General features: G+C 70.3%; 105 protein-coding genes, 2 tRNA genes, 4 pseudogenes and 1 riboswitch (2 of these 112 only partly in view). Of the genes and pseudogenes, 70 read left to right on the forward strand and 41 right to left on the reverse strand.

The features are described 5' to 3' along the window. From ACFY6U_RS28005 to ACFY6U_RS28025, 5 genes are all read left to right on the forward strand, one after another. On the forward strand, positions 1-485 hold the 3' portion of the coding sequence (locus ACFY6U_RS28005) for an FAD binding domain-containing protein (protein WP_351486843.1). It extends 409 nt beyond the left edge of the window; the window shows 485 of its 894 coding nt (coding positions 410-894); its start codon lies off the left edge, out of view; the stop codon is at positions 483-485. Further along, positions 482-2188, forward strand: coding sequence for a 2Fe-2S iron-sulfur cluster-binding protein (locus tag ACFY6U_RS28010; protein ID WP_390042580.1), 1707 nt, complete (start codon positions 482-484; stop codon positions 2186-2188). The genes ACFY6U_RS28005 and ACFY6U_RS28010 overlap by 4 nt, the downstream gene beginning before the upstream one ends. Further along, on the forward strand, positions 2185-4497 hold the full coding sequence (locus tag ACFY6U_RS28015) for a xanthine dehydrogenase family protein molybdopterin-binding subunit (protein ID WP_390042582.1): 2313 nt from the start codon (positions 2185-2187) through the stop codon (positions 4495-4497). Before ACFY6U_RS28010 ends, ACFY6U_RS28015 begins: the two co-directional genes overlap by 4 nt. Before the next feature lie 2 nt (positions 4498-4499). Further along, entirely contained in the window at positions 4500-5030 is a 531-nt protein-coding gene (locus ACFY6U_RS28020) for an AAA family ATPase (RefSeq protein WP_390042963.1), read from the forward strand. Between the two features lie 169 nt (positions 5031-5199). Continuing rightward, complete coding sequence (locus ACFY6U_RS28025; RefSeq protein ID WP_390042583.1) at positions 5200-6369, forward strand: SUKH-4 family immunity protein; 1170 nt, start codon at positions 5200-5202, stop codon at positions 6367-6369. 43 nt (positions 6370-6412) lie between these two features. Here ACFY6U_RS28025 and ACFY6U_RS28030 read toward each other — a convergent pair. The 3 pseudogenes from ACFY6U_RS28030 to ACFY6U_RS28040 form a co-directional block, all read right to left on the reverse strand. Continuing rightward, positions 6413-6872 (reverse strand): annotated as a pseudogene (locus ACFY6U_RS28030) (LuxR C-terminal-related transcriptional regulator); the annotation flags it as partial. 44 nt (positions 6873-6916) lie between these two features. After that, positions 6917-7405, reverse strand: a pseudogene (locus ACFY6U_RS28035) (transposase); the annotation flags it as partial. Positions 7406-7531: 126 nt separating this feature from the next. Further along, positions 7532-7726, reverse strand: a pseudogene (locus tag ACFY6U_RS28040) (CPBP family intramembrane glutamate endopeptidase); the annotation flags it as partial. A 364-nt stretch (positions 7727-8090) separates the two neighbouring features. Between ACFY6U_RS28040 and ACFY6U_RS28045 the strand changes: the two are divergent. Next, positions 8091-8657 (forward strand): DUF3566 domain-containing protein, encoded by a 567-nt coding sequence (locus ACFY6U_RS28045; protein WP_390042585.1) that lies wholly within the window; start codon positions 8091-8093, stop codon positions 8655-8657. A 206-nt stretch (positions 8658-8863) separates the two neighbouring features. Here ACFY6U_RS28045 and ACFY6U_RS28050 read toward each other — a convergent pair whose 3' ends face one another. Beyond that, on the reverse strand, positions 8864-9718 hold the full coding sequence (locus ACFY6U_RS28050) for an alpha/beta hydrolase (RefSeq protein WP_390042586.1): 855 nt from the start codon (positions 9716-9718) through the stop codon (positions 8864-8866). Positions 9719-10000: 282 nt separating this feature from the next. Here ACFY6U_RS28050 and ACFY6U_RS28055 point away from each other — a divergent pair, with 282 nt between their 5' ends. After that, complete coding sequence (locus tag ACFY6U_RS28055) at positions 10001-10249, forward strand: CAP domain-containing protein (RefSeq protein WP_390042588.1); 249 nt, start codon at positions 10001-10003, stop codon at positions 10247-10249. Positions 10250-10496: 247 nt separating this feature from the next. Here ACFY6U_RS28055 and ACFY6U_RS28060 read toward each other — a convergent pair. Continuing rightward, a tRNA-Cys gene (locus ACFY6U_RS28060) sits at positions 10497-10568 on the reverse strand. Positions 10569-10765: 197 nt separating this feature from the next. Between ACFY6U_RS28060 and ACFY6U_RS28065 the strand changes: the two genes are divergently transcribed. The 5 genes from ACFY6U_RS28065 (at position 10766) to dapE (ending at position 18034) form a co-directional block, all read left to right on the forward strand. Further along, on the forward strand, positions 10766-12199 hold the full coding sequence (locus ACFY6U_RS28065; protein ID WP_390042590.1) for an MFS transporter: 1434 nt from the start codon (positions 10766-10768) through the stop codon (positions 12197-12199). A gap of 133 nt (positions 12200-12332) precedes the next feature. Next, on the forward strand, positions 12333-14135 hold the full coding sequence (locus ACFY6U_RS28070) for a DEAD/DEAH box helicase (RefSeq protein WP_390042592.1): 1803 nt from the start codon (positions 12333-12335) through the stop codon (positions 14133-14135). 368 nt (positions 14136-14503) lie between these two features. Beyond that, complete coding sequence (locus ACFY6U_RS28075) at positions 14504-15145, forward strand: IclR family transcriptional regulator (RefSeq protein WP_390042594.1); 642 nt, start codon at positions 14504-14506, stop codon at positions 15143-15145. 379 nt (positions 15146-15524) lie between these two features. Beyond that, complete coding sequence (locus tag ACFY6U_RS28080; RefSeq protein WP_390042596.1) at positions 15525-16991, forward strand: amino acid permease; 1467 nt, start codon at positions 15525-15527, stop codon at positions 16989-16991. After that, positions 16988-18034: a succinyl-diaminopimelate desuccinylase gene (gene dapE, locus ACFY6U_RS28085; protein WP_390042598.1), complete on the forward strand. Its 1047-nt coding sequence runs from the start codon at positions 16988-16990 to the stop codon at positions 18032-18034. Before ACFY6U_RS28080 ends, dapE begins: the two co-directional genes overlap by 4 nt. On the opposite strand, the gene ACFY6U_RS28090 is transcribed toward dapE, so the two are convergent. Beyond that, positions 18012-19559, reverse strand: a complete 1548-nt coding sequence (locus tag ACFY6U_RS28090; protein WP_390042600.1) for a PucR family transcriptional regulator — start codon at positions 19557-19559, stop codon at positions 18012-18014. The two genes, dapE and ACFY6U_RS28090, sit on opposite strands and share 23 nt — an antisense overlap. A gap of 107 nt (positions 19560-19666) precedes the next feature. Between ACFY6U_RS28090 and ACFY6U_RS28095 the strand changes: the two genes are divergently transcribed. From ACFY6U_RS28095 to ACFY6U_RS28105, 3 genes are read left to right on the forward strand one after another with little or no spacing between them, the layout of a single operon-like run. Further along, a complete protein-coding gene (locus tag ACFY6U_RS28095) occupies positions 19667-20461 on the forward strand; it encodes a chorismate synthase (RefSeq protein WP_390042601.1) in 795 nt (264 codons plus the stop codon). Beyond that, the gene (menC, locus tag ACFY6U_RS28100; protein ID WP_390042603.1) at positions 20458-21567 is read left to right on the forward strand and encodes an o-succinylbenzoate synthase; all 1110 of its coding nucleotides are present in this window, start codon (positions 20458-20460) and stop codon (positions 21565-21567) included. Before ACFY6U_RS28095 ends, menC begins: the two co-directional genes overlap by 4 nt. A 43-nt stretch (positions 21568-21610) precedes the next feature. Then, positions 21611-22399, forward strand: a complete 789-nt coding sequence (locus ACFY6U_RS28105) for a S16 family serine protease (protein ID WP_390042605.1) — start codon at positions 21611-21613, stop codon at positions 22397-22399. Positions 22400-22472: 73 nt separating this feature from the next. Here ACFY6U_RS28105 and ACFY6U_RS28110 read toward each other — a convergent pair whose 3' ends face one another. The 3 genes from ACFY6U_RS28110 to ACFY6U_RS28120 all read right to left on the reverse strand — a co-directional run bounded on the left by ACFY6U_RS28110 (position 22473) and on the right by ACFY6U_RS28120 (position 23793). Beyond that, the gene (locus ACFY6U_RS28110) at positions 22473-22652 is read right to left on the reverse strand and encodes a hypothetical protein (protein ID WP_390042607.1); all 180 of its coding nucleotides are present in this window, start codon (positions 22650-22652) and stop codon (positions 22473-22475) included. A gap of 11 nt (positions 22653-22663) precedes the next feature. Continuing rightward, positions 22664-23248, reverse strand: a complete 585-nt coding sequence (locus tag ACFY6U_RS28115; RefSeq protein WP_390042609.1) for an ArsR/SmtB family transcription factor — start codon at positions 23246-23248, stop codon at positions 22664-22666. A gap of 65 nt (positions 23249-23313) precedes the next feature. Next, on the reverse strand, positions 23314-23793 hold the full coding sequence (locus ACFY6U_RS28120; protein ID WP_390042611.1) for an Lrp/AsnC family transcriptional regulator: 480 nt from the start codon (positions 23791-23793) through the stop codon (positions 23314-23316). A 121-nt stretch (positions 23794-23914) separates the two neighbouring features. Here ACFY6U_RS28120 and hppD point away from each other — a divergent pair, with 121 nt between their 5' ends. After that, positions 23915-25063: a 4-hydroxyphenylpyruvate dioxygenase gene (hppD, locus tag ACFY6U_RS28125; protein WP_390042613.1), complete on the forward strand. Its 1149-nt coding sequence runs from the start codon at positions 23915-23917 to the stop codon at positions 25061-25063. Between the two features lie 130 nt (positions 25064-25193). Here the strand turns inward: hppD and ACFY6U_RS28130 are convergent, their stop codons facing one another. After that, positions 25194-26687 (reverse strand): tetratricopeptide repeat protein, encoded by a 1494-nt coding sequence (locus ACFY6U_RS28130; RefSeq protein WP_390042615.1) that lies wholly within the window; start codon positions 26685-26687, stop codon positions 25194-25196. Positions 26688-26779: 92 nt separating this feature from the next. Here ACFY6U_RS28130 and ACFY6U_RS28135 point away from each other — a divergent pair, with 92 nt between their 5' ends. Further along, a complete protein-coding gene (locus tag ACFY6U_RS28135; RefSeq protein WP_390042617.1) occupies positions 26780-28186 on the forward strand; it encodes an FAD-binding oxidoreductase in 1407 nt (468 codons plus the stop codon). 78 nt (positions 28187-28264) lie between these two features. Here ACFY6U_RS28135 and ACFY6U_RS28140 read toward each other — a convergent pair whose 3' ends face one another. Next, positions 28265-28678 carry an SsgA family sporulation/cell division regulator gene (locus tag ACFY6U_RS28140; protein ID WP_390042619.1) on the reverse strand — a complete coding sequence of 138 codons (414 nt, stop codon included), beginning with the start codon at positions 28676-28678 and terminating at the stop codon, positions 28265-28267. Positions 28679-28920: 242 nt separating this feature from the next. On the opposite strand from ACFY6U_RS28140, the gene ACFY6U_RS28145 reads away from it, so the two are divergent. After that, positions 28921-30357, forward strand: a complete 1437-nt coding sequence (locus tag ACFY6U_RS28145; RefSeq protein WP_390042620.1) for an RDD family protein — start codon at positions 28921-28923, stop codon at positions 30355-30357. 96 nt (positions 30358-30453) lie between these two features. Further along, positions 30454-31140, forward strand: a complete 687-nt coding sequence (locus tag ACFY6U_RS28150) for an RDD family protein (RefSeq protein ID WP_390042622.1) — start codon at positions 30454-30456, stop codon at positions 31138-31140. An 83-nt stretch (positions 31141-31223) separates the two neighbouring features. On the opposite strand, the gene ACFY6U_RS28155 is transcribed toward ACFY6U_RS28150, so the two are convergent. Then, complete coding sequence (locus ACFY6U_RS28155; RefSeq protein ID WP_390042624.1) at positions 31224-31508, reverse strand: hypothetical protein; 285 nt, start codon at positions 31506-31508, stop codon at positions 31224-31226. A 423-nt stretch (positions 31509-31931) separates the two neighbouring features. Here ACFY6U_RS28155 and ACFY6U_RS28160 point away from each other — a divergent pair, with 423 nt between their 5' ends. Together ACFY6U_RS28160 and ACFY6U_RS28165 are read left to right on the forward strand one after the other, a co-directional pair. After that, complete coding sequence (locus ACFY6U_RS28160; protein WP_390042626.1) at positions 31932-34283, forward strand: immune inhibitor A domain-containing protein; 2352 nt, start codon at positions 31932-31934, stop codon at positions 34281-34283. Positions 34284-34404: 121 nt separating this feature from the next. Further along, complete coding sequence (locus ACFY6U_RS28165; RefSeq protein ID WP_351501667.1) at positions 34405-34734, forward strand: hypothetical protein; 330 nt, start codon at positions 34405-34407, stop codon at positions 34732-34734. 513 nt (positions 34735-35247) lie between these two features. Here the strand turns inward: ACFY6U_RS28165 and ACFY6U_RS28170 are convergent. Beyond that, complete coding sequence (locus ACFY6U_RS28170) at positions 35248-35832, reverse strand: isochorismatase family protein (RefSeq protein ID WP_351501666.1); 585 nt, start codon at positions 35830-35832, stop codon at positions 35248-35250. 149 nt (positions 35833-35981) lie between these two features. Next, positions 35982-37328: a nicotinate phosphoribosyltransferase gene (locus ACFY6U_RS28175; RefSeq protein WP_390042629.1), complete on the reverse strand. Its 1347-nt coding sequence runs from the start codon at positions 37326-37328 to the stop codon at positions 35982-35984. 58 nt (positions 37329-37386) lie between these two features. Here ACFY6U_RS28175 and clpS point away from each other — a divergent pair, with 58 nt between their 5' ends. The 9 genes from clpS (at position 37387) to ACFY6U_RS28220 (ending at position 45302) form a co-directional block, all read left to right on the forward strand. Then, entirely contained in the window at positions 37387-37704 is a 318-nt protein-coding gene (gene clpS, locus ACFY6U_RS28180; RefSeq protein WP_366892893.1) for an ATP-dependent Clp protease adapter ClpS, read from the forward strand. A 67-nt stretch (positions 37705-37771) separates the two neighbouring features. Next, positions 37772-38377, forward strand: a complete 606-nt coding sequence (locus ACFY6U_RS28185; RefSeq protein WP_390042631.1) for a DUF2017 domain-containing protein — start codon at positions 37772-37774, stop codon at positions 38375-38377. A gap of 343 nt (positions 38378-38720) precedes the next feature. Further along, positions 38721-40169 (forward strand): amino acid permease, encoded by a 1449-nt coding sequence (locus ACFY6U_RS28190; RefSeq protein ID WP_390042633.1) that lies wholly within the window; start codon positions 38721-38723, stop codon positions 40167-40169. A gap of 131 nt (positions 40170-40300) precedes the next feature. Next, positions 40301-40723, forward strand: coding sequence for a M67 family metallopeptidase (locus ACFY6U_RS28195; RefSeq protein WP_351501655.1), 423 nt, complete (start codon positions 40301-40303; stop codon positions 40721-40723). Between the two features lie 220 nt (positions 40724-40943). Then, on the forward strand, positions 40944-41039 hold the full coding sequence (locus tag ACFY6U_RS28200; protein ID WP_345053128.1) for a putative leader peptide: 96 nt from the start codon (positions 40944-40946) through the stop codon (positions 41037-41039). Between the two features lie 85 nt (positions 41040-41124). Beyond that, positions 41125-41403 carry a MoaD/ThiS family protein gene (locus ACFY6U_RS28205; RefSeq protein ID WP_351720166.1) on the forward strand — a complete coding sequence of 93 codons (279 nt, stop codon included), beginning with the start codon at positions 41125-41127 and terminating at the stop codon, positions 41401-41403. Positions 41404-41410: 7 nt separating this feature from the next. Next, positions 41411-42361 (forward strand): PLP-dependent cysteine synthase family protein, encoded by a 951-nt coding sequence (locus ACFY6U_RS28210; protein ID WP_093502453.1) that lies wholly within the window; start codon positions 41411-41413, stop codon positions 42359-42361. A 245-nt stretch (positions 42362-42606) separates the two neighbouring features. Further along, the gene (locus ACFY6U_RS28215; protein WP_390042636.1) at positions 42607-44679 is read left to right on the forward strand and encodes a putative Ig domain-containing protein; all 2073 of its coding nucleotides are present in this window, start codon (positions 42607-42609) and stop codon (positions 44677-44679) included. A gap of 122 nt (positions 44680-44801) precedes the next feature. Beyond that, complete coding sequence (locus ACFY6U_RS28220) at positions 44802-45302, forward strand: hypothetical protein (RefSeq protein ID WP_390042638.1); 501 nt, start codon at positions 44802-44804, stop codon at positions 45300-45302. Positions 45303-45309: 7 nt separating this feature from the next. Here the strand turns inward: ACFY6U_RS28220 and ACFY6U_RS28225 are convergent, their stop codons facing one another. Then, positions 45310-45765, reverse strand: a complete 456-nt coding sequence (locus ACFY6U_RS28225; protein ID WP_390042640.1) for a type II toxin-antitoxin system PemK/MazF family toxin — start codon at positions 45763-45765, stop codon at positions 45310-45312. A 237-nt stretch (positions 45766-46002) separates the two neighbouring features. Here ACFY6U_RS28225 and ACFY6U_RS28230 point away from each other — a divergent pair, with 237 nt between their 5' ends. Beyond that, positions 46003-46755 (forward strand): MBL fold metallo-hydrolase, encoded by a 753-nt coding sequence (locus tag ACFY6U_RS28230; protein ID WP_390042642.1) that lies wholly within the window; start codon positions 46003-46005, stop codon positions 46753-46755. A gap of 86 nt (positions 46756-46841) precedes the next feature. On the opposite strand, the gene ACFY6U_RS28235 is transcribed toward ACFY6U_RS28230, so the two are convergent. Together ACFY6U_RS28235 and ACFY6U_RS28240 are read right to left on the reverse strand one after the other, a co-directional pair. After that, positions 46842-48089: a PTS transporter subunit EIIC gene (locus ACFY6U_RS28235; protein ID WP_390042644.1), complete on the reverse strand. Its 1248-nt coding sequence runs from the start codon at positions 48087-48089 to the stop codon at positions 46842-46844. Between the two features lie 132 nt (positions 48090-48221). Continuing rightward, positions 48222-49442: a PTS transporter subunit EIIC gene (locus ACFY6U_RS28240; protein ID WP_390042964.1), complete on the reverse strand. Its 1221-nt coding sequence runs from the start codon at positions 49440-49442 to the stop codon at positions 48222-48224. Positions 49443-49689: 247 nt separating this feature from the next. Between ACFY6U_RS28240 and ACFY6U_RS28245 the strand changes: the two genes are divergently transcribed. The 5 genes from ACFY6U_RS28245 to rdgB all read left to right on the forward strand — a co-directional run bounded on the left by ACFY6U_RS28245 (position 49690) and on the right by rdgB (position 52280). Further along, positions 49690-49923, forward strand: a complete 234-nt coding sequence (locus ACFY6U_RS28245) for a glucose PTS transporter subunit EIIB (RefSeq protein WP_390042646.1) — start codon at positions 49690-49692, stop codon at positions 49921-49923. Positions 49924-49996: 73 nt separating this feature from the next. Further along, complete coding sequence (locus tag ACFY6U_RS28250) at positions 49997-50140, forward strand: hypothetical protein (RefSeq protein ID WP_390042648.1); 144 nt, start codon at positions 49997-49999, stop codon at positions 50138-50140. Positions 50141-50329: 189 nt separating this feature from the next. Beyond that, the gene (rph, locus tag ACFY6U_RS28255) at positions 50330-51067 is read left to right on the forward strand and encodes a ribonuclease PH (RefSeq protein ID WP_390042650.1); all 738 of its coding nucleotides are present in this window, start codon (positions 50330-50332) and stop codon (positions 51065-51067) included. Positions 51068-51230: 163 nt separating this feature from the next. Beyond that, positions 51231-51638: a hypothetical protein gene (locus ACFY6U_RS28260; protein WP_390042652.1), complete on the forward strand. Its 408-nt coding sequence runs from the start codon at positions 51231-51233 to the stop codon at positions 51636-51638. A gap of 33 nt (positions 51639-51671) precedes the next feature. Continuing rightward, entirely contained in the window at positions 51672-52280 is a 609-nt protein-coding gene (gene rdgB / locus ACFY6U_RS28265) for an RdgB/HAM1 family non-canonical purine NTP pyrophosphatase (protein ID WP_390042653.1), read from the forward strand. Positions 52281-52285: 5 nt separating this feature from the next. Here rdgB and ACFY6U_RS28270 read toward each other — a convergent pair. Continuing rightward, a tRNA-Leu gene (locus ACFY6U_RS28270) sits at positions 52286-52372 on the reverse strand. Positions 52373-52414: 42 nt separating this feature from the next. Next, a complete protein-coding gene (gene bcp, locus ACFY6U_RS28275; RefSeq protein WP_390042655.1) occupies positions 52415-52882 on the reverse strand; it encodes a thioredoxin-dependent thiol peroxidase in 468 nt (155 codons plus the stop codon). A gap of 104 nt (positions 52883-52986) precedes the next feature. Here bcp and ACFY6U_RS28280 point away from each other — a divergent pair, with 104 nt between their 5' ends. The 3 genes from ACFY6U_RS28280 (at position 52987) to ACFY6U_RS28290 (ending at position 54193) form a co-directional block, all read left to right on the forward strand. Further along, positions 52987-53319 (forward strand): DUF3618 domain-containing protein, encoded by a 333-nt coding sequence (locus tag ACFY6U_RS28280; protein ID WP_351490942.1) that lies wholly within the window; start codon positions 52987-52989, stop codon positions 53317-53319. Positions 53320-53343: 24 nt separating this feature from the next. Then, positions 53344-53700, forward strand: a complete 357-nt coding sequence (locus tag ACFY6U_RS28285) for a co-chaperone GroES (protein WP_093502483.1) — start codon at positions 53344-53346, stop codon at positions 53698-53700. A 53-nt stretch (positions 53701-53753) separates the two neighbouring features. Further along, a riboswitch (guanidine-III (ykkC-III) riboswitch) is annotated at positions 53754-53827 on the forward strand. A gap of 45 nt (positions 53828-53872) precedes the next feature. Further along, positions 53873-54193 (forward strand): DMT family transporter, encoded by a 321-nt coding sequence (locus tag ACFY6U_RS28290; protein WP_390042657.1) that lies wholly within the window; start codon positions 53873-53875, stop codon positions 54191-54193. Between the two features lie 21 nt (positions 54194-54214). On the opposite strand, the gene ACFY6U_RS28295 is transcribed toward ACFY6U_RS28290, so the two are convergent. Continuing rightward, positions 54215-56539 carry a transglycosylase domain-containing protein gene (locus tag ACFY6U_RS28295; protein ID WP_390042966.1) on the reverse strand — a complete coding sequence of 775 codons (2325 nt, stop codon included), beginning with the start codon at positions 56537-56539 and terminating at the stop codon, positions 54215-54217. A 944-nt stretch (positions 56540-57483) separates the two neighbouring features. On the opposite strand from ACFY6U_RS28295, the gene ACFY6U_RS28300 reads away from it, so the two are divergent. The 6 genes from ACFY6U_RS28300 (at position 57484) to ACFY6U_RS28325 (ending at position 64300) form a co-directional block, all read left to right on the forward strand. Then, positions 57484-58269 (forward strand): ABC transporter permease, encoded by a 786-nt coding sequence (locus ACFY6U_RS28300; protein ID WP_390042967.1) that lies wholly within the window; start codon positions 57484-57486, stop codon positions 58267-58269. An 85-nt stretch (positions 58270-58354) separates the two neighbouring features. Further along, on the forward strand, positions 58355-59119 hold the full coding sequence (locus ACFY6U_RS28305) for an ABC transporter permease (protein WP_390042969.1): 765 nt from the start codon (positions 58355-58357) through the stop codon (positions 59117-59119). A gap of 4 nt (positions 59120-59123) precedes the next feature. Continuing rightward, on the forward strand, positions 59124-60131 hold the full coding sequence (locus ACFY6U_RS28310; RefSeq protein ID WP_390042659.1) for an ATP-binding cassette domain-containing protein: 1008 nt from the start codon (positions 59124-59126) through the stop codon (positions 60129-60131). A gap of 40 nt (positions 60132-60171) precedes the next feature. Next, positions 60172-60915 (forward strand): DUF1707 domain-containing protein, encoded by a 744-nt coding sequence (locus ACFY6U_RS28315; protein WP_390042661.1) that lies wholly within the window; start codon positions 60172-60174, stop codon positions 60913-60915. A 553-nt stretch (positions 60916-61468) separates the two neighbouring features. Further along, entirely contained in the window at positions 61469-62731 is a 1263-nt protein-coding gene (locus ACFY6U_RS28320) for a DUF445 domain-containing protein (RefSeq protein ID WP_390042971.1), read from the forward strand. An 84-nt stretch (positions 62732-62815) separates the two neighbouring features. Further along, complete coding sequence (locus tag ACFY6U_RS28325) at positions 62816-64300, forward strand: MFS transporter (RefSeq protein ID WP_390042662.1); 1485 nt, start codon at positions 62816-62818, stop codon at positions 64298-64300. A gap of 48 nt (positions 64301-64348) precedes the next feature. On the opposite strand, the gene ACFY6U_RS28330 is transcribed toward ACFY6U_RS28325, so the two are convergent. The 4 genes from ACFY6U_RS28330 to ACFY6U_RS28345 all read right to left on the reverse strand — a co-directional run bounded on the left by ACFY6U_RS28330 (position 64349) and on the right by ACFY6U_RS28345 (position 68649). Beyond that, positions 64349-64726, reverse strand: coding sequence for a cytochrome C oxidase subunit I (locus ACFY6U_RS28330; RefSeq protein ID WP_390042664.1), 378 nt, complete (start codon positions 64724-64726; stop codon positions 64349-64351). Next, the gene (gene ctaD / locus ACFY6U_RS28335) at positions 64723-66417 is read right to left on the reverse strand and encodes a cytochrome c oxidase subunit I (RefSeq protein WP_390042666.1); all 1695 of its coding nucleotides are present in this window, start codon (positions 66415-66417) and stop codon (positions 64723-64725) included. Before ctaD ends, ACFY6U_RS28330 begins: the two co-directional genes overlap by 4 nt. 247 nt (positions 66418-66664) lie before the next feature. Then, the gene (locus tag ACFY6U_RS28340) at positions 66665-68083 is read right to left on the reverse strand and encodes an alginate lyase family protein (RefSeq protein WP_390042668.1); all 1419 of its coding nucleotides are present in this window, start codon (positions 68081-68083) and stop codon (positions 66665-66667) included. A 107-nt stretch (positions 68084-68190) separates the two neighbouring features. Continuing rightward, a complete protein-coding gene (locus ACFY6U_RS28345) occupies positions 68191-68649 on the reverse strand; it encodes a hypothetical protein (protein ID WP_390042670.1) in 459 nt (152 codons plus the stop codon). Between the two features lie 144 nt (positions 68650-68793). Between ACFY6U_RS28345 and ACFY6U_RS28350 the strand changes: the two genes are divergently transcribed. Further along, positions 68794-69750, forward strand: coding sequence for a GlxA family transcriptional regulator (locus tag ACFY6U_RS28350; RefSeq protein ID WP_390042672.1), 957 nt, complete (start codon positions 68794-68796; stop codon positions 69748-69750). 174 nt (positions 69751-69924) lie between these two features. Here the strand turns inward: ACFY6U_RS28350 and ACFY6U_RS28355 are convergent, their stop codons facing one another. The 4 genes from ACFY6U_RS28355 to ACFY6U_RS28370 form a co-directional block, all read right to left on the reverse strand. Next, positions 69925-70227: a hypothetical protein gene (locus ACFY6U_RS28355; protein WP_390042674.1), complete on the reverse strand. Its 303-nt coding sequence runs from the start codon at positions 70225-70227 to the stop codon at positions 69925-69927. Between the two features lie 675 nt (positions 70228-70902). Further along, a complete protein-coding gene (locus ACFY6U_RS28360) occupies positions 70903-72195 on the reverse strand; it encodes a hypothetical protein (RefSeq protein WP_390042676.1) in 1293 nt (430 codons plus the stop codon). 30 nt (positions 72196-72225) lie between these two features. After that, positions 72226-72747 (reverse strand): SigE family RNA polymerase sigma factor, encoded by a 522-nt coding sequence (locus ACFY6U_RS28365; protein ID WP_390042677.1) that lies wholly within the window; start codon positions 72745-72747, stop codon positions 72226-72228. A 145-nt stretch (positions 72748-72892) separates the two neighbouring features. Then, positions 72893-73432, reverse strand: coding sequence for a TetR/AcrR family transcriptional regulator (locus ACFY6U_RS28370; protein ID WP_390042973.1), 540 nt, complete (start codon positions 73430-73432; stop codon positions 72893-72895). A 178-nt stretch (positions 73433-73610) separates the two neighbouring features. Here ACFY6U_RS28370 and ACFY6U_RS28375 point away from each other — a divergent pair, with 178 nt between their 5' ends. Next, positions 73611-74486, forward strand: coding sequence for an SDR family oxidoreductase (locus ACFY6U_RS28375; RefSeq protein ID WP_390042679.1), 876 nt, complete (start codon positions 73611-73613; stop codon positions 74484-74486). 95 nt (positions 74487-74581) lie between these two features. Here ACFY6U_RS28375 and ACFY6U_RS28380 read toward each other — a convergent pair whose 3' ends face one another. After that, positions 74582-75751, reverse strand: coding sequence for a serine hydrolase domain-containing protein (locus tag ACFY6U_RS28380; RefSeq protein WP_390042681.1), 1170 nt, complete (start codon positions 75749-75751; stop codon positions 74582-74584). Between the two features lie 151 nt (positions 75752-75902). Between ACFY6U_RS28380 and ACFY6U_RS28385 the strand changes: the two genes are divergently transcribed. Beyond that, a complete protein-coding gene (locus ACFY6U_RS28385) occupies positions 75903-76607 on the forward strand; it encodes a Clp protease N-terminal domain-containing protein (protein WP_390042683.1) in 705 nt (234 codons plus the stop codon). A gap of 84 nt (positions 76608-76691) precedes the next feature. Here the strand turns inward: ACFY6U_RS28385 and ACFY6U_RS28390 are convergent, their stop codons facing one another. Beyond that, positions 76692-78608, reverse strand: a complete 1917-nt coding sequence (locus tag ACFY6U_RS28390) for an N-acetylmuramoyl-L-alanine amidase (protein ID WP_390042685.1) — start codon at positions 78606-78608, stop codon at positions 76692-76694. Between the two features lie 354 nt (positions 78609-78962). Between ACFY6U_RS28390 and ACFY6U_RS28395 the strand changes: the two genes are divergently transcribed. Further along, a complete protein-coding gene (locus ACFY6U_RS28395) occupies positions 78963-79295 on the forward strand; it encodes a hypothetical protein (protein WP_390042687.1) in 333 nt (110 codons plus the stop codon). 312 nt (positions 79296-79607) lie between these two features. Here the strand turns inward: ACFY6U_RS28395 and tgmC are convergent, their stop codons facing one another. The 4 genes from tgmC to ACFY6U_RS28415 all read right to left on the reverse strand — a co-directional run bounded on the left by tgmC (position 79608) and on the right by ACFY6U_RS28415 (position 82591). Continuing rightward, positions 79608-80807 carry an ATP-grasp peptide maturase system methyltransferase gene (gene tgmC, locus ACFY6U_RS28400; protein ID WP_390042689.1) on the reverse strand — a complete coding sequence of 400 codons (1200 nt, stop codon included), beginning with the start codon at positions 80805-80807 and terminating at the stop codon, positions 79608-79610. Next, positions 80719-81786 (reverse strand): ATP-grasp ribosomal peptide maturase, encoded by a 1068-nt coding sequence (tgmB, locus tag ACFY6U_RS28405; protein WP_390042691.1) that lies wholly within the window; start codon positions 81784-81786, stop codon positions 80719-80721. Before tgmB ends, tgmC begins: the two co-directional genes overlap by 89 nt. 3 nt (positions 81787-81789) lie before the next feature. Continuing rightward, positions 81790-82023 carry a putative ATP-grasp-modified RiPP gene (locus tag ACFY6U_RS28410; protein ID WP_390042975.1) on the reverse strand — a complete coding sequence of 78 codons (234 nt, stop codon included), beginning with the start codon at positions 82021-82023 and terminating at the stop codon, positions 81790-81792. Between the two features lie 76 nt (positions 82024-82099). Next, positions 82100-82591 carry a hypothetical protein gene (locus ACFY6U_RS28415; protein ID WP_390042692.1) on the reverse strand — a complete coding sequence of 164 codons (492 nt, stop codon included), beginning with the start codon at positions 82589-82591 and terminating at the stop codon, positions 82100-82102. Between the two features lie 181 nt (positions 82592-82772). On the opposite strand from ACFY6U_RS28415, the gene ACFY6U_RS28420 reads away from it, so the two are divergent. After that, positions 82773-84035, forward strand: coding sequence for a transcriptional regulator (locus ACFY6U_RS28420; protein WP_390042694.1), 1263 nt, complete (start codon positions 82773-82775; stop codon positions 84033-84035). Here ACFY6U_RS28420 and ACFY6U_RS28425 read toward each other — a convergent pair. Genes ACFY6U_RS28425 through ACFY6U_RS28440 form a run of 4 tightly spaced genes read right to left on the reverse strand, consistent with a single transcriptional unit; the run spans position 84016 to position 89945 of the window. Further along, positions 84016-84678 (reverse strand): HAD family hydrolase, encoded by a 663-nt coding sequence (locus ACFY6U_RS28425; protein WP_390042695.1) that lies wholly within the window; start codon positions 84676-84678, stop codon positions 84016-84018. The genes ACFY6U_RS28420 and ACFY6U_RS28425 overlap by 20 nt on opposite strands. A 56-nt stretch (positions 84679-84734) precedes the next feature. Next, a complete protein-coding gene (locus ACFY6U_RS28430; protein ID WP_390042697.1) occupies positions 84735-85706 on the reverse strand; it encodes a hypothetical protein in 972 nt (323 codons plus the stop codon). A gap of 3 nt (positions 85707-85709) precedes the next feature. Continuing rightward, the gene (locus ACFY6U_RS28435; protein ID WP_390042699.1) at positions 85710-86732 is read right to left on the reverse strand and encodes a hypothetical protein; all 1023 of its coding nucleotides are present in this window, start codon (positions 86730-86732) and stop codon (positions 85710-85712) included. Positions 86733-86774: 42 nt separating this feature from the next. Then, on the reverse strand, positions 86775-89945 hold the full coding sequence (locus ACFY6U_RS28440) for a DUF3427 domain-containing protein (protein ID WP_390042701.1): 3171 nt from the start codon (positions 89943-89945) through the stop codon (positions 86775-86777). A 580-nt stretch (positions 89946-90525) separates the two neighbouring features. Between ACFY6U_RS28440 and ACFY6U_RS28445 the strand changes: the two genes are divergently transcribed. The 4 genes from ACFY6U_RS28445 (at position 90526) to ACFY6U_RS28460 (ending at position 93350) form a co-directional block, all read left to right on the forward strand. Then, a complete protein-coding gene (locus ACFY6U_RS28445) occupies positions 90526-90843 on the forward strand; it encodes a hypothetical protein (protein ID WP_390042703.1) in 318 nt (105 codons plus the stop codon). A gap of 107 nt (positions 90844-90950) precedes the next feature. Next, complete coding sequence (locus ACFY6U_RS28450) at positions 90951-92129, forward strand: hypothetical protein (protein ID WP_390042705.1); 1179 nt, start codon at positions 90951-90953, stop codon at positions 92127-92129. Next, a complete protein-coding gene (locus ACFY6U_RS28455) occupies positions 92126-92752 on the forward strand; it encodes a hypothetical protein (protein WP_390042707.1) in 627 nt (208 codons plus the stop codon). Before ACFY6U_RS28450 ends, ACFY6U_RS28455 begins: the two co-directional genes overlap by 4 nt. A 4-nt stretch (positions 92753-92756) precedes the next feature. Beyond that, positions 92757-93350: a hypothetical protein gene (locus ACFY6U_RS28460; RefSeq protein ID WP_390042709.1), complete on the forward strand. Its 594-nt coding sequence runs from the start codon at positions 92757-92759 to the stop codon at positions 93348-93350. Positions 93351-93372: 22 nt separating this feature from the next. Here the strand turns inward: ACFY6U_RS28460 and ACFY6U_RS28465 are convergent, their stop codons facing one another. Then, positions 93373-94392 (reverse strand): SEC-C domain-containing protein, encoded by a 1020-nt coding sequence (locus tag ACFY6U_RS28465; RefSeq protein ID WP_390042711.1) that lies wholly within the window; start codon positions 94390-94392, stop codon positions 93373-93375. A gap of 85 nt (positions 94393-94477) precedes the next feature. On the opposite strand from ACFY6U_RS28465, the gene ACFY6U_RS28470 reads away from it, so the two are divergent. After that, positions 94478-94768 (forward strand): DUF1905 domain-containing protein, encoded by a 291-nt coding sequence (locus ACFY6U_RS28470; RefSeq protein ID WP_390042713.1) that lies wholly within the window; start codon positions 94478-94480, stop codon positions 94766-94768. A 96-nt stretch (positions 94769-94864) separates the two neighbouring features. Here the strand turns inward: ACFY6U_RS28470 and ACFY6U_RS28475 are convergent, their stop codons facing one another. Next, complete coding sequence (locus ACFY6U_RS28475) at positions 94865-96337, reverse strand: beta-1,6-galactanase (protein WP_390042715.1); 1473 nt, start codon at positions 96335-96337, stop codon at positions 94865-94867. A gap of 525 nt (positions 96338-96862) precedes the next feature. Between ACFY6U_RS28475 and ACFY6U_RS28480 the strand changes: the two genes are divergently transcribed. The 11 genes and pseudogenes from ACFY6U_RS28480 to ACFY6U_RS28530 all read left to right on the forward strand — a co-directional run bounded on the left by ACFY6U_RS28480 (position 96863) and on the right by ACFY6U_RS28530 (position 105259). Then, a complete protein-coding gene (locus ACFY6U_RS28480) occupies positions 96863-97240 on the forward strand; it encodes a hypothetical protein (protein ID WP_390042717.1) in 378 nt (125 codons plus the stop codon). A 91-nt stretch (positions 97241-97331) separates the two neighbouring features. Continuing rightward, positions 97332-98594 carry a hypothetical protein gene (locus tag ACFY6U_RS28485; protein ID WP_390042719.1) on the forward strand — a complete coding sequence of 421 codons (1263 nt, stop codon included), beginning with the start codon at positions 97332-97334 and terminating at the stop codon, positions 98592-98594. Further along, on the forward strand, positions 98585-99166 hold the full coding sequence (locus ACFY6U_RS28490; RefSeq protein WP_390042721.1) for a hypothetical protein: 582 nt from the start codon (positions 98585-98587) through the stop codon (positions 99164-99166). Before ACFY6U_RS28485 ends, ACFY6U_RS28490 begins: the two co-directional genes overlap by 10 nt. Then, a complete protein-coding gene (locus tag ACFY6U_RS28495) occupies positions 99163-99909 on the forward strand; it encodes an ATP-binding cassette domain-containing protein (protein ID WP_390042723.1) in 747 nt (248 codons plus the stop codon). Before ACFY6U_RS28490 ends, ACFY6U_RS28495 begins: the two co-directional genes overlap by 4 nt. A gap of 181 nt (positions 99910-100090) precedes the next feature. Next, the gene (locus ACFY6U_RS28500; RefSeq protein WP_390042977.1) at positions 100091-100867 is read left to right on the forward strand and encodes a class E sortase; all 777 of its coding nucleotides are present in this window, start codon (positions 100091-100093) and stop codon (positions 100865-100867) included. Positions 100868-101042: 175 nt separating this feature from the next. Continuing rightward, on the forward strand, positions 101043-101327 hold the full coding sequence (locus ACFY6U_RS28505; protein ID WP_390042725.1) for a hypothetical protein: 285 nt from the start codon (positions 101043-101045) through the stop codon (positions 101325-101327). A gap of 288 nt (positions 101328-101615) precedes the next feature. Then, complete coding sequence (locus tag ACFY6U_RS28510) at positions 101616-102839, forward strand: RNA-guided endonuclease InsQ/TnpB family protein (protein WP_390042727.1); 1224 nt, start codon at positions 101616-101618, stop codon at positions 102837-102839. 61 nt (positions 102840-102900) lie between these two features. Then, positions 102901-103092, forward strand: a pseudogene (locus ACFY6U_RS28515) (transcriptional regulator); the annotation flags it as partial. Between the two features lie 35 nt (positions 103093-103127). Continuing rightward, complete coding sequence (locus ACFY6U_RS28520; protein WP_294011484.1) at positions 103128-103445, forward strand: DUF6412 domain-containing protein; 318 nt, start codon at positions 103128-103130, stop codon at positions 103443-103445. A gap of 115 nt (positions 103446-103560) precedes the next feature. Beyond that, on the forward strand, positions 103561-104268 hold the full coding sequence (locus ACFY6U_RS28525) for a YidC/Oxa1 family membrane protein insertase (protein WP_390042729.1): 708 nt from the start codon (positions 103561-103563) through the stop codon (positions 104266-104268). 133 nt (positions 104269-104401) lie between these two features. Continuing rightward, a complete protein-coding gene (locus ACFY6U_RS28530; protein ID WP_390042731.1) occupies positions 104402-105259 on the forward strand; it encodes a fumarylacetoacetate hydrolase family protein in 858 nt (285 codons plus the stop codon). 847 nt (positions 105260-106106) lie between these two features. On the opposite strand, the gene ACFY6U_RS28535 is transcribed toward ACFY6U_RS28530, so the two are convergent. Continuing rightward, positions 106107-106271: a hypothetical protein gene (locus ACFY6U_RS28535; protein ID WP_390042733.1), complete on the reverse strand. Its 165-nt coding sequence runs from the start codon at positions 106269-106271 to the stop codon at positions 106107-106109. Between ACFY6U_RS28535 and ACFY6U_RS28540 the strand changes: the two genes are divergently transcribed. From ACFY6U_RS28540 to ACFY6U_RS28555, 4 genes are all read left to right on the forward strand, one after another. Further along, entirely contained in the window at positions 106255-107142 is an 888-nt protein-coding gene (locus tag ACFY6U_RS28540; RefSeq protein WP_133049879.1) for a 2-dehydropantoate 2-reductase N-terminal domain-containing protein, read from the forward strand. The two genes, ACFY6U_RS28535 and ACFY6U_RS28540, sit on opposite strands and share 17 nt — an antisense overlap. A gap of 167 nt (positions 107143-107309) precedes the next feature. Next, on the forward strand, positions 107310-108539 hold the full coding sequence (locus ACFY6U_RS28545) for a glycosyltransferase (protein ID WP_390042735.1): 1230 nt from the start codon (positions 107310-107312) through the stop codon (positions 108537-108539). After that, on the forward strand, positions 108536-110341 hold the full coding sequence (locus tag ACFY6U_RS28550; RefSeq protein WP_390042737.1) for a right-handed parallel beta-helix repeat-containing protein: 1806 nt from the start codon (positions 108536-108538) through the stop codon (positions 110339-110341). Before ACFY6U_RS28545 ends, ACFY6U_RS28550 begins: the two co-directional genes overlap by 4 nt. Before the next feature lie 304 nt (positions 110342-110645). Next, on the forward strand, positions 110646-111577 hold the 5' portion of the coding sequence (locus ACFY6U_RS28555; RefSeq protein ID WP_390042739.1) for a right-handed parallel beta-helix repeat-containing protein. The gene runs 1108 nt beyond the window's last position; the window shows 932 of its 2040 coding nt (coding positions 1-932); the start codon lies at positions 110646-110648; its stop codon lies beyond the right edge, outside the window.

A 111577-nucleotide genomic window follows, 5' to 3' on the forward strand; every position in this document is an offset into this window, starting at 1 on the left:
CGCTGATCATCGCGGGGCCGGGCGGATCCCGCCGGGAGATCCCGGTGTCGCACCTGCTCGCCGGCGTGGAGATGCTCCGCGCGGGCGAGCTGATCGGCTTCGTGCGGGTACCGCTGCTGCACGCTCCGCAGGTCTTCCTGAAGGCGACCGGCCGCACCGGACCGGGCCGCTCGGTGGCCTCCGTGGCGCTCGTCCTCGACCCCGCGCGGCGCGGGGTCAGATGCGCCGTCGGCGCCATAGCGCCGATGCCGCTCAGGCCCCTGGACGCCGAACAGTGGGTGGCCCGGCTGATCGACTGGGACAACGACCGCGCGCTCGTCCCGGAGGCGCTGACCGCCTTCGGCGAGTACGTCGCGGCCGCCTGCATCCCGGACCCGGCCCCCGAGCCCGACGGCTCGGTGCCGGCGCTTCCGCCCGCCGTACTGCACCTGCGGCGCACCGTCGCCGCGCTGGCCCGACGAGCACTGGGGAGGGCGCTGTCATGACCGACGACCAGCACGGAGAGGGCGCGCCCGCGAGCGGAGGCGGCCGCTGGAACCCGCTGCCCCAGGGCGACTACGACGACGGTGCGACCGCGTTCGTGAAGCTCCCCGAGGGCGGCATCGAGGCCCTGCTGTCCGCCGACAGCCCCCTGGCCGCACCCGGGCACGGCTATGTGCCGCCGCAGATAGCGGCCGCCCCCGGCACCGACACCTGGGGCGCGCCGGCCGACGCCACCCGGTGGCCCGACCCGAACGCGGTCCCGCGGGAGCGGCCCGCCGACGACCGGTTCACGTACAACCCGGCCTCGACGCAGCAGTGGACGTACGAGGAGCCGCCGCCCGCGCCCGGCCACGATGTGACCGGGCAGTGGTCGATCCCGGTCGCGAGCGGTGACTCTCCGGACGAATCGGGCGAGTTCACCACATCCGCGCTCATGGAGCAGTGGGGCGGCACGCCGCCGGCGACCCTGCCCGGCGGGGCGGCCGCGCCATGGGCGACCGAGGCCCAGGCGTGGGAACGCCCCGCGGAGGCCCCTGGGGCGCCCGCTGAGCCCCCCGCGGGTCACGGCGACCCACGGGCCCCCGGACTCACCTCCCGGGCCGTCGGCGCGCCGCCTGCGGCCGACGCGCCGACGAGGGGCGAACGGGGCGAACGGGGCGAAGCGGCGGAGATCGGCGAACCGTACACGGTCGGCCGGCCGGCCGCGTTCGACGGTCCGGCCGACGCCGGCGAGGCCGACGCGCCCCACGACGCTCCCGGCTCGCACCCCGCCCACGACCCGCGGGCCGCCGACGACGGGTCCGCCCCGCAGGGGCCGCCCGCACCCGACGACGACAGCGCCACGGCTGGTGCGGGTGGGAACCAACACGCCGAAGACGAAGACGAGGCCGAGGCGGTCGACGACCACCCCCTCGCCTCCTACGTCCTGCGCGTCAACGGCGCCGACCGCCCCGTCACCGACGCCTGGATCGGCGAGTCCCTCCTGTACGTCCTCCGCGAACGCCTCGGCCTCGCCGGTGCCAAGGACGGCTGCTCGCAAGGCGAATGCGGTGCCTGCAACGTCCAGGTCGACGGCCGCCTGGTCGCCTCCTGCCTGGTCCCCGCCGTGACCGCGGCCGGCAGCGAGGTCCGCACGGTCGAGGGCCTGGCCCAGGACGGCCGCCCCTCGGACGTGCAGCGCGCCCTGGCCCGCTGCGGAGCCGTCCAGTGCGGCTTCTGCGTCCCCGGCATGGCGATGACCGTCCATGACCTGCTGGAAGGCAACCCGGCCCCCACCGAACTGGAGACCCGCCAGGCCCTGTGCGGCAACCTCTGCCGCTGCTCCGGCTACCGGGGCGTCCTGGACGCCGTCGGCGAGGTCGTCGCCGAACGCGAGGCACACGCCGCGGCCGACGCTGAGACGGACGGCGACGAGGCCCGTATTCCGCATCAGGCGGGACCGGGCGCCGGCGGCGTCAACGCGTCGGCGTTCGAGTCCCCACGCACCTTCGGGGCCGGAATCCAGATCCCGCACGAGCAGGCGTACGACCAGTCGTACGGTGGCAACCAGTCGTTCGGCGGCGACCAGTCGTACGGCGGGAACCAGACCTTCGGCGGCGACCAGTCGTACGGCGGGAACCAGACCTTCGGCGGCGACCAGTCGTTCGACGACCAGGGCCAGAGCTACGACGAGCAGCCCTACGGCCCGGACGGAGGCCAGGCGTGACCAACGAGACCGTCACCACGACCACCGCCGCGGAGACCCCCGTCCCCGCCGCCGAACCGCTGCCGCACGGCCTCGGCGTGTCGCTGCCGGCCGCCGACGCGGGCGCGAAGACCGAGGGGACCTTCCCCTACGCGGCCGACCTGTGGGCCGAGGGCCTGCTGTGGGCGGCCGTCCTGCGCTCCCCGCACCCGCACGCGCGCATCGTGTCGATCGACACCAGCCACGCGCGCGAGATGCCCGGCGTACGGGCCGTCGTCACCCACGAGGACGTCCCCGGCACCCCGCGCCACGGCCGGGGCACCCCGGACCGCCCGGTCTTCGCCTCCGAGGTCGTACGGCACCACGGCGAGCCCATCGCGGCCGTCGCCGCCGACCACCCGGACACCGCCCGCATGGCCGCCGCCGCCGTCATCGTCGAGTACGAGGTGCTCGACCCGGTCATCGACCCCGAGCAGTCCTTCGAGGCCGGGCCGCTGCACCCCGACGGCAACCTGATCCGGCACATCCCGCTCCAGCACGGCGACCCCGACGCGACCGGCGAGATCGTGGTCGAGGGCCAGTACCGCATCGGCCGCGCCGACCCCGCCCCCATCGGCGCCGAGGCCGGACTCGCCGTGCCCCGCCCGGACGGCGGCGTCGAGCTCTACCTGGCCTCCACCGACCCGCACACCGACCGCAACACGGCCGCCGCCTGCTACGGCCTGTCCCTCGAACAGGTGAAGATCGTCGTCACCGGCGTGCCGGGCGCGACCGCCGACCGAGAGGACCAGGGCTTCCAGCTCCCGCTAGGCCTGCTCGCCCTGAAGACCGGCTGCCCGGTCAAGCTCACGGCGACCCGCGAGGAGTCCTTCCTCGGCCACGCGCACCGCCACCCCACCCTCCTGCGCTACCGGCACCACGCCGACGCCGAGGGCAAGCTGGTCAAGGTCGAGGCACAGATCCTGCTCGACGCCGGCGCCTACGCCGACACCTCCGCCGAGTCCCTCGCCGCCGCCGTCTCCTTCGCCTGCGGCCCCTACGTCGTCCCGAACGCCTTCATCGAGGGCTGGGCCGTCCGCACCAACAACCCGCCCTCCGGCCACGTCCGCGGCGAGGGCGCCATGCAGGTGTGCGCCGCCTACGAGGCGCAGATGGACAAGCTGGCGAAGAAGCTCGGCCTCGACCCGGCCGAGATCCGGCTGCGCAACGCGCTGGCCACCGGCGACCTCCTGCCCATCGGTCAGACGGTGACCTGCCCGGCCCCGGTGGCCGAACTCCTCCAGGCGGTACGGGACTTCCCGCTCCCGCAGCTCCCCAAGGACACGCCCGAGGAGGAGTGGCTGCTGCCCGGCGGCCCCGAGGGCGCGGGCGAACCGGGCGCGGTGCGCCGGGGCGTCGGCTACGGCCTCGGCATGGTGCACATGCTCGGCGCGGAGGGCGCCGACGAGGTCTCGACGGCCACGGTCAAGGTCCACGACGGCGTCGCGACCGTGCTCTGCGCGGCCGTGGAGACCGGCCAGGGCTTCACCACGCTGGCCCGCCAGATCGTCCAGGAGACACTCGGTGTCGACGAGGTCCACGTGGCCCCCGTCGACACCGACCAGCCCCCGGCCGGCCCCGGCTGCCGCGGCCGCCACACCTGGGTCTCCGGCGGCGCCGTGGAACGCGCGGCCAAGATGGTCCGCACCCAGCTCCTGCAGCCCCTCGCCCACAAGTTCGGCATGTCCACCGAGCTGCTCCAGATCACCGACGGCAAGATCACGTCGTACGACGGCGTCCTGTCGACCACCGTCACCGAGGCACTGGACGGCAAGGAGCTGTGGGCCACCGCGCAGTGCCGCCCGCACCCGACCGAGCCGCTGAACGGCGACGGCCAGGGCGACGCCTTCGTCGGCCTCGCCTTCTGCGCGATCCGCGCGGTCGTCGACGTCGACATCGAGCTGGGCTCGGTACGGGTGGTGGAGCTGGCCGTCGCCCAGGACGTCGGCCGGATCCTCAACCCGGCGCAGCTCAACGCCCGCATCGAGGCCGGTGTCACGCAGGGCGTCGGCATCGCCCTGACGGAGAACCTGCGCACCCCCCGCGGCCTGATCCGCCACCCCGACCTCACCGGCTACGCCCTGCCGACCGCCCTCGACGCACCCGACATCCGGATCGTCAAGCTCGTCGAGGAACGCGACGTGGTCGCCCCCTTCGGCGCCAAGTCGGTCAGCGCGGTACCGGTGGTCACGTCCCCGGCCGCCATCGCCTCCGCCGTCCGCGCGGCCACCGGCCGCCCGGTCAACCGCCTCCCCATCCGCCCGCAGGCGGCGGTGGTCACGGGCCAGTGAGCCTGTCCGGGGTCGTGGTCGTCGCGGGGGTGATGGCCTCGGGCAAGTCGACCGTCGCCCAGGCGCTGGCCGAGCACCTGCCCCGGGCCGCGCACGTCCGTGGCGACGTGTTCCGCCGCATGATCGTGTCGGGGCGGGAGGAGTACACGCCCGGGGCCTCGCCGGAGGCGACCGCCCAACTCCACCTCCGCTACCGCCTGTCGGCCGCCACGGCGGACGCCTACGCCGGGGCCGGCTTCACGGCGATCGTCCAGGACGTGCTGCTGGGCCCGGAACTGACGTCGTACGTCGAGCGGATCCGCACCCGCCCCCTGCACGTCGTCGTCCTCGCCCCCAGCCCCGAGGCCGTGGCGGAGCGGGAGGCCGGGCGGTCGAAGAGCGGGTACGGACCCGCGTGGACGATCGCCGATCTGGACGCGGAACTCCGCCTGCACACCGAGCCGTTGGGACTGTGGCTGGACACGTCGGCGCTCACCGTGGAACAGACGGTGCAAGCGATTCTCGCCGGGACGGAACGGTCGAGGGTCGCCTGACGTCTCTTCTGCGGGGCGTTGTCAGTGCCGCGGCGTAGTGTTCTGCGTAGTGGGGACGGCCGTTTCCGAGGGGAAGCCCGGACGGGCCGCCATGCCCTGCTGACGACCTGTGCACGACGCACCACTCGAACCACTTGCACGTCTTGAACTCTTGATCGCGGGGGCAGCGATGAGCACGATCAGCACGACCGGCAGCGGTGCGACGGCGATCACGCTGACCGAGGCAGAACTGGACCGTTACATCACGCACGAACCCACCCGCAGCTGGCTCACCGGCCCCGGACTGCCCGACAGCGGCGGCCTGCTGACGTTCGAACCGCTGCGCACGGTCGGCCTGCGCACCCTGGCGGATGTCACGGACGGCCCGACCCGGCTCGCGGAGGAGCTCCGGGACCGCCTGGTGATCGGCGAGCTGCTGGCCCCGGCCGGCCTGGACACGGAGTCGATCCTCCTCGACGGCGGCACCGGCGAGATCAGCACGGCCTACCTGATCGACCCCACCGACCCGCGCCCGCTGGCGCCCTCGCTGGAGACCCTGCTGCGCTTCGCCGCGGTCACCGAGGAACTGACGGGCCTGCGCGGCCGTTTCGCCTCCCTCGCCGGGACGCACGGCACGAAGGCGGCGACCGAGGCCTCCCGCAGGCTCCTGGAGCTCTTCGAGGAGGGCACGGCCGGCCGCGTCCCGCCGTACTGGAAGGCGACGGCCCTGATCCGCCCCCTCAGCCTCATCGCGGGCCCCGGCACGGACTCCGGGCTGGCCGTCGACCTGCCGGCCCGGCTCCTGGACCAGGAGTTCGGGCAGGGCCGGGTGGCCCGCTTCGAGGAGGTCGACTTCCCGCCCACGCTCACCCACGAGCCGACCCGCCGCTTCCTGCGCGAGACCGGCCTCCCGGAGGACGCGGTCGTCTTCCACCTCGACCCGGACGCCCCGCTCCCCACCCTCTGGGAGTACTTCACCGACATCCACACCGGCGGCTTCCCCGTGGAGGACCTCCCGCCCCACGCCGACCGGCTGATACGCCTCGGCTACCTGGTCGAGGACAACAGCCTCGTCGTGGACGGCTCCACGGGCGCGATCCTCAACTTCTCCGAGCCCGAGGCGACCCTCTACCCCCTCAACACGGACATCTCCACGCTCGCCTACACCCTCTGGCTCCTGCACCACGAGCGCACCATCGACGAGCACCTGGGCCACGAACTCACCACCGAGGCCTACGACCAGCTCGCCGCGACCATGCTCCACACCCTCGCGACCATCGACCCCACCCCGGTCACGACCGACGCCGACTGGCACTACTGGACGGAGCTGTTCCAGGACGAGGCGGGCGGGGTGCTGTAAGGGGGCAGGGGGAGGAGGGGGGCTTGGGGCTGGGGCGGGCCGGTCAGGTCACCAGGCCCTGACGGTAGGCGTAGACGACGGCCTGGACACGGTCGCGCAGGCCCAGTTTGGTGAGGATGCGGGAGACGAAGGTCTTGACGGTCTCCGGGCTGAGCACGAGGGCCGCGGCGATCTCGCTGTTGGAGAGGCCGTCCGCGATCAGGCGCAGCACCTCCAGCTCGCGCGGGGTCAGCGGAACACCGTGCGGGGTGGCGCCGTCGGTGGGCCGGATCCGGGCGGCGCAGCGGCCCACGAGCTGCCGGGTCACCTCCGGGTCCAGCAGGGCCGCGCCCGTGGCCACGGTCCGGATGCCGTGCAGCAGCCGGTCCGGCGGCGCGTCCTTGAGCAGGAAGCCGCTGGCGCCGGCGCGCAGGGCCTCGTAGACGTACTGCCTCGTAGACGTACTCGTCCAGGTTGAACGTCGTCACCACGAGCACCTTCACCGGGTGCGGCACCTCGCCACCGCCACCGCCACCGCCACCGCCGGCGCCGGCGGCGGTCACGCCGGTCACGCCGGACTCCCCGCGGGTATCCGGGCCCGGACGACGAAACGGCCGTCCTCCGCGCGCCCGGCGCTGAACTCGCCGCCCAGCACGGCCACCCGTTCCCGGAGACCGGCCAGGCCCCGCCCGCTCCCGCCCGGGGACGCCGTGGCCGGGTGGGCGCGGGCGACCTTCAGGCGGGCCTTCTCACGGTTCTTGGATCCCTTCTGTTTGCGGGACAGCTCCCGCTGGGCCTTCTTCAGCTTCTTCTCCGCCCGACGCAGGAACCGCGGCGAGTCGATCTTCTCGCCGGTGGACAGGACCGCGAAGTGGGTGAGGCCAAGGTCGATGCCGATGCTCTGGTCGGTGGCGGGCAGCGTGCGGGACCACTTCACCTTCACCGCCCCGATCTTCGGCAGGTCCAGCCGGCCGCGGTCGGTGATCTTCCAGCGGGCGTTGGCGGTGAACCGGATCGACTGCCGGGCATCCTTGCGGGACTTGAACCGGGGTGCACCCGGTTTCGCGACACTCCGCACCGCAGGCGAAGAACTGCGGTGCCCGGCTCCGCCGGACCTGATTCCGCGACGCTTCGCGTCGGCCACCATCAGATTCGCTTCACCATCGGCCTAAAGGCCGATGCACTACGAATGAATTCCGGTAGCGACGGCACCGGCCGGGACGTCCCGGCGCCGACGCGGCATCAGATGCCCCCGCCGCTTGGCGAGCCAGAGGAACGCGGCCGTCACCAGCACCCCGAGCAGTACCGAGTACAGGCTCGCCTCCGGCCCGAACTGCCCGCCGGTGACGAGCTGCGACCCCGAGGTGGTGGCGTCCAGCGGTCGCCACGCCTATGAGCGCCCCGCGCCCGAACGCCGCCCGGGCCCCCTCCCGCCGCCGCGACGCCCTGCCCCCCCGACGAAGGCGACCGCCGCGACCGCCAGGAGCTGCCAGACCAGCCTCATGATGACTCCCTCACAGGATCCGCGGCCGAGCGCCGCGACTGGCCCGAACGCCACGGATCGGCCGCCCCGGAATCGTCACCGCTCAGTGGACACCTGCTGGTAGCTCGCACGGGGGACAACCCGAACGGCCGTCACCACTCAGGCCGGCACGCTCCCGCTCACTCACCGTCACCGCCGGGGATGCGGGGCCGCACACCTCCACCTAACGTCGCAGGTGAGGACCAGCCAGGGAGCGGACATGAGCCGAACCAAGCGCAGCAGCACCCGCAGCACGGCCCGCAAGCGGGCGCCCAGGATCTCGTCCCGCATGGTGACGTCACCGACGGCGCCCACTCCGACGGCACCCGAACGCGGGTCGCCGCAGCCGGCGCCACCCCGTGACCACGCCTTCCCGCACGGCCCACCGCGCCGCCCCACCCGCATACGCATATCCGGGACCAACCCGTGGTCGGTCACGGTGATGAGCTTCTTCTTCCTGACGGGCCTGGGCGTGTGCGTCCTCGGCGCCGCGCTCGCCACGTCGCTGCTGCTGGACATCGTGGCCCCCGGCGAGTGGCCGACCCCATGGGAGACGCTGGTCGTCGCCACCGGCGTCGTCACGCTGGAGATCCTCCTGGGCACCGTCCTGGCCTGCCTGTGCGGCTTCATGTACAACTACACCGCCCGTTTCAGCGGCGGCGTCGAAGTGGCCCTGACCGGCGACCTCACCGACCCGCCCCCGGCCGCCCAGGCCCTCCGGCTCCTGACCCGGCTCCACACACGCCTCCGCCGCCCCGAAGCCGACCCCCGCCCCCGGCAGCCGTAGCCATCCGGACAACCACAAGGGCGGCACCCCTTCCGAGGTGTCGCACTGCCGTCCTGCCCGGTCGGGCAATCGGGGGCCGTGGCGGGAATCGAACCCACGTCGTCGTCTGTGGCTTGGACCCTGCGGAGACGATTTGGCGGGAGCGGCGAAAGGCTGCTGTCTCGCCGCGTCGCCAACGACGAATCGGAACTCCTCCAGCCCACCGGTCAGTCCGGGTGATCGTCCGACCGCCACAGCCAGCGGAGGGCATCGGGAAGCAGGACACCGCCGTGGTTGGGGCTGTGGCCGCCATCGCCCAGGACGAGGCGGAAGTCGTAGCCGGCTTCTGCGAGCGCGGCCGCGACGCGCAGGTTGTTGGCGAGCCAGTTTGCCTCGGGCTCGTTCCAGCGCAGGTCACGATGGCCCGCTTGCATGAAGATGCGCAGCGGCTTGCGAGGGACACGGGGGATGAGTTCGGGGTATGGGTTGCCGCCTGGCATCTGCGTGAAGCTGGACAAGTACCCGATAACCCGGCGGAATGTGTCCGGGCGCAGCCAGGCTGCGGTAAAGGCGCAGTTCCCGCCGCTACTGCCGCCACAGATGCCCCACCGCTCGGGGTCCTCGGCGATCGAGTAGCGCTTCGTGACCTCAGGAATGATCTCTGTCAGGAGAAAGCTGACGTACCGATCGTCGTAGGCGTCGTACTCGGTGTTGCGGTTCTTCGGGTCCTCAGCCTCTGGGAAGACACCCGGGTCGACGAACACGCCGATGGTGACCGGGATGTCACCGCGATGGACGAGATTGTCCAGAACGATCGCACCGCGGACCTCCCCTTCAGGGTCCAGGTACCACCATCCGTCCTGGAACACCATCAGCGACGCCGGCTCCGAGGGGTGGTACCGCGCGGGCACATGCACCCAGAACTTCCGTGACGTCCCCGGGTAGATCGCACTGTCGCTGCGGTCGAACCCGATCGTCTCGCCAGCCGGTACGCCTGGCTGCACGGCGGAGTCGGGGCCATGGGCATAGCGCACGTCTGACTGGTGAATCGGAAGCGGCTGGTAGGGCACCTCGATCGTCACGCGGGCCAACCTAGGAGAGATCACGAAGGTCCTCAACGGGGTTTACGACTGCCCCCACACGGCTCGACTTCTCCATTGGGAAGCCATCGAGTACGTCAGTCGGCCGTGCCTGCCGGGTCGTACGGCATGATGGCGGCCATGCGTGGAGGGGTGGGCGGGGGGGCTGCGCCGACTGTGGCCGTGGCGCGGACGTGATGAGTCGGCGCTCGAGGAGATCGAGGCGGCGATCACCGCTTTCGGTGAGGCCCTGGACGCCCCTTCGTTCCCACTCCTGCTGTTGCCATGGAGGCTCAGGAACTCCAAACGTTCGAGCTGGTAAATGCGGCACGGCAGCAGAACGGGAGCCCGCCGCTGCAGATTGAACGCTTGCTTGTCGACGCCGCTCGCTTTCACAGCCAGGGCTTGGCTGACCATCCTGGTCAGTGGGAAGTGAAGTGGAACGGCTGGCCCGGACATGTGGGTTCCGACGGCAGCACGCCTCCGGACCGGATCATCAAAGCCGTCGGCTCACCCGGATCCGAAAACGAATGACCAGGACCGCAAGGCGAACCTCCTCAATCCTGCGCACAAGACCAGCGGAATCCGCATCGCCTACGGCTCCGGAGAGACGCCTGACGGGCATCAAGGCACTTTCTTCTATTTCACACAGGACTTTCACGACCAGGCAGTCCACAGTGCTCTCAGGCGGTGCAACTGAGACGGAAAGTGAGACGGACAGGCGACAGGGCGGCACCCTTCGGAGGCGCCGCCCTGTCGTCCTGCCCGGTCGGGCGGTCAGAGGCCGTGGCGGGAATCGAACCCACGTAACTCGCTTTGCAGGCGAGTCCCTAAACCACTCGGGCACACGGCCGTGTGCGTGACTTGAAAGTACGGGGGTGCGGGGGAGGGACTCAAGGGGATCGGCGGGGCTGCAACGGGACTGCCATACGGCGTTCATGAACCGGGGGACCGGGGGACCGGGGGCCGGGGGGTGTACGACCAAGGTCGGAGGTGGGGTGGGGCTTACGACAGGGGTCAGAGTGGGGATTGGGCCTTACCGTGGTCGGCATGACCGCACTTGAGCCGAGCGACGCCGTTGTCGCGGACGAGACCTCCGACAGAGCCGACACGGGCGGGGTGCTCGGGCGGTCGTACCGGGCGTTGAGCGTCGGGATCGTGTCCGTCGTGCTGCTCATCGCCTTCGAGGCGACGGCCGTCGGGACGGCGATGCCCGTCGCGGCCCGGGAGCTGGACGGGGTGCCGCTGTACGCGTTCGCCTTCTCCGGATACTTCACGACCAGCCTGTTCGGGATGGTGCTGGCCGGGCAGTGGTCGGACCGGAAGGGGCCGCTCGGGGCGCTGACGACGGGGATCGGGGCCTTCGCCGCCGGGCTGGTGGTGGCCGGGACCGCGCAGGGCATGTGGGTGTTCATCGCCGGGCGGGCCGTGCAGGGGTTCGGCGGCGGGCTGGTCATCGTCGCGCTGTACGTCGTGGTGGGGCGGGCCTACCCGGAGCGGTTGCGGCCCGCGATCATGGCCGCCTTCGCCGCGGGCTGGGTGGTGCCGTCCATCGTCGGGCCGCTGGCCGCGGGCGCGGTGACCGAGCAGCTCGGGTGGCGGTGGGTGTTCCTCGGGATCCCGGTGCTCGTGGTCTTCCCGGTGGCGCTCGCGCTGCCGCAGATACGGCGCCGGGCCGGCGGGCCGGTGGCGAAAGAAGGGGGTCACGGGGCCTTCGACCGGCGGCGGATCCGGCTCGCCCTCGGTATCTCGCTCGGCGCGGGGCTGCTGCAGTACGCGGCCCAGGATCTGCGGTGGGTGTCGGTGATACCCGGACTGCTCGGTGGTGCGCTGCTGGTGCCCGCCGTGCTCGGGCTGCTGCCCCGCGGTACGTACCGGGCGGCCCGCGGTCTGCCCTCCGTCGTGCTGCTGCGTGGCGTCGCGGCCGGGGGCTTCATCTCCGCCGAGTCCTTCGTCCCGTTGATGCTGGTGACGCAACGGGGCCTGTCGCCCACCCTCGCCGGGTTCTCGCTGGCGGCGGGCGGCGTGACCTGGGCGGTGGGCTCGTGGGTGCAGGCGCGGCCGCGGATGGAGCCGTACCGCGAGCGGCTGATGACGCTCGGGATGGTGCTGGTGGCGGCGGCGGTCGCCACGGCGCCGACGGTGCTCGTGTCCGGCGTGCCGGTGTGGACCGTCGCGGTCGCCTGGGCCTTCGGCTGCTTCGGGATGGGCCTGGTGATCGCCTCGGCCAGCGTGCTGATGCTCCGGCTCTCCATCCCGGCCGAGGCCGGCGCCAACTCCGCCGCCCTGCAGATCTCCGACGCCCTCTCGAACGTCGTCCTGCTCGCCGTGGCCGGTGCGGCCTTCGCCTCCCTCGGTGGCGGCAGCATGACGGGGGCGGCCGGCTCCGGTTCCCATCCGGCCGCCTTCGCCGCGGTGTTCCTGCCGATGGCGGGGGTGGCCCTCGTCGGAGCCTGGGTGACCACCCGGCTCCGTGATCTGTGACGTGAGTCCCACCCGGGGGTGGCCCGGCCTTGTCCGCGCGTTGACAGTCACGGGGCGCCGGTAGGGTGGCCCGGTTGTCATACGTAGCCACCCGACCCTCGTACACCTCGCGACCCCCTTTACTACGGAGACCGTGACTACCACCGCCGCCTCTGCTTCCTCGTCCTCCCACCACCTTTCGCCGGCCTTCCCCGGCCGGGCGCCCTGGGGCACCGCCAGCAAGCTGCGTGCCTGGCAGCAGGGGGCCATGGAGAAGTACGTCCAGGAGCAGCCGCGCGACTTCCTGGCCGTGGCCACGCCCGGCGCCGGGAAGACGACGTTCGCGCTGACGCTCGCCTCCTGGCTGCTGCACCACCACGTCGTGCAGCAGGTCACCGTCGTCGCCCCCACCGAGCACCTGAAGAAGCAGTGGGCGGAGGCCGCGGCGAGGATAGGCATCAAGCTGGATCCCGAGTACAGCGCCGGACCGCTCAGCCGGGAGTACGACGGGGTCGCCGTGACGTACGCCGGTGTCGGCGTCCGGCCGATGCTGCACCGCAACCGGTCCGAGCAGCGGAAGACCCTCGTCATCCTCGACGAGATCCACCACGCCGGTGACTCCAAGTCCTGGGGCGAGGCCTGCCTGGAGGCGTTCGAGCCGGCCACCCGGCGGCTGGCCCTGACCGGCACCCCGTTCCGGTCGGACACCAACCCCATCCCCTTCGTGACGTACGAGGAGGGGCAGGACGGGATCCGGCGCTCCGCCGCCGACTACACCTACGGGTACGGCAACGCGCTCGCCGACCACGTCGTCCGCCCGGTCATCTTCCTCTCCTACAGCGGCAACATGCGCTGGCGCACCAAGGCCGGTGACGAGATCGCCGCCCGGCTCGGCGAGCCGATGACCAAGGACGCGGTCAGCCAGGCCTGGCGTACGGCGCTCGACCCGCGCGGCGAGTGGATGCCGGCCGTGCTGCGCGCCGCCGACCAGCGGCTGACGGAGGTTCGGAAGGGGATTCCGGACGCCGGGGCCCTCGTCATCGCCTCCGACCAGGACTCGGCCCGCGCCTACGCCAAGCTGATCCGCGAGATCACGGGGACGAAGGCGACCGTGGTCCTCTCCGACGACACCGGCGCGTCCAAGCGGATCGACGACTTCAGCGGCAGCGACGACCGGTGGATGGTCGCGGTGCGGATGGTGTCCGAGGGCGTCGACGTGCCCCGGCTGGCGGTCGGGGTCTACGCGACGACCATCTCCACTCCTCTCTTCTTCGCCCAGGCCGTCGGCCGGTTCGTGCGGTCCCGGCGGCGCGGCGAGACCGCGTCCGTGTTCCTGCCGACCGTCCCGGACCTGCTGACCTTCGCCAACGAGATGGAGGTCGAGCGCGACCACGCCCTCGACAAGCCGAAGAAGGACGGCGAGGAGGACCCGTACGCCGAGTCCGAGAAGGAGATGGAGGAGGCGAACAAGGAGCAGGACGAGGACACCGGCGAGCAGGAGCAGTTCGCCTTCGAGGCCCTGGAGTCCGAGGCCGTCTTCGACCGGGTGCTCTACGACGGCGCCGAGTTCGGCATGCAGGCCCACCCGGGGAGCGAGGAGGAGCAGGACTACCTCGGCATCCCGGGGCTCCTCGAACCCGACCAGGTGCAGCTGCTGTTGCAGAAGCGGCAGGCGAGGCAGATCGCGCACAGCCGGAAGAAGCCGGACGACGAGGCCGACCTGCTCGAACTGCCCGCGGAACGGCGGCCCGTCGTCTCCCACAAGGAGATGATGGAGCTGCGGAAGCAGCTGAACACGATGGTCAGCGCGTATGTCCACCAGAGCGGGAAGCCGCACGGGGTGATTCACACGGAGCTGCGGCGCGTCTGCGGGGGGCCGCCGAGTGCGGAGGCCACGGCGGGGCAGTTGCGGCAGCGTATCGCCAAGGTGCAGGAGTGGGCTACGCGGATGCGGTAGTCGGTCGGGTGCGGCTGGGTGGGGGCTGGTCGCGCAGCTCCTCCCCCAGCCTTCGGCCGGGGGTACCCCCAGCGCCCCTTTGGGGCGCCACAGGTGGACGCATACCGATACAAACCGAAGTAGTCCATACCGGTACGTGACCGGATTCTGGACGAAGGCTTCCGCTCAGCGAACCCGCACCGCTACTGTCCGGCTACGCACACGCCCCGTGGCAGCGCCGCCGCGGAGCGCAGCCGTGAAGCGACTGGGCCCGGAGCCGCCGGGCCGCCATGCCGATCGGCGGCCTCTGAAGCGCGTCGCTGACGGGACTCGGCGACGCATCCGCCGCGTCGGAGGTTGCCGGCCTCACCACTTAAGGAGTGGGCGTCGTGACCGCGGAGACCTCTCAGACGCTCGACCGGGGACTCAGGGTCCTCAAACTGCTGGCCGACACGGACCACGGGCTGACCGTCACCGAGCTTTCCAACAAACTGGGCGTGAACCGGACCGTGGTGTACCGGTTGCTCGCCACGCTGGAGCAGCATGCGCTGGTACGGCGCGACCTGGGCGGGCGAGCCCGGGTCGGGCTGGGGGTGCTGCGTCTCGGCCGGCAGGTGCATCCGCTGGTACGGGAGGCAGCGCTGCCGGCGCTGCGGTCGCTCGCCGAGGACATCGGGGCGACGGCGCACCTGACCCTGGTCGACGGGACCGAGGCGCTCGCCGTCGCGGTCGTCGAGCCGACCTGGACCGACTATCACGTGGCCTACCGGGCCGGGTTCCGGCACCCGCTGGACCGGGGCGCCGCCGGCAAGGCGATCCTGGCCGCCCGGCACTCGCCGCGCAACGACCCCGGGTACACGCTGACCCACGGCGAACTGGAGGCCGGGGCGAGCGGGGCCGCGGCGCCGCTGATCGGGGTCACCGGTGTCGAGGGCAGCGTGGGGGTCGTGATGCTCGCGGATTCCGTGCCGGAGCGGGTCGGGACGCGGGTGATGGACGCGGCGCGGGAGGTCGCGGAGGCGTTGCGGTAGGCCGCGGGCCGGGGTTCCGCATACTGGCGCCGGCAGGGTGCCTCCCCCGGCTTTCGGCCGGGGGACCCCCAGCGCTCACCTGTGCCGCCCCAGGCGGCACGCATGCCCGCAGCTGAGAAGCTGACGCGACTGCAGCGCCCCGTAAGGGGCGCTGGGGGTACCCCCGGCCGAAGGCTGGGGGAGGAACTGCGCGATCAGCCCCCACCCACCCGCGGTCCGGACACCGCCGAAAAGCCCCCCTCTGTTTCGCCCACCCACCCGCATTGGCCGATCCGCCAATCCCGACCCCCGCCCTCTGGCCGATCCCCCCACCACCCCTACCCCCCTCCCTCCGCATCATCAGGGCCAGACAAGAGCCCACGGTGGAGGGAGCCGGAGTATGGAGACGGTGGGGACACAGCCGCGGCCAGGGCAGCGGGCCGTCGGCGCCGCGAGCCGGCTCACCCGGCGGCAGTCCGTCGACACCCTCGTCGGTGAGGCCGGCGCCAGCCCGCTGACGCGGACGATGGGCGTCACCCAGCTCACCCTGCTGAGCGTCGGCGCGACCCTCGGCACCGGCATCTTCGTGGTGCTCGGGCAGGCCGTGCCCGAGGCCGGCCCGGCGATCGTGGTCTCCTTCGTGCTGGCCGGTGTCACCGCCCTGTTCTCGGCCCTGTCGTACGCCGAGCTCGCCGGCATGATCCCCGGCTCGGGATCGTCGTACAGCTACGCCTACGCCACCCTCGGCGAACTCGTCGCCTGGGTGTGCGGGTGGTGTCTGATCCTGGAGTACGGCGTGTCGGTGGCCGCCGTCGCCGTCGGATGGGGGCAGTACGTCAACGAACTGCTCGGCCTCACCTTCGGCGTCACCCTGCCGGACTCGCTCAGCGCCCCGCCCGGCGCCGGCGGCACGCTCAACGTCCCGGCCGCGCTCATCGTCGTCCTCGCGATGGTCGTCCTGCTGCGCGGGGCCAAGGAGAGCGCCGTCGCCAACGTCGTCATGGTCGGGGTGAAGATCGCGGCCCTCGTGATGTTCTGCGCGGTCGCCTTCACCGCCTTCCACGCCGGCAACTTCCAGCCGCTCTTCCCGCTCGGCGCCGCCGGGATGAGCGCGGGGGCCGCCTCGCTCTTCTTCTCCTACATCGGCTTCGACGCCGCGAGCACCGCGGGGGAGGAGGCCCGCAACCCGCAGCGCGACCTGCCGCGGGCGATCATCCTCTCCCTCGTCCTCGTCACGGCCCTGTACGTCCTGGTGGCCGTCGCCGCGCTCGGCGCGATGCCGTGGAAGCAGTTCGCGGGGACCGAGGCGACGCTCAGCGAGGTGCTGGTGCGGGCGGTCGGCGGCGGTGACCTGTGGCCGATCCTGCTCTCCGTCGGTGCCGTGGTCGCCACCACCAGCGTCGTCCTCACCGTGCAGTACGGGCAGATCCGGATCCTGTACGTGATGTCCCGGGACGGGCTCGTGCCACCGCTGTTCGCCAAGGTCCACCCGCGCACCGGGGTGCCCCGCGCCAACACCGTGATCGTCTCCTCCTTCATCGCCGTCCTGGCCGCCCTGGTGCCGCTCGGCAGCCTCGCGGACGCCACCAGCATCGGCACCCTCTTCGCGTTCATGCTGGTCAACCTGGCCGTGGTGATCCTGCGGCGGCGCAGCCCCGAGGCGCCCCGCTCCTTCCGGGTGCCGTTCTCCCCGGTCGTACCCGTCCTCGGCATCGGCTTCTGCGGCTACCTGCTGTTCAGCCTCGGCGCCGACACCTGGATCGCCTTCGGGGCGTGGATGGCCGTCGGCCTGGTCCTCTACGGCTGCTACGGCATCCGCCACTCCAAGCTCGCCCACGCCACCACTGCGCAGGACAGCCCCGCATGACCGCCCTCGACCTCACCGCCGACGTCGTCGACCTCACCCGGGCCCTCGTCGACCTCCCCTCCGAGAGCGGGGCGGAGGCCCGGATCGCGGACGCGGTGGAGCACGCCCTGCGCGGCCTCGGGCACCTCAAGGTCGACCGGGTCGGCAACACCGTGGTCGCCCGCACCGCCCTCGGCCGGGACCGGCGGGTCCTGATCGCCGGTCACCTGGACACCGTCCCGGCCGCCGGGAACCTGCCCTCCCGGCTGGCGGACGGGTGCGTGCACGGCCTCGGCGCCTGTGACATGAAGGGCGGGGTGGCGGTCGCGCTGCGGCTGGCCGCCACCGTTCCGGAACCGGCCGTCGACCTCACCTTCGTCCTCTACGAGTGCGAGGAGGTCGAGGGCGAGCGCAACGGACTCGGGCTGCTCGGCCCCGGACTCCTCGCCGCCGACCTCGCCGTCCTCATGGAGCCCTCCGACGCCGGGGTGGAGGCCGGCTGCCAGGGGTACTTGAGCGCCGACGTCGTCGTGCGCGGCCGGCGAGCGCACACCGCCCGCGCCTGGCAGGGCGTCAACGCCGCCCACCGGGCCGCCCGGGTGCTCCAGCGGCTCGACGACCACACCGCCGAGCGGATCGTGATCGACGGGCTGGAGTACCGGGAGGGGCTGAGTGCGGTCGCCGTGCGGGCGGGGGTCGCCGGGAACGTCGTACCGGACGAGTGTGTCGTCAGCGTCAACTACCGCTTCGCGCCCAGCCGTTCGGCGGCGGACGCGGAGGCGTACGTACGAGGGCTGTTCCCGGAGTACGAGGTCCGGGTCACCGAGGCGGTCGCCGGTGCGCTGCCCCGCCTGGACCGGGTCGCCGGGCTCGTCGAGGCGCTCGGGGCCGTGCCCCGGCCCAAGTTGGGCTGGACCGACGTCGCCCGGTTCGCGGCTCTTGGCGTGCCCGCCTTCAACTACGGCCCCGGGGACCCCTCTCTCGCGCACACGGCGGGGGAGTACGTGCCGGTCGGGCAGTTGCGCGCCTGTGAGGAGAGCCTCAGGGCGTGGCTGCTGCGCTGAGCCCGGCCAGCACCCGCAACTGCAGCCACAGCACCAGTCGTTCGTCGGGATCGTCCAGGTCGATCCCGACGTGCTGCCGGAGCTGGCGCAGCCGGTAACGGCAGGTGTTGGGGTGGACGGCCAGCAGTTCGCCCGCGCCCGCCATGTCGCAGCCCGCGTCGAACCAGCAGACCAGGGTGCGGGCGTACTCGGTGCCGTGCCCGGCGTCGTACGCCAGCACCCGCTGCCAGGCCCCCGCACTCAACTCCCGCCGCTCGCCGAGTACTTCGGCGAGCCGGAGCAGGGTGACCCGGGGACGCACCTCGTCCACCGTGGCCACCGGCGACCGCGCGTCCAGCACCCTCAGCACCAGGTCCGCGTCCGCCCGGGAGCCGGCCACCTCGCTCACGTCCGGGACCAGCTCGCCAAGACCCGCCCGCACCGGTACCCGCAGCGCCTGCCCGGCCCGCCGCACGATGTCCTCGGCCAGCGGCCGGTGCCGTGCCCCCGGTCCGGGCAGCAGCGCGTACACCACCCCGTCGACCAGCACACACGCCTGCCGCCCGTAGCGCGCCTCGCACTGCAGCCGTACGACGTCCAGCAGGCGCAGCGCGGTGCGTTCGGCGTCCGGCACGTTGGCCGGGGCGTCGAGCGTGAACGCGGCCACCCGTACCTCGCCGTCCACCCCCAGGCGGGCCGCGGCGGCCGGGGCGTCCGCCGTGCCGTCGAGGAGCCGGCGCAGCAGGTCGCCGCTCTGGTGGCGGGCCAGTTCCTGCGCCGCGCGGGCGCGCAGCAGGAGCAGGGCGGCGGTGGCGGCGCCCTGGGCGAGGGTCTCCTCGGCGTCCGGCGCGAGCGCGCCGCCGTCGACCACCCAGACCGAGCCGAGCGTCTCGCCGCCGGCCCGCACCGCCATCGCCAGCCGGGGCAGGTCGGCATCGCTCAACGCCGGTAGCCTGACCGGCCGTTCGGCCGCGAACAGGGTCCGGTACTGCTCGGTGTTCTCGGCGCTGGCCGGTACCTGGAGGCCCAGGATGCCCTGCCGGCGGTCCTCGTCGACCGGCTGGCCGGCGACGGTGGAGTAGGCGAGGATCCGCTGCCGGGGGTCCTCGATGGCGGTGGCCCCGCCGATGCCCGCGGCGATCGCGTCCGCCAGCGCGAACAGATCCCCGAGCCCGCTCCCGGGGGCCGCCGGACGGGCGCCGATCGCCGACGCCAGCAGCAGGTGGACGTGGTGCCAGGCGGCGTCCTCGTCCACCGACAGCAGCGCGATCCCGTGCGTCTCCGCCTCCCCGACCGGCCCGTCCGCACCGCGCACCACCACCCCGGTCAGCTCCGCCTCGGCCGCCGCCCGCACCAGCGGCCCGGCCGCCGCCGCGCGCACCCCGACCGCCAGCAGCAGCGCCCCCGGCCGCCGGGGCAGCGGGGCGTGGGCGTCGTACAGCAGCGCCTCGGTCACCGGCACGGTCAGCCCGGCGGGGGCCGTGTGCAGCCGGACGGAGGGACCGCCGACGACGTCGAGCAGGTCGCCGAGGGTGCAGGCGTCCATGTGAGTCCTCTGGGGAAACAGGTGCTTGGCCGATCTCCTCATGAAGATATGCATTCCTTGTCCGTCCGCACAACACGCGGAAGAGGGCCGGCTCGGAGACTCGGATCATGACCCTGACCGTGACCGGAGTCAGCATCCGCACCGTCCACGACGTCGCCGGGCTCGCGGCCGTCACCGGCTACTTCAGCGACGTCTGGCAGACGCCCCGCACCGCCCCGCCCTACCCGGCCGAGGTCCTGCACAGCCTGGTCCACGCGGGAGGCGCCGTGCACGCCGCCTACGACGGCGCGCGGCTGGCCGGGGCGGCCGTCGCCGTGTTCGGCCCGGACCGCGACACCTACTCCCTCGTCGCCGCCGCCGACCAGGGCCTCGGGCACGCCGTGAAGCGGGCCCAGCGCGACTGGGCCCTGGGCCTCGGCGCCCGCACCATGCGCTGGACCTTCGACCCGCTGGTCGGCCGCAACGCCCGCTTCAACCTGGTCAAGCTGGGCGCCACCGGCACCGAGTACCTCGTCGACTTCTACGGCCCGATGGCCGACGGCGTGAACGACGGCGACGAGAGCGACCGGCTGACGGTGACCTGGGACCTGACGGCCGTCCCCGCGCCGCCCGCGCCCCCCGCCGCGCCGTTCGGCGCCCGGGACCGCGAGGACGCCCCGGCCAGCCACCGCGGTCCCGACGGCGAGGTCCTCGCCCGCCGCGACCTGGGCGACCGGGCCGTGTGGTGCCGGGTGCCGGAGGACGTCGTACGGCTGCGGGCCGCGGACCCGGTGCTCGCCCTGCGCTGGCGGTACGCCGTCCGCGAGGTGTTCACCGCGGCCTTCGCCGAGGGCTTCCGGGCCGTGGGGATGTCCCGGGACGGCTGGTACACGCTCGCCCGCCCGACGGGGGCGAGCGCGTGAAGCTGGAGCGCGTGGAACTCGTGCAGGTGGCGATCCCGCTGGTCACGCCCTTCCGTACGTCCTTCGGGACCATGACGACGAAGGACACCTTCCTGCTCCATGTCGTCACCGACACCGCCGAGGGCTGGTCGGAGTTCGCCGCCGATCCCGAGCCGCTGTACTGCTCGGAGTTCGTGGCCGGCGCGGAGATCGTGCTGCGCGACTTCCTGGTGCCGCGGGTGGCGGCGGTACGGGACCTCACCGCCGCCGCGGTCGGCCCGGCGACGGCGAAGGTCAAGGGGCACGAGCTCGCGAAGGCCACACTGGAGACGGCGGTGCTGGACGCGGAGCTGCGGACCTACGGGATGCCGCTGTCCGTGTTCCTGGGATCGGTGCGGGACCGGGTGCCGGCGGGTGTCTCGGTCGGCATCAAGGACTCGGTCGGCGAGCTGCTGGACGACGTCGAGAGGTACCTGGCCGAGGGGTACGTCCGGATCAAGCTGAAGATCGAGCCCGGCTGGGACGTCGAGCCGGTACGGGCGGTGCGCCGCCGGTTCGGCGACGCGCTGCCGCTCCAGGTCGACGCGAACACCGCGTACGGCCTCGCCGACGCGGAGCACCTGCGGCGGCTCGACGAGTTCGGGCTGCTGCTCATCGAGGAGCCGCTGGAGGAGGACAACCTGCACGGCCACGCCCAGCTGCAGCGCCGGATCACGACGCCGGTCTGCCTCGACGAGTCCCTGCACGGCGCGCGGGACACGGCGGCCGCGATCGCCATGGACGCCTGCCGGGTGGTGAACGTCAAGCCCGCACGGGTCGGCGGCTACCTGGAGGCCCGCCGGATCCACGACGTGGCCCGCGCCCACGGGGTGCCGGTGTGGTGCGGCGGCATGCTGGAGACCGGCATCGGGCGGGCGCCCAACCTGGCGCTCGCGGCGCTGCCGGGGTTCACGCTGCCGGGCGACACCTCGGCGTCAAGCCGGTACTTCGCGGAGGACATCACCGAACCGTTCGTGCTGGAGGACGGGCACCTCCCGGTGCCCACGGGGCCCGGGATCGGGATCGAGCCGCTGCCGGACGCGCTGCGCCGGTTCACCCGCGAGCGCCGCGAGCTGCTCACGCGCTGACCGGGGCGATGGCCTGAACAGGCCGCCGCGTTAGATTGACTCCGTGCTCTCACGTCTCACGCGTCTCCAGGCCGTCGCCGTCTGCGCCGTTCCCGTCGTGGCTCTGATCGGTACGGCCCTCTTCGCGCCGTTGCCGTTCTCGGTGGCGCAGCCCGGGATGACGGCGAACGTGCTCGGCGAGAACAAGGGCACCCCGGTGATCACCGTCTCCGGGGCGCCCACCCGCACGACCAGCGGGCAGTTGCGGATGACGACGATCGAGGCGACCGGACCGGACGCGCGGGTCTCGCTCGGCGACGTGATCGGCAGCTGGTTCCGGACGGACCGGGCCGTCATGCCGCGCGACTCGGTCTACCCCAGCGGGAACAGCGTCAAGGAGATCGAGCAGCACAACACCGAGCAGATGGAGCAGTCGCAGGACGCGGCGGCCCAGGCCGCGCTGAAGTACCTCGACCTGAGTGCGAGCAAGGTCAAGGTGACCCTGAAGCTGGCGGATGTGGGCGGGCCGAGCGCGGGGTTGCTGTTCTCGCTCGGGATCATCGACAAGCTGGACGGGAACGGGAGCGGGGGCGACCTCACCGGGGGGAAGAACATCGCCGGCACGGGGACCATCGGTGCGGACGGTGCGGTGGGTGCCGTGGGCGGGGTCGCGCTGAAGACGCAGGCCGCGCGGCGGGACGGGGCGACGGTGTTTCTCGTGCCGAAGGACGAGTGCGCCGATGCGAAGGCGGAGTTGCCGAAGGGGTTGCGGTTGGTGCCGGTGACGACGCTGAAGGGGGCGGTTTCCGACTTGGTCGCGTTGGAGAAGGGGGAGAAGGTTCCCGCCTGTTGAGTTTCGGGTGCGGGCCGGTGGGGGCTGGTCGCGCCCGCGCGGCGGAGCCGCAGATCGACACGGCCCCGCGCCCCTAAAGGGGCGCTGCTGCCGGGGCCGGTGCTGCCAGGCGGAGGCCTACTTCCACGAGTGTCCAGCCGATGCGCGTGCGGAGTTCGCGCTCCGGCCTGGCCTCCTTGGCCAGGCGGTGGTTCTCCGCCTCGGTGTGCAGTTCCGTCATCCGGTACTCGGCGAGCTGGGTCTGGAAATGCATCGCTGTGCCTCTCAATCCGTCCTCGTGGGAAACAGGTGGGTGTGGATGCGCACCGTCTCCGCCTCCGGGGTGTCCTTGCCAGGGGCTGTGGTGCGGAATTCGTCGATGAGGGCGTGCATCCTGCCGACCAGTTCCTGAGCGAGCTCGGGTGTCAGCCGTAGCGTCATGTCGCTCATGTCGGTGGAGCGTGCCCAGGCCTGTGACCACTCGTTGCGGGTGGCCAGCCATGTCGACAGCTCGCGTGTGTGGGTGTTGGCGACTTCGTGCATGAACGTGTCCATCGCGCCCCGTATCTCCGGGCCGGCGTCCTGGAACTGGTCGCTGTCGAAGACCAGCCCCTCATCGGACGCTTTCCACCAGCGCTCCCTGCCCTTGCCCTGTTCTGGAGCGTCCTCGACGAAGCCGTGGGCGGCGAGCTGGCGCAGGTGGTAGCTGGTCGCCCCGCTGGACTCGCCGAGTTTCGCGGCCAGTTGGGACGCGGTGGCCGGCCCGCCGTGCCGCAGGGCGTCCAGCATCGCCATCCGCAGCGGGTGTGCCAGCCCGCGCAGCGAACGGGCGTCCAGAACGCGCGGTTTCCGTTCCTCGTGCTCCGTCATGCGTACAAAGGTATCTGTGCAAAGCATCCTTTGCAACCTTCTCTTTGTATCAACTCCTTTGCAGGTCACGCCCCTTCACTGTCCGCCGCGGCCTGTTCCACCAGCGGGATGATCCGCAGTGGAACCGGGTTCTCCATGACGATCGCCGTGGAGGCCCGGACGATGCCGTCGAAACCCACGACCCGGTCGATCACCCGCTGGAGATCGGCGTTGGAGCGGGCCACCAGCCGGCACTGCATGTCGCCGGTGCCGGTCGTGGTGTGGAGTTCCAGTACCTCCGGCACGCTCGCCAGGTGCGCTCGTACGTCCGGGCCCTGGCCCTGCCGGATCTGCAGGGTGGCGAACGCGGTGACCGGGTAGCCGAGGGCCGCGGGGTCCACCTGGGGGCCGAACCCCTGGATCACGCCGCTCGACTGAAGCCGGTCCAGGCGCGCCTGCACGGTCCCGCGGGCCACGCCCAGCCGCCGGGACATCTCCAGGACCCCGATGCGCGGCTCCCGGGCCAGCAGCACCAGGATCCGCCCGTCCAGATGATCGATCGCCATTCCCGCCTCCGGATGGTCACCCTGTACAGAAAGTTCGCCGGTAGGGCCGTATCGCTGAGCATATTGCCCAGGAGAAACGCCATCTATTGCGCACCTTGCGGGGCCGGTTCACCCTTCGGACATGACGCAGACCACACAGCACACCCCCACTGCGACCGTCCGGCAGAGCGACCCCTTCCCGGTCAAGGGAATGGACGCGGTCGTCTTCGCCGTGGGCAACGCCAAGCAGGCGGCCCACTACTACTCCACCGCCTTCGGCATGCGGCTGGTCGCGTACTCCGGTCCGGAGACCGGGAGCCGTGAGACCGCGAGCTACGTCCTGGAGAACGGCTCGGCCCGGTTCGTGCTGACCTCCGTCATCAGGCCGGACACCGAATGGGGCCACTTCCTCTCCCGCCACGTGGCCGAGCACGGCGACGGGGTCGTCGACCTCGCCATCGAGGTCCCGGACGCCCGCGCCGCGTACGCGTACGCGGTCGAGCACGGCGCGCGGCCGGTGGCCGAGCCGTACGAACTCAAGGACGAGCACGGCACCGTCGTCCTCGCCGCGATCGCCACGTACGGCGAGACCCGCCACACCCTCGTCGAGCGGACCGGCTATGACGGCCCGTACCTGCCGGGGTTCGTCGCCGCCGCCCCGATCGTCGAGCCCCCCGCGCGCCGCACCTTCCAGGCCGTCGACCACTGCGTCGGCAACGTCGAACTCGGCCGGATGAACGAATGGGTCGACTTCTACCACCGGGTCATGGGCTTCACGAACATGAAGGAGTTCGTGGGCGACGACATCGCCACCGAGTACAGCGCCCTGATGTCGAAGGTGGTCGCCGACGGCACCCTCAAGGTCAAGTTCCCGATCAACGAACCGGCGATCGCGAAGAAGAAGTCGCAGATCGACGAGTACCTGGAGTTCTACGGCGGGGCGGGCGTCCAGCACATCGCGCTCAACACCAACGACATCGTCGAGACGGTACGGACCATGCGCGCGGCCGGCGTCGAGTTCCTGGACACCCCCGGCTCCTACTACGACACCCTCGGCGAGTGGGTCGGCGACACCCGGGTCCCGGTCGACACCCTGCGCGAGCTGAGGATCCTCGCCGACCGCGACGAGGACGGCTACCTCCTGCAGATCTTCACCAAGCCGGTCCAGGACCGCCCGACGGTCTTCTTCGAGATCATCGAACGCCACGGCTCCATGGGCTTCGGCAAGGGCAACTTCAAGGCCCTCTTCGAAGCGATCGAACGAGAGCAGGACCGCCGCGGCAACCTGTGACCCGCCGGCCCGCCACCGCCGCCCGGCCCTGCGGCCGGGCGCGTCCGCCCGCAACCCCGTCCCTTCCGCCGCGACGGCGGTCAGCCACGACGGCGTGTCCCGGCGGTGCCCGGCTGCCGTGGCCGCTGTCCTACTGCGGCAGTTCCTCGTCCGGCGGCTGGTTGCCCAGAGCCGTGAGGGCGGCGCGGGCCGCCGGGATCCGGAGGGGGGAGAAGTACGGGTTGGTCCGCAGGGCGTCCTGGAGGTGGCGGCGGGCCGGGGCCTCCAGGTCCAGGTCGCGTTCGATCATGCCCCGGTGGAAGGCGTACGGCGCGCTGCGCACCCCGCCGCCCTTCGTCGAGTCGGTCGCGATCGAGGCGTAGCGCAGCGCCTCCTTGTCGTCGCCGGCCCGGTGCAGGGCCCAGCCGAGGGCGTCCGCGACCTCGATGCCGGGCTGGCGCTCCCATTCGGCCGTCAGCCGCTCCACCGCCTCCTGGACGTCCCCGTGGTCCGCCTCGTACTGCCCGATCACGAGATCGTCGTCGATCCCGGCCTCCAGCTCCCGCCGCACCTGCGTCCGCATCAGCTCGTACTGCGCGTCCGCCTGCCGTCCCATCCCCAGCGACTCGTACAACTCGCCCAGCTCCAGGGCGACCTGCGGAGTCGGCCGGTGCGCGAGCGCCCCCTGGTAGGCGGTCAGCGCCTCCTGCGTACGCCCCAGCGCGGCCAGCGCCCGCCCCTGCCCGGCCCGCGCGGCCGGCTGGTCGGGGTCGAGGCGTACGGCCGCCGTGAAGTGCCGCAGCGCGTCGTCCCGGTCGCCCCGCTCCCAGGCCAGCTGCCCGGCCTGGCACAGGTACGCGGCCTGTTCGACGGGCGTCCGGGCGGCCGCCGCCGCGTCGGTCACCTGGGCCACCGCGTCCTCGCGCCAGCCCCGGTCCCGGTACACCGCGGAGGCCCGCGCCATCACCGCCGGCTTCACGTCCGCCCCGACCTTCAGCGCCATCAGCTTGTCCAGCGCGGACCGGGCCGCCTTGTAGTCGCCGAGCCCGTTGTACGCGTCGATCAGCACCGGATACGCCGACCACCGCTTCGGCGCCGCCTTCAGCGCCTCCTCGCCGAACCGCCGGGCCTCCGGGAAGTCCCGGCGCGCCACGGCCAGGCCCGCCAGTCCGCCCAGCGCCTCCGTGTTGTTCTTGCCGGCCGCCTTGAGGGAGGTCCGCAGCGCGCGCTCGGCCCGCGGATAGTCGCCGGTGTCGGCGGTCCGGCGCGCCCGCTCGACGTACGCGGCCCCGAGCACCGCCCAGGCCGCCGCGTCCTTCGGCTGCGCCCGCACCCGCGCCTCGCGGGCGCCGATCAGCGTCGTCAGGTCGGGCAGGGCGGCGGGCAGCCCGTCGAGGACGGCCGTCTGCGCCGCCGCGACCGCCGCCGCCCGCGCGGCCGCCTGGGCCCGCGGCCCGGCCGCCGGGGCCGGCGCGGCGCGGTGCGGCTCGCGCGGCCACAGCATCAGCGTGCCGCCGGCCGCCACACCGCCCGCCAGCGCGACGACCAGCAGCCGCCGCAGCGCCCGGCCGCGGCGGCGCGGCGGCGCCGGTTCCGGGAGCAGGGAGGTGGCAGGTGGGGACGGTCGGTTATCCAGCGCGCACATGACGGACACTGTGCGTCAATACGACCACTGCATCCGGGCGGCCCAAGGACGGACCTGTGGGGGTTCACACCGATGGCCCCGGGTGCGACGCTGTGATCATGAGCCGTATCGAAGCGCCTCGGGACGAGGCCACCAGCAACCTCACCGACCGGCTCCTCGCGGGTCTGCCGGCCGACGCGGTCCTCGTCGACCCCGACGTGACCGCCTCCTACGCCAACGACATGGCGAGCTTCTGCCCGGCCGGCGCCCCGGCCGCCGTCGTGCTGCCGCGCACGGCCGAGCAGGTCCAGCACGTCATGCGGGTCGCCACCGAACTGCGGGTCCCGGTCGTCCCGCAGGGCGCCCGCACCGGCCTGTCCGGCGGCGCCAACGCCACCGACGGCTGCATCGTGCTCTCCCTGACCAAGATGGACCGCGTCCTGGAGATCTCGCCGGTGGACCGCATCGCGGTCGTCGAGCCCGGCGTCGTCAACGCCGCCTTCTCCCGCGCGGTCGAGGAACACGGCCTCTACTACCCGCCGGACCCCTCCAGCTGGGAGATGTGCACGATCGGCGGCAACATCGGCACCGCCTCGGGCGGCCTGTGCTGCGTGAAGTACGGGGTGACCGCCGAGTACGTCCTCGGCCTGGACGTCGTCCTCGCGGACGGCCGCCTGATGTCCACCGGCCGCCGTACGGCGAAGGGGGTCGCGGGGTACGACCTCACCCGCCTCTTCGTCGGCTCCGAGGGCTCGCTCGGCATCGTCGTGCGGGCCGTGCTCGCGCTCAGGCCCAAGCCGCCGCAGCAGCTGGTGCTGGCCGCCGAGTTCGGCTCCGCGGCCGCAGCCTGCGAGGCGGTGTGCCGGATCATGGAGGGCGGCCATGTGCCGTCCCTGCTCGAACTGATGGACCGTACGACCGTCAAGGCGGTCAACGAACTCACCCACATGGGTCTGCCGGAGTCCACCGAGGCGCTGCTGCTCGCCGCCTTCGACACCCCGGACCCGGCCGCCGACCTCGCCGCCGTCGGCAAGCTCTGCGAGGCCGCGGGCGCCACCCAGGTGGTCCCGGCCGACGACGCCGCCGAGTCCGAACTCCTCCTCCAGGCCCGCCGTTCCTCGCTGGTCGCCCTGGAGGCCGTCAAGGGCACGACGATGATCGACGACGTGTGCGTGCCCCGCTCCCGGCTCGGCGACATGATCGAGGGCGTCGAGCGCATCGCGGCGAAGCACCGGCTGACCATCGGGGTCGTCGCGCACGCCGGTGACGGCAACACCCACCCCACGGTCTGCTTCGACGCCCAGGACGACGACGAGTGCCGCCGCGCCCGCGAGTCCTTCGACGAGATCATGGGCCTCGGCCTGGAACTCGGCGGCACCATCACCGGCGAACACGGCGTCGGCGTCCTGAAGAAGGAGTGGCTGGCCCGCGAGATCGGACCGGTGGGCGTGGAGATGCAGCGGGCCGTGAAGCAGGTGTTCGACCCGCTGGGCATCCTCAATCCCGGCAAACTGTTCTGATCCCGGCTGTTCGGATCCCAGCAGTTCGGATCCCCGCTGTCGCGACCTCCGTTGTTCCGATCCCATCCGACGGGGCCCTCACTGGGCGAGCAGCTGGTCGAGCGCCTCGTCGATCCCCAGCTGCCCGCCCTCACTCCCCGGGGGCACCACCCGCAGCGTCCGCTCCAGCCAGGCGGACACCTGGGGGACCGGTGCTTCGAGCAGGGCGTCCCCGTCGGGTGAACTCAGCGCCATCAGCACGACGCTGCGGCCCTCCGCCTTCGTCGGCCACACCCGCACGTCCCCCTGCCCGCACGGCCGGAACACCCCCTCCACGAGCAGGTCGCGGGCGAAGGTCCAGTTGACCGGCTGCTCGGAGTGGATGTGGAAGCTGACGTGGACGGCGTACGGGTCGTCGGAGCGGTAGCCCAGCCGGGCCGGGACCGGGATGCTCCGCTCGGGGGACAGGATGAGCCGCAGCTCCAGTTCGCGCTCCACCACGGTGTGCTGCATGACGTCTGGTTCCTCTCTCGGTCAGTCGTACGGGCGCCTTCGGGTGGGCCCGTACGAGTGGAGAGGGGCTGGGGCCGCGAGCATTACGCGGATTCGGGGAAAATTTTTCCGGGTGCGGTGGAGGGGGTGCACAGGGCTGCCCGGAAAGGGGCGGGTCCTGCGGGACTGGCGGTGGCGGGCAGCCGGGTCTGATAGATGTGGAGCCTCCCACATGACCCCCGAGCAGATACGGGATGACGGACATGACCGCCCCAACCCCGGCACCCGGTGACGAACGGCCCCGCGAGGGCTACTACCCGGACCCGTCCATCCCCGGCTACGTCCGTTACTGGAACGGCGCCGCGTGGGTGCCGGGCACCAGCCGCCCGGCCCCGTCCGACGGCGAACCGCTCGTCGCGCCGCCCGGCTCGCACCCGGCGGCTCCCGCTGCTCCCGCGGCCCCGGCCGCTCCGCCCGCCTCGGCGGTCGAGGAGACCGGCCCGCACTTCTTCGACGAGGACCCGCAGCCGGGCGGTGCCTCCGGCTGGACGGCGGAGGGGAGCGCCTGGAGCGACGACCCGCGGGCGGCGGGCTCCCCGGCCCGGCCGGACGGCCGGTCGGTCCGCACCGACGGCACGGCGTCGATCCCGCCGGCGGACCAGGCGGACCAGGCGGACCAGGGAGACCTCGACTCCGGCGGCACGTTCATCTTCCGCAGGCCGACGGTCGGCCCGGCGGGGACCCCGCCGGCGGCCCGGCCGCCCATGGACGACGGCACGCTGACCTTCCGGCCGATCCGGGGCGAGGGCACGCCGAACGCCGGCGGCCCCGGCGGCGCGGCCGGTCCCGGTGCGCAGGGCCCGGTCGGCGCTCCCGGCACCGCCGGTCCCGCGCGCCCCGGCTTCGGTGCCGGAAAGGCGGCCGCCGCCCGCGCCGCCGCGGCCCAGGCACCCGCTGCCCAGCCCCCGGCACCCGCCCAGCCCGCGGCCCCTCACACCGCGGCCCCTCACGCCGCCGCCCCCGCCGTCCCCCCGCAGCAGTCCGCCCCGCCCCGGTCCCCGATGGCGCCCGCCACCGCCACCCCGATGGCCTCCGGCGCCGGCGGCGGGCAGTCCTCCTGGGCCCAGCAGGTGCACCAGCTCGCCGGCGACCAGCAGGTCGCCCCCTGGAAGCCGCCGGTGGAGGACCCCTTCCAGGCGGCCGCCCGGCGGCAGGCCGCGGTCCGGCCCGCCGGCCTCGGCAAGCGGTTCGCGGCGCGGCTCGTCGACAGCCTGGTCGTCGGCGCGGTGACCGCGGCCGCCGCCGTACCGTTCGGGACCAAGGCCGCCGACCACGTGCAGGACAAGATCGACGTGGCCAAGCTCTCCGGCCGTACCGAGACCGTCTGGCTGCTGGACGGCACGACCGGCGTGTACCTCGGCATCGTGCTCGCGGTCCTGCTCGTCGCCGGTGTCCTCTACGAGGTGCTGCCCACCGCCAGATGGGGCCGCACGCTCGGCAAGAAGCTGTTCGGCCTGGAGGTACGGGACATCGAGGGCCACGAGCCCCCCGCCTTCGGCGCCTCCCTGCGCCGCTGGCTGGTGTACACCGTGCCCGGACTGCTCGGCATCGGGATCGTCGGCGTCGCCTGGTGCCTGTTCGACCGCCCCTGGCACCAGTGCTGGCACGACAAGGCGGCGCACACCTTCGTCGCCGGCTGACGGGCCGTCGTACCCGGACGGTCGTCCACGGGCGGTCGTCCCCCGTACGGCCGTTCGCCGGATGCGGGCCCGGCCGCTTCGCGGTGCACTCGGGCCATGAGCACCGAACCGCCCCCGCCCCCGGGCTCGGGAGAGCCGCCGGAGGACGATCCGTTCAGGAAGCAGCCCCCGCCGGGCCAGGGAGAGGGCCAGGGGCCGGGCTCGCCTTACGACACCCCGTACGGCGGCTCGCAGCCCCCGCCGCCCTCCTACGGCGGCGGTCCTTACGGCGCGGGCGGCGGCCCCTACGGAGGCGGCGGAACCGGCGGCTACCCGGCCGATCCCCTCGCCGGGATGCCGCCGCTCGCCGACAGCGGCAGGCGCACCCTCGCGCGGATCATCGACATGATCCTGGTCGGCATCGTGGTCGTCCTGCTCACCCTGGCGTTCCGGGTGAGCGAGTACCAGATGGACGGCGACAAGATCTCGGCCGGCCGGTCCTTCGCCCAGTCGCTCGTCGCCGCCGTCCTCTTCGTCGCCTACGACACCGTGCTGATCGCCAAGTGGGGGCAGACCCTCGGCAAGAAGTGGCTCGGCATGCGGGTCGCCAACCTGTCCGACGGCGCCACGCCCTCCGCCCAGACCTCGCTGCTGCGCGCCCTGGTGCTGTGGGTGCCGTTCGCCTTCTGCTGTGCCTGTGTCTGGACGGTGATCTGCGGCGGCTGGAGCTACTTCGACAGGCCGTACAGACAGGGCCTGCACGACAAGGCCGCGAAGACGGTCGTGGTCAGTACGAGCTCATAGCGGGGCCGCCGGTACGGGGGCGCACAAGCAGTCGGCGGGTCCGTCAGTCTCACGGATCCGCCGACTTCGCTCGTGTGCGTGCGTCAGGGCGCGGTGGGCTCCCGCACGGGCTCGGCCGTGGCGGCGGCCACGGTCTCCCGGTGCACGGGGAGCCGCACCTCGGGCGGGGCGGGCGTGGACTGGGCGACCGTGCGCGGGCGGGGGAGCGGGACCGTCATGGCCACCAGCAGTCCCAGACCGAGCGCGGCGAGCGCGATGACCGCGATCCCGATGCCCGAACTCGTCTGTGACAGCAGCAGCATGGCGAGCGTCGAGCAGATCACGGTGGCCGAACCGTAGACGAGCTGTGCCGGGGTCGGACGAGGCATGGCAATCGTGTCCTCGGGAGATGTGGGGGTGAGACGGGGAACCGGCCTTGGTTTCCACCGGCTTCCGGACGTTCCACCGTTCGACTCTATTCGCGTGCATGCCCGAGAGGAACGTCCGGTAAGCGTGACCTAACCCACGGTACCGGTGCACAGGGGGCGCACGGTCGCATGGCATACGGCAACCGGAGGCATATGCGCGCCGGTTGGGCGGGGCGCTTCGGGGGTACCGCGGCGTCCGGTGTCCGTAAAGCGAACTTCTGCTCCGCATAGTGCAGTTGAACTGTCCGAGTCAAGGTCTGTCTTTTCTCGTAAACCAGTAGTCAAATGTCGTCACTTGAATCGACGCGTTGAACGTGCGCGCACGGACCCCCAACCATCACCCGGTCCTCCTTGCCGTGCGCGCGGCGCGGGGGAGGAACTCAAGTGACCAGCAGACCCTGGACGTTCAGAGCGCTCGCCGTCGGCGTGACGCTCGCGACCGCCTCCGTAGGCTTCACCACCTTCGCGGTCGCGCAGACCGCGGCCCCGGCGGCGACCGCCGGCACCGTCGACCGGCACGACCCGTCGACGAAGCAGGAGGAACACGACCTCGACGGCCCCCTGAGCAAGACCCAGGAGGCCCAGCGCCAGGAGGCCCTCGACCAGGTCATATCCGGCAAGGCCCAGGTCAAGGAGCGTGACGGTTCGAAGGTCGTCCAGCTCGAGGGCAAGAAGGGCGACAGCAAGTACGTCGAGCTCGGCCGCGAGAAGACGGACAAGATCTTCACGATCCTGGTGGAGTTCGGCGACCAGACGGACCCGCGCTACGGCGGCACGGCCGGCCCGCTGCACAACCAGATAGCCGAGCCGGACCGCACCAAGGACAACTCCACGGCGTGGCAGGCGGACTACAACCAGGCCCACTTCCAGGATCTCTACTTCGGCACCGGCAAGAACACCGAGTCGCTGAAGAAGTACTACGAGAAGCAGTCCTCGGGCCGCTACTCGGTCGACGGTGAGGTCACCGACTGGGTCAAGGTCCCCTACAACGAGGCGCGTTACGGCAACAACGCCTGCGGCTCCACCACCTGCTCCAGCGTCTGGAACCTGGTGCGCGACGGCCTGAACGCCTGGGTCGCCGACCAGAAGGCGGCCGGCGAGTCCGACGCCGCGATCAAGGCCGACCTCGCCCAGTACGACCAGTGGGACCGCTACGACTACGACGGCGACGGCAACTTCAACGAGCCCGACGGCTACGTCGACCACTTCCAGATCGTGCACGCCGGCGAGGACGAGTCCGCGGGCGGCGGTGCGCAGGGCACCGACGCGATCTGGGCGCACCGCTGGTACGCCTTCGGCACCGACGCCGGCGCCACCGGCCCCGACAACAACAAGCTCGGCGGCACCCAGGTCGGCGACACCGGCATCTGGGTCGGCGACTACACCATGCAGCCGGAGAACGGCGGCCTCGGCGTCTACGCCCACGAGTACGCTCACGACCTCGGCCTGCCGGACGAGTACGACACCAACGGCGGCGACAACTCCACCGGTTTCTGGACCCTGATGTCCTCCGGCTCCTGGCTGGGCACCGGCAAGGAGGCCATCGGCGACCTGCCCGGTGACATGAACGCCTGGGACAAGCTCCAGCTGGGCTGGCTGAACTACGACGTGGCCAAGACCGGCGCGAAGTCCAGCCACAAGCTGGGCGTCGCCGAGTACAACACGAAGGACAAGCAGGCCACGGTGGTCACCCTGCCCGACAAGGCGGTCACCACCACGGTGGTCACCCCGGCCCAGGGCTCGACCCAGTGGTGGAGCGGCAGCGGCGACAACCTCAAGAACACGCTGACCCGTGACGTCGACCTGACCGGCAAGTCGTCCGCGACGCTGAACCTGGACGGCTGGTACGACATCGAGTCGGGCTACGACTACCTCTACACCGAGGTCTCCACCGACGGCGGCGCCAACTGGACCGCCCTGGACGGCACGGTGAACGGGGCGGCCATCCCGCGCGACGGCAGCGACAAGCCGGCGCTCACCGGTTCGGTCGACGCGTACACCAAGCTGTCGTACCCGCTGGACGCCTACGCGGGCCAGAAGATCCAGCTGCGCTTCCGCTACCAGACCGACGGCGGGGTCGCTCTCAAGGGCTTCGCGGCCGACGAGATCACTCTGACCGCGGACGGGTCGGCGGTCTTCTCCGACAACGCCGAGTCCGCGGACGCGGCTTGGACCGCCTCCGGCTTCTCCCGCATCGGCGCGTCCTTCACCAAGGACTACGCGCAGTACTACATCGCGGAGAACCGCCAGTACGTGTCGTACGACAGGACCCTCGAGGTCGGCCCGTACAACTTCGGCTTCTCGACGACGCGTCCGGACTGGGTGGAGCACTACCCGTACCAGAACGGCCTGTTGATCTGGAAGTGGGACACCTCCGAGGCGGACAACAACACCAGCGTCCACCCCGGTACCGGTCTGATCCTCCCGATCGACTCGCACCCGACGGCGCTGAAGTGGTCCGACGGCACGCTGATGCGCAACCGCATCCAGGCCTACGACTCGCCGTTCAGCCTCTACGCGACCGACGGCATCACCCTCCACAAGGCGGACGTGGCGACGAAGATCAGGCAGTCCTCCGGGGTGTCCGTCTTCAACGACCACAAGAGCGACTACTACGACGCCTCGAACCCGACCGGCGGCGTCAAGATCACTGACACCAACACGAAGATCAACATCGTCACGGAGGCCCGGGACGGCTCGACGATCTCCCTCCAGGTCGGCCCCGCGGTGAAGTAATCCGCATTACCGCAGGTCAGACACGTATCGGCGGCGACCCCTTGGCGGGTCGCCGCCGCTCGTGCTTAGGTGCGTCCTGTGGCTTTCTTATTGACACCGACACGCACGGGGGTGTGACCGCATGGCCGCAGGAGGGTTCTGCAAGCTGCCGAACGGCAGAGTGGTGGTGGCGCTGAACCTGCCCAGTCCGACCACCGCGGACAGCTCGTCCGCCGTCCGCGTACTGGTCCACGCCCAGAACCGCGCCCGAGCCCTGACGAGGCTCCGCAACCTGGGCATGCGAGCGGTCTACCTGCGGGGCAACGCCGCCCCACCGACCCCGGACGAGATCACCGCCGTCCTCCACCACCCCGACGGCCTCATATGGCGAACCGCCCCTGACAACGGTGTCACGGCCCTGGAACTCTGGAGACCCATCAGATCCCTGCTCCGCCGACCAACAGCAGCCTGACCAGCACTTCCCGACACGGGCCCTCCAGCGCTGCCTGCCAGTACCGGGCGGTGCAGCCACCCCAGGGGCGCCGACGCTGACTCCCAGTGCCGGGCGGTGCGGCCAACCCAGGGGCGCCGACGCTGACTCCCAGTGCCGGGCGGTGCGGCCAACCCAGGGGCGCGGGGAACTGCGCGATCGGCCCTCACCGGCCTGCAGGTGGCCACCGGGCGGTCCGGCACCGCCGAAATCCACTGTTGTGGCTGAGCGCCGTGGCGGCGGAAAGAGGGTGGCCGGCGGCCCATCAGGGCTGAACACTGAACGTGGGAAGAGCAGCAGCCCCAGGGGCGCCGACGCTGACGGCCAGTGCCGGTCGGGACGGCCACCCCACGGCAGCCGACGCTGACTGTCAATGCCGGGCGGTGCAGCCAACCCAGGGGCGCGGGGAACTGCGCGATCGGCCCCCACCGGCCCGCAGGTGGCCACCGGGCGGTCCGGTGTCGTCGGAAGCCGCCGTGGTGGCGGAGGCGAGTGTCAGACCACCGGCTTGCCGGTGAGTTCCACGCCCGCTTCGCGGAGTTCTTCCAGGGCGCGCTCCGTGGTGGCCTCGGCCACGCCGGCCGTGAGGGCGAGGAGGACCTGGGTGTGGAAGCCCTCTTTCGCGGCGTCCAGGGCGGTGGCCCGCACGCAGTGGTCGGTCGCGATCCCCACCACGTCCACCTCGTCGATCTTGCGGGCCCGCAACCACTCCGCCAGCTTGACCCCGTTCTCGTCGACCCCCTCGAAACCGCTGTACGCCGCGGCGTAAGCCCCCTTGCTGAACACCGCGTCCACCGCCCCGGAGGCGACCGCAGGGGCGAAGTTCGGATGGAAGCCCACGCCCTCCGTGCCGGCGACACAGTGCGCCGGCCAGCTGTGGACGTAGTCGGGGTTGTCGGCGAAGTGGCCGCCCGGCGCGATGTGGTGGTCGCGGGTCGCCACCACGTGGCGGTAGCCGGCGGGCGCCTGCCCGATCAGCTCCGTGATGGCGGCGGCCACATCGGCGCCCCCTGCCACCGCGAGGCTGCCCCCCTCGCAGAAGTCGTTCTGCACATCGACGACGATCAAGGCGCGGCGCATGATAGGTGTCCTTCGCTTTTCGATAGCGGGTCCGTCGACGGGGGAGACGCGGAAAGAAGGGGTGCGGGCCCGGCCTGAACCTCCGAGCGTAGAGACTTACGGGGGCGTAGGGGAGGGGGCCTTGCAGGGCGCGTACGCGGGCACCCGCTCTAGCTACCCGAACGCCCCTGTACGTACTCCGTCGGAATGACCGGTTCCCCGCGCGAGAGCTGGGTCGCGGAGAGCGGCAGATTCGCCATGGCCGCCTGGTGCCGGGCGCGCGGCGCGTCCAGGGGTTCACGGGCGACCACCTCGCCGGACTTCACCAGTTCGACCAGCAGCTGCCGGTCGGCCAGGCCGGCCGGGACCTCGCCGGTGCCGACCACCTCGGCCTCCGCCACCCCGTCGGCGTCCAGCCGCCGCGCCGCCCACTTGCGCCCGCCGACGGACGTCTTGCCGCCGGTCGACTTCTTGGCGACCGCCACCAGCGGCGCCTGCGGGTCGGCGGACTCGGCCCGCGCGACCAGCTTGTAGACCATGGAGCAGGTGGGGTGCCCGGAACCGGTGACCAGCTGGGTGCCGACGCCGTACGCGTCCACGGGGGCGGCGGCGAGCGAGGCGATGGCGTACTCGTCGAGGTCGGAGGTCACGGTGATCTTCGTGTGCGTCGCGCCCAGCTCGTCCAGCTGCTGGCGCACCCGGTGGGCGACCAGCAGCAGGTCGCCGGAGTCGATGCGGACGGCGCCCAGCTCGGGCCCGGCCACCTCCACGGCCGTACGCACCGCCTCGGCGACGTCGTAGGTGTCGACCAGCAGGGTGGTGCCCCGGCCCAGCGAGTCGACCTGGGCCCGGAAGGCGTCCCGCTCGTGGTCGTGCAGCAGGGTGAAGGCGTGGGCGCTCGTCCCCACCGTCGGGATGCCGTAGCGGAAGCCGGCGGCGAGGTCGGAGGTGGTGGCGAAACCGCCGACGTAGGCGGCGCGGGAGGCGGCGACGGCGGCCAGCTCGTGGGTGCGGCGGGCGCCCATCTCGATCAGCGGGCGGCCCCCGGCGGCCGAGGACATCCGGGAGGCGGCGGCCGCGATCGCGGAGTCGTGGTTGAGGATGGAGAGGATCACGGTCTCCAGGAGCACGCACTCGGCGAAGGAGCCCTCGACCCGCATGATCGGCGAGCCCGGGAAGTAGACCTCGCCCTCGGGGTAGCCCCAGATGTCGCCGCTGAAGCGGTAGCCGGCGAGCCACTCCAGGGTCGGCCCGTCGACGATGTTCCGTTCCGCCAGGAAGTCGAGGACGTCCGTGTCGAAGCGGAAGTTCTCGACCGCGTCCAGGACGCGTCCGGTGCCCGCCACGACGCCGTAGCGGCGCCCCTCCGGCAGCCGCCGGGTGAAGACCTCGAAGACACTCCGCCGCTCGGCCGTACCCGCCTTCAGGGCGGCCTGCAGCATCGTCAGCTCGTACTGGTCCGTGAAGAGCGCCGTCGACGGGACATGCACCGGCAGCCCAAGGTCCGCAGTGTTCATGGCGACAGATGCTACACCCCTTCGCGTCAGTGTGACGATTTAGGGCCCGCGTGGCAGCATGGGCCATGTGACGTCACCCGCTCCCGTAGAGATCGAACGCACCGAGTCGGCGGAGGAGACCTTCGCCGTCCCTGAGCCCGACGTCCCGTGGATCACGCTCGTGCACAACGATCCCGTCAACCTCATGAGCTACGTGACGTACGTCTTCCAGACGTACTTCGGCTATCCCAAGGACAAGGCCACCAAGCTCATGCTGGACGTCCACCACAAGGGCCGCGCGGTCGTCTCCAGCGGCAGCCGCGAGGAGATGGAGCGCGACGTACAGGCGATGCACGGCTACGGCCTGTGGGCCACCCTCCAGCAGGACCGGAAGTAGCGACCCCGCTCCGCCCGGCCCCGGCCGGCTCCTCCTCGATCAGCTCCGGAAGCAGCGAATCCACTCCATGCCAGGAATCTTCGAACCGCTCCCCGGCGGCGGCGCGGCCGTCGCCCTCGACGACGTCGAGATCTCCATCATCCGGTCGCTGGCCGTCCAGCTCCTGGAGCTCATCGGCCCCGGCCCCGCCGAGGACGCCCCCGACGACCCGCTCGCCGAGCTGTTCGCCGAGGGCCCGAGCGAGGCGCCCGCCGACCCCGTGCTGCGCCGGCTCTTCCCGGACGCGTACAGCGACCCCGAGCGGCTCCCGCAGTCCCCGGAGGAGGCCGAGGAGCAGCAGGCGCACTCCGCCGAGTTCCGCCGCTACACCGAGAACGACCTCAGGGCCGGCAAGCGGGAGAGCGCCCTCGCGGTGATCCGCTCCCTCGACGCCCTCGCCCCGGGGGAGAAGGGTGAGGCGGTCCTCAAGCTGGCGCCCGAGGAGTCCCGGCAGTGGCTCGGCGCCCTCACCGACCTGCGCCTCGCGATCGGCTGCCGCCTCGACATCACCGACGAGGACGACACCGACCTCCTCTACCGGCTCCCGGACGAGGACCCGCGCAAGCCGATGGTGATGGCGTACCTGTGGCTCGGCGGCCTCCAGGAGACCCTGGTCGCAACCCTTATGCCGTAGTCCGTCCCGATTACCTCCCGGTTTCGCGTTCGCTCAGAGGACGCTCAAATCCGGATAACGATCCCGTCACCGTTGCGGCCTGTTATGACCTTTTCGGCCGCACTTTGTCCACTTCTTCCTGTGGTGTGCGCCACAATCCCTCTCGGTGGAATCCGGTGATCAGCGTTGCGGCCGTGATAAATCTTCACGACCGCCCGGCGAACACCACCCACGTGTACGTCCGGGTGCGCCACCGAACCGGCCACCACCGGTCAGGCACCGCTCCAGCAATCCGGGGGGATCGAAACCCGATCCGAGGCCGACGAGAGGCCCGGGTCGGCATGGAGAAAGGCGCACACCACACATGACCTCCGCTCAGGTCGACACGTCGGGGAATTCCGCGAATTCCCCGGAAGCCTCCGAAGAGGGGTACGAGCGCGGGCTCGGCAGCCGCCAGGTCCAGATGATCGCCATCGGCGGCGCCATCGGCGTCGGGCTCTTCCTGGGCGCCGGGGCGAACATCGCCAAGGCCGGCCCCAGCCTCATCCTCATGTACGCCCTCGCCGGCGGCATCATCTTCTTCATCATGCGGGCCCTCGGCGAGCTCCTGCTCTACCGTCCGGTCTCCGGCTCCTTCGCCGAGTACTCCCGGGAGTTCCTCGGCCCGTTCTTCGGCTACTTCACCGGCTGGACGTACTGGCTGATGTGGGTCGTCACCGGCATGGCCGAGCTGACGGCCGCCGCGATCTACGTGAACTACTGGTTCCCGCAGGTCCCGCAGTGGGTGACGGCCCTGGTCTTCCTGGTGGTCCTCTTCGGGGTCAACCTGATCTCCGTGAAGGTCTTCGGAGAGCTGGAGTTCTGGTTCTCCATGGTCAAGGTCACCGCCCTGATCGGCATGATCGTGATCGGTCTCGGCGTCCTCACCTTCGGCTTCAGCTCCGCCGGTGACACCGCGTCGGTCGCGAACCTCTACCAGTTCGACGGCTTCTTCCCCAAGGGCGTCGGCTCCTCCCTGATGACCCTTCAGGGCGTCATGTTCGCCTACCTCGCGGTCGAGCTGGTCGGCGTCACCGCCGGCGAGTCGGAGAACCCGGAGAAGACCCTCCCCAAGGCGATCAACACGCTCCCCTGGCGCATCGCCCTCTTCTACGTCGGCGCGCTCACCGTCATCCTGTGTGTCGTCAAGTGGACGGAGTTCGCCCCCGGCGTCTCCCCGTTCGTCGCCGCCTTCGCGAAGATCGGCATCCCGGCGGGCGCCGGCATCGTCAACTTCGTCGTACTGACCGCAGCCCTGTCCTCCTGCAACTCCGGCATGTACTCCACGGGCCGCATGCTGCGGAACCTGGCCGACAGCGGCGAGGCCCCGGCCGCCTTCCGCAAGCTGTCCGCGTCGAAGACCCCGGCGTTCGGCATCACCGTCTCGGTCCTCTTCATGGGCATCGGCGTGGTCCTCAACTACGTCGTCCCGGAGAAGGCGTTCGGCTACGTCACCTCGGTGGCCACCGCGGCCGGCATCTGGACCTGGCTGATGATCCTGATCAGCCACGTCCTCTACCGCCGCGCGGTCGACGCGGGCCGCCTGCCCGCGTCCTCCTTCCCGGCGCCGGGCGGCGCGGTGTGCAGCTGGATCGCCATCGCCTTCCTCCTCTTCGTCACCTGCCTGATCGCGTACGACGGCGACTCCCGGGTCTGCCTGTACGTGATGGCCGGCTGGGCGGCCGCGCTCGGCGTCGGCTGGCTGGTCCTGAAGAACCGCAACCCCGAGGTCGCCGAGCGCCGCGAGCCGGCACCGCTGGAGAAGGTGAACTGACCACCCTCCGGGACGCCCGCCGCGGGGAGCACTCGTGGCGCCCCCTGCGGCAGCCGCTCAGGGCGTCCGGCATCCGGGCCGTCCCGTACCACCCACCGGTACGGGGCGGCCCTTTGCTTATCCTGGCGAACATGCTGACCATCACCCAGGCCCTCGTCGACCAGATCGTCGCCCACGCGCGCAAGGACCACCCGGACGAGGCGTGCGGTGTCGTCGCCGGGCCGGCCGGCTCCGACCGCCCCGAACGCTTCATCCCCATGCTGAACGCGGCGATGTCCCCCACGTTCTACGAGTTCGACTCCGGTGACCTTCTCAAGCTGTACCGGGAGATGGACGACCGCGACGAGGAGCCGGTGGTCGTCTACCACTCCCACACGGCGACGGAGGCGTACCCCTCCCGCACCGACATCTCCTACGCCAACGAGCCCGGCGCCCACTACGTCCTGGTCTCCACCGCCGACACCGACGGCCTCGGCGACTTCCAGTTCCGCTCGTACCGCATCGTGGAGGGCGAGGTGACGGAGGAGGAGGTCAGGATCGTCGAGGCGTACTGACCAGAAGTTCGCCGCCGCAGCGGCGCTCGGCCGCGACGGCGGATTCCGGCGGTGCCGGACCGGCCGGTGGGCACCCGCGGGCCGGTGGGGGCCGGTCGCGCAGTTCCCCGCGCCCCTTCACGTCGGCCGCTGCCACCATCGTCTCAAAGTTCGGTCAGAATTCGTCCGGTATGTGGAATCACACTCCGGAAACGGTACCGGGAATCGATACGATGAGCCCATGGTTCTGAACGACGTGAGCGACAAGGCGCCGGGCATGCTGCTCGTGGCGCGGCTGCACGTCGACCTGTGCAGGCTGAACAGCGCCATCTGTTGACGTTCCCCTGCCGCCGTACGGCCGTGAGCCGCGGCGTGCCGCTGCGCGCCCACCCACCCAGACTTTCCGACAGGAGCCCTGAGCCATGGCCATCGAGGTCCGCATCCCGACCATCCTCCGCCAGTACACCGACGGTCAGAAGGCGGTGGAGGGCAGCGGTGACACCCTCGCCGACCTCTTCAACGACCTCGAGACCCGGCACGCCGGCATCCACGCCCGCATCGTGGACGACGGCAAGCTGCGCCGCTTCGTGAACGTGTACCTGAACGACGAGGACGTCCGTTTCGTCGACGGCATCAACACCAAGCTCACCGACGGCGACACCGTGACGATCCTGCCGGCGGTCGCCGGCGGCATGGCCTGAGATCGGCATGCGCTACGACTCCCCGTTGGCCGCGGTCGGCAACACCCCCCTGGTGCGCCTGCCGCGGCTCTCGCCGTCCGCCGAGGTCCGGATCTGGGCCAAGCTGGAGGACCGCAACCCGACCGGCTCGGTCAAGGACCGTCCCGCCCTGCACATGATCGAGCAGGCGGAGAAGGACGGCCGGCTCACTCCCGGCTGCACCATCCTGGAGCCGACGTCGGGCAACACCGGCATCTCGCTCGCCATGGCGGCCAAGCTCAAGGGCTACCGCATGGTGTGCGTGATGCCCGAGAACACCTCGCAGGAGCGCCGGGACCTGCTCGGGATGTGGGGCGCGGAGATCATCTCCAGCCCGGCCGCGGGCGGGTCCAACACCGCCGTACGGGTGGCCAAGGAGCTGTCCGCCGAGCATCCCGACTGGGTGATGCTCTACCAGTACGGCAACCCGGACAACGCCGGTGCGCACTACGCGACCACCGGTCCGGAGATCCTCGCCGACCTGCCGTCCGTCACGCACTTCGTCGCGGGGCTCGGGACGACCGGCACGCTGATGGGTGTCGGGCGGTATCTGCGCGAGCACAGGCCCGACGTGAAGATCGTCGCCGCCGAACCCCGGTACGACGACCTCGTGTACGGGCTCAGGAACCTCGACGAGGGCTTCGTGCCCGAGCTGTACGACGCCTCCGTGCTCACCACCCGCTACTCGGTCGGCTCCGCGGACGCCGTGACCCGGACCCGGGACCTGCTCCAGCAGGAGGGCATCTTCGCGGGCATCTCCACCGGTGCCGCGCTGCACGCGGCGATCGGCGTCGGGAAGAAGGCCGTACAGGCCGGCGAGAGCGCGGACATCGTGTTCGTCGTCGCCGACGGCGGCTGGAAGTACCTGTCGACCGGCGTGTACACCGCCGCCACGACCGAGGAAGCCATCGAGACCCTCCAGGGTCAGCTCTGGGCATAGCGCTCATCATGCACGCGCCAACCCCCCTCTATGAGGGGGCTAAGCGCTGCCTATGACGGAGCAAAGATCTTCGCCGGGGGGAACCGGTCCCCGGTGAACCCCGCTAGGTTCCTCACCGTCCTGTCATGCCACGCTCATCGGCATCCCAGGGTGTTCGAAGTGTCATGCTCATGACGCCGCACTCTGCCGCCGCTACGCGCGTCACGGGCCTGCCTTGTAACCCCACCGATGGAGGCAGTACCCCCATGCGTGAATCACGACGGAGCCTGCGAAGACTTCTGGCCTTCGCGTTCCCCGCCCTCGCCCTCGCCGTCTCCGGATTCGTCGCGGCACCGGCCGCACAGGCACAGGCACACACCGTCTCCCCCCGGGCCACCGCCCAGACCACCCGGGCCGCCCAGAACGCCAAGGCCCTGACCGACCCCGCCCGGCAGGCCGTGCACAGCACCGGCAAGGCCGGGCAGAAGGTGCCCACCAAGCACCTGTGCGCCACCGCCGCCAAGCCCGGTGAGGTCAACTGCTTCGCGCAGCGCCGCACCGACATCAAGCAGCAACTGGCCTCGGCACTCGCCGCCGCGCCCTCCGGCCTGAGCCCGACCAACCTGCACAGCGCCTACAACCTGCCCTCCACGGGCGGCTCCGGCCTGACCGTCGCCGTGGTCGACGCCTACAACGACCCGAACGCCGCCTCGGACCTCGCCACCTACCGCTCCACGTACGGCCTGTCGGCGTGCACCGTCGCCAACGGCTGCTTCAAGCAGGTCAGCCAGACCGGTTCGACGACCTCGCTGCCCACGAACGACTCCGGCTGGGCCGGCGAGGAAGCGCTCGACATCGACATGGTCAGCGCCGTCTGCCCGAACTGCAACATCATCCTCGTCGAGGCCAACTCCGCCACCGACTCCGACCTCGGCACCGCCGAGAACGAGGCCGTCGCGCTCGGCGCCAAGTTCGTCTCCAACAGCTGGGGCGGCTCCGAGTCCTCCTCCCAGACCAGCGAGGACACCTCCTACTTCAAGCACCCGGGCGTGGCGATCACCGTCTCCGCCGGTGACGAGGACTACGGCGCCGAGTACCCGGCGACCTCCCAGTACGTGACCGCCGTCGGCGGCACCGCGCTCTCCACCTCCTCCAGCACCCGCGGCTGGACCGAGTCCGTGTGGAAGACCAGCTCCTCCGAGGGCACCGGCTCCGGCTGCTCCGCCTACGACGCGAAGCCGAGCTGGCAGACCGACACCGGCTGCACCAAGCGCATGGAGTCCGACGTCTCCGCGGTCGCCGACCCGGCCACCGGCGTGGCGGTCTACGACACCTACGGCGGCTCCGGCTGGGCGGTCTACGGCGGCACCAGTGCCTCCTCGCCGATCATCGCCGGCGTCTACGCCCTCGCGGGCACCCCGGGCTCCAGCGACTACCCGGCGAAGTACCCCTACTCGCACACCAGCAACCTGTACGACGTCACCAGCGGCAACAACGGCTCCTGCTCGACGTCGTACTTCTGCACCGCCGGCACCGGCTACGACGGCCCGACCGGCTGGGGCACCCCGAACGGCACCACCGCCTTCGCCTCCGGCACCAGCACCGGCAACACGGTGACCGTCACCAACCCCGGCAGCCAGTCCACCGCCACCGGCAGCTCGGTCAGCCTCCAGATCTCGGCCTCCGACAGCGCGGGCGCGACCCTCACCTACAGCGCCTCCGGCCTGCCGACCGGCCTGTCCATCTCCAGCTCCACCGGCCTGATCTCCGGTACGGCGTCCACCGCGGGCACCTACAGCACCACCGTCACCGCGACCGACTCCACCGGCGCCTCCGGCTCGGCCTCCTTCACCTGGACCGTCAGCACCAGCGGCGGCGGCACCTGCACCTCCACGCAGTTGCTGGGCAACCCGGGCTTCGAGTCGGGCAACACCACCTGGACGGCGTCCAGCGGTGTCATCACCAACTCCAGCAGCGAGGCGGCCCACGCGGGCTCGTACAAGGCGTGGCTCGACGGCTACGGCTCCTCGCACACCGACACGCTGTCCCAGTCGGTGACGGTCCCGTCCGGCTGCACCGCCACCACGTTCACCTTCTACCTGCACATCGACACGGCCGAGACCACCACCAGCACCCAGTACGACAAGCTGACGGTCACTGCCGGTTCGACCACGCTGGCCACGTACTCCAACCTCAACGCGGCCTCCGGGTACGTGCAGAAGTCCTTCAGCCTCGGGTCCTACGCGGGCTCGACCGTCACCCTGAAGTTCAGCGGTGTCGAGGACTCCTCGCTCCAGACCAGCTTCGTCGTCGACGACACCGCCGTCACGACCGGCTGACCCCGCCCCTGAACTGACCGGATCCCGCACCCGGAAGCCGTCCGGGTGCGGGATCCGTATGACCGGGAGATACGTCATATCGGCACCAAGGGTCCGTTCCCCGACGGAAAGGCGGACACCCCATGCGCCGTACGACGTTCCACCGCACGTCGCTCGCCGCGGCGAGCCTGCTCCTGCTGGCGGCCTGCGGCTCGCAGAGCGGGGGCGACGACAAGGGCAGCGGCGCGGTGTCCCCGAAACCGACGCCGACCCCCACCTCGACACCGAGCCCCTCCGCCGGCGGCTCATCCGCCGGCTGCACGCCCCTGACCTCCGAACTCACCGCCGCCGACAGCGGCCGTACCTTCTGCCTGGCCCACGACGGCACCTTGCGGGTCACCCTGACCGGCTCCGAGCAGCGCCCCTGGAAGAAGATCGCCGAGGCCGGGGACACGGCCGCCCTCCAGGAGACCAACTACGGGATCATGCTCCGCGGCGGCGACGCCGGATCCGCCTACCGGGCGATGGCCGCCGGGACCGTCACCCTCTCCTCCACCCGCCCCCTGTGCGCCCAGCCCACCGCGCCCGGCGGGGTCTCCTGCAAGGGGATCGAGGAGTGGAGGGTCACCGTGCGGGTGAGCTGAGCCCGCCCTAGGCGAGGTGCCGCACCTGGTCCCACAGCACCGGGTCGACCACGCCCACCCGGCGCCGGAACTCCCACACCGCGATCTCGCGCAGCTCGTCCGTCTCCAGGAAGCTCGGCCGGCCCTGGGCGTCCCCGACCGAGCCCGGCGGCAGCGGGATCACCCCGGCGCGCTCGTCGTGGTACTTGCTGGTGATCTTCGCGATCGTCGCCCGGTTGCCGTGCACGGCCAGCACCAGGCACGGACGGTCCTTGGTGCCGGGACCGTCCTCGTAGGGCACGTTGGCCCACCAGATGTCCCCCGGACGGGGCCGTCCGGTCTGCGTGCGCGTGTCGCGCGGATGCCCCGGGGGGCGGGTGCGGTGTCCGCGCGGCCGGTGGCCTCTGCCCCAGCCGTCGACGAGCGTGGCGACCAGCGCCAGCAGGACGACTGCCGCGAGTGCGAGCCACCATGACGTGTCCATACGACGACGTTACCGGCGCGAGATAATCGATGCGCGCCCTTGCGCGATCCTTATGCGCCCCCGGTCCAGCCGAACCGGTGACACCACAGGTGAGTTCGCCCACAACGGCCCCTGGCGGAGGAGCGACCGGCTCTTTTGCGCCTTACGCTCGACAAACCGCACGACCCCCGTCATGCCCTTTTTCCCGACTCCAGTTCCCAGCGCATCTGGGTTTCCGCCAACGGAGGTTTCTGCTTCATGAAGCTCACCGTCGTCGGCTGCTCGGGGTCGTTCCCGTCCGCGGAATCGGCCTGTTCGAGCTACCTCGTAGAGGCCGACGGCTTCCGGCTGCTCCTCGACATGGGCAACGGCGCCCTGGGCGAGTTGCAGCGTCACTGCGGTCTCTACGACCTCGACGCGATCTTCCTGAGCCATCTGCACGCCGACCACTGCATCGACATGTGCGCCTACTTCGTGGCGCGCTACTACCGTCACGACGGCGGTCCGTGCCCACCGATCCCGGTCTACGGCCCCGAGGGCACCGAGCACCGGCTCACCACCGCCTACGCCGACACCCCCACCGCCTCCTCGATGAGCGAGGTGTTCGACTTCCACACGGTCAAGCCGTCCACGTTCGACGTCGGGCCCTTCACGGTCCACACCGAGCGGGTCCGCCACCCCGTGGAGGCGTACGGCATCCGCGTCGAGCACGCCGGGAAGTCCCTGACGTACTCCGGCGACACCGGCCTCACCCCGGTGCTGGAGGACCTGGCCCGGGACACCGACCTGTTCCTGTGCGAGGCCGCCTTCACGCACGGCAAGGAGAACATCCCGGACCTGCACCTCAACGGCCGCGAGGCCGGTGAGACCGCCGCCCGCGCCGGCGCCCGCCGCCTGGTTCTCACCCACATCCCGCCGTGGACCGACCCCGCCGTCAACCTCGCCGACGCCCGCGAGGTCTTCGACAACCCGGTGGAACTCGCGGCGCCGAGGGCGACGTACGAGATCTGACGCGCGTACGGCGTTCAGGGCCGTACGACGAGAAGGCCCCCGCAGCCGCCGGGCTGCGGGGGCCTTCGCCACACCGTGGAGGGGGCTCACGCCTTCGTGAGGTCCTCGATCTCCTCCTCGGGCTCGCGGCCCGGGGTGGGGAGGTTGAAGCGGATGATGGCGAAGCGGAAGACGAAGTAGTAGATCGCCGCGAACACCAGGCCGATCGGGATGATCAGCCAGGGCTTGGTCGCCAGGTTCCAGTTGAGTATGTAGTCGATGACACCCGCGGAGAAGGTGAAGCCCGCGTGCACCCCGAGTGCCCAGGTGATCGCCATGGACAGGGCGGTGAGCACCGCGTGGATCGCGTACAGCAGCGGCGCGATGAACATGAACGTGAACTCGATCGGCTCGGTCACACCGGTCACGAAGGAGGTCAGCGCCATCGACAGCATCATGCCCATCACGGCGGCGCGGCGCTCCGGGCGGGCGGTGTGCGCGATGGCGAGGGCGGCGGCCGGGAGGCCGAACATCATGATGGGGAAGAAGCCGGACATGAACTGACCGGCCGTCGGGTCACCGGCGAAGAAGCGGGTGAGGTCACCGTGGACGATCGTGCCGGACGCGGTCTTGTAGTCGCCGATCTGGAACCAGGAGACCGTGTTCACGAACTGGTGCATGCCGACCGGGATCAGCGCACGGTTGATCAGACCGAACAGACCGGCACCGAAGGCGCCGAGACCGGTGATCCACTTGCCGAAGTCGGAGATGCCGTCACCGATGGGCTTCCAGACCAGGCCGAAGAAGACACCCATGATCGTGCCGACGAAGGCCATGATGATCGGAACGAGCCGGCGGCCGTTGAAGAAGCCGAGCCAGTCCACCAGCTTGGTCCGGTGGAAGCGCTGCCAGACCACCGCGCCGAGCAGGCCCATCACCAGGCCGCCGAGCACACCGGGGTTGTTGTAGGTCGCGGCGATGTCGGCGCCCGCCTGGACCTTCGCGTCGGTGACGGGGAACGCGGTGAGCACGTTCTTGTAGACAAGGAAGCCGACCAGGGCGGCCAGTGCGGTGGAGCCGTCCGACTTCTTGGCGAAGCCGATCGCGACACCGACGCAGAACAGCAGCGGGAGGTTGTCGAAAATCGCGCCACCCGCAGTGGCGAACACCGCCGTGACCTTGTCCGGCAGGTGCAGCTTGTCGTGGATGTCCTGCTGGCCGAAGCGGAGCAGCAGGCCCGCCGCCGGCAGCACGGCGATGGGGAGCTGAAGGCTGCGGCCGATCTTCTGCAGGCCCTGGAAAAGACCGGATCCCCACTTCTTCGTGGGGGCCGCCGTCGCGGTGGCGGTTGTCATACTTCCTCCATCGGTGGTGGTCTACACCACTCAGTGGTGTAGACCTGTTGTACACGATGGGGGCGATATAAGGAACCCGTCAATTCCGCAACCGGAGCACTACGCGGTGTATGTCATTCGGCCACCGGCTGCTCAGGCCTCGGTGACGTCCTCCACCTCGTCCTCCGCTTCCCTGCCCGGGGTCTTCAGGTCGAACCGCGTGATGGCGAACCGGAAGATCACGTAGTAGACCGCCGCGAAGCACAGCCCGATCGGAACGATCGCCCAGGGCCGCGTCGCCAGCTTCCAGTTGATGACGTAGTCGATGAGCCCCGCCGAGAAACTGAACCCGTCGTGCACCCCCAGCCCCCACGTCACCGCCATCGACACCCCCGTCAGCACCGCGTGCGCCCCGTACAGCAACGGCGCGACGAACATGAACGAGTACTCGAGCGGCTCGGTGATGCCCGTCACGAACGACGTCAGCGCCACCGACAGCATCAGACCGCCGATCTCCTTGCGCCGGTGCGGCCGCGCACAGTGCGTCATGGCGAGCGCGGCGGCCGGCAGCGCGAACATCATGACCGGGAAGAACCCCGACGTGAACTGACCCGCGCTCGGATCACCCGCCAGGAACATGTTGATGTCGCCGTGCACCGTCTGCCCCTCGGGCGTGGTGTAACTGCCGAACTGGAACCAGATGGGCACGTTCAGGAACTGGTGCAGCCCCACCACCAGCAACGCCCGGTTCGCAAGCCCGAACACCCCCGCACCCCACGACCCCGCGTCCCGCAGCCAGTGACTGAAACTCTCCAGGCCGCCACCGACCGGCGGCCAGACCCACAGGCACAACGCGGCGAACGCGATGGCCACGAACGACATGATGATCGGGACCAGCCGCCGCCCGTTGAAGAACCCCAGCCAGTCCACCAGCCTCGTCCGGTGGTACCGCACCCAGAAGAACGCCGTCAGCAGCCCCAGCGCGATCCCGCCGAACACCCCCGGATTCTGGAACGTGAACGCCGACACCGACCCGTCGCGCACCTGGCACCCGATCCCCGGCAACGTCCTCGACCCGCCGGGACAGTCCTCCGGGAACTGGTGCAGCACCCCGTAATAGACGAGAAAGCCCGCCACCGCCGCCAGCGCCGTCGAACCGTCGGCCTTCCTCGCCATCCCGATCGCGACCCCGACGCAGAACAGCAACGGCAACCCGACCGAACCGTCGAGCAGTGCCCCGCCCGCCCCCTTCATCACCTTGGAGACCGCCGTCCAGCCCAGCCCCTGCTCACCGAACACGTCCGGCTGGCCCAGCCGGTTCAGGATCCCCGCCGCCGGCAGCACCGCGATCGGCAGCTGAAGACTGCGGCCCATCTTCTGCAGCCCCTGGAAGAGGGCGTGCCACCGTTCCCGCGCGGGACCGACCGTACTGTCGGCGCTCTCGGCACTCACGGGCGTCTCCTCCGGGGTTTGTCGACCGCCCACCAGCTGGTGTAGACCAGTCGACAGACGGTTCCGCCGCGCTGCTCGCCATCATTCGGCACGCGCGGTACGACCGCTCGCAAAGATGGGCCAACTGTGGGTTACTGCGACAAAGCGGTTCGGATCAGGGAGAAATGACATGGCCACCAAGGCAGAGAAGATCGTCGCCGGGCTCGGCGGACTCGACAACATCGAGGAGATCGAGGGCTGCATCACCCGCCTGCGCACCGAGGTGATCGACCCCGCAAAGGTCGACGAAGCCGCGCTGAAGGCCGCCGGCGCCCACGGGGTCGTCAAGATGGGCACCGCCATCCAGGTCGTCATCGGCACCGATGCCGACCCGATCGCCGCCGAGATCGAAGACATGATTTGACCGCTTCCCTCCCTGAAGGGGAAGGGAATTCCTGGCTCAGACAGCCTCCCGGAGCAGCGCTCCGGGAGGTCTTGTGTCCTCGACGCCAGCCGGGTTCAGACCCGTTGACTGGCTGACGGAGCCGGAGCTGCGGTCGGCCCTGCTGGAGTGGCGCTTCACCCCCGACAGCCACGAAGCCTTCAGCCGGTATCTCGCGTTCCGGACCGCGCAGTCCTGACCTTGCCCGCCTTTGCTTGCAATAAGCGCGGTAGATGCCAAGAGCGATGCAAATCTGACGACAGTTGTCATGTTCAGCAGTCCAGAAACCCCCTGGTCAGGGCGTCGGGTTGACGACAACTGGCTCGCTCCGGCTCACTCTCCCGCTGCGGGAGGGAGCCCTTCCGCGCAGACGACTAGGCTCGTCGCCATGTCTCGAATCGACGGCCGAACCCCCGAACAACTCCGCCCGATCACCATCGAACGCGGCTGGAGCAAGCACGCCGAGGGCTCCGTCCTCGTCTCCTTCGGCGACACCAAGGTCTTCTGCACCGCCTCCGTCACCGAAGGTGTCCCCCGCTGGCGCAAGGGCAGCGGCGAGGGCTGGGTCACCGCGGAGTACGCCATGCTCCCCCGCGCCACCAACACCCGCGGCGACCGCGAGTCCGTCAAGGGCAGGATCGGCGGCCGCACTCACGAGATCTCCCGCCTCATCGGCCGCTCCCTGCGCGCCGTCATCGACTACAAGGCCCTCGGCGAGAACACCGTCGTCCTCGACTGCGACGTCCTCCAGGCCGACGGCGGCACCCGCACCGCGGCCATCACCGGCTCCTACGTCGCCCTCGCCGACGCCATCACCTGGGCGAAGGAACGCAAGCTGATCAAGGCCGGCCGCCAGCCCCTCACCGGCACCGTCTCCGCCGTCTCCGTCGGCATCGTCGGCGGCGTCCCCCTCCTCGACCTCTGCTACGAGGAAGACGTCAAGGCCGAGACCGACATGAACGTCGTCTGCACCGGCGACGGCCGCTTCGTCGAGGTCCAGGGCACCGCCGAGGCCGAACCCTTCGCCCGCGACGAACTCAACGCCCTCCTCGACCTCGCCGTCGCCGGCTGCACCGACCTGGCCACGATCCAGCAGGCAGCACTCGACGAGGCACTCAAGAAGTAGCGGCAGTAGGAGCGGGAGAAGTAGCGGTCGAAGTAAAGGGAAGGGAAAAACCCGAGGTACGACGGGGCAACCCCGGCGGCCGACCCCGCGTCCCTATCAATACGGGCGCACGGCACGTACAACCGTGCGCCCGGCCAGCCGTACCACGGGGAGGGACACCACCATGGCCGCCAGCCGACGCCGAGGACGCCGTCGCGTCACCACCATCGCCGCCGCAGCCGCGACCGCCGCGCTCACCGCCGCCCTCCTCACCGGCTGCGACTCCGTCAACACGGCACTGGACTGCGTCCGCACCGCCGACTCCATCGCCGACAGCGTCACCGCCCTCCAACAGGCCGTGGAGAACGCCGCGAACGACCCCACCCGCACCGAGCCCTCCCTCGACTCCATCCAGCAGAACCTCAGGAAGATCGGCGACAAGACCGACGACGCCGACGTCAACAAGGCGGTCGACCACCTCCAGCAGGCCGTCGACAACGTCCGCACGGCCGTCAGGAACGGCGACTCCACCCCCGACGTCACCCCGGTCACCGACGCGGCCGGTGAACTGACCAAGGTCTGCACGCCGTAAGGCGCCGCCCCGGCCCTTGCGATACTGCTGGGCATGACGACCCGCCTGATCCTCGCCACCCGCAACGCCGGAAAGATCACCGAGCTGCACTCGATCCTCGCGGAGGCGGGACTGCCCCACGAACTGGTGGGCGCGGACGCGTACCCCGAGATCCCCGACGTCAAGGAAACAGGCGTCACCTTCGCCGAGAACGCGTTGCTGAAGGCCCACGCCCTCGCCCAGGCCACCGGCCTCCCCGCCGTCGCCGACGACTCCGGCCTCTGCGTCGACGTCCTGAACGGCGCCCCCGGCATCTTCTCCGCCCGCTGGGCCGGCCGCCACGGAGACGACAAGGCCAACCTCGACTTGCTGCTCGCCCAGCTCGCGGACATCGCCGAGGAGCACCGGGGCGCCCACTTCGCCTGCGCGGCGGCCCTCGCGCTGCCCGACGGGCGCGAGCGGGTGGTCGAGGGCCAGCTCCGGGGCGTCCTGCGCCACACCCCCACTGGCACAAACGGCTTCGGCTACGACCCGATCCTCCAGCCGGAGGGGGAGACGCGGACCTGCGCGGAACTGACCCCCGCCGAGAAGAACGCGATCAGCCATCGGGGGAAGGCGTTCCGGGCGCTGGTGCCGGTGGTGCGGGAGCTGATCGGCGAGTGACGAGCTGGTGCGGCCGGAGGGACTCGAACCCTCACGGGAGTTACCCCACTGGGACCTAAACCCAGCGTGACTGCCAATTCCACCACGGCCGCCCGAAGATGCTGCCCGGCCATGCTAGCGGCCGGGCAGCAGGGTCAGATGCCCAGATCCTTGATGATCTTGGCCACGTGGCCGGTGGCGCGGACGTTGTAGAGGGCCTTCTCCACCTTGCCCTGCTCGTCCACGATGATCGTGGAGCGGATGACGCCCAGGTAGGTCCTGCCGTAGTTCATCTTCTCGCCGAAGGCGCCGTACGCGTCGAGGACCTTCTTGTCGGGGTCGGCGAGGAGGGTGACCTTGAGGTTCTCCTTCTCGCGGAACTTGCCGAGTTTCTCCGGGGCGTCGGGGGAGATGCCGAGGACGTCGTAGCCGGCGTCGGCGAGGAGGGAGAGGTTGTCCGTGAAGTCGCACGCCTGCTTCGTGCAGCCTGGGGTGAGGGCCGCGGGGTAGAAGTAGACGATGACCTTGCGGCCCTTGTGGGCGGAGAGGGACACCTCGTTGCCGTCGGCGTCGGGGAGGGTGAAGTCGGGGGCTACGTCCCCGGGCTGGAGTCGCTCGCTCATCGGTCTAGCGTAACGGGGGGTCCTGGCCGTGCGGCGGCGGCGAGAGCTGACAGACTGTCCAGAACAGGCAGTACGGCAGTACGGCAGACTTCGGAGGGCCTACGGTGGCGGAGACGTCGGACACCAGAACCCCGGCGCAGATCGAGGCGGACATCAAGCGCCGCCGCGAGGTGCTGGCCGAGACGCTGGACGAGATCGGGGTGCGGGTGCATCCGAAGACCATCGTCGGCGATGCGAAGGCCAAGGTCGCGGCCAACGTCGATCACACGCTCGGGCGGGCCTACGTCCAGGTCAACCGGGTGGTGAGCGATGTGAAGGCCCAGTTCGTGGACGAGGAGGGCGCGCCGCGGCTGGAGCGGGTCGTGCCGGTCGCGCTCGTCGCCGTGGGCGTGGTCGGGCTGCTGGTCTTCAGCGGTACCCGACGGCGTAAGAGCTGATCAGAGGCAGGTAGGTTCACAGGCGTGAGCGCCAAGAGAGACGAGCAGAGCAGCCAGCACGACAAGCTGCCCATCCGGATGCTGCACGACCGGGTCCTGGTGAAGCAGGAGACCGGGGAGGGCGAGCGACGGTCCGGCGGGGGCATCCTGATCCCCGCCACGGCGGCCGTCGGGCGCCGGCTGGCCTGGGCCGAGGTGGTCGCGGTCGGGCAGAACGTGCGCACGGTGGAGCCCGGCGACCGGGTGCTGTACGACCCGGAGGACCGTGCCGAGGTCGAGGTGCGGGGGGTGGCGTACGTGCTGATGCGGGAGCGCGACCTGCACGCCGTGGCCGCCGACCGGTTCGAGGGCTCGGAGGACTCGACCGGCCTGTATCTCTGATTCAGAGGCTTGGAGGGGCCTGGTGGCTTTGGTCACCAGGCCTCTTTGTCATTCCTTTGCTACCTTCGAAGGAGCCAGCCCGACGAGACGCGCCGTACCGGGACCGTGAAGGCAAAGACGACGCACCCCCGTTGTCAGCGATACGTCAGCGATACGTCTCGGAGGTGCCGTCATGGCCTGGGTTCTGCTTTTCGTCGCCGGTCTGCTCGAGGTCGGGTGGTCCGTGGGGATGAAGTACACGGACGGCTTCACCCGGCCCCTGCCCAGTCTGCTCACCGGCGGCGGGATCGTCGCCAGCATGCTGCTGCTGTCGCACGCCGCGCGGACGCTCCCCATCGGTACCGCCTACGGCGTGTGGGTGGGGATCGGGGCGGCGGGGGCGGCGGTGTTCGGGATGGTGGGGCTGGGGGAGCCGGCCACCGCCGCCCGGATCTTCTTCGTGTGCCTGCTGCTGGTCGCCGTGGTGGGGCTCAAGGCGACCAGCGGTCATTGACCAGCAGGCATTGACCAGCGGTCATTGGACGAACCCGAACCCTCCTCCGCCCCCGTCGCCCGCTGTCGTGCCGGTACTGGTGCCGGTGTCGGTGCCCGCCGTCGTCCCGGTACTGGTGCCGGCGGTCGTGGTCCCGGTGGAGGTGCCGGAGTCGGTGCCCGCCGTCGTCGTACCGGAGTCGGTGCCGGCGGTCGTCGTACCGGACGTGGTGGTGCCGGCGGTGGTGGAACCGTCCGTCGTGCCGCCGTCCGTGGTGCCGGCGGTAGTGGTGCCGGTGGTGCCGCCGTTGTCCTGGCCGCCGTCGGTGGTGCCGCCGTTGTCCTGGTTCCCGCCGGTGGTGCCGCCGTTGTCCTGGCCGCCGGTGCCCGGGGTGGCCGTGCTCTGGGTGGGCGGGGCCACGGTCTCGGCGCCGGCCTGGAGGTCCAGGTCGAAGTCGGACGCCGTGGTGCCCTTCAGGGCGTCCTTGGTGTACTGCGCCCAGATCTCGGTCGGGGCCCCGCCGCCGTTGATGCGCTCCAGGCCGAGCGCGCCGTAGAGCGACTTGTGGGCGGCCGTGACCGGGTCCTGGCCCATCACGGAGACGACGGTGGAGAGGTCGGGGGTGTAGCCCGCGAACCAGGCGGCGGTGTCCTCCTCGGCGGTGCCGGTCTTGCCGGCCGCCGGGCGGCCCGCGGCCTGGGCGGCGGTGGCGGTGCCGTTGTCGACCACGCTCTGCAGGACGGAGGTGGTGGTGTCGGCGGCCTGCCGGCTGACGGCCTGGGTGGTCTTGGACTCCGGCAGCCTGATGTCCTCCGTGCCGTCCCTGGTGATCTTCTCGACCATGGTGTACGTGCCGTGCTTGCCGTGGTTGGCGAGCGTGGCGTAGGCCTCCGCCATGTCGAGGACGCTGGCGGTGGCGGTGCCGAGGGCGATCGACGGGTACGGCTGGAGGTCCTTGGTGTCGGCGGGGATGCCCAGGCCGACGGCGGTCTGCTTGACCTTGGACGGGCCGACGTCGACGGCCATCTGCGCGTACACCGAGTTCACGGAGAGGTCGGTGGCCTTGCGGACGGTGATCTGGCCGTACGACTTCTCGTCCTCGTTCTCCGGTGCGTAGGCGCCGCCGGGCCAGCCCTGGACGGTGCGCTTGTTGGTGCCGTCGTAGTAGGTGTTCGGGGTGATGGTCTGCCCGGACTGGGTGGTGGAGCCGTTGTCGACGGCGGAGGCGAAGACGAACGGCTTGAAGGTGGAGCCGACCTGGAAGTCACCGCGGGTCGCGCCGTTGGTGTACTGCTTCACGTAGTCGATGCCGCCGTACATGGCGACGACCTTGCCGGTCTTCGGGTCGACGGAGGCGCCGCCGGCCCGCACGTAGTTGTCCACCTTGTTGTTCTTGCTCAGCTTCGACATCAGCTTGTCGTCGACCGCCTTGACGAAGGCGTTCTGCCGGCTCTTCTGCAGGGTGGTGGTGATGCGGTAGCCGCCGGCCTCCAGGGAGTCCGAGTCGACGATCTTGTTCTTGATCAGGTAGTCGTTGACCGCGTTGACGATGTAGCCGCGCTGTCCCGACATACCGGTGGAGACGGTCTGCTCCTTGGGCATCGGGAACTTCATGGTGGCCCTCTTGGACTCGCTGAGCCAGCCCTTCTTGACCATGCCGTCGAGGACGTAGTTCCAGCGGGCGACCGCGGCCGCCTTGTTCTCGGGGTGGGCGACGACGTCGTACTCGCTCGGCGCGTTCACGAGCGCGGCGAGGTAGGCGGCGCGGGCCGGGTCGAGGTCGATGGCGTCCTTGCCGTAGTAGGCCTGGGCGGCGGCCTGGATGCCGTAGGCGTTGCGGCCGAAGTAGCTGGTGTTGAGGTAGCCCTCCAGGATCTGGTCCTTGGAGTCGGTGCGGTCCAGCTTGACCGAGATGAAGAACTCCTTCACCTTGCGGGTGACGGTCTGCTCCTGGGCGAGGTAGTAGTTCTTCACGTACTGCTGGGTGATCGTGGAGCCGGACTGGGTGCCCTTGCCGGTCGCGGTGTTCCACGCGGCGCGCAGCATCGCCTTGGGGTCGACGGCGGACTCGGTGTAGAAGTCGCGGTCCTCGGCGGCGAGCACGGCGTGCTGGGCGTCCACGGAGACCTGGGAGAGGTCCACGTTCTCCCGGTTGACCTCGCCGTCGCGGGCGAGCTGGGAGCCGTCGGCGTACAGGTACACGTTGGACTGCTTGGTGGCGAACGTGTTGGCCGCCGGGATCTTCACCATCGAGTAGCCGAGGAAGAACAGGCCGATCAGCAGCAGTACCCCGAGCACGAAGGTGCCGAGCAGCATCCGCCAGGTGGGGATGATCCGCCGCCAACCGGTCCGCTTGGGCCGCTTCATCTTCTTCCCGCCCCCCGTCGTCTGCGCGTCGGCCGCGGGCGGCTCGGCGCCCGGCGGTACCGCCCCGCCCGGCGGTACCGCCCCGGCCGGCGTGACCGCGGCGGCAGGCGTGACCGCGGCGGGTGCCGGCGCCTTCGGCGGCCTGACCGCCGTGAGCTGCCGCGTCTGCGTGTCCTGCCCGTCCTGCCCGTCCTGCCCGCCTTGCGGGTTCTGCCGGCCGTGCGGGTTCTGCCGGACCTGCGGGTTCTGCCGGTCCCCGGCCGCCGCCGGCGGTCGTGCCGTCGGCACCCTGACCGCGGCGAGCTGCCGCGTCTGCGTGTCCTCGGCCGCCACCCGCCGCTCCGCCTTCGCCGTCCCGTCCGCCGCGGACGACTCCGCGCCGGACGGGTCCGTGCCGGGCGACTGCGCGCCGGACGGCTTCCTGCCCGACGGGTCCGTGCCGGGCGACGCCGTGCCGGACGGCTGCGTGCCGGGCGACGCCGTGCCGGGCGACTGCGTGCCGGACGGCTGTGTGCCCGTCGGCTGCGTGCCGGGCGACGCCGTGCCCGTCGGCTGCGTGCCGGGTGCCTCCGTCGTCGTCTTCTCGGCCGCCGCGGGCGGCTCCGGCTGCTTCGTCCCGGCCGTCGGCTGCGCCGGGATCTTCTTCCCCTCGGCCGCAGCCGGCGGCTCCGTCGGGCCTCCGCCGCCCTGGTTCGGCTGTTGCGGCTGCGGCTCGTCGCTCATGTCGTGCACGGACTCCTGTTTCGCGTCGTACATTCGTTCCCGTACGACCTCGTACGCTTCTGCGCCCCCTGTTGAAGACTCTCGCACCGCGCGTTCCGTTCCCGGATTCCGGCACGCTTCGGTCACGGAAATTGCGTGGCCTGCGGTGTCGTCGGCGCAGTAGGCTCCTGCGCTTCGGTGTCGGGCGGTCCGGGAGGTCGGTTGGCGTGGGCGCGGGACGGTTGTACACGGCCGTCGCTGCGGGGGGTTTCCGACGGTACGCGACGTATCGGGCGGCCACCGCCGCCGGGGTGTTCACGAACACGGCCTTCGGGATCATCCTCGTCTACACGTACTTGGCGCTGTGGGACGAGAAACCGCACCTCGGAGGCTATGACCAGGCACAGGCGGTGACCTATGTGTGGCTCGGGCAGTGCCTGTACGCGACGCTCGCGATCCAGGGCGGGGGCGTGGAAAAAGACCTGATGGAGCGTATCCGTACGGGCGCGATCGCGATCGACCTGTACCGTCCGGCCGATCTTCAAATATGGTGGCTGGCGACCGATTTGGGCCGCTCGCTGTTCCAGATGCTGGGACGGGGCGTGATCCCCTTCCTGGTCGGCGCGGTGTTCTTCCCGATGGCGCTGCCCGCGGACGCCGGCACCTGGGCCGCCTTCCTGGTCGCGCTGTTCCTCGCGATGCTCGTCAGCTTCGGTATCCGCTACCTGGTCGCGCTGAGCGCGTTCTGGCTGATGGACGGCATGGGCGCCAACCAGGTGATGATGATCGCGGGGATCTTCTTCTCGGGCATGACCCTGCCGCTGAACGTCTTCCCGGGCGCCCTGGGCGAGGTGGTGCGCGTCCTGCCCTGGGCGGCGCAGATCCAGATGCCCGCGGACGTGCTGATGGGCGAGACCGGGGTGGCGGGGGCGCTCGCCTTCCAGGCCGGGTGGGCGGTGGTGCTGCTGGCGGCGGGGCGCCTGCTGCAGTCGGCGGCGACGCGACGGGTGGTGGTGCAGGGTGGGTGAGCGTGCCCTGGACGGGGGGCGCGGTTGGCGCGGGGCTGGGGAGCGGACCCGGGAGGGGCTGCGGGCGTACCGGCTGATCGCCGGGATGTGGATCCGCTCCATGATGATCTACCGCACCTCCTTCGCCCTGACGATGGCCGGGAACCTGCTGGTGACCGGGCTGGACTTCGCCACGATCCTGCTGATGTTCACGCGGGTCCACTCGCTCGGCGGCTGGTCGCTTCCCGAGATCTGTCTCCTGTACGGGCTGTCGGCGACCGCGTTCGGCGTCGCCGACCTGGTGCTGGGCTCGATGGACGTGCTGGGCGCCCGGATCCGCGACGGCTCCTTCGACACCCTGCTGGTCCGGCCGGCGCCGGTGCTCGCGCAGATCGGCGCCGACCGTTTCGCGCTGCGCCGCCTGGGCCGGATCACCCAGGGCGCGGTGGTGCTGGGCTGGGCGCTGGTCTCCGTGGACGTCGCGTGGACGCCGGCGAAGGTGCTGCTGGTCCCGCTGATACTGGCCGGCGGCGCGGCGATCTTCTGCGCGCTGTTCGTGGCGGGCGCGGCCTTCCAGTTCCTGGCGCAGGACGCGGCGGAGGTGCAGAACGCGTTCACGTACGGCGGTACGACGCTGCTCCAGTACCCGCCGACGGTGTTCGGGAAGGACTTCGTGCGCGGGGTGACGTTCATGCTGCCGCTGGCCTTCGTCAACTGGGTGCCGGCCGCGTACGTGCTGGGGCGGCCGTATCCGCTGCCGCTGCCGGCGTGGACGGCGTGGTCGACACCGCTGGTCGCGCTGGGGTGCTGCGTACTGGCGGGCGCGGCGTGGCGGGTGGGCCTCAGGTCGTATCGAAGCACGGGGAGTTGATCCGATGTCGGACGTGTTCAGCGAGATCGCCGGGGTGGCCGAGGCCGCCGAGGTGTTCATCGAGGTCGCCGGGGTGGAGAAGGTCTTCGAGGTCCGGAAGAAGACCGGCTTCCTGAAACGGGAACGCCGGCAGGTGCGGGCGGTCGACTCGCTCTCCTTCACGGTGGCGCGGGGCGAGATGGTCGGCTACATCGGCCCGAACGGCGCCGGGAAGTCGACCACGATCAAGATGCTGACGGGCATCCTCACCCCGAGCGGCGGCCGGCTCCGGGTGGCCGGCATCGACCCGTCCCGCGAGCGCACCCGCCTGGCCCACCGCATCGGCGTGGTCTTCGGGCAGCGGACGACCCTGTGGTGGGACCTCCCCCTCATCGACTCCTACCGCCTGATGCACCGCATGTACCGCATCCCGGACGCCCGTTACCGCGAGAACCTGGACCGCCTGGTCGAACTCCTCTCCCTGGACACCCTCCTGGACGTCCCGGTACGGCAACTCTCCCTCGGCCAGCGGATGCGCGGCGACATCGTGGCCGCACTCCTGCACGACCCCGACGTCCTCTATCTCGACGAGCCGACGATCGGCCTGGACGTGATCTCGAAGGCCAGGGTCCGCGACTTCCTCCGCGAACTGAACACCGAGCGCGGCACCACGGTCCTGCTCACCACCCACGACCTCCAGGACATCGAGCAGTTGTGCTCCCGCGTGATGGTCATCGACCACGGGCGGCTGATGTACGACGGTCCGCTCGCCGGCCTGCACGAGGCCGGGGAGAGCGAGCGCACCCTCGTGGTCGACCTGGAGCGGGAGCTTCCGCCGATCGACGCCGGCCCGGCGGCTCGGGTGGTGAAGGTGGAGGGGCCGAGGCAGTGGCTGGCGTTCCCGGCGTCGGAGTCGGCGGCGCCGCTGGTGGCGAGGATCGCGGCCGAGTACCCGCTGGCCGACCTGTCGGTCCGGGAGCCGGACATCGAGGCGGTGATCGCGAAGATGTACGCGGACAGGGCCACCGCCTAGCCCCGTAGTCCCCGGCGCCGCGAACTCGTAGTCTGCCTCTATGACCGAGGATGCCCCGGAGCTGCGCGCCTCCGACGCCGATCGTGAACGAGTCGCCGAGATCCTGCGGGACGCCCTCGCCGAGGGGCGGCTCGACATGGAGGAGTTCGAGGAGCGGCTGGAGGCGACGTACAAGGCCCGTACGTACGGCGAGCTGACGCCGATCACCAGGGACCTGCCCGCGACACCGGCCGTGTCACTCACCAAGCCCGCGCTGCAGGACGGCACTTGGGGTCACCGGATCGTCGGCGGCGAGGGCACCTCCTCCTGGGCGGTGGCCGTGATGTCCGGCTTCCAGCGCAAGGGGCGCTGGACGGTCCCGAGGCGCTTCAACTCCCTCGCGTTCTGGGGCGGCGGCGAGATCGACCTGCGCGAGGCGAACTTCGCGGACGGCGAGGTCGTGATCAACTGCATCGCGATCATGGGCGGGATCAGCGTGATCGTGCCGCCGGGCGTCGAGGTGGTGATGCGCGGCATCGGCATCATGGGCGGCTTCGACGAACGCGAGCACGACATGTCACCGGACCCGGCCGCCCCGAGGGTGGTGGTGACGGGCTTCGCGTTCTGGGGCGGAGTCGAGGTCGCCCACAAGGTCACGAAGGCGGAACGCCAGCGCCTCAGGGAAGAACGCCGCCAGGAGCACCTCGACCGCAGGTCGGCCCGCCAAGAACTCCACGCCGCCCGCCAGGAGTGGCACCACCAGCGCCGCGAGGAGCGTGACCGCCGGAGGCACGGGGACTACTGAGGGGGCGGCGGGACAGCCGCCCCAGGGGCGCGGGGAACTGCGCGACCAGCCCCCACCGGCCCGCAGGTGACCACTGCCCGGTCCGGCACCGCCGGATTCCGCCGTCGTGGCCGTGCGCCGTTGCGGCGGGGTGCAGGGTGGCGTCCGGGCATGGGGGAGCGGCGGGGTGCAGGCGCTGCGGAGGTGCGCCGGGGCGTTTCGAGTGGCGGTGGGGCAGCCGACGTAAAGGGGCGCGGGGAACTGCGCGACGAGCCCCCACCGGCCCGCAGGTGACCACTGCCTGGTCCGGCACCGCCGGATTCCGCCGTCGTGGCCGTGCGCCGTTGCGGCGGGGTGTGGGGAGCGACGGGGCGTAGGGCAGCGGTGGAGTGGGCCGCTGGAATTTTCGGGGGGACAGGTGGTGGGAACTCTTGTTTCCGTCCGGGAGTAGGTCAGGTAGGGACAATGGGTGCGGGATCACCGTGAGGGTGGTGCCGGGTGCGAACGGGTGGAGCAGATGGAGGAACGTACGGAAGCGGTGGACCGGGAGTCGGCTGCCCCGTCCTACAAGTCCATGAACGCGTTCACGCCCGCCGACGAGGAGCGCCAGCGCGGCGTCCGGCACATGAAGCGCACGGCCACCGGCCTGCTGCTGCTCGTCGCCCTCGTGTACGCCCTCGCCAAGTGGGCGTCCGGCGCCGGCGCCGGCGCCTGGGCGGACTACGTCGCCGCGGCCGCCGAGGCCGGCATGGTCGGCGCCCTCGCCGACTGGTTCGCGGTGACGGCGATCTTCCGCCACCCCCTCGGCGTGCCCATCCCGCACACCGCGATCATCCCCAGCAAGAAGGACCAGCTCGGCGTCTCGCTCGGCGAGTTCGTCGGCGAGAACTTCCTCTCCCGGGACGTCGTACGCCAGCGCCTGCGCGCCGTCGGCATCGGCAGCCGCCTCGGCGCCTGGCTGGCCGAGCCGAAGAACGCCGACCGGGTCACCGCCGAGCTCGCGACAGCGCTCCGCGGCGCGCTCACCGTGCTGCGGGACTCCGACGTCCAGGCGGTCGTCGGCGAGGCGATCACCCGCCGCGCCGACGCCCAGGAGATCGCCCCCGGTATCGGCAAGATGCTGGAGCGGGTCGTCGCCGACGGCGGCCACAAGCGCGTCGTGGACCTCGTCGTCACCCGGGCCTACGACTGGCTGGTGCTGCACGGCGACTCCGTGATGGACGCCGTCCAGGGCGGCGCCCCCGGCTGGACCCCCCGGTTCGTCGACCGGCGCGTCGGCGAGCGCGTCTACAAGGAGCTGCTCCGCTTCTGCTCCGAGATGCGGGACATGCCCTCCCACCCGGCCCGCGGCGCCCTCGACCGCTTCCTCACGGACTTCGCGAACGACCTCCAGTCCGACACCGACACCCGCGCCCGCGTCGAGCGGCTCAAGGGCGAGGTCCTGGGCCGCGGCGAGGTGCAGGACCTGATCGCGTCCGCCTGGACGGCCGTACGCTCCATGATCGTGGCGGCGGCCGAGGACGAACGCAGCGAGCTGCGGCTGCGCGTCCGCGCCTCCCTGATCTCCCTGGGCGCCCGGATGGCGAAGGAGCCCAAGGTCCAGGACAAGGTCGACAGCTGGGTCGAGGGCGCGGCCGTGCACGTCGTGTCGACCTACCGCAAGGAGATCACCTCCCTGATCACCGACACGGTGGCCGGCTGGGACGCCGAGCACACCACCCGGAAGATCGAGGCGCACATCGGCCGCGACCTGCAGTTCATCCGGATCAACGGCACGGTGGTGGGGTCGCTGGCCGGGGTGCTGATCTTCACGGTGTCGCGAGCGCTGGGAGCGTAGACCGCGCGGGCCGGGGCACCCGAACGGGCGGCTTCGGTTCTGGACTCCCGGGCAAGGAGGCGCGCGTTGGGTACGGCTACGGGCATGGGCGTGGACGAAAGCGGCGGCCGGACGATCACCACCCGCATCCCGGCCCGCCTGGACCGGCTCCCCTGGTCCCGCTGGCACTGGACGATCGTCATCGGCCTCGGCACCGTCTGGATCCTGGACGGCCTGGAGGTCACGGTCGTCGGCAACATCGCGAGCCGCCTCTCCGAACCGGGCAGTGGCCTCGCCATCTCCTCCTCCCAGGTCACCGGCACCGCCGCGGCCCTCTACGTGGCCGGCGCCTGCACCGGCGCCCTCTTCTGGGGCCGCCTGACCGACCGCCACGGCCGCAAGAAGCTCTTCATGATCACCCTGGCGGTCTACCTGGCCGCCACTGCCCTGACCTCGATCTCCTTCGCCCCCTGGTGGTTCTTCACCTTCCGCTTCCTGACCGGCTTCGGCATCGGCGGCGAGTACGCGGCGATCAACTCGGCGATCGACGAGCTGATCCCGGCGTACTACCGCGGCCGCGTCGACCTGATCATCAACGGCAGCTTCTGGGTGGGCGCGGTGGGCGGCTCGCTGCTGTCGATCGTCGCGCTGAACACGGACTTCCTGGCGAAGGACGTCGGCTGGCGCCTGACCTTCGCGCTGGGCGTCGTCCTCGGCCTGGTCATCCTGCTGGTACGGCGCAACGTCCCGGAGAGCCCGCGCTGGCTGCTGATCCACGGCAGGGAACGGGAGGCCGAGGAGATCGTCTCCTCGATCGAGGCGAAGGTGGAGGAGGAGACGGGGAAGCCCCTCCCGGCACCGGAGAGCGAGCTGGTGATCCACCAGCGCGAGAGCGTCACCTTCGCCGAGATCGCCCGCACGGTCTTCCACGACTACCGGCGCCGCGCCGTCCTCGGCTTCTCCCTCTTCATCGGCCAGGCGTTCCTCTACAACGCGATCACCTTCGGCTTCGGCGCGATCCTCACGAAGTTCTTCGACGTGCCGACCGGGGACACCGGCTACTACTTCGTGGTCATCGCCGTCGGCAACTTCCTCGGCCCCCTGCTCCTGGGCAAGCTCTTCGACACGCTGGGCAGGAGGGTGATGATCTCGTCGACATACCTCCTCTCCGGCCTGCTGCTCTTCCTCACGGCGTGGCTGTTCGACCGCGGAGTGCTCACGGCGGGAACGCTGACGGCATGCTGGTGCGCGGTCCTCTTCTTCGCGTCGGCGGGAGCGTCCAGCGCCTACCTGACCGTCTCCGAGATCTTCCCGATGGAGACGCGGGCGATGTCCATCGCGTTCTTCTACGCCCTGGGCACGGCCGCGGGCGGCATCAGCGGCCCCCTGCTCTTCGCCGACCTCACGGGGACGGGCAAGGTGGCCGACACGGTGCTGGCGTTCCAGATCGGGGCGGGCCTGATGTGCGCGGCGGGACTGGTGGCGGCGGCGTGCGCGGTGAACGCGGAACGCCGGTCCCTGGAGGACATCGCGCGTCCGCTGACGGCAGCGGCGGCGGAGAAGGGCGGGCCGACGAAGGCGCCCGCGTAGGAGAGGACTTCCAGCGGCTCACCGGCTCACCGGCTCAGCGGCTCCGGCTCAGCGGCTCAGCGTCACGGCCGTCACCGCCGTCGCCACGAAGGCGACACCCCCGCACACGGCCACCGCCCAGCCCACGCAGCGCGCCCGCAGCCCCCGGTAGCGCCGCTCGTACTCGCCCCGCAGGGACACACACCGGGCGGCGATCCGTTCGAGGTCCTGGCGGGCGCGCCGGAGGCTGTCGTCGACGTAGTGGCGCTCGACCTCGTCGCGCTGGGACGTGGTCAGCCAGTCCATGCGGCCGGTGAACTCCCGCGCCAGCTGTTCGGCCTCGGCGATCCTGGCCTGCCACAACAGGTATCCCTCGACCTGGTTGGCGAGGTCTCCGTCGGCTCCCGGCGGGTGTCCGCCGCCCCTGCGACGTCCCGCCCCGGTCACGTGTGGAGCCTGTGCGCCTCGGACTCGGCCATGGCGAGGTCCGGGTGGTGCAGGTCGAACGCCGGGGACTCGCTGCGGATCCGCGGCAGGGTGACGAAGTTGTGCCGCGGCGGCGGGCAGGAGGTCGCCCACTCCAGGGAGCGGCCGTAGCCCCACGGGTCGTCGACGCCGACCGGCTTGCCGTACCTGGCCGTCTTCCACACGTTGTAGAGGAACGGCAGGATCGACAGGCCGAGCAGGAACGAACCGATCGACGAGACCGTGTTCAGCGTGGTGAAGCCGTCGCTCGCCAGATAGTCGGCGTACCGGCGCGGCATGCCCTCCGCACCCAGCCAGTGCTGGACCAGGAAGGTGCCGTGGAAGCCGACGAACAGCGTCCAGAACGTGATCTTCCCGAGCCGCTCGTCGAGCATCTTGCCCGTCATCTTCGGCCACCAGAAGTGGAAGCCGGAGAACATCGCGAAGACGACCGTACCGAAGACCACGTAGTGGAAGTGGGCCACGACGAAGTACGAGTCGGAGACGTGGAAGTCCAGCGGCGGCGAGGCCAGGATGACACCGGTCAGACCGCCGAACAGGAACGTCACGAGGAAGCCGGCCGCCCACAGCATCGGTGTCTCGAAGGACAGCGAGCCCTTCCACATGGTGCCGATCCAGTTGAAGAACTTCACACCGGTCGGGACCGCGATCAGGAAGGTCATGAAGGAGAAGAACGGCAGCAGCACACCACCGGTGACGTACATGTGGTGGGCCCACACCGTCACGGACAGACCGGCGATCGAGATGGTCGCCGCCACCAGACCCATGTAGCCGAAGACCGGCTTGCGGGAGAAGACCGGGATGACCTCGGTCACGATGCCGAAGAACGGCAGCGCGATGATGTACACCTCCGGGTGGCCGAAGAACCAGAAGAGGTGCTGCCAGAGCAGCGCTCCGCCGTTCGCCGCGTCGAACACGTGGGCACCGAACTTGCGGTCCACCTCCAGCGCGAACAGCGCGGCCGCGAGGACCGGGAAGGCGAACAGGACCAGGGTCGCGGTCAGCAGCACGTTCCACACGAAGATCGGCATCCGGAACATGGTCATGCCGGGGGCCCGCATGCAGATGATCGTGGTGATGAAGTTGACCGCACCGAGGATGGTCCCGAAACCGGAGAAGGCCAGCCCCATGATCCACATGTCGGCGCCGAGGCCCGGCGAGCGGATCGCGTCCGACAGCGGGGAGTAGGCGAACCAGCCGAAGTCGGCCGCGCCCTGCGGGGTGATGAAGCCGCCGACCGCGATGGTCGAGCCGAACAGGTAGAGCCAGTAGGCGAACATGTTCAGCCGCGGGAACGCGACGTCGGGGGCGCCGATCTGGAGCGGCATGATCCAGTTCGTGAAGCCGGCGAACAGCGGCGTCGCGAACATCAGCAGCATCACCGTGCCGTGCATCGTGAACGCCTGGTTGAACTGCTCGTTCGAGATGATCTGCAGGCCGGGCCGGGCGAGCTCGGCGCGCATCAGCAGCGCCATCACGCCACCGATCAGGAAGAACGCGAACGACGTGACCAGATACAGCGTTCCGATCGTCTTGTGGTCGGTGGTGGTCATCCACTTCACCACGACGTTGCCGGGCTGCCGGCCCCGCAGCGGCACCTCGCTGTCGTAGTGGGGGACGGCCGAGGGCTCGGGCTGGTTGAGAACGGTCACCGGTGTGTGTCTCCAGACGCTCGCGGTTCACCCTCCGGCCATCCTGGCGGCTGGGGACCGGGAGAGAGGCCCCTGAGCCGCCCGCATACGGCCGAACGGGCGGCCAGGACCCACGGGTGGAGCAAGCCCCGGGCGTGTCCGGCCGCGCCCCGAAGTGGCGCTGGGGGTACCCCCGGCCGAAGGCTGGGGGAGGAACTGCGCGACCAGCCACGACGGAGCCGCGCCCGAACGACGGCGCACCGCGGCACTACCCCGCCCGGCGCCCTCGCCTCCGAAGCAACAGCAACCCACCCGCCAACGCGGTGACCCCCGTCGCCGCGGCCCACCCGACGACGTCCCCCGACCCGGTGGCGGCAAGGTCGTCGCCCTTGCCCATGGCCGACGGAGACGCCCCCGACACAGGCGCGGACGCCGATGCCGACGCCGCCCCGGATGCCGCCGGACTCGGCGAAACCCGGTCCCGCGTGAACGCCAGCGTCCCGAACCCCAGCTGGTCGTACCCCCCGCTGTTCGGCCCGTAGTCCCCGCCCCCGCCCTCCGGCGCCGCCTTCGCCGCGATCCGGGTGACGTACGTCGCCGACATGCCCCGCCGCTTGGTGTAGTGGTTGGCGATCATCGCCCAGATGGGCCGGATCATCGACGGGTCGACGCCCGCCGCCGCCGTCACCGTCTCACTCCCCGACCACCCTCCGACCGCACCCTTCCGCCGCGTGTTCGCGGTGAACGGCACCTGCCCACCCAGGCTCCACTTGGCGACGTACTGCGCCCCCTTGAGGAACCGGCTGTCGTCGTAGCCGTACAGGTCGATCCCCTGGTTCCACGCCATCTCGCAGAACGTGCCCATCAGGCCGACGCCGAGCAGCGCGTGCCCCTGGTCGCGCCCCGCCTCCAGCCACTCGCCCAGCCCGCCGCCGTCGGTTCCCTCGTCGTCGTACACGACGGGAATCGCGTTCCTGATCGACCCGAGCCCGGCGCCGTGCTTGAAGTAGTCGACCGCGCGGGCGACCTGGGCGCGGTCGTCGCAGAAGATGCCGGTGGCGAGGACGCAGGCCATGTTGGCGAGGTCCCAGTTGGTCCAGTAGTTGGAGACGACGGCGCCGTTGTGCCGGACGAGGAAGTCGTCGCTGACCGCGCCGAAGTTCTTGGCGAGCATCTCCTGGAAGCGGGCCAGCTCGAAGTCCCCGTGGCCGCGGACGAGCTCGGCAGCGTTGGCGAACTGGTAGCCGTACAGCCCGGCGGCCAGGAACCGGTCGGCGGAACCGTTGACCGCGGTGAGGGTGGCGGACCAGGCGTTGAGGACGGCCACCGCGGTGTCGGCGTACGCGCTCTCGCCGGTCACGTGGTAGCGCAGGGCGTTCTGGTACGCGGCGTGGATGTCGTTGTAGAGGAGCGAGTAGTTCTCCGGGGTGCCCGACCCCCGGTACACGACGGCCTGCGGCCGCGCCTGCCAGCCGCTCTGCGCGTGCCGGTTGGCCGTGAGCCTGGCGAACCCGGCCGTGTAGGGCGCGGCGCCCGCCTTCACCTTCGCGGCCATCCGGTCGAGGTCGGTACGCGTGTGCAGCAGGCCGGGATGGGCGAAGGCTCCCGTTCCGGCCCCGGCGGCGACTGCGGGCGCGGCCGCGCCCACCGCGGCGATCCCCGCGGCCGCGCCCGAGGCCTTCACCATGCTCCGGCGGCTGATCTGTCGAGTCACGTGCATGCCCCGGGAGACGGGCCCGCCCGCCCCCCGATAACAGAAAACCGGCAGTCGGGTACGACGCTCCGGTACGGCGCTCAGGCGCCGGTCGTCGACCCCGGCCGCACGATCATCAGCACCGTCACGGCGGCCCAGAGGAGGTTGAACACCCCGGTGAACATGGCCAGTCGGACGGTCGTCTGCCGCGTGCCGGCACCCGCGCCGGCCTCCACCAGTGCGCTCTGCCGGGGCAGTACCAGTGCGGCGAGGACGAGTGCGGCGAGTGCGGTGAGCGCGATCGACGTGATCAGCCAGGCGCTGCCCAGCACGTGCATGGTGCTCGCCGTGGCGAACCCGAACACGGGGACGACGACGCCGACGACGGCGTACACCCGGCATATCCGGTGCAGCAGCTGGACGGTCTCGGCGGCCCGGACGTCGTCCGGTGCCTCGATGGCGCGCCGGGCGGCCGGCGGGAACATGCTGGCGGCGACGGTGACGGGACCGATCGCGACGATCGCCGCGAGGACATGGACGGCGAGGAGGAACTTGGTCACGGCGACGACCGTATGCGGGCGGATGATCGCGCAGAAGCGGCGATACTGACACCCTTCAACGGATTCTCGCCAGGAAACCCCGGCACGCGCACCGGAACCATCCCCGTGATTGGCGGCAACCCGTCGACCGACTACGTTCCTGCCATGCACACCGTCGCCGTACTCGTCCTGGACCAGGTCATCCCGTCCGACTTCACCGTGCCGATCGACACCTTCGGCTGGGCCCGGCTGCCCGACGGCCGGGACGCCTACCGGGTGCGGGTGTGCGGGCCGGCGGCCGAGGTGACGGCGGCGGGCGGCGCGTTCACGATCAAGGCGCCGTACGGGCTGGACGCGCTGGCCGAGGCGGACACGGTCATCGTGCCGGGCGTCGCGGATCCCGCCTGTGTCCTGCCGCCCGAGGTCGCCGACGCCCTGCGCGCGGCGGCGGCGAACGGCACGCGGATCGCGTCGGTCTGCGTCGGGGCGTTCGTCCTCGCGGCCACCGGCCTGCTGGACGGCCTGCGCGCCACCACGCACTGGGCCGCGGCCGACACCCTGGCCGCGCTGCACCCGTCCGTCGACGTCGACCCGAACGTCCTGTACGTCGACAACGGCCAGTTCCTGACCTCGGCGGGCGCGGCGGCGGCCATGGACGTGTGCCTGCACATGATCCGCAGGGATCACGGCTCGGCGGTCGCCGCGCACGCCGCCCGGATGTCGGTCATGCCGCTGGAACGGGAGGGCGGCCAGGCCCAGTTCATCGTCCACGACCAGCCACCGGCCCCGGCCGGCGCGACCCTGGAGCCGCTCCTGGCCTGGCTGGAGGACAACTGTGACCGTGATCTGACCCTGGACGAGGTCGCGGCACAGGCCGGTATGAGCACCCGTACCCTCAACCGGCGCTTCCGCGACCAGACCGGCACGACCCCGCTGCAGTGGCTGCACCGGGCCCGGGTGCGCCGGGCCCAGCACCTGCTGGAGACCACCGCCCACCCCGTCGAACGCATCGCGAGCCAGTCGGGCTTCGGCTCCCCGACGGCGTTCCGCGAACGCTTCAGGCGAGTGGTCGGCACCAGCCCCCAGGCCTACCGCCGGGCCTTCCGCACCTCCGACGCATAGCGCTCCGCTGGGAGGTCGTCGTTCGTCCGCGGCGCCGTCATGGCTGGTCGCGCAGTTCCTCCCCCAGCCTTCGGCCGGGGGTACCCCCAGCGCCCCTTTGGGGCGCTACGCCGCCCCCACCTCCCCGCCCCTTTGGGGCGCTACGCCGCCCCCACGTCCCGCCCCTTTGGGGCGCTACGCCCGGCGGTCCGCGACGGCCCAGGATGCCAGTGCCACCGCGCCCGCCACGCCGAAGACGGACGGCCAGGCGCCGACCTTCTTGGCCAGCGGGTGCGATCCGGCGAACGCGGCGACGTACGCGGCGGACAGTGCCCCGGCCGCCTTCCCGCCCGCCCGCTGCCGCCACTGCTGAGCGGCCGCGGCCCCGGCGACGGCCAGCACGGCCCCGCCCAGCGGCCGCTTCCTGGTCCAGCGTGCGACGCCGTACCCTCCGACGAGCCCACCCGCGGCGATCACCGAACTGGGAACCCTGGCCATGCCTGTCTCCTTCTGGACGGATCGCAGGCCGGACCTCTGCCCGGATCTCTGCCTGGATTTCCCGAGGCTAACGCGGAGACGGGTGCGCCGAGCGGACTTGAGTCGCCCCGGATCAACTCTCCTCGGCTCGACAGGTGGCCTCCCGGTCGACGGACCCGACGCCGTCCAGGGCCGCCGGCGCCGGGATCCGGTCCTCGGCCGGGGACGGTGCCCGTCAGGGCGCCCGGCAGCGGCTGCTCCCCGGTGACGGTGAGTCCGGCGTGCCGCAGCCTCGCCACCACCTCGGCGAACCGGTCGGGATCGACGGAGACTGCCTTTCCGCGCTGTGCTGTCTCCTGCTCTACGGCGATCGCCGTGTGTCCGTGCACCGCCGGTCGTCAGGATGCGGACATGCGTCACCGATGCGCGGTCGGGTTCGATGTGCGGGGCGGATCTGCCGGGTACCGATGACTCGTCGCGCGTGGGGGCGGATCCGCCGTGTACCGGAGAGCCGTCCTCGCCCCCGTACGATCGGCCCGTACCACAGCGGCGCCTCTTCCACGCTCTCGCCACCTGCGACGACGCGCAACTCCGGGGCGTGTGACGTGGTTGAACTCGCGATGGGGGAAGGGGGGTTCAAGTTGCTCCGTCAACCACGGCGGCGACGGCCACTCAGGGCAGGACGGCACCCACGAGCTAGGACCGCCACTTGGTGCTGAGCGCGATGGCGCGCAGCTGCTTCATGGTCAGGGCCGGGGCGGTGCGGGTCGCGGCGGTCTGCTGGGAGCCGGAGTTGAAGGCGCTGATCACCACGCGGAAGCCGTCGGTGCGCAGGGTGTCGACGGTCCACATGACGACCCCGGCGCCGCCCTTCTCCCCGGGCTGCTTCTTCTCGGCGACCCTGGTCCCGTCGGCGAGCGTCTCGGACCCGGCCCCGAACAACTGACCCGCGACATCGGACATGTCCGGCTGCACGTTGATCTGGACGAGACTCCGCCCCTTGCCGTCGTCCACGACGACGTACGTGAACTGGGCGTCGTCGTCGCTCCCGTGCGCCACCACCTTCAGCCCCTTCGGGACGAGTGAGGTCAGGGTCTTCCGGATCGCCCCGCCGTCCTCCTGGGCCGCGGGGGGTTCCTGGGTCTGCCGGGGATCCTCCGGGATGGCGTCTACGACCCCGCGCCACTCCTGCGCGGCCGCCAGCTTCTTCAACTGAGCGGCCGACAGCGGCGGTTCGTCCCGGCTGACCGGCGCGTCCTTCTCGGCGGCGGCGTTCCACTCGCTGACGGAGACGTGATGGCCGTCCGGGGTGACGAGGTTCGCCGTCCAGAGCTTGGTGTCCACCCGCCGGTCCGGGTACTCGTACCCCTTCACGACGGTGACGACGGACGCGTCGGGCAGATGACTGGTGCTGCAACTGTCGTACGGCGTGTAGACCTTGTCCGGGCACCGGACGGCCTGCCGGGCGTCGGACCCGCCCGGCAGCACCCGGTTCACGGCGACGCTGACGGCGGCGGGGCCCTGCCCGTCGTCGAACACGACCTGCGCGTACGGCGCCGCGAGCGGCTCGCTCGGGTCGACGCCCCGCCCCTCCGCCTTGCCGAACTTCCCCTCGGGCAGCAGCTTCTCCAGCATGCTGATCATGTCGTCCGAGGTGACGGCGCGGTCGGTGGGGGAGACCGTGGGGTGCGGGGTGGTGCGCACGGCGGAGGGGGACCGTTCGGACGGCGCCCCGCTCCAGGGCACCAGCAGCGCCCCGCCGACCCCGGCGAGCGCGACCCCGGCCGCGCCGCCCAGCAGGGTCGTCCGCCGCCGCAGCCGTAGCCGCCGCCCCCGCACCGTACCGCCGGCGACGAGCGCGCCCCGGTCGGCGTCGAAGGTGTCCCCGGCGTCGTGCAGTGCGGCGGAGAGCCGCACCTCGAAGGCATCGCCGTGACTGTTGTCGCTGTTGCTGCTGTCGCTGTCGTTGTACTGCCGCTCCACGGGCATGACGAACCACCGTCTCCACAAAGGTTGATGTCAGGGGCGGGCGTACTCGGCGAGGTCCTCGCCCAGCAGCTCGCGCAACCGCCCGAGGGCGCGCACGCACCGCGTACGGACCGCGGCCGAGCTCATGTTGAGGGCGTCCGCGGTCTCGTGCACCGACCGGTCCTCCCAGTACCGCAGCACGACGACGGCCCGGTCCTTGGCGGGCAGCCGCGCCAGCGCGTCGAGGAGGGTCAGCCGCAGCGAAGGGTCGGCGCCCCCGATACCGGCGCCGGTGTCGGCCAGTTCGGGGAACGAGTCCCTGGCCCGCTCCCTGCTGCTGAACCGCCGTCGGTGGGCGAGGAAGGTCCGGGTGAGGACGGTCTGCGCGTACCCGGCGGGGTTCTCGGCGCGGGAGACCCGGCCCCAGCGGACGTAGATCCGCCCGAGGGCCTCCTGCACCAGGTCCTCCGCGAGGTAGGTGTCCCCGGCGGTGAGCAGACAGGCGGACCGGTACAGATGCCCGGCCCGCGCCGCGGCGAACTCGGCGTAGTCCTCCCCAGCCCTCTGACTCATCCGCAAGCTCTCCCCGCTTCCCGGTCCCCGACCCCGCCCCCGGCCCGGCGCTCTGCCGTTCCACCTCACTGATGCGGTGGGCCGGGGGAAATGTTTCAAAGAATTCTCAGGGGAGGCTCATTGGCTGCCGCCCGCACCGCCGTCGTCACCGCAGTGAGCCGAGCCAGTCGAGGAGACGGGCGCCTTCGCGGGTCATGACGTCCGGGTCGCGCAGGGCGTTGGCCAGCAGCGACATGCCCTGGTAGCCGGAGACGAGGGTGAGGGCCAGGTCGTCCGGGTCGTCCGGGCCGGACAGCCGCATCTCGCGGAACTGACGTGCCGCCCAGTCCAGCAGCCGCCGGATCACCGCGCCGGCCTCCGCGTCGAGGGTCCCGTCGCCGCGCTTGCCGAGCTCGGCGGCCAGGGTGCCGGTGGGGCAGCCGTACCGGGCGGCGACGTCACGCTGCTCGACCCACGCCTCCACCAGCGCCCTGAGCCGGTCGCGCGGGTCGGGCAACTGGTCGAGGCGGGCCGTGAGTTCGTCGAGGTGCGCGGTGTGTTCGCCGAGCGCGGCCCGGACCAGCTCGTCCTTGGTCTTGAAGTAGTAGTAGACGTTCCCGACCGGGACGTCGGCCTCCCGGGCGATGTCCGCGAGGGTGGTGCGCTCGACGCCCTGCTCGTGCAGGACCCGGGCGGCGGCCGCCATCAGCCGCTGCCGCTTCTGCGACGCCCGCACCCACCGGTCCACTGAGTTGGTCACCCAACTCACTATAGACAACCGGGGAGTCGCCCGTGCTAGCGTCTGAGCCAGCCGACTAAGTCAGCCAGCTAACTAACTCGCCTGGCGACCACCTCGCAGGCGACTGACTCGCAGGGGGAAACTGATGATCACCGTGACGGGCGCGACCGGCACCATCGGCCGGACGCTGGTGGACCTGCTGACCGAGGCGGGCGAGGAGGTGGTGGCGGTGTCCCGGCACCCCCGGCAGGCCTCGTCCGCCGCCCCCGGCGTCCGGTGGGCCGAGGGCCATGTCGGGGACGCGGCGAGCATGCGGGCGCCCCTGACCGGGGCCCAGGCCCTGTTCATCGTCCTGGGCGGCGCACTCAACGCCTTCGGCGAGAACCCGGAGCTGCTGCTGCGGACGGCCACGGACGCCGGCGTCGAACGCGTCGTCCTGGTCTCCTCCCAGGTCAGCGCGACCCGCCCACAGGCGTCCTCGCACGCCCGCCTGCGCGAGTTCGAGGCGGCGGTACGCGCATCGGGCCTCGGCTTCACGATCCTGCGCCCCGGCGGCTTCGCCTCCAACGCCTTCGCCTGGGCCGACACGATCCGCACCAAGCGCACGGTCTTCGCCCCCTTCGCCGACGTGGCCCTCCCGGTCGTGGACCCGGCGGACATCGCGGCGGTGGCGGCGAAGGCGCTCCGCTCGCCCCGCGAGCAGGGCGGAGACGGCGAGGGCGGTCACGGGGGCCGCGTCTACGAGCTGACCGGCCCGGAACCGATCAGCCCCCGTCAGCAGGCGGCGGTCATCTCCGCGGCGCTGGGCGAGGAGGTGACGTTCGTGGAGCTTTCGCGCGAGGAGGCCCACGCGGCCATGGCGCGCTTCATGCCGGAGGAGGCGGTCGCGGGCACGCTGGACGTCCTCGGCGCGCCGCTTCCGGCGGAGTCGAGGGTCAGCACGGACGTGGCGACCGTGCTGGGCCGCCCGGCGGGCGGGTTCGCGGGATGGGTCGGCCGCAACCTGCCGGCGTTCCGGTAAGCGGACGGAAGGCGTCCTGGCCGCACGGTGTTCCGTGTGCGGCCAGGCCACCTTCCACCCGCCGCGCTCGCTCCCCCTCCGCCGCACTCACCCGGTCACAGCGCGGCCCGCACCGCCTCGACGAGCGCGGACGCCCGCACGTCCTCCGCACCCTCGACGATGCTGTTCATGACGTACCCGAAGGCGATGCCGTGCTCGGGGTCGGCGAAGCCCAGCGAGCCGCCGCGCCCGGGATGCCCGAAGGCACGGGGACCGGTGAGCGGGTTGGTCTCGACGGGCAGCATGTACCCGGAGGCGAACCGGACCGGGAACATGATGACCCTGTCCACCCCGCCGGCCTGCTCCGCGGTCGCCGACGCGAGCGTCTCCGGGCTGAACAGCCGTACCCCGTCCACCTCCCCGATCAGCGCCGCGTACATCCGCGCGAGGCCGCGCGCGGTGCCGATCCCGTTGGAGGCGGGCAGCTCCGCGGCCTGCACCTCGGCCGAGTTGAAGTCGATCTCGGCGGGGTCGGTGACGGCGAACGCCCGGTTGCTCAACGACTCCGGATCCTGCAGCGCCGCGACGAACTCCCGCGCCTCCGGCGGCACCAGGTCCAGCGGTACGGTGCTCAGATCGACCTCCGGCTTCGGGTACACCATCCGGCTGACCCGCCCGCGCTCGGCCGCCGGCAGCCCGATGAAGAAGTCCAGGTCCAGCGGCCCGGCGACCTCCTCGGCGAAGAACCGCCCCGGGGTGCGTCCGGATACCCGCCGTACGACCTCCCCGACCAGCCATCCGAAGGTCCGCCCGTGGTACCCGTGCGCGGTCCCCGGCTCCCACTCCGGCCGCTGCACGGCGAGCGCGTCGGCCATCGGCTGCCAGCGCAGCGCATCCGCCAACGGCACGGGCGGCCGGACCGTGACCACCCCGGCCCGGTGCGACAGCAGCCACCGCACCGGGATCTCCGCCTTCCCCGCCGCCCCGAACTCCGGCCAGTAGCGGGTCACCGGAGCATCGAGGTCCAACTCCCCGCGCTGGGCCAGCAGATGGGCCACGGTGGCGGTGGCCCCCTTGGTCGCGGAGTACACCAGCTGCAAGGTGTCCCGCTCCCACTCCCGCCCGGTCCCCGGATCCGCCACCCCGCCCCACAGATCCACCACGGGCCGCCCGTCCCGGTACACGCAGACGGCGGCCCCGACATCCCCCCGCTCCTCAAAGTTGGCGCGGAACGCGTCCCGCACACCTTCGAACCCGTCGGCCACTTCCCCGTGGATGGTCGTCATGCCCTCATCCTGGCACTGGGCCGTCCGGACCCGGCCCCCGCGCCGGGGCTCATCGGCCGCATACCGCAGGCGAGTTGGAGGCGCAGAGGATGTCGGCCGAAATCGTCAATTACAGATTGACGGCGAGGGATCGTCAATTTAAAGTTGACGCATGAGCCCACTCGACATCAGTCTTGCCGACCTGATCGCCCGACTCGACGAGGAACTCCCCGAAGCCGGCGAACTGGCCCGCATCAGCGAGGCCCGACTGCGCGCCCAGACCCTGTCCGACCTCGGTGACCAGCTCATCGACCACTACGTCAGCAAGGCCAAGCAGACCGGCGCGTCGTGGACCGAGATCGGCGACGCCATCGGTGTGTCCAAGCAGGCCGCGCAACAGCGCCACGCACCCGCCCCGTTCGAGCGGTTCACCGACCTGAACCGGCACGGCATCGTGCTGGCCCAGGAGGCCGCCCGGACGCACAAGCACGACTCCATCGGCACCGAACACCTCCTGCTCGGCCTGCTCGGCGAACCGCGCGGCCTCGGGTACGAGCTGCTGCTCGCGAAAACCGAGTCCGAGCAGCCCGTCCGCGACGCCGTCCGCGAAGCCCTCCCGCCGGCCGGGAGGAAGGCGCCCCGAGGTCACATCCCGTTCCACGCGCAGAGCAAGGAGGTCATCGACCAGGCCCGCCGCGCCTCGTCCGACCTCGGCCACGACTGGGTCGGCACCGAACACACCCTGCTGGGCCTGATCCGCGTCGCGGAGAGCCCGGCCGCCCGGATCCTCCGCAACCTCGGCTTCACGTCGGAGGACCTGCACGAGACCGTCAAGACCGAGATCACCAGGCGGCTCGCCGCACGCGACGACCGCTGACGCAAACGAAAGGTGCCCGGGAGACCGTAACCTCCCGGGCACCACATGCGCGTGCGTGCGCCGGTCCGCGTCCGACGGGTGCCGTCAGCCGTCCGTCGCCGTGACGTCCGAGGCGTACACCAGGGCGACCCGGTGGTTGTACTGGATGGTGTACATCGCCTTGGCGCCGGTGACGACCGTGCCGCTGGACGGGAAGAAGTCGTCCGTGAGCGACGGCGCCGTGGTGGCCACGTACGCCTGACCGGCCGGGACGGTGTACATGCTCAACGGGGCCTGCGTGGAGGGCGACAGACCCGCGGGGTACTCGGAGGCGTCCGGGTAGCTGGAGCCGTACACCGCCACCGCCGAGTCGCCGGCCGCCGAGATCACCTTCACCCCGTGGGCGGGCGCGGTGTTGCAGCCGTGCGGGTTGTAGAACCACACCTTCGAGCCGCTGTACCAGATCGCGGTCCAGTCGCCGTCCCTGTCGGCCACGACGAACTGCTGCCCGGCCGCAGCCGTGCTGCCCCAGTCGTTGATCCGGTCGGTACCGGCCGCACCCGGGTGCAGCGCCTGGTCCCCGAAGAGGGGAGCGGTCTCGCTCGGTTCGGTCCGCAGGTAGACGAAGTCCGACGGCTGCTGCGTCTCGGTGCACGCGGTGGTGGCACCGGTCGGGTCGTCGGAGGGGCAGATCTGCACGGTCTGCAGGTTGTCGTCGAACCGCGGGGCGATGGTCACCACCGAGCCGACGGGCCCGACGCCGTGCCGCCCGGTGTGCACCCCGAGCAGGCTCATGAGGTGGTTCCAGTCCCAGGACGGGCCCGGGTCCCAGTGCATGCCGGAGACGAGGGAGGACTTCGGCCCGGCGACGTTGTCGTGGCCGATGATGTGCTGCCGGTCCAGAGGTATGTCGAACCGCTCGGCCAGGTACTTCACCAGGTCGGCCGTGGCCTCGTACTCCGCCTCGGTGTACCAGGTGGCACCGTGCGCGGCGTAGCCCTCGTGCTCGATGCCGATCGAGTGCATGTTGGTCGAGTAGTTGCCCGCGTGGAAGGCGAGGTCCTTCGTCGGCACCATCTGCGTCACCGCGCCGTCCGAGGACCGCATGACGTAGTGCGCGGCGGACCCGCCCGGCTGCGTGAAGAGGTTGACGGCCGCGTCGTACGACGTCTCCGTGTCGTGTATGACGATGCTGTCGATCCGGATGCCGTTGGCGGGCCGGTTGGAGACCTGGCCGTTGGACGCGGCCGCCGGAACGAAGGTGCACGCGACCGTGGCCGGGCACTCGGTGTCGGTGGTCGCGGCCGACTTCAGGTCCAGGGCGTTCAACTGCCCGCTGTCCGCGACGACATCGCTGTCGGCCGCCAGGCGCACGCGCTCACCGTCGGCCGTGGTCCGCCCGGCACCCTTCTTGATGGTGGCGAACACGCGACCGGCGAAGACAGCGGCCCCCTGCCGCTCGCTGGCCTGGCTGTAACGGGCCACGGCCCCGTACCAGTCACCGGGATCCGCGGACACGGAACCGGCCACGGCCTTCTGATAAGAGGCGAGCAGCGCCGCACCCCCGCGGATGTTCGCCGCCGGATCGCTGCGCAACTCCTCCGCCGACAGACCGGTCAGCTTCGCGGCGGCCTCAACGGTGTGCAGGGCCGGACCGGCGGCCATCTGCTTCAGGTTGCTGCGCCCCGCCGCCCCCGCGTCGCCACCGGCCATCATCGCCGGAGTCACGTCCGTGAGATGCATCGGCCCGAACCCGCCGTCGGTGCTGTGCTGCCCGGCGTGCGTGTCCCACGCCGACTCCTGGTACGCCACCGCCAGCAGCACCTGACGCGGCACGTGATACGCGTCGGCAGCGGCCGCGAAGTCCTGCTGCAGCGTGGTCGCGCTGTCCGCGGCCCCGCCGTCCGCCAGCGCCGGCACGGCCGCCCCACCCGCGACAGCGAGCGCGGCGACGGCGGTCAACAGAGCCGGACGGCGACGTCTCGACACGTCGTCCCCACGTCTGGAATTGCTTGTGCTCATGAAAAAGTCCCCGAACCTCGGAGGATCAGATGGCGGAATGGAGGATGCATACGACGGGCCATCGGTTCACCGACCGCCCCGGTACGCGCACAGCTCCGCGCCCTACGCGGGGCGCTGCCCGCCGACGCCTGGAAGCGGATGATCCCCCTCTGCGTGAAGCCGAGTCAACTTCACCACTTCAAAAGGCACTTGAACGAGCCGAGGAGAACCACACACAACGACGGCCACCGCCGGGCGCACTCTGGGATCGGTTCCAGGAAGGCAAGCGAAAGGCGTAGCGTCCCTGAACAACCCGGTGACGGTCACCGATGGGGCCCGCGCCCGCAGCGCTGGTCGGCGAAAGGAAGCAGCCGCGTGAACGAGATGCCGACCCCCGACAGCTGTCATGGCGGCGTGGAACTGCAGATCGAGCGGGTCATCGTCGCGTCCCTCGAACAGGCAACGGTCAATGTGCGCTGCCTGAGGGGCCCGGTCCGTCGCGGCGCCCGCTTCAACCGCCTCAGCGGTTCAGCACAAGCACTCGACCTGACCATGACCGAGGCCCTCGTCTACGGGCATCGAGTGGCACACCTCGACACAGGCCTCACCGCCTTCGTGACCCTCCGAGGCAAAGGCGTCCAGCACCTCATGTCAGGCACTCCGGCTTCCGGAGGGCAGGTCATCCAGGGCACCAGCCCGTCGCCTTGACCCCGTCGCCCCTGACCTGAAGCCCCCCGGCCGACGGCTCCCTGCGACCCACCCAAGGGCCCTCCGACGCAGGCCCCACCCCACCCTTCCCGGCCGCCCGCCCGCTTCTTCCCCGTGCCGGAGTGAGCCGAGTCAAGGGTCGGCCGAAGGCCGATCGGCGCCAGCCGACGCGGACGCGGAGCGCAGCGGAGCGGGAGCGCCCTTTACTCGGCTCACGGAGGCACGACACTGCCGAAGAAGCGGGCGGCCGGGGCACCTTGCAGCCGACGGTCCGGCAGGTGACCTCGACACCGGTCCCACCCCAGAAGCAGTTCAAGCCCCCGGCAACTCAAGACCGGACACCTGCGCGTGGACCAGCCTCTGCTCCCTCCCGCACACCCGCAGCCTGAACGTATCCGGCCCAGGACACCCGGCAGAGTCGAAGACGTCGACGACCTCCTCAACGCGCTCCCACAACCGCACAGGCCCGGCCTCCCGCACCTCCCACCCACCGTCGTACGGCGTGAGCGACGCGGCAGAGCCCTGGACGACGTCGACCACGTGCACGACCTTGCCCACGGAGGTCATCTGAGCATGAGGCACCGCGCACTGGACGAGGAAGCGCAGATGGAACGCCTCCGGACTGGCAGTCGTGATCCGCTCCGGCCCGTACCGCGCCGCCCTGGCCTTCTCCGGCAGCCCCGCCGCCCAGTGGGCGGGATTCCCGAAGACCGGAGCGGCCTGCGCCCGGACCGACATGAAGGAGACGGTGCCCGGCAGCAACGGCCCCTCCGCCGTGCCGTCCTCGCCGACCGTGAGGAGGACGCGCGCATAGCCGTACAACCAGCCGGACAGCGTGAGCAGGATCTTCCCGCCCGGCCGGGTCTGCGCGACGAGCGCCTCCGGAACGGAACGGAAGGAACAGGCGGCCACGATCCGATCGAAGCGAGCCTCGGGCCAGTAGCCGTACCGCCCGTCCGCCACAGCCAGGGTCGGCGTGTAGCCGCAGCCGTACAGGGCGCCGGCCGCCACCGCCAGCCGGTCGGGATCGACGTCGATGCTCGTGACGTCGGCGGATCCGAGGCGCTCGCAGGCCAGCGCGGTGGAGTAGCCGCTGCCGGTGCCGATCTCCAACACCGTGTGCCCTTCATTCACCTCGGCGTCGGCCCACATCCTCAGGACGAGCGACGGCAGGGTCGAGGAGGAGGTGGGCGCTCCACCGTGCCGTACCGCGGGCGCGTTCCAGTCCGGTTCCCGGTCGTCGAACTGGGTGATCAGCGTGGCATCGGAGTACGCGGCGGCCAGCCACCTGTCGTGGTCGAGTTCGGCGGTGACGGGTTCCCATACCACCAGTCCGTTCTCGTCGGTCTCGCCGGCGGCCAGGTAGAACCCCGGCACGAACCGATGTCGAGGCACCTCGTCCACAGCCGCCAGCCAACGCGGATCATCCACCGACCCGTCCCGCGCGAGTTCCTTCGCCAGCTTTCGCCGAAGTAGAACGGCGTTGCTCTGAGGGTCGTTTGGTGTCGTCAAGGTCTTCGATTTCCTCTCTGCTCAGGATCTCGGCGAACGCGCCGGCGATGGCCGGGGCGTCCGGAAGCCAGCCCCACTGCCCGTTCGGATTGCACTCGATCGCCCACCAGTCCTCCGGAGCCGTCCCGTCACCGGTGAGCGCGAAGTCGAAGCAGCCGAAGACCAGCCCGAACGAGGCCAAGTAGCCGTGCAGAGCGGCGCGAATGGGCTCGGGCACGACGACGGGATCGTGGACGAGACGGTCCCAGTCACCCCGGCGCCAGTCCAGCGCACCGTCCGGCGAGGTGATCCGCTGGGCGAAGACCCGACGCCCGACCACAGTGACCCGTACATCCCCGCTCTTCGGAATCTCAGCCTGGAACAGATGCGCGGTCACCGCCACCGAGTCGTCAAGCGCACCGGGTTCGATGCGCTGGGCCCAGATCGCCCCGGCACGTCCGTCCTCGCCCTCCGGCAGCCCACGGAACGACTTGTAGACGACGCGCTCGTGCTCGGCGGTGAACTTCCGAGCCTCCGCGACGTCATTGGTGATCAGCGTCGCCGGAACGCGGAGCCCGAGAGCGGCGAACCTCTGGAGCTGGGCGGGCTTGAAGTCGGCGCGGGCCACGGCGGACGGATGATTGACGTACAACGCGCCCCGCAGACCGTGAAGCACACCCCCTAGTCCATGACGTGCCTCGGCGACGGCGAACTCCCGGGACTGGCGCGGCAACTGCCGAAACCGCGCGGCGAACGGGGTCGGACGCCGAAAGTAGACGGCCGTCACGGCCTCCACATCCACCTCCCGGCTCGCGGTACGCAACCGCCCACCCCACGTCGAGCCGCCTCCCGACCCGAGCCGGAACCCGAAGACAAGGTCCGGCCCGACATCCCCCGGATCAACGCGCACGACGGCCGCGCCACGCTCGTTCAGAGCCTCGATGACCCGGTCCGCGGTGACGTCCTCCAACGCGGTGAGCACCAGAACAACCGACTCCACCGCTCAGTCCGACTCGTAGTCGGTCGTGTTGTCGTCCTGCGTCTGCGGTTGGGGCTTCTGCCCGTCCCCACCACCGGAGACCGAGGCCGTACCCGTCGTCTTCGACGTCCCGTGCTTCCCCATCTCGACCACCTGCCCGGCGGCGTCCGTGTACACGGCGGTCTGCGAGGCGGCATCCAGCACCACGGACACGTACGCCGGAGCCCCGACCGGCAGCCGATCGGTCACCAACCGCATGGCCCAAGGAGCCTGAACGGCCGTAGTCGTCATGTGATTGCTCACCATTCCTTTCGAGGTTCTTCGCGGCGGAGGATCAGGCTTCCGAGCAGGCGGCCAGTCGCGACCGTCCCCTCTTGACCAGGGCCGTGATCGCGCGCGGGGTGCAGAGATCGCCCTCGTAGCGCGGCGGAACCAGCCAGTAGGTGCCTGGGGACTGCTGCCGGTCGAGCCGTGGTACACCGAGATAGGTGCCGTGCCCCAGACACGTGGCGATGTCGTCGTACGCCCAGACCAGACCGGCGTGCCCCTGGATCAAGGCGTAGTACGTGCCGCCCGCCACGCGGCGGTCGTAGATGATCGAGCCCCCGAGGAGGAGGCCGAGGCAGACGGCGACCTGGTCCGGGTCGCTCGATTCCACGGCTGCGTGCACCTCGTCCGACGCCATCCGCACCGCTGCGAACCGGTCGCCGAGCGGTAACAGGGCGACGCCCTGAACCGCCCACTCGTGCCAGGCCTGCGCAGGCGTCGGATGGGCTCGTGCAAGCCATTCGGAGATCGCTCTGTCCAGGGCCTCTTGCGTGTCCACAACCTGCCTCCTGTCCTGGGGACAACACAAAGCCTCCGGTAACCAGGCGTCAGATTCGAGGACTTGAAGAGGTCGCTAAAGGGACCCCAAAGGGGCCTCTTCGACTCCTTGAGGGGTAGGTCATGCCTGAAACGGGACTCTGTGTGGGAGAGTTGGAAAAGCCGTAGCAGGAGGTACTCCCATGCCCAGGCCCACCGGCAACGTCCGACTCAAAGCCGCCCGCGTAGCCGCGGGTTTCAACTCCCAGCAGGATTTGGCCGACGCACTCACCCAGCACGCCAAGGAGATGGGCGTCCGAGGGCTGTCGATCGGTGTACGACAGGTCCGCCGCTGGGAGTCGGACAACCCGCCCTGGCCGCAACCGGACTGCCATCGTGTACTTGTGCACCTGCTCGGACAGAACATGGAGGCGTTGGGGTTCACGCCCCCTTGGGGCACGGACGGGCCGCAGCACCCAGAACACGCGCGGCGTCCCCTGGCCACCGGCGGCCGGGCATCGCTGCCCCGCAAAGTCGCCGTGGCACCTCAACCCACCACGGCCGGTGCCGATTTCATGGCGGTGACCCGAGCCCACCGCCGGCTCTACTGGTCGGTCGCACCGGCCGAGCTGCACCCGGCCGTCGCCGCACACGCGACGCTGGGATGCGCCCTGTTGCCGGAGACGGCGGACTCGACACGTCGTGAGGTCGCGGCCGCGGTGGCGGAGACGTATCTCCTGGCAGGTCGTATCGAGTTCTTCGATCTCCGCGAGCCGACCACGGCCAATGACACCTTCCTGTTGGCTCTGCAGGCAGCAGGGGAGGCGGACAACGCGTTGCTCGGCTCGGCAATCATCGCGCACATGGCGTTCGTCCCGGGATGGGCCGCGGATCGCGACGGCGCGCTTGAACGTATGACGGCCGCGCGCACCTACGCCCGAAGGGCTCCCGCCTCCGCCGAGTTCCTGGCCTGGCTGGACGCGGTGGAGGCCGAGTGCGAGACGAGGTCGGGCAACAGCCGTACCGCGCTGCACCTCCTCGGCCACGCAGAGGACGTCCTGGCGGCGGGTAACGAACACCCTTCGCCGGAGTGGCTGGACTGGTTCTCCCCGGCCCGGTTGGCGGCCTTCAAAGGCAACACCCAGATGATCGCGGGCCACCTCCCGCAAGCCCGCCAAAGCCTGCTGCATGCCCTGACCGCGATGACACCGGCCGAGGACAAGCAACGTTCGGTGGTCTACGGCGACCTGGCAGCCGTCGAGGCGGCTTCCGGAAACCCGGAGCAGGCCTGCGAGTACGCGGGCAAGGCCCTCGACCAGCTGGCGGTCACCTGGTACGCGACCGGCATGGACCGGGTACGAGAGGTACGCCGAGCACTCACGCCTCACCAGGCCGAGCGCTGCGTACGGGACCTCGACGACCGCTTGTACGACTGGTCGACGACCCTCAGTGCACTTGGCCGTTGAACTGCGTGATCAGTTCCTGAAGCTCGAGCAGTCCCTCGACCCGGAAGGTCGGAAGTTCCCTGACATCGGGATCATTCCACTGAATGGTGGCCCAAGGCCCGCGCCGCACGAGAGCGGTGTGCATGCCGGCCTGCCGGGCGGGACGGATGTCGTTGTCGCAGCGGTCCCCGACGTACAGGATCTCGTCGACGTCGAACGGCACGGCCTCGGCGACCCGCTTGAAGAACTCCGGGTCGGGCTTACTGGCCCCCCAGTCGTCCGACGTACCGATCAGATCGACGTCGTGGGAGAACAGCTCCCGCAGGATCCGACCTGCCCGGACGGTCTGGTTCCCGGCGATCCCGAGCCAGAGCCCGTTCTCCCGGAGAGCAGCAAGTGCAGGCCTGACGTCCGCGTAGAGATCTTCCTCCCCGAAGGACTCCGGCTGCCCGGCAGCGGCCCGCTTCTCCCGCTCCTCGTAGAGGTCGAACCCGGTCCGGAACTCCTGGAACACCTCCCGATAGTCCCGCCCTTGCGCGATCACGGCGCCGAACATGGCGTGGAAGGTGTGACGCGGCACTCCGAGCCAGTCGGCCCAGGTCCCGTACTCCCTGGTCTCGTCCACCAGGCACTCACCTACGTCGAAGACGACTGCGCGGATCATGGTTCTAGAGCGTAGAGCACCCTTTGCCGGTGAACGAGGGGCATCGCCCTCAAGAGCTAAGAGCCCGCTATTTCGGACGGTGAGGGCAGCTTGAAGTAAGGAGCTGGCCACTCGACCCAGCCGTCTGCGTCTGCTTGGGCGACATGTTGCAACAAAAGAGCCGTCGGGTCTTGGAGGTCGACCCTTCCTTCACCTATAAGGAGTTGAGCGCTATTGGGTATTGAAGGGTAGTGAATTCCCAGCAACCCGCATATGTGCTGAAAATCTTCGTTAACGTTTTCGTTGCCAAGGTTGCCGTGGAGGTAGTCACGTAGGCGTGCGCAAATATCGAGCACCGCTTGTCCACTGTCGGTCACCTCAAATTCACCACCCTGCAAACTTCCACTGCTCAGGAATCCAAGGATGAAGAGTCGATCGACTTCGCTTCGGATGGAAGCTGTATTTACGCCCAGCATCTTGGCGGTATGAGATATGTTGCGATATCCGCTTTTCTTCACGTGTGACAGAATGGCAAGGGGGAGGCCGGGTCGTGTTGATGCAGCAAGGCGTGTGATGTCTTGGGAGTTGAGGCCGCCCAGAACTACATGCAAAAGCAGATCCCTCGATATCTCTTCTCGTAAAAAATCGTATATCGCCTGGCAAGCTGCCGGATCGGACGCTTTAAAGTCACTCGGTACCCAAAATACCCGCAGACGTGAGAGGCGGTTTCGCATGGGAGTGGTCAGGTGGGACTGGGTTACTTCAGCTAAGCGAGCGCGGTGCCTGCTCTCGTGGCGTGCAATATATACGGCAACGTCTATGTCATTTTCATTGATGAACGTTCTCAGGTCTTTCTCTATGCCGTCTCCGCCATGCTTCCAGAGAGTCTGCCCAACAACCACCTTTGACCAGTCACGCTTTAGGTCGCACGAAAAGTCGAATAACTTTCGCTGCCCCTCGGTGTAGCCAAAGAGGGTCGATTTGGACGCACTCTCCATTATCTGGAGGGCGGCGCTAGAGAGAAAGTCGTGTTCTGCCGAGGAGGCCATGGACTACTCCGAAGATGTCGGGTGCGAATTGCTCGGGTATCTCGTGTATTGGGTGCCATCTTGATAGATTAGATCTATACCTTCAGCGTGAAGCAGATTTATCAAGTCGTCCTGCGGCTTGTTTGGCAGCAAGGTAACCAATTTAGGCTTGGCTGGTATCACGTGGCGCACAAGGTCTTTGAGTTGGCCCACCGCAACTCGGACTTCCTCGCGGCTACTGTCGCCTCGTATTGCGTATAGTTCGCGCATGCTGGCATCGTAAAGATCCGTCTTGAGGATCTTTGAAGTTTCCGCGATCTTTATCTGGAAAGCGAATACGTCATGCCCTTGCTCTGTTAGCTCGTTCAGGTAATCCTCGCGGAGAGCCGCTTGCCGGAGATCGGCAATGAGGCTTGGTTGTGCGGCACGACGACTTTCTGATACTTTCTTTCGTTTCGGCTGCGTCAGCTTCGGCTCGTCCAGTCGGGTGGCTGCTACGCGTGCTAGAACTGGCCGCGCTTCGGTATTTTCCGCGCGTGATATGACGTCCTGGGGCAGCCGCTCGTAATCCCCGCTGGGCCGCAGACGGAATACGATGATGCAACGCTTCGCACCACGCTCATCCAGGGCCTCGCGTACGGTGTACGGCTGCTTTCTATCGAGGGCAAACTCACCAACGTACCGCTGCTGTTTGGCGGACGAGCCTCCACCGGGAACCTTGCCTGTGGCCATGAAGACCCGCAGGGATTTGCCAGGGTCGTCGGCATGGTAGAGGACTGCCTTGTTTCCAGACCCATTTACCCCTAAAAATGTTTGATCTCCGACTTTGCCGTGGCCTGTGTACTCAAAAACGGGTCCGAGTGCATCCTCTTCGTCTAGCCAGCCATCCTCATACCCATACTTCTTGCCACTGCTGTGATCGACGTAAATAAGGATATTTGGGGTGGTGGCGGAGCTGATGATGCCAGCCTGGTTCCCCCCGCCGAACAAGATCTTCATCTCATCGCGTGTCGTCAGCAGACCGGGCTTGATCGAAGCTATGTCCATGACTCGACACTAGCCGATCGCACTGACAACAGAAGCGGTCAACTAGCCTGCATTGATGGCCGCATACGTCCACGCGTCTGCTGGCAGTGGGTGCTCCAGGCGCCAGGTGATCGCCATCGGCTTGCTGCCGGTGTGCTCCGCGTAGGTGGCTGGACCCAGGAGCATCCAAGGGTGTGACTTGCCTATGTCTGTGTTCTTGTAGCGGCGCATGAAAAGGAGGACGTGACTGCCCTGTTCGACATGGTGCTGGTAGCGCTGCCCTGTGGGTGAGGTTTCGGCGGTCGCATTCTGGGACTCCCAGTGGAAGAGCCGGGGGCTCAGGGCGAAGTCCTTGTAGCGGACGGTGGGGGAGAAGTCCTTCTCGTTCTTCTCGAGAGTGATCAGCAGAGCGTCCGTCTGGTTGGGTTCGTCCCACAGGACGCCCTGGGCGAAGGACCCAGGCATCTGCCCACCGAAGCGAGCGACGCCAAGCGCGGCGAGGATCTCGGAGCGGTTGTACGCACTGTGAATCTTCAAGGGGATGTGCGCGTGCGGGCCCTCCAGTGGGATGGGGAAATGGTCGGCCTGGCCTATGACGTGGTCGAGTACCTGGCGCAGTTCGCTACGGAGAGCCTGCTGCTCGTGCAGTGAGTCAAGGCCTTCGGCGTAGGAGGTGAAACCACCAGCCTTGTCCCAGAGGTTGAAGAAGAGCATGCGCGCGTACGCTGCGTCCCTCGGATTCAGAGCCTCGTACGACGGGGCGTCATCGCTCAGTAGACGGCTGTACGCCTCAGCCCGCTCAAGGTCGTCGACGTGCAGGAATGCGTGCACGCGCCTCAACAGGTCTTCCTCGCCGGTCTGTTCAGGTAGAGAGGCCAGGCCGGCTCGGCGCAAGACGGACGTCCACGAGTTGCTCGACTTGTACAACTCCTTGATCTCGCGGCGACTCTCCCTGAGATAGTCGGCAAGGAGTGGGGTGTTGAACGATCTGACCTCCTTGGCAAGGGTCTGGACGGTCGCCTTGATCTGCGTACGGATGTTCTCCAGCACCAGGTCCTTGGACTTGCCCTCAAGGATGATCTGGCAACCGGACGGCAGCAGGGGGAAGTCACGCTCAGCGTGCTCAAGAAGCCGGTTGCGGGACAGGTTGGTCATCGCACGGAACTGTTCCTCAAAGCGGAACTCGGCGCGATGCTGGCCGATGAAGTCAAGCACGGTGAGTACGGGCTTATCGGGCGTGCGGCGCAGGCCTCGACCGAGTTGCTGAAGGAAGACCGTGGCGCTGTTCGTGGGACGCAGAAGCAGCAGCGTGTCGACGTCAGGGATGTCCAAGCCCTCGTTGAACAGGTCTACGGAGAAGATGACCTGGATCTCTCCGGCCTTGAGCTCGGACAGGATCCGATCACGGACCTCGGGCTTCGACTCGCTGTCCAAGGCAGCAGCCTTGAACCCCGCCTCCTGGAAGCACTTGGCCATGAAGTGAGCGTGCTTCCTGGTGACGCAGAAACCGAGCGCCCGCATCTGCGACGGGTCGGATACCTTGTCCTGCACCTGCCTGATGACGATGCGGGCGCGGAAATGGTCGGCGGAGAACAAGTCGCCGAGCTGGCTCTGGTCGTAGGTTCCTGAACGCCAGTTGAGGCGCGTGAGGTCAGTACCGTCAGGCACACCGAAGTAGTGGAACGGGCAGAGAAGGTCGTTGTCGAGCGCCTCCCATAGCCGCATCTCGGCGGCGATCCTGCCCTCGAAGAACTCATCCTGCACGTTGAGCCCGTCGGCACGCTCAGGAGTGGCGGTCAGGCCGAGGAGTTGCTTCGGTTTGAAGTGGTTGAGGACGCGGCGATATGTCGTAGCCGTAGCGTGATGGAACTCGTCGACGACGATGATGTCGAAGTGTTCCGGGTCGAACTGCTCGAGTCGCTGGTCGGTAAGGGACTGGACGCTCGCGAAGACGTGCTCCCAGTCGCGCGGCAGCTCGCCACTGAAGAGGGGTTCGCCGAAGGAGGCGTCATCGAGCACTTCGCGGTACTTCCGGAGCGACTGCTTAAGGATCTCTTTGCGGTGTGCCACAAAGAGCAGCCGCGGGTACTGCTTGTTGCCCCACTGCTTATGTAGAGAGCGGTAGTCAAGGGCGGCCATGACGGTCTTGCCTGTGCCGGTCGCTGCGACCAGCAGATTGTGGCGGTGACCGCGGACCTCACGCTCGACGCGTAGCCGTTCCAACATGTCGGCCTGGTGCGGGTACGGCCGAACCTCAAGGCCCGAGAGGCTGATCTTGGAGTCCTGGTTGGACATCGAACCACCCGCGACGCCCAGAGCCTCGTCCAATTTGCGGGCGTCGCGATCTGGGTCATAAGCCTCAAAGGCGATGTCATTCCAGTACGAATCGAAGCTGGCCTCGAACTTGGTCAACACGGCGGGTGTGGCGACGGACGACAGGCGGACGTTCCACTCCAAGCCGTCAAGAAGCGCTGCCTTGGAGAGGTTGGAACTGCCTACGTACGCGGTGTCGAAGCCGCTGTTGCGACGGAACAGCCAAGCCTTAGCGTGCAGGCGCGTCGAGCGGGTCTCATAGTTGACCTTCACTTCCGCGCCGAAGTCACGGACGAGACGATCGAGGGCGTGCCGGTCGGTCGCGCCCATGTACGTCGTGGTGATGACACGAATAGGCACGCCACGCTGGGCTGCCTCGCGGAGGGAACTCTCCAGAACACGAATGCCGTACCACTTCACGAACGCGCACAGCAGGTCAATGCGGTCTGCCGTGGCCAACTCGGCGCGCAGTTCGCTGCCGAGGCTCGGGTCCTCGGGGGAGTTGGTGATGAGCGCGGTTTCGGACAGTGGCGTAAGCGGTCGTAGCGCGTAGACGCCTGGGGCTTCCCTCTCGGCGAGAGCCAGGAGTTGACGGGGGCCATCGGCGACTAGATCGACAGCATCACCGGCTTCGAGGTCGGCAGAGTTGGAGGCAAGGGATTCGATGATCTGGTTGGCTACGGCAACGCGTTTGTCATGCGGCAACTGGCTGAGTCGTCGTCCTATTGCCCGGCTGAGATGTCGGGCGAGTACATGGGGTGACGATTCCTCGCTGACCTCGTCATCGATGGCCTTCCAACCAGCAGCGCTCAGCTGCTCCATCTGCTCTTGCATGCGCTGGGTGACGAGTTCCTCGTAAACACCCGCGACAGGTTGAGACAGGTCCCCCGGCTGAGCCACGCTGTTTCCCCAATCCCTCATGCACAGCAATGGCTCTGTTGTAGCAGGTGGCGCTGACAGTCCCGAGGGAAGACTTCGGCTTCTCTGAAGTTGCCGTTGGGCCGCCCGCTTCTCCTCAGTGTCGTGCCTCCGCACCCCGCCTCAAGGGCGCTCCCGCTCCGCTGCGCTCCGCGTCCGCGTCGGCTGCGCCGATGGCCCTGCGGGCCACCCTTGACCCGGGCCGCTCCAGCACGAGAGAGAAGCGAGCGGGCGGCCCGGGGAAAGTGGGCGGCTTGCCGGGGTGTGCCTCGGGTGGGTTGCGGTCGCGGCCGGGGTTGGGGCGCCTCTGGTGGGTGGGGGCACGCCGGGTGGTTGGGCGGCGGCCTGGGCGTCTGTGGTGGTGGGCGGATTGTGGGTCGTGGCAGGCGTAGCGCGCGCCCGCGTGCACCGCAGTCGGAGTTCGGGGTGAAGCCGGTGCGAACTCCCGCACAGTCGAAACGTTGAGTGGATCTTGACGGAAATCCGGCTGGAGTCGGACCGTGCAGGGCCGCTAGCGTCGAGTCACTCGTGTCGTGGTTCGTCTCATCGGTCGCCGAGGGCTCGGCAGGGGTGGAGGAGGGGGATGAGCGGCGGCGGTAGTGACATATTCGTCGACTTCGACGTGCTTCAGCGCGTTCGGGACGACATCCAGCACATCGGCGAGATCATGCAGCGCCCTGGTCGGGAGATGGATGAGGTCGACGGCGCGGCAATGGGGGTGTTCGTGCTGGCCGTGCGGATGAATGACTTCGGCGACGAGTGGTCGTACGGGATCAAGCAGATCGAGAAGTTCTCCGACGCGGCCGTCAAAGCCCTCGACGGGATACGGAAGGCCTTCGAGGGCCTCGATGACCGGGTGGCCGAGGAACTGCGGAGGTCACGGGAGGTCGGCTCTGTATGAGCGACCTCTTCTCGTGGCCCTCTCCTACGCAGTCCTCGCCCCTGCGGGGGGAGTTCACGGCCCTCGGGTTCGTCCCCTGCCCCGGTGATCCACATACTGCGAGGCACGTGGCGGACATCGTGCGGCGGACCGCCGATGCGTTGCACGAGATATCCGACGTGCTGCACGGCACCGGAGAGGGCGACTGGAAGGGGCGTCACGCCGAGGCTTTCCGGGAGCGGTTCGACGACGACTTCCGGCCCCGGGTGGACCAGGCGAGACGGTCGTTCGGCAAGGCGGCGACGGCGTTGGTGGGTTGGGCCGATGCCATGCCCGAGTGGCAGCGCAAGGCGGCTGCTCTGGAACGGCGGGCCAAGGACGCTCTCGATGCCCGGCACGCGGCCGAGCAGCGACTGGCCGGGCTGCCGCCGGCCTTTCTGATCGACCCGAAGGCGGAGGACGGCGCCGGGGTCAGCAAGCGGGAGAAGAACGAGAAGGACAGGGCCGCTGCGGAGCTGGCGATCGCTACCGCTCGGGCGGACTTCGAGCGGGTAGCCGCCGAGGCGCGCAATCTCGCGATCGACTTCGATATCGAAGGGCGGGCCGTCGCGAGACGCCTCGACAAAGCGATGGACATCGCTCCGGACGAGCCCGGCGTGTTCGACAAACTGGGCGACGCGGTCGTCGGGATCGGGAAGGCTCTGGACACGATGAACCGAGCCGCCGCCGATGCCGTGAGCGCGGCCGTGGGCGATGCCGTCGAGTGGCTCGCTGAGCATGCGAACTCCATCGCCGCGCTCGGTGACGTACTCGGGACCGTCAGCGCGGCCCTCGGCGCGATCTCGCTCGGTCTTGCCTTCGCCGCTCCGGAGACGGGCCCACTGGCGCCTCTGCTCCTCGGCGGGGCCGAGGTGATCGGGCTCGCCTCGGGAGGCTTCTCGCTCGGCGCGCTGGCGGTGCACGGTACGGCACGTGCCGTCGGCGGCGATGCCGTGGTCTCCGATCGGACGCTGGCCGAGGACGCTCTGGGTGTGCTTCCCTTCGGGGGCGTTCTCAAGGGCGTCTCCCGTGTAGCCGCCGAAAGCCGTCTGGCCGTCGGAGCCGCCAACTTCGGCCTCGTGGACACCGTTGCGGCATTCATGGGGGATCCGACCGCACTCGGATACTGGGGTCCGGATAACGAGCGGCAGGTCGCGGAGGACGTGGTCGTTCCCGGTGGGGCGATGCTGGTGGCCTTCGAGAACGCCTGGCACGCCGGAAGCGAGAAGGACAGGGCGGCTCGGGAGAAGGAGCAGGCGTCGCGATGAAGGAAGCGGAGATTCCGGGCCACTTCGACGGGCGGGGCCGCGTCGAGTTCAGCCTGAGCGGTCTTGAGGCGGGACAGTCCGACACGATCACCGCGATCGCGTTCGAGTTCGGCTACGACCTCGCGGCGACCGAAGTGCGGAGCAGGAGCACGATGCGCCTGGTCTTCGTACGGAACGACTCCCCGACGGCTCGTCAACGGGCCGCGCAGACCCATGACCGACTGCGTGCCGGAGGCCCACTTCTCATGGCGTGGGCGGTTCAGGCGCCCGGCTCGGGACCAGCGGCGCCGCAGACCACCCTCACCGCCGTCGAGCTGGCGTCGAAACGCCGAGGCCTCGCCGCCTACGAGAGCAACGGCATCCGCGGACTGGTCGTCCTCGTCTCCGTGCTCAGCGTGGGCTGTCTCGTCCTTGCCTGGGTGCTGCGTCACGGACCTGTCGGAGCTGTAGTGCTGTCGGCGCTGTTCGCTGTGGCCCTGGCCGTCCTGGCGGCCCTCGTCCCCTCGCTGACGAGGCGCTGGTACGAGAAGAACCGACGGCTGGTGGATCTCTACGACCAGCAGCGAGCCGGCGGTGTGGGGCCGCCACCGCCCCCTCCCGGCAGCTTCGGCCAGGGAGGGTAGGGCAGTGATACGGGTCGACTTCTCACTGCCCGTGGAGTTCCAGGAGATCCCTCTGGAGGCGGTCGCCACGGCCGGTGAGGGGCAGGGGCCGACGAACGAGGCGACTCAGGTCCTGCGGCGAGTCTCGCGTTTCCTGAGTGACGTCGGAGTGGTGTACGCGGCCAACTGTCTCCACACCTTCGAGGGCCGACCCTCGTTCGGGTCGCTCGCCGTCGCGGTCGTCGACTACCCGTACGGCCACAGCGCGACCACGGCGGCACGAGGAGCCGTCCAGGCTGTCCTCGGAACGAGGGGAGAGGGCTGGAGCGGAGGGATCGTCCATGCCCCGTGCGGTCCGGCCGCCGTCTTCACCGGTGGCCGGACCCAGGTCCTCCCCGCTCCGCTCGCTTCGGACGGAGGTACCGGGCACGCAGAGGTACCCACCGCACAGTTCCACGCCATGATCCCGATTCCGCCGCCCGAGGCGGGTGGCGAGGGACTGCACATGTGCCTGGTGGTCTTCTCCACACCTCAGGTCGCCCACTGGGAGAAGTGCTACGCCCCGGTCGTCGCCGGCATTCTGCGGAGCCTACGTTTCTCCGGCGGCGTCCGTCCCTGACGTCATCGGCGGGGAGATCGACTCAGGCGGTGGGACTTCCGTGGCACTCCGCGTACGCCTGCCCCACGCCGCACCAGCAGTCCGACGTGCGCTGCGGCGGCCAGGCCACCGCCCGCCCCCGTGCCGCCAGCGTCGTCGCGTACTGCGGGAGGAGCGTCGTGTCCGCGGGGGACGAGCCCTCCGAGGCGGCGAAGGCCTCGTAGGAGGGGACGGTGCCGGTGACGATGCCGAGGTTGCCGGTGCCGGAGACGGACAGTTCGCGGAGCGAGGACTCTATGGTCGCGAGGTGCTCGGGGTGGGAGGGGTATTCGGTGGTCAGGGTCGGGTACGCCGACAGGAGCTCCGCCAGTTCTTCCGCCGGCCAGTGGAGGACCGCTACCGGGAAGGGGCGGGAGAGGGCCTCTCTGTAGGTGCCCAGTTCCGCGCGGAGGCGGGAGATCTCGGCCTCCAGCTCCTGCGGGTTGTCCGAGCCCAGGGACCAGACGCGCTTGGGGTCGTGGAGTTCGTCCAGGGAGATGGGGGAGGAGTGGAGGGTGTCGGCGCGGGCGTCCCAGTCGTCGTGGGGGAGGCCGAGCATGCGGCGGACCCTGTGGCGGCCGAACAACACCGGGTGCGTGGCGTAGGGGGGTTCGGCGACGTCCGTGAGGAGGAGGGCGGCCGCCTGCGTGAACGTGTCGTGCGCCGCTTCGAGCTCGTCGTGGGATTCGAGGGATTCGGCGACGATGACCCAGGGCGCCGGGTCGCGGGGGGCCGTGGTGCGGATGCCCTCGATGATCGCCCTGGCCTCTGCCTCGTGGTCGTACTCCCACAGGTTCGACGCCTTGAGGGCCCGGACGAGGGCCGCGTTCTCCAGGGTGTCCGGGGTGGCGAGGAGGCGGTCGTAGAGCGCGGTGGCGGCGGGGCGGTCGTCGGCCAGCTCCAGGTGGGCCGCGGCCTGGAGGAGAAGGGCTTCGGCGTCTTCGGGGTAGCGGCCGGCGGTCCGCTCCAGGCGTGCCGCTTCGGCGGTGTGGTCGACGTTCTCGGCAGGCGTGTCGGGGCGCATGAACGACACCGTACTGCCCGGCGGTGACAAAGAAGAGATAGGGATAGGGGGCAGTCGGTGCAGTCGATGGCGAGGGAGTCGTTCGGTGCGGTTCGAGTTCGGTGGACGTGTCGTGGAGTGGCGGGGGCCTGCTCCGTACTACTTCCTGCCGGTGCCGGCGGAGGAGTGCGAGGAGGTGCGGGCCGTGGCGGGCATGGCCTCCTACGGGTGGGGGGTCGTGCCTGTTGAAGTGACCTTGGGCGGGGTGGTGTTCGAGACGTCCTTGTTTCCCAAGGACGGGGGGTATCTGCTGCCGTTGAAGAGTGCCGTGCGGAAGGCGCAGGGGGTGGAGGCGGGGGACGAGGTGTGCGTCGAGATGCGGGTTCGGGTGGGGTAGCGGGGCCGGCGGCGGGGGCACGGTGAGCTGCGTGGCCCCGCCGCCGGGTGGGCCCGGTCCGGGCCGGTTCGGGCGGGCCGGTTCGGGCCGGTCGGGTCAGATCGTCACGCCGTCGATCTGGAGGGTCTGGACGGACTTCGCGGGGAAGGACACCGCCACCGTCTTTCCGGACAGGTGGGTGTCCGAGTACGACTTGTACGCGTCGCCGCCCGTCGTCACCGTGTTCCAGCGGGGGACCAGGCCGTTCGTGCCGCCCGTCACCGTCGTGAAGCCGGAGAGGTTGAAGGTGAAGGTCTGGGCGGAGGTGGCGGTGTTCAGCGCCACGATCACCAGGCGCTTGGCCGAACTGTCGTAGGCGGCCACGGCGTTGCTCACGCCCGTGTCGAGGATCTTCATGCCGGGGCGGATGTGGCGGCTGAACTGTGCCATCACGTAGTACTTGGTGGTGACCGCGCCGGCCGCCAGGGTGTTCGCGTCGTAGGCGATCATCGCCCAGTTCGTGGACGGGTCCATGACCTGCCAGTAGACCCAGGCGGTGGGGTGCAGCCAGCGGAAGTCGTAGAGCAGGTTGAAGGCCATGGTGTAGCCGGTGCCGTCGTTGTCGCCGGTCTCGGAGTTCCACAGTGCCTTGCCGGCCGTCGTCACGACGTCGGTGTAGAGGAGGTCGCGGCGGCCGCCCGAGCCCTGGTAGCCGTGGACGTTCACGCGGTCCACGTAGCCCTTCGTGGTGGAGGAGAAGGCGCTCCAGGTGGTGCGGGCCAGGTCGTAGCTGGTCTCGTCCGAGGCCGAGATCCTGGTGCTGGTCAGGCCCCGGCTGTTCAACTCGCTGCGGAGGTAGGGGAGTACGGCCGCCTGGACCGTCGAGTCCATGTGGCAGCCCTCTTGCGTGCCGGTCGCCGTCCACCAGGAGGAGGAGGGTTCGTTGAAGGCCTCCACCGTCGCGAAGTTCACGCCCCAGTTGTTCTTGGCGTAGAGGGCCACGGAGGCGAGGTGGGAGGCGTGCTGGCGGTAGTTCCAGGACTGGAGGTTGTTGCCGCCGTCGGAGGCGCCGGACGGGTTGTGGTTCAGGCACATCCACCACATGGGGGAGTTGGCGAAGAGTTCGGCCGTCGCGCCCCGGTTGACGGCTTTGACGAGCATGGCGCGCTGGGTGGCGTCCGCCGTCCAGTCCCAGGCCGAGGAGGTGGGGTCCTCGTTGTTCCAGTCCTGCCAGTAGCCCTCGATCTGCTTGAACGCGGGGATGTTGGCGGAGGCGACCATGCTCTCGCCGTTCACGCTGTTCCAGCTGGACGCGCCCAGGTTGTAGCGGGCGATGTTCAGGCCGAGGCCGGGCAGCGAAGTGCTGTTGTACGTCGTTGACTTGGTGGTGAAGAAGATGTCGGCGAAGTCGTCGCGGGTGCCGAAGACGTTGCCCCACCAGGCCAGGGAGGTGCCCCAGCCCTCCCAGGTGCCCCAGGAGGTGGACGGGCTGACGGCGATGGTGGCGTCGGCGTGGGCCGTGCCGGTGGCCAGGGCGCTGCCCAGGAGGCCGCCTCCCGCGGCGGCCAGGAGTGTTCTGCGTCGGATCATGGCGGCTTCTCAACCTCTCCGTGCGGCTCAAACACCGGTTCCCGGACCGGCGTCGACTCGTCCCCCCGCATGCCAACAGGAAGCATCAGGTGTGGTGCCTGAGGTTGTCGAGGGTTGTGACAGTGGTTTCTAAAACCCATGGAGGAATGGACGGCGGAGGGCGCCCGACGGGTGTTCGGGGCTGCGGGAAGGTCCCGGGTCCCTGCGAAAGCTTTCAGCCATCGTTCGTCTCTTCGGCAAGGCTCCGGGTGTTCCGCTTCTTGTAAGGCATGTGGCGCCTGGGGCGTGCTCAGGTGTCCGGGCAGCGGACAGAAGGTTTCCGCTTGCCGATCCGCGTCTGTCATGTTCAAGACTTATGCCTGGACCCGGTCTCGATCGCGTGGCTAAGGTGCCGAACTCCTGGCCGAACTTCATCGGTTGGGCTCGGGTGTTGACACCTTCAGACGACCAGTGGGGGCTGAGTACGTGCGAATACGACGCGGGGGGATCGTTGCTGCGGTGACAGCAGCGGTCACCATGCTGTCCATGTCAACGGCGTGGGCCGAGGACTTCCTGTGGAGCAGCTACTTCTACAACGTCAGCAAGGGGCAGGAGTCGCGCAGGTGGGCTGACGAGCAGTACTCGGAAGTCATGTACAGGAACTGCAGCGGCCCCGAGAGCTCCGGCGGCAGCACGCCGTACAAGACGACGATCCAGATGCACCGGGACATCTCGGCGTGGCCGGACGCCGACTACGACACCAAGACCTACACCGAGTGCTTCAAGGGCTACATGCACCAGAGCGACGGCGCATGGCACGATCTCCCCAAGGGTGACTACTACTTCAGTGTCAACGGTGTGTGGGGCGGTGTGGGAAAGCTGGACGTCGAGGTCATCATGGTCGACAACACCGCGGCGGACTAGAACCTGTGCGCATCGCGCAAGCCGGTGACCGCCTCCGTCGGAAGAACGGGGGCGGTCACCCGTCTCGTTCACCGCTCCGACCGGGAAGACCGTGAAGCTCACCACCCTGTACCGCAGTTCACCCGCCCTGTGGGCGGCTCCTGTCGCGCTCGCCCTGCCGCTGCTGTACTACCTGGGCGGCCCGGGGCACCCGCCGTCCGACAACTACGGGTACGCGCCCGAGATCACGTCGTATCCGCTCCGCTTCGCCTACCCGTTCGCCTACGCTGTCACCTCGGCGCTCGCCGCCTGGGTGTCCGGGACGCTGCGGCAGGCCGGCGTGTGGGACATGAACCACGCCAGGTCCCGGTACCGGATCGCCGCCCAGGCTCTGCTCCCCGTCGTCACGCTGGCCTGGCTGATGCTGATCCTTCCTCCGGCGGTGGCGCTGGCTGTGGAGGGATCACGGCCGACCTGGGACAGCGTTTCGCCGTTGGTCGTGGGCATGATCGTGTGCGTGGAACACGCTGTCATCGGCTTCACCGTCGGCCGATGGCTGCCCAAGGTGATCGCGGCACCGGTACTCGCGGTACTGACCTGGGTCGCCGTGGCATTCACCGTGACCGTCGACGCGCCCTGGGCACGACACGTGTCCGGTGCCTTCCCGGAGGAGTTGATGTTCGGCGAGGCACCCACCTGGGGCGCTCTGTGGCCCCACGTCGCGTTCACCGGCAGCATCGCCGTCGGGCTGATCGTGGCCTGGTCCCCGGTGCTCCGCCCCACGGCGGGAGCCGCGGCCGCGTTGGTCGTCGCCGTCGCGGGTGTCACGAGCACCTACGAGGGAGTCAAGGACTACGGCTACACCCCGCCTCTCAGGAACTATGCGGTCACGATGAAGTGCGGGCATGCGGGACGCACCGACGTCTGCATGCCGGAACAGACGGCCGAGGCGCTGCCCCAGGCCGTGGCCGCCACCCGCACGGTGTTGGCCGACTTCGAGCACGCCGGTGTTCCGCGACACCCTGCGACCGTGGTGGACACATTGCCCGAGGGGCGCTTCTCCCCGTCGTCGACGACCTCGACGTGGCGTGTTTCCCTGACGGTCGCCACCGGTCGCCACGACGCCGAGTTCGCCGTCGCCGTCGCTGCCACGGACATGAACTGCGCGCGCCCCGACCCCCTCCTGCGCCGTGAGGCCATCGCATGGGCCGCCCACATCACCGGCACCACCCGGTCATGGGAACAACTGCGGAACATCATCGACCGGCAGGGTTCGCCAGGTGACGTCGACGGCGTGCTCCGCAGGGTCCTCAGCCGCCCGCCCAAGGAGCAGGCCGCCTGGTTCGTCAGTACCTCCAGGAAGGCGTGCGCCTGATGCGGTGGTGGCTCAAGGCGCGGCGCGCTCTCACCGTCCTCACCGGACTGATCGTGCTGTCGATGGGACTCACGGTGTGGATCGGCGGCGAGTACGTCCTGCTGCCGTCCCTCTTCTCCAACAGCCAGCAAGCGGTCCTGACCGTGTTTCTTCCAATCCCCGTCGTAGCGGCGCTCTCGCTGTCCCTGGACTCGGGGCTGGCCGCCGTCGAGGCGGCCGCCGTCCGTTGTGTGCCGGCACGCGACGTACTGCTGGTCCTGGCGGCGACAGCCGCATGCCTCCTCCTGGCCGGGGTCTTCCGGTCGGCGGCTGGGGTGTCCGTGGCCCGCAACGCCGCCTTCCTGACCGGCCTGATGCTGCTGGCAAGGCCGTGGGCACGTCAGGCGGCCGTGACGGTACCGCTCGCGTGGATCGCGCTCGTCGTCTTCTTCTCGCACCGCCCCTATCCCGACCCCGACCCCTGGACCGTCCTGCCCGAACCGGCCGCATCCGTGCATGCCGCGGTCGCGGCGGTCGCTGTGCTGACAGCCGGCCTGACCGTTCTTCTCCGTGCCCGCCAGGAGCTCTCATGACGATCCGCATCGACGACGTGACGTATGCGTACCGGCGCTGGAGCAAACCGGTCCTCGTCGACTTCACCTACACGCTTCCCGGAGGGTTGACCGTGCTCCTCGGGCCCAACGGGGCCGGGAAGTCCACGTTGCTGAGGCTCGCCGCCGGTACCGCTCGGCCCGCGCGCGGCACGGTCACACTCGACGAGACGCCCTCCACCGCCCGTACGTACCGGCGCATGGTCGGCTGGCTACCGCAGCACATACAGCCGATGCCGCAGCTCACCGCACATGAGTACGTCGCCTATGCGGGCTGGCTCAAGGGGATGGCGACAGGCGTGGCACATGACAAGGCCGCTGCCGCGCTCGACCGTGTCCATCTCACCGGACAGGCCGGTGTGAAGACCCACAGGCTCTCGGGCGGGCAGTTGCGGCGCCTCGGCGTGGCCGCCACGCTCGTGCACGATGCCCGGGTCCTGCTCCTGGACGAACCGACCGCGGGCCTCGACCCGCAGCAACGTCGGTCCTTCCGTGACGTCTTGGCCGCACTGTCGGGTGAGGTGACGATCCTGATGTCCACGCACGACATCCAGGACCTCGCGGAGGAAGCCGACCACGTCACGGTCCTTCACTCGGGCCGGATCCTGCAGACCGGAACCACGTCGGAGTTCCTGGCCCACACCCCGCAGGACACGGCTCCCGGCCGTCGTGCCGAAGGCGCGTACACAGCTCTTCTCGACGGCGTCGGAATCATGGAGAGCTGATCCGCCGACGATTCCCCTTCGCCGCCGCGACGTGGCACAGCGCGCGTGCGCGAAACCGATGACCGCTGACTTCCACGTGCAGGAATCCCCACGGCTCTGGTGAGTTGGCGGCGAGCGCCTTATCGTGCGGGACCGACGCCGGGGCCGGGGCCGAGGCGGCGGGAGGTGCGCGGTGCGGGTCGTGGGGCACGGTGAGCGGCGGTGGCGGGCCCGGCGTCGGCGGGTGCTGTGGACCGGGGGCGAACTCCTCGTCACGGTGGGCGTGGTGCTCATGCTGCTGGTCGTGCACCAGCTGTGGTGGACCAACCGGGAGGCGAAGCAGGGGGCCGCGCGGAAGGTGGAGGCCCTGGAGCGGCAGTGGGGCGGCGGAGCGGCGGCGAACGGCTCCGGGGGATCGGGCGGCAGCGGGGGCAAGGGCGGTTCCGGTGCGGCGGCCTCCCCGGCGTCCGGCGGGGCCTCCGGCGGCGGGCGGCGGCAGACGTCGTACACCACGCGGGTCGTCGCCTCCCAGGCGTACGCCGTCCTCGTCATCCCGCGGCTCGGGCTGCGCGTCCCGGTCGCCGAGGGCGTCAGCAAGCCGAAGGTGCTCAACCACGGGTACGTCGGCCACTACCCCGGCACCCAACAGCCGGGCCAGGCCGGGAACTTCGCGCTCGCCGGGCACCGGAACACGCATGGCGAGCCGTTCCGCTACTTGCCGCGGCTCCGGCTCCGGGATCCCATCGAGGTCGAGACGGCGTCGGCGACCTACACGTACGTCGTGGACCAGATCCTGCCGCAGACGTCGGCGCGCGACTCCGGGGTGGTAGGGCCCGTACCGCGTTCGATCGTGAAGCCGTCGTACGGGTACCAGGAGCCGGGGTACTACATCACGCTCACCACCTGCACGCCGGAGTTCACGTCCCGGTACCGGATGGTGGTGTGGGGGAGGCTGGTGTCGACGCGGCCGCGGGCGTAGCGCGGGGTGTGGGGCGGGGAGCGCGGTTCCGGTGAGCCGTGCGCCTATTCGAGGGGCTTCCGGACATGCCCCCGGCGGGAGACGCGCTTCGGGGGGTATGTCCGTTTCGGGAAAGGTGGCCCCGGGAAGCCCCGGAAGGCCACGGAAGGCCTCGGAATCCGTGAGGAGATCGGCTATGTACGCAGTGGTGCGGCGGTACGAAGGGGTGACGGACCCCGCCGAGGCGGGACGCCTGGTGAACGAGGGATTCGTCCCCCTCCTCCGCCAGGTCCCCGGCTTCGTGGCCTACTACTGGGTCGACGCCGGGGACGGCGTGATGCTCTCCACGAGTGTGTACGACGACCAGGCCGGGGCCGAGGAGTCGGTCCGGAGGGCGGCGGCCTTCGTGCGGGACCAGCTCGCATCGCTGCTGCCCAATCCTCCCCAGGTCACGGCCGGTGAGGTCGTGGCCGCCGGGTAGCGGGCGGTTCAGGCCCGGTCCCGCAGCGCCAATCCCCGCCGCTCCCAGCAGGTCGTCGGCGAGTGCAGGACCGTGCTCGTCGTCCGCGACGCGCTCTACGGCGGCCGGCGCTACCGAACGTCATTCGCAGTGCCCCGGCCCTCAGGCCGGGGGTGAAGCGAATCTTGTGGCTGCGACGAGGAGCGTCGCGGTCTCGTTCCGGAGGAGCCGGACCCTGCTCGTGACGGTGACGGACCGTTCACACGTTCCCGATGACGACATGGGTTCGACGTGCCTAGTGTGATCGTCATGCAGCTCCGGTACAGCTTCAGGGTGTATCCCGATGCCGCTCAACAGGCCGCGCTGGTCAGGGCGTTTGGGTGCGCCCGCGTCGTGTTCAACGACGCGGTCCGTGCTCGCGAGGACGCCCGTAAGGCCGGGCAGCCGTTCCCGACGGCTGCTCAGCTGTCGAGGGAGCTGATCACCGAGGCGAAGCGGACCGCCGGGCGGTCCTGGCTGGGTGAGGTCTCCGCGGTGGTGCTCCAGCAGTCCCTGCGGGACGCGGAGCAGGCGTACTGCAACTTCTTCGCCTCCCTCAAGGGCACCCGCAAGGGACCCAGGACCGGCCCGCCCCGATTCAAGTCCCGCAAGGACACCCGGCACTCGATCCGGTTCACCGCCAACGCCCGCTGGAACATCACCCCCGGCGGCCGTCTGAACCTGCCGAAGGTCGGCGCTGTGAAGGTGAAATGGTCCCGCACCCTTCCCGCCACGCCCACCTCCGTCACTGTCGTTAAGGACGCGGCCGGCAGGTACTTTGCGTCCTTCGTCATCGACACCGACCCCGCCGCCGACCAGGCGCGGATGCCCGAGACCGACCGCACCATCGGCATCGACCTCGGCCTCACACACTTCGCGGTCCTCTCCGACGGCACGAAGATCGACTCCCCGCGCTTTGTGCGCCGGGCGGAGAAGAAGCTGAAGAAGGCCCACAAGGAGCTGTCCCGTAGGCAGAAGGGATCGAAGAACCGGGCCAAGGCCCGCTTGAAGGTGGCCCGCGCCCACGCAGGGGTCGCCGATGCGCGCCGTGAGTTCCACCACCAGCTCTCCACGAAGCTGATCTCCGAGAACCAAGGGATCGCTGTGGAGGACCTGTCGGTTGTGGGACTGGCCCGTACGAGGCTGGCCAAGTCCGTGCACGACGCCGGGTGGTCGGCGTTCATCAGCATGCTGGAGTACAAAGCCGAACGGTACGGGCGGACCCTGGTGAAGATCGGCCGGTTCGAACCGACCTCTCAGACCTGCTCCACCTGCGGCGCCGTGGACGGGCCCAAACCCCTGAACGTTCGGGAGTGGACCTGTAGTGCCTGCGGCACCCTCCACGACCGGGACCACAACGCCGCGATCAATGTGAAGACGGCCGCCGGACTGGCGGTATCGGCCTGCGGAGCGCCGGTAAGACCTGGAGCGATCCCGGCACAGCGCGAAGAAACAGGAAGCCACGGATTCCCGACCGGAAACCGTGCCGCGTAGCGGCACAGCAACCGGTCACGAAGGCCAGAATCCTCACCCATCATGGAGAGGAGCATGTCAATTCTGGCACGTCACGTGCGGGACCGAACTCGGCTCGTACGGCGAATGCCCCGCGTGCGGAACCGTCGTCCCCGTCGCGGACGTTGTCATCACACCGGGCCCGGGACTCGACCCCGACCCGGCGGACCCGGTCAGCAGGGCGCTCCTGAAGCCCAAGAGGCTCCTGGAGCCGCTGGAGACGGATCATGTATAACCGGTCGTAGTGAGAGTGAGGGGGGAGGGACGCACGTGAACCGCCGCTGGGTCGTGCCGTCGTCCCGTCCCGTCGCCCTGCTGCTGCTCCTGCTGTTCGATCTCCTGCTGCTCGACTCCGGCAGTCTCTTCACCACCGTCGCGCTCGCCGCGACCGCCGCCGCCGGCTCGGCTCTCGCCCTCTGCTCGGTCCTCGCCGCCCGCTCCGCGCCCGCCGTGCCGCCCACCCGGGTCCGCACGGCGATACGCGACCGGGCCCGGCGTACGGCCTTCCTGCCGCAACGCGACCCGGACGCGCAGGGCCGCAGCCGCCCGCGAGCACCCGGACACGCCCTCCCGGCGACCCCCGCGTAGACCACCCCCGGTCCCTGGCCTCGGGCTTCTCGGCCCCGGGGTGACCTCGCGCGCGTCGTCATGCCGTCCCGCCACTTCACCCACGGCACGACGAGACCCCCGGAGGGCTCCCACCATGTCCGTCTTCATGTCCGCTTTCGCCGGCCTGGTCGAGCATCTCGCCGACCTGCTCCAGCCGCTCTTCCACGCCTCCGCGGCCGCCGCCGCGATCGTCCTGTTCACCGCGCTCGTACGACTGCTCGTGCATCCCCTGTCCCGGGCGGCCGCCCGCGGGCAGCGCGCCCGGGCCGCGCTCCAGCCCAGGATCGCCGAGCTGCGCAAGCGGCACGGCAAGGACCAGGAGGCGTTGCAGAAGGCCGTGCTGGAACTGCACGCGGCGGAGAAGGTGTCACCGCTGTCCGGCTGTCTGCCCGGACTGCTGCAGCTGCCCGCGTTCTTCCTCCTCTACCACCTGTTCTCCAACCCGACGATCGGCGGACACGGCAACGGTCTGCTGTCCCATGCGCTCCTGGGCGCTCCGCTCGGCGGGCGCTGGAGCGACGTCCTCGCCGGTGGGGGGTTCGGGAGCGCCGGGCTGGTCTATCTCGCGCTGTTCGCAGTGGTGGCCGCCGTGGCCACCCTCAATTTCCGCCGTGCCAGGCGGACCGCGGTGGTGAGCGAGGGGGACCAGCAGGTGCCCGGAGTCGGCGCGGTCACCAAGGCGACGCCCTACCTGTCGTACTTCACACTGCTCACCGTGGCCGTGGTGCCGCTGGCCGCCGCGCTGTACGTGGTGACCAGCACGACGTGGAGTGCGGTGGAGCGTGCCGTGCTGTACAGGTGAGGGCCGTGGTGCCTACGGTCCAGTACGTGAACATGCTCTTGCCCGTTGCACGTTCATCTTGGAGGATCGGCCAGTCCTCCGATGGCTGCACCCATCGGCCGGGCGACTGCTGTCAAGGGAGATGGTGACGACCATGAAGCTGCTGCGAGTCGGTACGGCGGGGGCGGAGCGGCCCGCGCTGCTCGACGCCGAGGGTGTCCTGCGGGACCTGACGGGGATCGTCGACGACATCGACGGGGCGCTGCTCGCGGACGACGCGGCGCTCGGCCGGGTCCGGGCCGCCGCCGAGGCGGGGGAGCTGCCCGCGCTCGACGCGACCGGGCTGCGGATCGGGCCGCCGCTGGGGCGGATCGGGAAGGTCGTGTGCATCGGGCTCAACTACCACGACCACGCCCGCGAGACGGGGGCCGAGCCGCCGGCCGAGCCGGTCGTCTTCTTCAAGGCCGCGGACACGGTCGTGGGGCCGAACGACACCGTGCTGGTGCCGCGCGGGTCGGTGAAGACCGACTGGGAGGTGGAGCTGGCGGTGGTCATCGGGCGTACGGCACGTTATGTGGCCGACGACGAGGATCCGCTGGCGTACGTCGCCGGGTACGCGGTCGCGCACGACGTGTCCGAGCGGGAGTTCCAGATCGAGCGGGGCGGGACCTGGGACAAGGGGAAGAACTGCGAGACGTTCAACCCGCTCGGGCCGTGGCTGGTGACGGCCGACGAGGTCGGCGACCCGCAGGACCTGTCGCTGAAGCTCTGGGTGAACGGCGAGCTGAAGCAGGACGGGACCACGGCCGAGCAGATCTTCTCGGTGGCCGAAGTGGTGCGGTACGTCAGCCAGTTCATGGTGCTGTACCCGGGTGATGTCATCAATACCGGGACTCCGGCGGGGGTTGCGCTGGGAGCGCCCGAGCCGAAGCCGTTCCTGCGGGCCGGGGACGTGGTGGAGCTGGAGATTGCGGGGCTCGGTCGTCAGCGGCAGGAGTTCAAGGACGCCTGACAGCTCACCCTCGACCGATTCAGGGGCGGCCGGTTCACGCCAGGAGAGTCCAGCGCCGGTGAACCGGCACGGCCGGCGGCGTCGAAGCCGTCCAAGGCGCTGTCACCTCACCGCTGTTCACCTCGTCCGCGCGGGCCGTCGAGGGCGCACGGCGGTGGACCACCGGCCATGTCTCGTTCATGAACGTGCGCCACGGACCGCTCTCGGGCGGCCTGGCCCACTGAGGACAGGTCCACGGCGGCACGCGGTCGCCGACGACATCCCGGCTATGCGAACTTCCTCGTCTGCAAAGAGGCGTCGCCCCGCCCCGGCATGGCTGGACGCACTCGCGCCGGCCGCCCGACGCTGCCAGAGAGTATCCCTGTCGGCCTCCTCGCCCCGGTTGACCAGCCGGTCCGGAGTCGGCGGAGGGCCGCTCGTGGGCGGTCTCGGATGTGAAGGCCGCGCGTAGATGCGTATAGGCCATGTAATCGCGCGCCGCCCTGACGGTGTTTCTGTTCGCCATGGGAGCGTTTCCATCGTCGTCGGGATGTGGGCGGTCAAGCGGAATCCGGCATGCGTCGGAGCGCTCGCACTAGGGATGCTCTTTACTTTTCCGACATAGGCAATTAACAGCCGTGCTCCCACAGATGTGTAGATCCCGTGTATAACTTCGTACTGTCTGAATTTGGGCGACAGGCACCAAGGGGGGCGCCTCGTCGCTTGGCGTAGTACTGACAGGGGGTTTGGGGGGCATCGGCGGCGCCGTCTCGCGCCGCCGCATCATCGGCCGCACGCCTGGGGAGGCGTGTCGATCCGCACGCCTGGGGAGGCGTGTCGATGCCGAAACGTTTCGGTGAATTCACCGTCAATCGCGCTCGCCGCGCGGCTGGCGCTGTTCTTCACCGTATTTCGCGCGGGGTGGTGTTTTTCCTTCCCTGTCGCCGAATCTCTGCATTCCGCTTCCGTATTCGGCGTGCCCGCAGGCACCCGAATCCGAACAGGAGAATGATTCAATGGCCAGAATCTTCATCGTCGGTTCCGGAGTTGTCGGAACAGCCACTGGCAAGGGGTTTCTCCACGCCGGGCATCAGGTGACCTTCATCGACGTGGCGCCGCAGCGCCTGGACTACCTGCGCTCCCAGGGGCTGGACGCGCGTGCCGAACTCGACCTCAGCGCCGAGCCGGACGCGTTCGTCTTCCTCACGCTGCCCACGCCCAACGTCGGCCACCGCTACGACCTGTCCGCGTTCGAGGCGGGCACCGCCTCCGTGGGCGACGCGCTGGCCGACGCCGCGGGTACGCACATCGTCGTGGTCCGCTCCACGGTCCCGCCGGGTACGGCCGAGGGCCTCGTGCAGCCGCTGCTGGAGAAGCACTCGGGGAAAACCGCCGGCGAGGGCTTCTCGCTCGCCAGCAACCCGGAGTTCCTCCGCGCGGCCACCGCGGTCGAGGACTTCCGCCACCCGTGGATGACCGTCATCGCCTCGCGCAGCGTACGCACCCGGGAGCGACTGGCCGAGTTGCTGGCGCCCTTCGGCGGTGAGACACGCGTCTTCTCGAACCCCGCCGAGGCCGAGTTCGTCAAGTGCGCCCACAACATCTACAACGCCACGAAGATCAGCTTCTGGAACGAGATGTGGCTGGTGGGTCAGCACCTCGGTCTGGACCTCGACCCGATCGCCCAGACCGTGGCCCGCTCGGCGGAGGCCTCGTACAACCCGTACTACGGCATCCGGGGCGGCGCCCCGTACGGCGGTGTCTGCCTGCCGAAGGACACCCAGGGGTTCCTCGGCCTCGCCGCGTCGATCGGCGTCGACATGCCGCTGCTCAAAGCGGTCGTCACCGTGAACGACAAGCTCGCCGAGGTGGCCGAACTGGAGACCGAGGCCCTGACCGCCTAGGCCCGGAGGCCGGCGCAGCCCGACACGGTTCCGCGCCGGCCCATCCCGTCGGCCGGCCGGTCCGGTCCGGATCCCGGCCGCCGGGCATCTCTCTCCGCTGCCGCGCCGCACGGCCGGCGTGACGGCGGAGGCTGTCAGACACCTGTGGACCCAACGAGAACAGGCCCATGAGCGGACTCTTCGACACCACCCTGCTGGACTTCCGGTACTACCTCGTCTACCTGCCACTGGGCATACTCGGTCTGGTCCGCTGGGCCTGCTGGCTCGTGCGGCGGGCACCCGCGGCCCTCTACCAGCCCGTGAAGAACGACCACTTCCTCCCGCTCGGCATCGTCGTGCCGGTGTACCAGGAGGATCCGGAGATCTTCGCCCACGCGATCGAGTCGTGGCTGGCGAACGAGGTGGCCGAGGTCGTCCTGGTCATCGACGTCACCGACCAGGCCTGTCAGGACATCGCGGCGCGCTATCCCGTGACCGTCGTCGTCACCGACGTGCCCGGCAAACGCGACGCCCTGCGCAAGGGGTGGGAGGCATGCTCCGCCGACCTGGTGGCGCTGGTCGACTCGGACACCATCTGGGCGGACAACGTCGCCCGGGAAGTCTGCAAGCCCTTCGCCGACCCCAGGATCGGCGGGGTGGGGACCCGGCAGAACGTGTACAACCCCAAGGGGTTCCTGCAGCGGGTCAACGACATGTACCTGGACTACCGGTACTTCGACGAGAACGCGGCGCAGACCGTCATGGGCCGCGCCGTCTCGTGCCTGTCCGGACGCACCGCCGTCTACCGGCGCGAACTGCTGCTGGAGATATCCGACGACTTCATGGCGGAGACGTTCTTGGGCGTCCCCTGCATGTCGGGCGACGACAAGCGGCTGACCACTCTGATCCTGGAGCGCGGCCACCTCACCTACATGCAGCGCTCCGCCCGCGTCTGGTCGACCTTCCCCGGCACGCTGCGGATCTTCCTCAAGCAGCGGCTCCGCTGGGCCCGCAACACCTGGCGCTCCGACCTGAGGGCGCTGTCACGCCGCTGGGTCTGGCGGCACCCCTTCCTCGCCTACACCATGATCGACAAGGGGGTCAGCAGCTTCACCCTGCTGTTCTCGCCCTTCTTCATGACCTGGGCGATCATCCGGCACGACTGGTTCTTCGTCGCCTGCCTGGCCGGCTGGTGGTGGGTGAGCCGGTCGATGAAGATCCTGCCGCACCTGGTGCGCAAGCCCTCGTCGTTCTTCCTGGTCCCCGGCTTCGTCCTGGTCTCGTTCATGATGGCGGTCGTCAAGCTCTGCGCGCTCGCCACCATCCGCAAGCAGCGCTGGCTGACCAGGCAGGTCTCGGTGGAGAACGGCGTCGTCGTCAGGACCGCCCAGCCCGCCGGAGCGGAGGCCACGGCATGAGACACGCCACCCGCGTCGCACGCGCCGCCCTCGCTGCGGCCGCCCTGCTGGCCGCCGTCGCGCCCGCCGCCCACGCCGCAGGCGGCACCGGGGGCGACCCGGACGTCGCCGCCTGGCAGCGCAGCGGACGCCCGGACCGGCTCATGGTGATCAGGCCCGGCACCGTCGCCCTGGTCAGTCACGGCTCCGTGGTGAAACGCCTGTACCCGCAGTACGGACCGCTCCCGCTGAGCTGGCTGGCCGCCAACGCGGGCGGGGAGTGGATCGGTTACGCACCAGTGAAGGCGGGCCGGTCCAAGACCGTGCGGATCAACACGGCCGTGCTGCTCACTCCCGGCACCACCCTGCAGATGGGCCGCCGCACGCCCACCGTGCTGATGACCGCCGGGAAGACCGCCGCGTCCGGCACCTGGATCCGCGGCAGCCGGGCCACCCTCGACATCGACGGTGTCACCCTGGCCTCCGCGGCCGCGGACGGGTCCGCCCCCGCCCCCGCGGACCTGGCCGGACGCCCGTACCTCGCCATGGGTGCGGGGGGCCGCATGACGATCGACGACGCGGAAGTGACCGGCCTCGGCCGCGCCGACGCCCCGGCCCGGGAGTCCGGGGTCACCTGGGGGCGGACCGCCACCGGATCCGCCACCGGCTCCACGTTCCAGGGCGACCGCACCGGCCTGCGACTGACCGGGTCGACCGGCGTGGAACTCGACAAGGTCACCGTCAAGGGTGCCGTCCGGGACGGCGTCGTACTGGACGGCGACCGGGGCACCACCGTGGGCGGGCTGACCGTCGAGGGCAGCGGCGGCAACGGTGTGACGGTCGGCGGCACCGACCGCCGCAGTCTGTCCGGCGTCACCACCAGTGACAGCCACGGCACCGGCATCAAAGCCACCGCCCAGCACGGCCTGACGCTCACGGCAACCGCATCGCACCACGACGCCGGCGGCGGTGTCCGGCTGATCTCCTGCGTCTCCTGCGCCCTCGACAAAACCGTGGTGGACGGCGCGTCCTCCGCGATCAGCGTCTCCGGCCAGGGCGCCCGGGTGACCGTGAGCGATGCCCGGCTCACCGGCGGCGCGGACGGCGCCGGGGTGACGCTCGCCGCGGACATCGCCGGTGCCACCGTCACCGGTGGCACGATCAGCGGCTTCGACCGGGGCATAGCGATCGGCGGGCCCGACGTCCGGGTGGACGGCACCACCGTCAGCGGCGCCGGTACCGGCATCAAGATCTACGGGCACGCGAGCGATGCCGCGTTGAACTCCGTCGTCGTCCACGGCGGCCGGGCCGGAGTCACCGCCTCCGACGCCACCAGAGGCGTCGTCCTGACCGGCGTCCGGATCAGCGGCGTTTCCGGCAAGGGCCTGGCCTCGGCGTCCACCGGGCTGAGGGTCAGCGGGGGGTCGGTCAGCGGCGCCCTCACGGCCGTCGACCTCGGCGCCTCCGCCCGGCTGGAGAAGCTGACCGTCAGCGATGCCCGGCGGGGGATGCACCTGGCCTCCGGCGTGCACGCCGCCGCCGAGGGCCTGGACATTCTCGCCGAGCGCAAGGGAATCGAGGCGGACGCGGGTGCGTGGATCAGCATCACGGACTCGCGGGTGAGGGCCCCCACCGCCCTGTCCGGGAAGGGCACGATCAAGCGGCTCGGGCACACGGAGGTGACCCTGCCGCCGTTCCCCTGGCTCGGGTTCGCGGCGCTGGTCGCCCTCACCCTCGCCGTTCTGCTCCAGACCATCCACCAGGTCCGCCACCGCAGGACACCGCGGCCCCGGGTCGCGGCCCACGTGCGCAACACCGCGTGACCCGGGGGCGGGCCGCCCCGGAGACGGGGAGGCACCCGTCACCGGGCCACCCGCCCGCCCCCGAACCGCCGAAGCTCCCGCCGCGCCCGCCGACGCAGACCCGCCCGGCCCCGCCCGGCTCCTCCTCGGCGGGCAGCTGAGGTACCGGCCCGCTCCCGGTCGGCAATCGCACCGCCCAATCGGATACCGCGCGCACCACCGGACGGCGGGAGGACTCCCAGGAACGAGCCCCGCCCGTCCTCATCGCAAACAGCGCCTCCGCGGTTCAGTGCCGAACGGCGGAGGACATGTACAGGAGCCTCCTATGAACGACCAACCACTCAGACCGGGCGCGACCGCCCCGGCCGACCGGCCTCGCACGGGCCTCTCGCCCGCCCCGCTCTCCCGGTCGGCCAGGAGCGTCGCCCCCGCGGGCCGCTCCGCCCGCCGCCTCGGCGTCGCCCTCACCGTCCTCGGACTGCTGACCGGCCCCGTCGTGCTGTTCGGAACACCGGCGCAGGCCGCCTCGTGCTCCGGTCAGGTCCGCTACGCCAGCAGCACCAACACGATCTACCTGACCTCCGGCACCGCGAGCCTGTCCGACATCGACGCGCTCTGCCCGTCCGCACCCCTCGTGGAGACGGACCCGTCCACCAACACCTGGGAACTGAGCGCGGACCTCGTCGTCCAGAACGGCGCCACCCTCGACCTGCACGGCAGCGCCGTCGGCGGCGACGTCGACACCCTGCGGCTGCGCAGCCTGTCCGACAACGTCGCCACCCACGTCAGCGCCATCACCGCGCAGTACGGTGACATCGACATCGACACCGTCCACATCACCTCGTGGGACGACGCCACCGGCGCCCCGGACACGGACCCGTACCTGCCCGCGAACGCCCCGTCCGGTTCCCGGGCGCGCGCCTTCATCAGGGCCATCTCCTACCTGGACACCGACGGCACGCCACGCGAGTCGCGGATGGACATCAAGGACAGCGACATCGGCTACCTCGGCTCCCACGACGCCGAGAGCTACGGCGTGTCGTACAAGGGCCGCGGCTGCGACTCCACCCACCTCGCCGTGTGCGCGGCGCTGAACGTCTACGGCTCGGAGACGGGCAGCCGGTTCCACAACAACTTCATGGGCACGTACACGTTCGACGCGTACGGCATGACCTTCACCGGCAACGAGTACGACCACAACGTCATGTACGGGCTCGACCCGCACGACGACTCCGACTACCTGACCATCACGCACAA

The organism is Streptomyces sp. NPDC013157 (assembly GCF_042899865.1).
In the GTDB taxonomy this organism is placed as follows: domain Bacteria; phylum Actinomycetota; class Actinomycetes; order Streptomycetales; family Streptomycetaceae; genus Streptomyces.

Excerpts from the sequence above, each read along its gene's own strand:
- ACFY6U_RS28215 (WP_390042636.1), top strand. The coding sequence starts at position 42,607 with ATGCGTGAATCACGACGGAGCCTGCGAAGACTTCTGGCCTTCGCGTTC.
- ACFY6U_RS28420 (WP_390042694.1), top strand. The coding sequence starts at position 82,773 with ATGCCCAGGCCCACCGGCAACGTCCGACTCAAAGCCGCCCGCGTAGCC.
- ACFY6U_RS28360 (WP_390042676.1), bottom strand. The coding sequence starts at position 72,195 with ATGCCCGTGGAGCGGCAGTACAACGACAGCGACAGCAGCAACAGCGAC.
- ACFY6U_RS28510 (WP_390042727.1), top strand. The coding sequence starts at position 101,616 with ATGCAGCTCCGGTACAGCTTCAGGGTGTATCCCGATGCCGCTCAACAG.
- ACFY6U_RS28340 (WP_390042668.1), bottom strand. The coding sequence starts at position 68,083 with ATGGTGAAGGCCTCGGGCGCGGCCGCGGGGATCGCCGCGGTGGGCGCG.
- ACFY6U_RS28225 (WP_390042640.1), bottom strand. The coding sequence starts at position 45,765 with ATGGACACGTCATGGTGGCTCGCACTCGCGGCAGTCGTCCTGCTGGCG.
- ACFY6U_RS28535 (WP_390042733.1), bottom strand. The coding sequence starts at position 106,271 with ATGAAGATTCTGGCCATTGAATCATTCTCCTGTTCGGATTCGGGTGCC.
- ACFY6U_RS28320 (WP_390042971.1), top strand. The coding sequence starts at position 61,469 with ATGAACGCGTTCACGCCCGCCGACGAGGAGCGCCAGCGCGGCGTCCGG.
- bcp (WP_390042655.1), bottom strand. The coding sequence starts at position 52,882 with ATGAGCGAGCGACTCCAGCCCGGGGACGTAGCCCCCGACTTCACCCTC.
- ACFY6U_RS28045 (WP_390042585.1), top strand. The coding sequence starts at position 8,091 with ATGAGCCGAACCAAGCGCAGCAGCACCCGCAGCACGGCCCGCAAGCGG.
- ACFY6U_RS28355 (WP_390042674.1), bottom strand. The coding sequence starts at position 70,227 with ATGGCCAGGGTTCCCAGTTCGGTGATCGCCGCGGGTGGGCTCGTCGGA.
- ACFY6U_RS28525 (WP_390042729.1), top strand. The coding sequence starts at position 103,561 with ATGTCCGTCTTCATGTCCGCTTTCGCCGGCCTGGTCGAGCATCTCGCC.
- ACFY6U_RS28465 (WP_390042711.1), bottom strand. The coding sequence starts at position 94,392 with ATGCGCCCCGACACGCCTGCCGAGAACGTCGACCACACCGCCGAAGCG.
- ACFY6U_RS28155 (WP_390042624.1), bottom strand. The coding sequence starts at position 31,508 with ATGCCTCGTCCGACCCCGGCACAGCTCGTCTACGGTTCGGCCACCGTG.
- ACFY6U_RS28205 (WP_351720166.1), top strand. The coding sequence starts at position 41,125 with ATGGCCATCGAGGTCCGCATCCCGACCATCCTCCGCCAGTACACCGAC.
- ACFY6U_RS28375 (WP_390042679.1), top strand. The coding sequence starts at position 73,611 with ATGATCACCGTGACGGGCGCGACCGGCACCATCGGCCGGACGCTGGTG.
- ACFY6U_RS28435 (WP_390042699.1), bottom strand. The coding sequence starts at position 86,732 with ATGGACATAGCTTCGATCAAGCCCGGTCTGCTGACGACACGCGATGAG.
- ACFY6U_RS28110 (WP_390042607.1), bottom strand. The coding sequence starts at position 22,652 with ATGCATTTCCAGACCCAGCTCGCCGAGTACCGGATGACGGAACTGCAC.
- ACFY6U_RS28195 (WP_351501655.1), top strand. The coding sequence starts at position 40,301 with ATGCTGACCATCACCCAGGCCCTCGTCGACCAGATCGTCGCCCACGCG.
- rdgB (WP_390042653.1), top strand. The coding sequence starts at position 51,672 with ATGACGACCCGCCTGATCCTCGCCACCCGCAACGCCGGAAAGATCACC.
- ACFY6U_RS28115 (WP_390042609.1), bottom strand. The coding sequence starts at position 23,248 with ATGACGGAGCACGAGGAACGGAAACCGCGCGTTCTGGACGCCCGTTCG.
- ACFY6U_RS28185 (WP_390042631.1), top strand. The coding sequence starts at position 37,772 with ATGCCAGGAATCTTCGAACCGCTCCCCGGCGGCGGCGCGGCCGTCGCC.
- ACFY6U_RS28055 (WP_390042588.1), top strand. The coding sequence starts at position 10,001 with ATGGAGGCTCAGGAACTCCAAACGTTCGAGCTGGTAAATGCGGCACGG.
- ACFY6U_RS28090 (WP_390042600.1), bottom strand. The coding sequence starts at position 19,559 with ATGGACGCCTGCACCCTCGGCGACCTGCTCGACGTCGTCGGCGGTCCC.
- ACFY6U_RS28370 (WP_390042973.1), bottom strand. The coding sequence starts at position 73,432 with ATGGCGGCCGCCGCCCGGGTCCTGCACGAGCAGGGCGTCGAGCGCACC.
- ACFY6U_RS28480 (WP_390042717.1), top strand. The coding sequence starts at position 96,863 with ATGTCAACGGCGTGGGCCGAGGACTTCCTGTGGAGCAGCTACTTCTAC.
- ACFY6U_RS28145 (WP_390042620.1), top strand. The coding sequence starts at position 28,921 with ATGACCGCCCCAACCCCGGCACCCGGTGACGAACGGCCCCGCGAGGGC.
- ACFY6U_RS28025 (WP_390042583.1), top strand. The coding sequence starts at position 5,200 with ATGAGCACGATCAGCACGACCGGCAGCGGTGCGACGGCGATCACGCTG.
- ACFY6U_RS28140 (WP_390042619.1), bottom strand. The coding sequence starts at position 28,678 with ATGCAGCACACCGTGGTGGAGCGCGAACTGGAGCTGCGGCTCATCCTG.
- ACFY6U_RS28385 (WP_390042683.1), top strand. The coding sequence starts at position 75,903 with ATGAGCCCACTCGACATCAGTCTTGCCGACCTGATCGCCCGACTCGAC.
- ACFY6U_RS28175 (WP_390042629.1), bottom strand. The coding sequence starts at position 37,328 with ATGAACACTGCGGACCTTGGGCTGCCGGTGCATGTCCCGTCGACGGCG.
- ACFY6U_RS28540 (WP_133049879.1), top strand. The coding sequence starts at position 106,255 with ATGGCCAGAATCTTCATCGTCGGTTCCGGAGTTGTCGGAACAGCCACT.
- ACFY6U_RS28425 (WP_390042695.1), bottom strand. The coding sequence starts at position 84,678 with ATGATCCGCGCAGTCGTCTTCGACGTAGGTGAGTGCCTGGTGGACGAG.
- ACFY6U_RS28165 (WP_351501667.1), top strand. The coding sequence starts at position 34,405 with ATGGCCGCAGGAGGGTTCTGCAAGCTGCCGAACGGCAGAGTGGTGGTG.
- ACFY6U_RS28380 (WP_390042681.1), bottom strand. The coding sequence starts at position 75,751 with ATGACGACCATCCACGGGGAAGTGGCCGACGGGTTCGAAGGTGTGCGG.
- ACFY6U_RS28410 (WP_390042975.1), bottom strand. The coding sequence starts at position 82,023 with ATGCGGTTGGTGACCGATCGGCTGCCGGTCGGGGCTCCGGCGTACGTG.
- ACFY6U_RS28095 (WP_390042601.1), top strand. The coding sequence starts at position 19,667 with ATGACCCTGACCGTGACCGGAGTCAGCATCCGCACCGTCCACGACGTC.
- ACFY6U_RS28310 (WP_390042659.1), top strand. The coding sequence starts at position 59,124 with ATGTCGGACGTGTTCAGCGAGATCGCCGGGGTGGCCGAGGCCGCCGAG.
- ACFY6U_RS28220 (WP_390042638.1), top strand. The coding sequence starts at position 44,802 with ATGCGCCGTACGACGTTCCACCGCACGTCGCTCGCCGCGGCGAGCCTG.
- ACFY6U_RS28430 (WP_390042697.1), bottom strand. The coding sequence starts at position 85,706 with ATGGCCTCCTCGGCAGAACACGACTTTCTCTCTAGCGCCGCCCTCCAG.
- ACFY6U_RS28295 (WP_390042966.1), bottom strand. The coding sequence starts at position 56,539 with ATGAAGCGGCCCAAGCGGACCGGTTGGCGGCGGATCATCCCCACCTGG.
- ACFY6U_RS28305 (WP_390042969.1), top strand. The coding sequence starts at position 58,355 with ATGTGGATCCGCTCCATGATGATCTACCGCACCTCCTTCGCCCTGACG.
- ACFY6U_RS28445 (WP_390042703.1), top strand. The coding sequence starts at position 90,526 with ATGAGCGGCGGCGGTAGTGACATATTCGTCGACTTCGACGTGCTTCAG.
- ACFY6U_RS28315 (WP_390042661.1), top strand. The coding sequence starts at position 60,172 with ATGACCGAGGATGCCCCGGAGCTGCGCGCCTCCGACGCCGATCGTGAA.
- dapE (WP_390042598.1), top strand. The coding sequence starts at position 16,988 with ATGACCGCCCTCGACCTCACCGCCGACGTCGTCGACCTCACCCGGGCC.
- ACFY6U_RS28475 (WP_390042715.1), bottom strand. The coding sequence starts at position 96,337 with ATGATCCGACGCAGAACACTCCTGGCCGCCGCGGGAGGCGGCCTCCTG.
- ACFY6U_RS28130 (WP_390042615.1), bottom strand. The coding sequence starts at position 26,687 with ATGTGCGCGCTGGATAACCGACCGTCCCCACCTGCCACCTCCCTGCTC.
- clpS (WP_366892893.1), top strand. The coding sequence starts at position 37,387 with ATGGGCCATGTGACGTCACCCGCTCCCGTAGAGATCGAACGCACCGAG.
- ACFY6U_RS28080 (WP_390042596.1), top strand. The coding sequence starts at position 15,525 with ATGGAGACGGTGGGGACACAGCCGCGGCCAGGGCAGCGGGCCGTCGGC.
- ACFY6U_RS28260 (WP_390042652.1), top strand. The coding sequence starts at position 51,231 with ATGGCCGCCAGCCGACGCCGAGGACGCCGTCGCGTCACCACCATCGCC.
- ACFY6U_RS28170 (WP_351501666.1), bottom strand. The coding sequence starts at position 35,832 with ATGCGCCGCGCCTTGATCGTCGTCGATGTGCAGAACGACTTCTGCGAG.
- ACFY6U_RS28230 (WP_390042642.1), top strand. The coding sequence starts at position 46,003 with ATGAAGCTCACCGTCGTCGGCTGCTCGGGGTCGTTCCCGTCCGCGGAA.
- ACFY6U_RS28495 (WP_390042723.1), top strand. The coding sequence starts at position 99,163 with ATGACGATCCGCATCGACGACGTGACGTATGCGTACCGGCGCTGGAGC.
- ACFY6U_RS28290 (WP_390042657.1), top strand. The coding sequence starts at position 53,873 with ATGGCCTGGGTTCTGCTTTTCGTCGCCGGTCTGCTCGAGGTCGGGTGG.
- ACFY6U_RS28120 (WP_390042611.1), bottom strand. The coding sequence starts at position 23,793 with ATGGCGATCGATCATCTGGACGGGCGGATCCTGGTGCTGCTGGCCCGG.
- rph (WP_390042650.1), top strand. The coding sequence starts at position 50,330 with ATGTCTCGAATCGACGGCCGAACCCCCGAACAACTCCGCCCGATCACC.
- ACFY6U_RS28530 (WP_390042731.1), top strand. The coding sequence starts at position 104,402 with ATGAAGCTGCTGCGAGTCGGTACGGCGGGGGCGGAGCGGCCCGCGCTG.
- ACFY6U_RS28150 (WP_390042622.1), top strand. The coding sequence starts at position 30,454 with ATGAGCACCGAACCGCCCCCGCCCCCGGGCTCGGGAGAGCCGCCGGAG.
- ACFY6U_RS28545 (WP_390042735.1), top strand. The coding sequence starts at position 107,310 with ATGAGCGGACTCTTCGACACCACCCTGCTGGACTTCCGGTACTACCTC.
- ACFY6U_RS28325 (WP_390042662.1), top strand. The coding sequence starts at position 62,816 with ATGGGCGTGGACGAAAGCGGCGGCCGGACGATCACCACCCGCATCCCG.
- ACFY6U_RS28455 (WP_390042707.1), top strand. The coding sequence starts at position 92,126 with ATGAAGGAAGCGGAGATTCCGGGCCACTTCGACGGGCGGGGCCGCGTC.
- ACFY6U_RS28440 (WP_390042701.1), bottom strand. The coding sequence starts at position 89,945 with ATGAGGGATTGGGGAAACAGCGTGGCTCAGCCGGGGGACCTGTCTCAA.
- ACFY6U_RS28390 (WP_390042685.1), bottom strand. The coding sequence starts at position 78,608 with ATGAGCACAAGCAATTCCAGACGTGGGGACGACGTGTCGAGACGTCGC.
- ACFY6U_RS28210 (WP_093502453.1), top strand. The coding sequence starts at position 41,411 with ATGCGCTACGACTCCCCGTTGGCCGCGGTCGGCAACACCCCCCTGGTG.
- ACFY6U_RS28350 (WP_390042672.1), top strand. The coding sequence starts at position 68,794 with ATGCACACCGTCGCCGTACTCGTCCTGGACCAGGTCATCCCGTCCGAC.
- ACFY6U_RS28550 (WP_390042737.1), top strand. The coding sequence starts at position 108,536 with ATGAGACACGCCACCCGCGTCGCACGCGCCGCCCTCGCTGCGGCCGCC.
- ACFY6U_RS28235 (WP_390042644.1), bottom strand. The coding sequence starts at position 48,089 with ATGACAACCGCCACCGCGACGGCGGCCCCCACGAAGAAGTGGGGATCC.
- ACFY6U_RS28190 (WP_390042633.1), top strand. The coding sequence starts at position 38,721 with ATGACCTCCGCTCAGGTCGACACGTCGGGGAATTCCGCGAATTCCCCG.
- ACFY6U_RS28010 (WP_390042580.1), top strand. The coding sequence starts at position 482 with ATGACCGACGACCAGCACGGAGAGGGCGCGCCCGCGAGCGGAGGCGGC.
- ACFY6U_RS28245 (WP_390042646.1), top strand. The coding sequence starts at position 49,690 with ATGGCCACCAAGGCAGAGAAGATCGTCGCCGGGCTCGGCGGACTCGAC.
- ACFY6U_RS28505 (WP_390042725.1), top strand. The coding sequence starts at position 101,043 with ATGTACGCAGTGGTGCGGCGGTACGAAGGGGTGACGGACCCCGCCGAG.
- ACFY6U_RS28065 (WP_390042590.1), top strand. The coding sequence starts at position 10,766 with ATGACCGCACTTGAGCCGAGCGACGCCGTTGTCGCGGACGAGACCTCC.
- ACFY6U_RS28200 (WP_345053128.1), top strand. The coding sequence starts at position 40,944 with ATGGTTCTGAACGACGTGAGCGACAAGGCGCCGGGCATGCTGCTCGTG.
- hppD (WP_390042613.1), top strand. The coding sequence starts at position 23,915 with ATGACGCAGACCACACAGCACACCCCCACTGCGACCGTCCGGCAGAGC.
- ACFY6U_RS28365 (WP_390042677.1), bottom strand. The coding sequence starts at position 72,747 with ATGAGTCAGAGGGCTGGGGAGGACTACGCCGAGTTCGCCGCGGCGCGG.
- ACFY6U_RS28240 (WP_390042964.1), bottom strand. The coding sequence starts at position 49,442 with ATGGGCCGCAGTCTTCAGCTGCCGATCGCGGTGCTGCCGGCGGCGGGG.